Source organism: Parvularcula oceani, from assembly GCF_000733125.1.
Lineage (GTDB): Bacteria > Pseudomonadota > Alphaproteobacteria > Caulobacterales > Parvularculaceae > Parvularcula > Parvularcula oceani.
This window is the reverse complement of the sequence record NZ_JPHU01000001.1, coordinates 56,909-168,632: the sequence shown is the minus strand read 5'-3', so window position 1 is coordinate 168,632 and position 111,724 is coordinate 56,909. Positions and strand designations below refer to the sequence as shown.

Genomic DNA, 111,724 nt, shown 5'->3' with positions numbered 1-111,724 from the left:
CAATACTGATTGTCGATCGTCGGCAGGTCGACGCAGTTCCCGGCGATGTCGAAGGGATCCAGCGTGTCGATCAGGCCTTCGATCTCGATATTATAATAGTCGAGGATCACCTGAAGCCCATCCAGCCTGCCCGCCGGTTCCCATACCGCGCCCACGGTGAAGGTGTCGGCCGTTTCCTCCTCGAGATTGGGGTTGCCGCCGGACTGGCCCGGCACGAAGGCCGAGTTGAACTCGGTCGGATCGAAGCCCGGCTCGACGAACTGATAGCAGTTCTGCTCGCGGTACTGCGATCCGAACCCGATGAAGCCCGGCCCGCACGGGTCCTGCGTCGCCCCGATGGAGGCGGGCTGGAGCGGAGAGAACAGCTCGTTGATGTTCGGTGAGCGGACGGCCTGGGAGACGGTGCCGCGCAGGGTCACGCTCCTGACCGGCTGGTAGCGTCCGCCAACGGTCCAGGCGGTCGTCTCGCCGATGGTCGAATAGTCCGAATACCGAATCGCGCCGCGCAGCTCGGCATATTCGGCCCAAGGCATTCCGGCGAGGAGCGGCGCGTTCACTTCGAGGAAGCCCTCGGAGACCTCGTATTCGCCGCCCGAAGGCAGGGTCGGCCCGGAATTGTTCGAGCCGAAGGTCAGGCCGGACTGGACGAGGCCGTCGGGCAGGAATTCGCTTTCCTCCTCGCGGTTCTCATAGCCCAGGACGAAGGCGACGGGACCGCCGGGCAGGGAGAAGACGCCCTCGGTGTCGCCCGAAACCGAGGCGAAGAAGACGCGCTGGACGATCTCGTTCGAAGACACCGTCGGCAGGAAGGCGAAGGCCGCGCCTTCCTCGCTGATCGCGTCGGCGCCGAAGATGTTGATCGGCACGCATTGTCCGTCGCCCGGATCGAAGGTCTGATAGGCCCCGTCGATCGCGGGATAGTCCGGCCCCGGAATGGGAGCGCTGGGATCGACCTCCGAGCGGCAGACGACCTCGCCGCTCACGGGATCGCGCACGGCATCGATGGCGGCGAAGAAGCGGTCCTCGATGCGGGTCCGCTGGTTGGTGACGTCCGCGTCGGTGCGGCCGTAATTATAGGAGACCTCGTAGTCGAGCGTGGTTCCGGGGATCTGGCCTTCAAACCCGCCCACGATCCGGAAGGTCGCCCGTTCCGCCTCGGGAGAGGGGAGGGCATTGGCGTCGAGCGTGTCGCGCGAGATCGACAGGAGCGGGGTCAGGCCATCGCCCTGCAGCGCCGAGATCTGGTCCTGGAGAGCGGCCGGAATGAAGGGGTTGTCGATCGAGATCGGGATGTCGTCGTTGAACCCGTTCACCTGGTTCGACTCCAGCGTGGACGTATAGGCGTATTTCGCGTCCACGAAGAGGCGGAGGTGCTCTGAGAACTCGTAGCCGGTGCTGGCATTGAACAGCACGCGTTCCGTCTCGGGCAGGATGATTTCGATATCGGGGTCCGTTGGGACCGCATCGCCGCCGATGGCCTCGAACGGACCGATGAAGACGTCGCCCGGATTGTAGGGGCGGAGCTGGCCGTCCGCGACGACCTGGCATCCGGGAAAGCCCTGAGCGCCGATCGCGACGCCGCAGCCGAGGGCGCCCCCGCTGCCGAGAACGTAGGAGAAGGCGCTGGGCGGCGCATCGGTCGTGCCGAGCGCGATGATGCCGTACTGGCTCGAGATCGGCAGCGTCCGGTCCGAAACATAGGTGTTCGAGAATTCGGGGCTGATGCCGAGCGCTTCGGCGACGGTCGGATTGTTCGACACGAAGGTGGCGAGCCCCGATCCGGCGAAGTCGCGTTCCGCCGCGGTCACCGCTTCGGTCTTGTTGTATTCGACAGCGAAGACGAAGTCGCCGCGGCCTTCGTCATAGGCGAAGCCGTTGGCGAAGGAGGCGAAGAGCTCCTCCGCGTCGCCCTCATCGGTAAGCCCGCCCTGGATGCGCATTTCCGGGCCGTCGAAGGAATAGCCGTCCCGCATGACGAAGTTGACGACGCCGGTGACGGCGTCCGCGCCATAGATCGAGGACGCGCCGCCGGTGAGGATGTCGACGCGGTCGAGAAGGGCGGTCGAGATCGTGTTCACGTCGACCGCGCCGGTTCCCGACACGCCCGCCACGTGCCGCCGTCCGTCTTCGAGAACCAGCGTGCGTTCCGTGCCGAGGCCGCGCAGGTTGAGCTGTCCGACGCCCAGCGCTCCGCCATTGAAGGCGGAGAACGTGCCCGGCAGCGATCCTTGAAGAGCAGGCGATTCGCGCAGCAGCGCCGTGATGTCGGTCTGCCCGGAGGTGACGATATCCGCCGCGCCGAAGGAGGTGACCGGGCTCACCGCCTCCACCGCATTGTCCGTGGCGATGCGCGATCCGGTGACGACGATCTCGTCACGCAGCTCCCCGCCTTCGCGCGCCTCCTCGATCGCCTGCCCCCAGGCCAGCGCGGGTAGAGTACTCAGCATGGTGGCGCTCAACAGGCTGGAAAGCTTCAGAGGTGACATAAACGTGCTCCTGGTTGTGCATCGCAGCAAGAGTAAGATGACGCGCACGTTAGGAGGCAGAGAAAGCCGCAGGCAAGCTGATGGTCGCGAGAAACAGTGCGGCCGCGAAGCGGCGTGGCCGATTGTGGCAAAAACGCATCACAAATTCGCGAATTTTGAGCGTGAGGAGACGGCAGGTGCCTGGCTTGTGGCGTCCTGCGGTCCGGATGGCCGAATCATCTGCCGATCTGTCACCGGCCGGGGCGGCAGGCTCTCAGCGCTGGTAGGTCGCCGCCACGAAGTAGAGGCCGCGTGAGGGGGCGACCGGGCCGCAGGCGGATCTGTCCCGCGCCGCGAGCGCGTCTTCGACAGCCTCGGGGCGCCAGCGTCCCGCGCCGACCCGTTCGAGCGTGCCGGCGATCGAGCGCACCTGATTGTGCAGGAAGGACCGCGCGGCGAGGCGCAGGTGCACCTCTTCGCCCGCCCGTTCGACCTCGACCGCGTCCATCGTCTTCACGGGGCTGTCCGACTGGCAGTGCACCGAGCGGAAGGTCGTGAAGTCGTGCCGCCCGATGAATGCCCGGGCCGCTTCCGCCATCGCATCCGCATCGAGCGCCACCGGCACGTGCCAGACGCGGGTCCGGTCGAGCGCCGGGGGCGGGCGGCGGTCGAGAATCCGGTAGAGGTAGCGGCGGCCCGTGCAGGAGAAGCGGGCATGGAAGTCGTCCTCCGCCTCCTCCGCCGTCAGAACCGCGATCGGCGCCGGGCGCAGATGGGCGTTGAGGGCGTCGCGGACGGTGCGGGCGGGGAAGGCCTTGGCGAGGTCGATATGCGCGCTCATGGCGAGGGCGTGGACCCCGGCATCGGTCCGGCCGGCGCCTACGACGGGGGCGGGAGCGCCCGAAAGCGCCGCGCCTGCCTCTTCCAATGCGGCCTGAACGCTCGGTCCGTTCTCCTGGCGCTGCCAGCCGACGAAGGGCGTGCCGTCGAACTCGACCGTGAGGCGATAGCGCGGCATGTCAGCCGAGGCGGTCGCCGGGCCGAAGCGGATTGCCGCGCAGGAAGGCTTCGGCGTCCTGTGCGGCCTTGCCGGCACGCTGCACGCGCAGGAGGCGCAGGGCGCCTTCGCCGGTCGCGACGGTGAACGCGTTCTTCGTCTCGAGCACCGCCCCGGGCTCGGCCTCCGGCGCCTCAGTCTCCGGCGCGCCGAGAAGCACCTTCAGGCGGTCGCCGCCGGGCAGCGTCGTCCAGGCGCCCGGAAAGGGAGAGAGACCGCGCACCTGACGATCGAGCTCCGACGCCGGACGGCGCCAGTCGATGCGGGCCTCTTCCGGCGTGATCTTGCGGGCATAGGTGACGCCGTCCTCGTCCTGGGGCACCTCTGCGAGGCCGCCGCGCTCAAGCGCCGCGAGCCCGCGCGGCAGGAGGTCCGCGCCGGTGCGGCTGAGCTTGTCGTGAAGGCTCGAATAGGTCTCGTCAGGCGCGATGGGCACGGTCTCGGAGAGGAGGATCGGTCCCGTGTCGAGCCCGGCTTCCATCCGCATGAGCTGCACGCCGGTGACCTCGTCGCCCGCCATGATCGCCCGCTGGATCGGCGCCGCGCCGCGCCAGCGGGGCAGAAGCGAGCCATGCAGGTTCACGCAGCCATGCTCGGGCGCATCGAGGATGTCCTGCGGGAGGATCAGGCCATAGGCGACGACGACCCCGACTTCGGCGCCGAGACCGGCGAATTTCGCCTTCTCCTCCTCGCTCTTGAGGCTGGTCGGCGTGCGGACCGGGATGCCCTGGCCCTCGGCGAAGGCGTGGACGGGGGAGGGGCGCTCCTTCTGGCCGCGCCCCGATCGGCGCGGCGGCTGGCTATAGGCGCAGACGACCTCGTGGCCGGCCGCGATCAGCTCGGCGAGCGCCGGGACCGCATAGTCCGGCGTACCCATGAAGACGATGCGCATGGATCAGGACGCGGCGGCGAGCCGCTCCTTCTTGAGCTTCTTCATGATGCGCTCGCGCTTGAGGCGCGAGAGATGATCGGTGAACAGGATGCCTTCGAGATGGTCCATCTCGTGCTGGATGCAGACCGCGAGGAGGCCGCGCGCTTCGAGGCTCTGCGGCTCGCCGTGATAGTCGAGATATTCGACGCGGCAGGCATCGGGCCGCTCGACCTCTTCGTAGAAGCCCGGCACCGAAAGGCAGCCCTCTTCGTAAGGCACTTCCGAATCGGACGGATCGTGGATTACCGGATTGACGAAATAGCGCGGCTGGGGCGGCTCGCCTTCGCCTGCGAGGTCCATGACGATAATCCGCTGCGGCACGCCGATCTGAATCGCGGCGAGGCCGATGCCCGGCGCCGCATACATCGTCTCCAGCATGTCATCCATCAGCGCGCGCGTCTCGTCCGTCACCGCGTCGACGGGCTTGGACACCTCGCGCAGGCGCGGGTCGGGGGCAGTCAGGATCTCACGTACAGCCATGCGAGCGAGGTAAGATCGAAGGGCGCGCTGGTCAATCGGCAGGCGCGGCCCGGGGCCTCACCCGATCCAGTCGGGCACGTCTTCGAGCGCCAGGATCTCCTCATAGCTCGGGCGGCGGCGGATCACGGCCCAGCGCTCGCCATCCACCAGCACTTCGGGGATGAGCGGGCGGGTATTGTACTGGCTCGCCTGCACCGCGCCGTAAGCGCCCGCCGTCTTGAAGGCGTAGAGATCGCCCGGCCGCGGATCGGCGAGGGAGACGTCCTTGTCGAAGAGGTCGGTCGATTCGCAGACGGGGCCGACGATGTCATAGGGCGCGGCCTCGCCCTCCCGCTCGGTCACCGGCAGCAATGTATGCCGGGCGCCGTAGAGGGCGGGGCGCATCAGGTCGTTCATGCCCGCGTCGAATATTGCGAAGCTGCGCGCGGACTGGTGCTTGGTATAGAGCAGGCGGCTGACCATAAGGCCCGCATTGCCCGCGATCATCCGGCCCGGCTCGAAGATCAGCTGCACGTCGAGTGGGTCCGTGACCCGCCGGATCGTCTCGACATAGGCTGCGGGCTCGGGCGGCGTGACGCCGTCGCCATAGGGGATGCCGAGGCCGCCGCCGAGATCGAGCCGCTCGATCCGGTGGCCGAGGGCGCGCAGCCGCGTCACCATCTCCGCCGCCCGCCGAGCCGCAGCCTCGAAGGGCGTCAGGCTGGTGATCTGCGAGCCGATATGGACATCGACGCCCAGCGCCGCGATGCCGGGCAGGTCGCGGGCGAGGGCGAAGACCTCCTCGGCGCGGTCCCAGGGAATGCCGAACTTGTCGTCCTTGCGGCCGGTCGAGATGCGGTCATGCGTGCCCGCATCGACATCCGGATTGACGCGCAGGGCGACAGGCGCCTCGACGCCGCGCGCGGCTGCCACCTCGGACAGCGCGCGCAGCTCCGCCTCGCTCTCCACGTTGAACTGATGGATCTCCGCGTCGAGCGCCGCCGCCATTTCCTCGCGGGTCTTGCCGACGCCCGAAAAGACGATGCGCTCGCCGAGGATTCCCGCAGCCAGCGCCCTGGCGAGTTCGCCGCCCGATACGATATCCGCCCCCGCGCCTTCCTTGGCGAGAAGGGTGAGGACGGCGACATTGGACAGCGCCTTCACCGAGAAAGCGGTCAGCGGGGCGCCCGCGCTGCCGCCGAGGCCCGCAAACCCTTCGGCGAAGACCCGGTAATGCCGGCGCAGGGTCGCGGCGGCATAGACATAGAAGGGCGTGCCGACCGCCTCGGCGATTTCGGTCAGCGCGACGCCTTCTGCGCAGAGAACGCCGTCCTTGCGGGTGAAGTGATCCATGTCGGGGCTCCCCTCAGCGCCGCTCGCCCTGCTCTTCGGGCGGGGGCGGCGGCACTTCGAGCGGTGCGCGCCGGCCACAGGCCGAAAGCGTCGTCAGGAGGGCGATGGCGAGGAGGAGAGTGCGCATGGCAAAGAGTCCCAGCGGGCGGCGGACGGCTTGCGGGCAGGGAGTGCCCGGCGCATCTGGTAGGCGAGCAGATCAGAAGAGGCCAGCCCGCGTGACCGCCCCAGCCCGCTTCGCCCGCACCCTTCTCGAACCGCGCACGCTGCTGATCGCGATGGGTGGCCTCGGCGCTCTCTTCCTCGTCTACGTGCTGCTGGCGGCTTCCGAGCCGACGCAGAAGCCCTGGGAGGCCGCCAATGCGTCGCTCCTGACCGGAGAGGTGGAAGCGTTCACGCCGTCCTTCCCGCCGCGCGGGGTGCCCGAGGTGATGCTGGAGGGGCCGGATGGCGAGCCCGTCTTCCTGTCCGAGCTGATCGGCGGCGGCCCCGCCGTCGTGAATCTCTGGGCGACCTGGTGCCCGCCCTGCATCGAGGAGCTTCCGAGCCTCGCCGCCCTCAAGGAGCGTCTGGCAGGAGAGGTGCCTGTCTATACGATCGCGATGGAGGCGGGCGATCCGCAGCGCCAGCGCGACATGCTGGCGCGCCTCGGCCTCGAAGAGGCGCTGCCGCTCTATCGCGATCCTTCGCTGAGCCTCCTGCGGAGCTTCACGGAGAGGAGCGGCGGGGGCGCCGCGGCCGGCCTGCCGATCACGGTGATCTATGACGGCCGCGCCCGGGAGGTGGGACGGCTGGCGGGCGCCGCCGACTGGACGTCCCCCGAGGCCGTGCGCCTGATCCAGAGCGCGGCGGCAGGGGATGCCGAGTTCTGAAGAGCAAGTTAATGGCCTTTCTGCAGGCCGGGTCCTAGCAGCGGCGTAAATCGTGCAGCTAGACTGCGCTGAAGACATTCGGCGAGGGGACGGGACCCAATGACGCGAACCATCAAGATCACGCTCATGGCGGCAGCCGCCGCGACGGCTCTGACCGGCTACAAGCTGGCGAGCGACGCCATCGGCGCAACGGCGGTGCAGGCCTCCGCGCCCTTCGAGAAGAGCTATCGCCTCCGCCGCGCGGAGGCCGTCGACGGCGAAGCGGTCATGCAGGCGCTGGGCATCTCGGCGGACAGCTACGAGGCCGCCGTCTTCGACCGCGATCTCGGCGCCGTGGTCGTCACGCAGCTCTCCTTCGCGGACGAGGAAGGCAATGCGGAGAGCTCGCTCTCCATCGGCCGCATGGAGATGTTCGGCCCCGACCTCGACAAGATCGAGGCGATCAAGACCGGCGCGATGGGCGAGCTGGAAGAGGTCTTCGACCGGGTGCGGGTCTATGATCTCGAGGCGCGCGGCGTCGCGCAGGTCGACGCCGAAGGAGAAGAGGAGGCGGAGACCCAGCCTGTCGCCATGCGGGTCACGGTGGGCGGCCTGGAGCTGCGCAAGCCGCAATTCGCAGGCCTTCCCGCCGGCGGCGAAGAAGCCGACGGGAAGACGCAGATGGCGAAGATGCTGCGCGGCGTCGCCTTCGAACAGATGGGAATTTACGACCTCGACATCGGCGACGTGACCGGCCCGAGCGGGGAGACCTTCGATCTGACGCTCGGCGAGATGACGGTCGGCGGCTATTCGGAGGGCACGCTCGGCCGCATCCTGATGGAGAAGCTCGACTATACGGCGGTCCAGGACATGGACGCCCTCAAGGCGGCGCTGACGGATCTCGGCCCCGGCGCGGCGGTCCTGACCGATTCGCCGCTCGCGAGCTTCCTCTTCCCGGGCAATAGCCGCACCACCGCCGAGAGCATGCGCTGGGACGGCTTCAGCGTCGAAGGCCTTATCGGCTATCTGGAGCGGGGCGAGACGCCGCCGCTCGACGCGACCGACCTCATCCGCATTGGCGGGCTCGAGGTGCGCGACCAGGTCGCCTATGTGAACGGCAAGACCGCCGCGCGGGTCGGCCGGACGACCATGTCCGAGATTCCCTTCGTCCATTTCATGCCGAAGAGCGTGGAGATGCAGACGCGGGACGCGGTCACCGACTTCACCGCCTATGTCCCGCCGGAGCAGAGCGAGCTGATCACCCTGCTGCGCGATCAGGGCCTCGACGATGTGCCGAGCACGTCGGAGCTGCGTTATTCCTACGATCCGCAGGCGAACACGATCTCCCTCGAAACCACGGGCACGGCGCGCGGCCTCTATGACAGCAGGCTCGCCTTCGATATCGCCCAGTTCGATTACCCTGCGCTCCTCAACGGAGACGAGGCTTCGAGCGAGGCGGCGCTGATGGGGACGGCGCTCGAGAGCTTCACCCTGATGATCGAGGACGAAGCGCTGCTCGACACGATCTTCGAGGTCTATGGCGCCATCGCCGGCCAGGAGCCGGAGACGCTCCGCCAGCAGGCGGTCGGCCTCGCCACGCTCGGCGCGCTCCAGGGCGGCGCGATCAGCCCGCGCATTCCCGAATACGCCACCGCGCTGTCCACCTTCCTCTCCGAAGGCGGCACGCTGACGATCAGCGCCTCGCCCGAAGCGGCTGTCACCGTGGGCGAGGTGATGACGGCGGCGCAGGCCAATCCCGGTCGCGTGCTCGATGCGCTCAACCTGACGGTCGAGCGGTCCGAATAAGGACGGATAGCCCTCCCGGCGCCCTTCAGCGCCGGGAGGGCGCCAGCATGTCCCTCAGGAACTCGGATAGGGGCCTGACGCTCCCGATCAGTTCCTCGTAGACGCCGCGTTTGAACGGCACCACCAGCGACAGGGCCTCATCGAGCGAAGCCCAGCGCCACTCGTCGAACTCCCGCTCTTCATGCGCATCGAGATCGACCTCGGCATCGTCGCCTTCGAACAGCATCAGCGCCCATTTCTGACGCTGGCCGAGCCAGCGGCCACGGCGATATTCCGGCGGGAAGTCGTAAGCGAGCCAGCCGGGCGTCATGGCGAGCAGGCGGGCCGAGCGGATGCCGGTCTCCTCGAACAGTTCCCGCCGCGCGGCTTCGTCGGCCTCCTCGCCCTTGTCGATCCCGCCCTGCGGCATCTGCCAGCGGTGGACCGTATGCGGCTCATGCGCGCCGAGGCCGGTGCGCGCGCCGATCCAGACCTCGCCGCGCGGATTGAGGAGGCACACCCCGACATTCGGCCGGTAGTCGGACAGGGCGTCGGGCACTCTCATGATCCCGCCGCCGCCGTGGAGGCCGGCACAAGCGCCACGCCCTGCTGCGGCAGCCCCTCCGCCCACTCTTTCAGAATATCCACTGCATCCTCCGTCACATAGACCTTGCCGAGCGCCACGCGATCGCTTCGCGCGCTGCGCGCCAGCGCGCGAAGGGTCTGCGCGAGGTCGCCGCTGTCGGGCGTGATCAGCCGGTCGGTCGCGGCATAGGGCACGCCCGCCGCGCGGGCCGCCGCCTCCGCCTGGCCTGTATCGTCGATATAGCCGAGGCCGACTTCGGAGAGCCGCTGCATGACGAGGCCGATCGCCTGGCTGTCGCGCGAGAAGCCTTCGCCCAGATAGTTGGTGAGCATGGGATAGGCCGGCGCCCGGGACAGGATCCAGTCGAGCCTGCGCATATTGCCGGAGGGGCGGCGGTCGGCGAGGAGGCCCGCAGGCCCCAGCGCCCCCGGCGCGACGCCGGGCGTTCCCATCGGCACTTCGATCAGGACCTCATGGCCGGCGGCATTGGCGCGCGCGATGAGGTCCGGCAGGTCGCGGGCATAGGGGGCGAAGGCGAGAGAGATTTCCGGCGGCAGCTCGTCGATGGCCCGCTCGGTGAGCGCCGGATCGAGGCCGAGCCCGCTCAGGACGAGGGCGAGGCCCCTGGCTTCGCCGGCAGCCTGCGCGCGGCGATAGGCGGCGAAAGGCGTGCTGCCGTCCGCGCCCCGGCCCGGGCGCGGGCCGTCGGCGGCGCTGACGGTGAGGGCGGGATCGGGCCGGGAGGGCAGCACTGCGGGCTGCGCGGCGCGCGGACGCGATGCGGCCGCCTCCGGCACGGTGATGATGACGGCGTCCTCTCCTGCCGCGGCCAGCGCCTCCTCCGGCGTCTGGGGCGGCTCTTCCGACTCTTCGGGCGCGGCCATGAGCACCGGCTCGCTTCCCGAGCGGTCGGGACCGGGCGCATAGGGGTCGGGCGCGGCAGGAAGCGTCAGGGCGACCTCGACCGGCTCCGCCTCCGGCACGGGGGCGAGGATCGCGGCGATCATCAGGCCCGCGACCCCGAGGATGAGCACGGTCCAGGCGATGCGGAGGCGGGAGGGGGGAGGGGCTCGTCTCGTTGTGCGGGATCTCAACGCAAACTCCTGTCCGGACGCGCCGTCACGGTGCGTTGCGGCCTGTTACCGCGCGTCTTAGACAGAACCTTCAGACAAGGTCACTACATAAGCGGTGCGCAAGCAGGCATCGCGACCAGGAGGAACACCATGGCCGCCCGCAAGACGCCGGAGAAGGATCTCACCGAAGCGGCCGAGCGCGCCGAGGAGGCCGCCGCCGAGGAGCGGCGCGTCGCGCAGGCGCGCAAGACGCGCCGCCAGATCTGGTCGCGCAGCCGCTCGACGGTGCTCGCCAAGGTGCTCGAGGCGAAAGCCCGCCTCGGCGACGAGCACGTGGCGATCATCGAACCCGAAGGGCGCGAGATCACCTATAAGGACCTCGTGCGGGGGGCCTTCGCGCTTGGCGGCGCCTTCAAGCGCTTCACCAAGCGCGGAGAGAATGTCGGCATCATGCTGCCGACCAGCGCGGGCGGGATCATCGCGCTTCTCGGGCTCTACGTCGACGGCCGCGTTCCCGCGATGCTGAACTTCACCGCCGGCGAGAAGGCGCTGCTTTCCGCGATCGAGACGGCGAAGATCCGCACGGTCCTGACATCGCGCAAGTTCATCGAGGTCGGGGGGCTGGAAGGGCTGGCCGATGCGCTCTCCGCCCATGTCGAGATCCGCTATCTCGAGGACATCAAGGACGGCTTGAGCGGCAGGAACAAGCTGCGCGCGGCCCTCGGCGAGAAATTCCCGGCCCTGATGCGCCGGCCGCTCGGCCCCGATACGCCCGCCGTCATCCTCTTCACCTCGGGGACGGAGGGTGCGCCGAAGGGCGTCGTCCTGAGCCACCAGAACATCGTGGCCAATGTCGAGCAGGTCCGGGGCCATGTCGATCTCGAGGACACGGACATCGTCTTCAACCCGCTGCCGATCTTCCATTCCTACGGCCTGACCGCTGGCTGCTTCTTTCCGCTGATCGACGGCCGTCCGCTCGTGCCCTATCCCTCGCCGCTGCACGTCAAGCTGATCCCCGAGGTGATCAAGAAGACCGGTGCGACGATCATCTTCGCGACCGACACCTTCCTTCACCGCTATCTACGGTCCGGGAAGGAGGGGAGCCTGTCGAGCCTGCGCTACGCGGTCTGCGGTGCGGAGAAGGTGCGTGACGAGACCCGCAACCTGGCCCGCCGCCTGTTCGGCTTCTCGGTTCTCGAAGGCTATGGCGCGACCGAATGCTCGCCCGTGCTGGCGGTGAACCAGCCCGGCGATATCCGGCCGGGAACGGTCGGCAAGCTGCTTCCCGGCGTCGAGCCGCGGCTCGAGGCGGTCGAGGGCCTGGCCAGCGGCGGCCGGCTGTTCGTGCGCGGACCGAACGTGATGGCGGGCTATCTGGACCCGGACGGCTCGGGCAGGATCAATCCGCCCGAGGGCGGCTGGCACGACACCGGCGACGTCGTCTCGATCGACGGCGGCGGCTATGTCGCCATCAAGGGGCGGGTGAAGCGCTTCGCGAAGATCTCGGGAGAGATGATCAGCCTCGCCGTGGTCGAGAACTGCGCCAGCGTGGTCTGGCCCGAATCCGTCCATGCGGCGGTGACCTTGCCCGACGAGAAGAAGGGCGAGCAGATCGTGCTTCTCACCGAAGAGCCCAATCCCAGCCGCGAGGCGCTGCTCGACTGGGCGCAAAGCCACGGCGTGCCGGAGCTTTCCGTGCCCAAGCGCGTGCTGCATGTCGACGACATCCCGCTGCTGGGCACGGGCAAGGTGGATTACGTCCGGCTGAACCAGGAGGCCGAGCGGCTCATCGCCGAGGCCGAGGCGGAGAAAGCCGCCGCCGAATAGGCGCTCAGTCCACAGGCCGGAAGATCAGGACGAGGATCACGCCGAGAAGGCCGAGCACCATCCATCCGGGCGCGCCGAGGAGGACGTTCGCGACCCCGGCGGCGAAGCCGCTCTCGAGAACCCCGATCTCGAGGCCGAACAGGGCGAGGATTTCGCGGCTCGACCGCAGCACGGTCTCGCCCTGTTCGAGCGTCGAGATGCCGTCCGCGCCGATCAGCGCGATGCCAAGTCCCACCAGAACCCAAGCCACGATCCGAAGGATGCCCATCGCTCCGCTCCCTTGCCGGTCTTTTGGGTAGAGCGCGTCGCTCCTCCGGGCAATCGCGCGTTCAGGCGGCCTTTTTCAGCCAGACCACCGCTTCGGCGAGATTGTCGAAATTCATCACTTCGAGCTTCCGGCTCTCGACGCCGCGCGGGGTCAGCAGGCTCTTGAAGCCGAGCTTCTGCGCCTCGGCCGCCCGTGCCTCCATCTGCGGGACCGGGCGGACGGCGCCTGACAGGCCGACCTCGCCGAAGGTGACGGTCTTGGGCGGCAGGGGCGCATCGAAGAGGGAGGAGACGAGGGCGCTGGCAGCCGCCATGTCGGCGGCGGGCTCGCTGATCTTCATGCCGCCCGCGACATTGAGGAACACGTCGTGCCGGCCGAAATCGAGCCCGCAGCGCGCATCCAGCACGGCGAGGAGCTGGCTGAGCCGCGCCGAATCCCAGCCCACCACCGCCCGGCGGGGGGCGCCGAGGGTCGAGGGGCTGACCAGCGCCTGCACCTCGCAGAGGACGGGACGCGTCCCCTCGATCCCGGCGAAGACGGCCGAGCCCGACACGTCCTGATCGGTCTCGGACAGGAAGAGCTCGGAGGGGTTCGTCACCTCGCGCAGGCCCGCGCCCGTCATGTCGAAGACGCCGATCTCATGCGCCGCGCCGAAGCGGTTCTTGACCGCGCGCAGGATGCGGAAGGACCGTCCCGCCTCGCTCTCGAAATAGAGGACGGCGTCCACCAGGTGCTCGACCACGCGCGGCCCCGCGAGCTGGCCTTCCTTGGTGACGTGGCCGACGAGGATCAGCGTGCAATTGGTGTTCTTGGCGAAGCGGACGAGTTCCTGCGCGCAGGTGCGCACCTGGGTGACCGTGCCGGGGGCGGCGGGCAGGGTGTCCGACCACAGGGTCTGGATCGAATCGATGATGACCGCCTGCGGCTTTTCCTTTTTCAGCGTGGTGATGATGTCGCGCAGCGAAGTGCCCGCCGCGAGGCCGACCGGCGCCTTCTGAAGGCCGAGCCGCTTGGCCCGCATGCGGATCTGCGCGGTGGCTTCCTCGCCCGAGATATAGGCCGTGCGCGTGCCGCCCCTTGCGAGGCCCGCCGCGATCTGGAGGAGGAGGGTCGATTTGCCGACCCCGGGATCGCCGCCGACGAGCAGCGCCGAGCCCGGCACGAGGCCGCCGCCGACGGCTCTGTCGAACTCGCCGTTGCCCGTCGCATAGCGCGCCTCGGCCTTGGCCTCGCCTTCGAGGCTGTCGAGCGTGATCGCCTTGCCGCCCTTGGCATTGCCGGAGGTCTTGAGCCCGCCCGGCGGGGCATTGTCCTGTTCGAGCTCGATCGTGTTCCACTGGCCGCAGGCCTCGCAGCGGCCCATCCATTTCGAATAGACGGCGCCGCAGGACTGGCAGACATAGGTCTCTGAAGGTCGGGCCATCTTGTCTCCTTGGAGGGCCTTGGCAGAAGCGGGAGCGGCTCTAGCATGTAGCCATGGGCGCCGGGCTTCGCATCCTTTTTGTTCTCCTCCTGTTCGCGAGCTGCGCGACGCCGGATCACCGCCTGCCTTCGCTCGATTCGGCGCTCCTGGCGTCAGAGCGGGAGCGTGTGGTCGAGGATGCGATGGAGACGGCGCTGGCCCGCCGCGCGCGGGTCTACGACCTCGCCTGGCCGGTGCTGACGGCGAATGTTGAGCTCTGTCCCGACACGGCGCCGCGCGCGGGGCTCGTTCTCGCCGACCGTCCGCTCCTCGCCCGCATGGCGGGAGGGATCGACGAGGACCGGCTCGAAGAGATCGGGATCGCCGAGGGCCTGCGCGTCCTGCACGTCATGGCCGGAAGTCCAGCCGCGCAAGCGGGCCTACCCTCCGGCGGCTTCGTCGATGCCGTGAACGGCGAGGCGGAGGACGATCCGGGAAAGGCCGCGAAGGCGCTGCGCGACGCGCTGGAGGAAGAGCGCGAGGCGACGCTGACAGTCGCCGGCGAGACCTATCGCCTCGAAGGCGCGCGAGCCTGCGACGTGGCGGTGAAGATCGGCACGAGCCAGGCGATCAACGCCGATGCGGTCAGCGGGATCACGATCTATACCGGCCTCATCCGCTCTTTGTCGGACGAGGCGCTGCAGGCCGTGATCGCCCATGAACTCGCCCATGTCGCGCTGGAGCATCCGCGCAAATATGTCCGCAATGCCGTCCTCACGGGCGGCGTCGTGACGGGGCCGGTCCTCTATGCGCTCGGCAGCCTGACGGACCGCGTCGCCGGCGTGATCGGCCGCCCCTTCGACCGCTCGCTGGCCGGGCGGGCGCTCGGTCTGGTCGCGCCATGGTCAGAGTCCTTCGAGGCGGAAGCGGATTATGTCGGCCTCTACCTCTTCGCCCGGGCGGGAGGCGATCTGTCCGCCGCGGCCGAAGTCTACGACACGTTCAGCCGGGAGAGCCCGGCCAGCATCTCGGTGGCGGCCACCCATCCCGTCACGCCGGAGCGCCTGGCGCGCGCCGCCGCGACCATCGCGGAGATCGAGGCGAAGCGGGAGGCGGGCCTGCCGCTCCTGCCGGAGAGGAGAGACGGGAAGGGCGGGAAAAGCCGATGACCGCTCCGCGCCCGGATGAAGCTGCGCAGGGCCGCGGCGGAGCGCAAGGAACGCTTTTTGCCGTTCTCGGGATCGTCGCCGTCTATGCGCTCGTCAATGCCGGCATCCGCCTCTTCGCGGGCAGCTGGCTCGCCATGGACGACGCCAAGACGAACCTCTTCACCCAGAAATGGCAGTGGGGCTATCAGGCCGACAACCCGCCGCTCTTCGAGTGGATCATCACCCTGCTGCACCAGGTCACGGGCGGCGGGATCGCATCCTTCCTTGTGCTGAAATACGCTGCACTGATCGTTGCGGCGGGCTGCCTCTACAAGGCCGTCGAGCGTCATGCGGGGCGCGGCGATGCCGCGGCGACGGGCCTCGGCGCGGTGCTCCTCTACCAGATCGGCTGGAACTACCATCAGGCCTTCACCCATTCGGCGCTTCTGGTGGCGGCCACTTGCGCGGGGATGTGGGCAGGCCTTCGCCTGGCCCGTGCAAGGACGGCATGGTCCTATCTCCTCTTCGGCGCCGTCTGCGGCATCGGTGTGCTCACCAAATACAATTTCGCGCTCTTCGCCGTGCCCTTCCTGGTCGCGGCGGCAGCGCTGCGCGAGACGCGCAGCGCCGTCCTGAACCCTCGCATCCTGCTCGTGCCGCTGATCGCGCTGCCGATCGTCCTGCCGCACGCGGTCTGGCTGCTCGGCCGCTCCGAGGCCTATCAGGCGACGCTGTCGGGCACGCTCGGCCTCGAAGGCGCGCGCCTGTCGCGGCTCGGCGAAGGGATCGGCGCGCTGATCGTGGCCACCGTCAGCTTCTTCCTGCCCTGGACGCTCGCCGCGGCATGGCTCCGGCGCCGGGCGCGATCGCTTCCCCTCATGGCGGAAGAACGCCTCCTCCTGCTGACGAGCGGCATCGCGCTTTGTTTCCTCCTCCTCGCCGTGGGTTTCGGCGTCGGCTCGATCTCCGAGCGCTATGTCATCCCCGCGCTGCTGCCGGCTTATGCAGGGGCGACGACGGCGCTCCTGCGGGCAGGGGGCGAGCGGGGCAGGCGGCTCTACCTGCGATGGGCGCTCGGCTTCGCCGTCCTGTTCACGGTCCTGCGCTTTCTCGGCCTCGCCGTGGCCGGGCCGCCCTTCTGCGACGAGTGCCGCCGCTTCGTACCTTATGGCGACCTGATGGAGAGGCTGGCCGAGGTGACGCCGGAAGACAGCATCTACCTCGTGCGCGAGGAGAACACGGCCGGAAACGTCGTCGCGGCCTTTCCGGGCGCGCAGGTGCGCAGTCTCAACCTCATGCCCTTCATGAACCCGACGGACGGCTCGGGCCGCCCCTGCTTCTATGTCTGGTCCGAGGACATGGCCGGCGGCGTGCCGCTCTTCGAGGTGTTCGCCTTCGCCTATGACGACCCCGAGACGGTGATGGTGGACGCGCCCTGGCGGCATCCCTTCCGGAAGACCGGCTGGCGGCGCACGGTCTGGGGCATCACGCCGCTCGACGATCCGGCGCTCTACCGCCGGTTCTGCACGCCGCAAGGCCGCGGCTGAAGCGGTCGGCGCCTCCCGTTATAGTAAATGGCTGGTTAAAGGCAGGTCACCGAACAGTTAAAGTGCGTTTTACTTCATGTTCACCGCAGGATGGTCACTATCGTTTCAAGGTTAACCGGCAGAGCCGGACAGTGACCAAAGCAGTAACAGGAGTGAACAATGTCTGTATCCCTCGACCATGCCAGCCTGGAAGGCGCCGAGCGCCTGCCGACCGCCGAAGAAATGTACCGCCTGGGCCTGATGGCCTCGACGCCGGGCGCAGCGGCGGAAAGCTGCCTCGTCAGCGCGCACAAATGGTTCAACCTGGCTGCGCTCCAGGGCAATCAGGAAGCACGCGTCTATCGCCAGCAGCTCACGCTGGAGATGTCCGCGCGCGAGATCGCCGAAGCGCAGAAGCAGGCCCGCGAGTGGCTGCGCACGCGCAAGCCGGCGCTGGAACGGGTCTGACGACGGCGGTCCCATTGCCCGGCTTCCGCCAGCGAAGCGGCAGCCGATCCTTCTGAACTTCCGGCCTTCCTCCTGCGCGGAAGCCTTCTGGCCGGTCTCGACGTTTCGCAGCCGGCGCTGCGCCTAGCGGCGCGGCGTGAAATGAAGCGCACCGCGCTCGGACACGAACCAGTCGAGGAACTGGTCGTGCGGGGCGACGGGGAACCGCTCCGTCAGCTGATCGCCATACCCGTATCCCACCGCCGTCACGCCAGGCGGCCCTGCGCGCAGCGCCTCCAGCGTCCGGTCGTAATGGCCGCCGCCCATTCCGAGGCGCGCACCATCGGCCTTGCGGGCGGCAAGAAGCGGCGTCACCACGATATCCGGCCGCACCTCCGCGGCGTTCTCGTCCGGCTCCAATATGCCATAAGGCCCTTCGACGAGGGGCCGGTCGATCTCGAACAGGCGGAAGGTCAGCGGCGCGGTCTTGCCCGTCACGACGGGAAGCGCGACGGCGACGCCTTCTTCGGCGAGCGCCTTGGCGAGAGGGCCGGTATCGAGCTCGTCGCCCTTCGGCGAATAGAGCGCGACCGTCTGCCCCGCCTTCGGCGCGATGGCCGACATGAAATGGCCGGCGGCGAAGCGGGCGGCCTGGGGTTGCGCGGCGGCGGCGCGGGCCCGCGCCTTCTTCGCGCGCCTGCGGAAGAGGTCTTTCCAGTCGAGGATGGGCAGAGGAGCCAGCATGCTCTCAATGTAGGCGGTCCGGCCATGAGGCCGAAGCCTTTCTTTCATCCGCATGGGAATGGGAATTGCCGCGCCGGCCGTTGGACACTGTTTCGCCCTGGACCCGAAAGACCAGGTGGGCACCACGTGAAACGGACCACGGTCCAGACCAGAGGCGGTTCCCGAACGATAATGTAAGGCCCCGGGGAAATCCGTCCTGACGCACCGGGCAGCTCACGGAAGTTAGGAGCGGGCAGGGGTGCGCGCAAGTGCCGAACGGGTTTTCCGCCGCTCCCGAGGCGAGTAAGCCGAGCGGATGCTGCGCATCGCCTCCTACAACATCCAGAAAGCCATCGGACATGATTTCCGGCGCAAGCCGGAGCGGACAATGGCCGTCATCTCCGAGATCGGTGCGGATGTCGTCGTGCTGCAGGAGGCCGATCGGCGTTTCGGTCCGCGCGCCTCGGCGCTGCCGCCCGAAATGATCACGCGCCTGAGCGACTACCGCCCCGCCGAACTCTCGATCCGGCCGGACAGCATTGGCTGGCACGGCAATGCGATCCTGGTCCGCAAGGACCTGCCGGTCCTCAAGGCGAAACGGCTGGATCTGCCCTATCTCGAACCCAGAGGCGCCGTCTCCGTCGTGGTCGAGCTGGAGGCGGGGCCGCTGATCGTGATCGGCGCGCATCTGGCGCTCACGAGGAAGTGGCGCCGCCACCAGGCGGAGACGCTGGCCGAATATGCCGACAGGGCGCAGATGCCGCTTCTCCTTTGCGGCGACCTCAATGAGTGGCCGCGGGCGGGCCGGGGGCTCGAGCCTCTCGCAGGGCTCCTGAACGAATACGCACCCGGCCGGACCTTCCCCGCGATCCGGCCGATCGCCCGGCTCGACCGCCTCTATTCCTGCGGACAGTTGCGGGTCGAAGCGCGGGTCCACAACACGCCGCTCGCCCGCATCGCATCGGATCACCTGCCCATCCGGGCTGACGTGACCCGCGAAGCGGCCTAGCCCGGCGCGATCCTCGCAAGGGCATGTTCATGGGCGGAACGGATATCTTCTTCTGGCTCGATGCCGCGTTCTACGCTGGGGCCGTGGCCTGCGCGATCCATTCGATCATGGCCAATCGCACCGCCCAGGGCACGCTTGCCTGGCTGATGGCGCTTTTCGCGCTGCCTTACGCTTCGATCCCGCTCTATCTCGTCTTCGGGCGGCGCAAGCATATCGGCTATGCCGCCATCAGGGCCGCGCAGGCCGAGGTGACGCGGAAGCAGGAGGTCTCCACCTTCCTCGAATATGAGGGGCAGGGCGCGCGCCATGCCGCCCGAGAGCTGGAAGTGGCTGAGGATATCGGCGGCGCGGGCTATACGCGCGGCAACCACGTGGCACTGCTGGAGGACGGCGAGGAGACGTTCGAGGAAATCTTCTCGGCGATCGACGCGGCGCGGTCCTATGTCCTCGTCCAGTTCTACATCTTCCGCGACGACCGGCTCGGCCGGACGCTGCGCGACCGCATGGCCTCCGCCGTGGAGCGGGGCGTGCGGTGCTATCTTCTTTATGACGAGATCGGCTCGATCAGCACGCCCGGCGCTTATTTCCGCAGCTTCAGGGAAGCCGGCGTGAAAGTGGCCGGCTTCGGCCGCCGCCGTCCGATCCGGGGGCGCTTCGAGGTCAATTTCCGCAATCACCGGAAGACGGTGGTGGCGGACGGACGCGTAGCCTTTGTCGGCGGCAACAATGTCGGCGTCGAATATGTCGGCGAGGACCCGAAATTCGGCCCCTGGGCCGATGCGCATATGCGGCTCGAAGGGCCGCTCGTGCAGGCCGCGCAGCTCGCCTTCTCGCAGGACTGGCAGTTCGCGGCGGGCGAGGTGCTGGAGCTCGACTGGGACGCGCGGCCCGCGACCCGGGGCGACCAGATCGCCGCCTTCCTGCCGACCGGTCCGGCCGACGACCTCGAGACCGGAATGCTGATGTTCGTCGCCGCCATCAACGCGGCGAAGGAGCGCCTATGGATCGTCAGCCCCTATTTCGTGCCCGATCTCGCCGTGATGTCGGCCCTCAAGCTCGCGGTCCTGCGCGGCGTCGATGTGCGCGTGATCGTGCCGCACCGCCCCGACCACCTTCCGGTCTGGCTCGCAGGGTTCGACTTCCTGGAAGAAGCCGAGCGGGCGGGCCTGCGCGCCTATCGCTACACGCGCGGCTTCATGCACAGAAAGGCGCTGCTGATCGACGACGACCTCGCAATGGTCGGCACGGCGAACATGGACAATCGCAGCTTCCGTCTGAATTTCGAGGCCATGGTGATCGTCGCGGATCGCGGCTTCGCCCGGAATGTCGAGGGCATGTTCCTGCGCGATTTCAACGGCAGCCGCGAGCATGACGAGCGCGATTATCAGCAGCGCTCGGTCTTCTTCAAGCTCGCCGTGAGAGCCGCCCGGCTGCTCGCGCCCGTCCTCTGAACCGGCAAGCCTGAGGCAAGAATACCGGTCACGATGTAAAAAATACTTGCATCAGGTCAGGATCATCGTACATCTCCTTCATCAAGGGAGAGATCCGATGACCGAGAGAGAACGCATCACCGGCGCCGTCGTGCTGGTCCTGGCCGCTGTCGGCGGCTGGTTCGCCTGGCAGCTTTCCTCGAGCGGCGGCCTTACGCAGCCTGCGGGCGGCAGCATCTTCCTGGCCGTCTTCGCCATCACGGTGCTGACAGCCATCGGGGCCGCTCTCGCCGCGCTGGTCGGGCGCGGACGGACCAAGGTGGACGAGCGCGACCACAGGATCGCCCTGCGCGCGCAGTTCGTTCGCGGCTTCCTCTATCTGGCGTTGGCCTTCGCGCTTCTGGGGCTGGCGATGATGTCGGGGAACGCCCTTCTGGCGAACGTCATCTTCCTCGCCATTCTCGGGATCGAGATCGTCAGCGGCCTGGTCATGCTGGCGCTCTACCGGATGAGCGCGTGAAGGGCGGCAAGAGCCGCCTGCGCAACCGCGTGCGCGAGCTGCGCTTCCATGCAGGCGAGATGACCCAGGCCGAGCTGGCGGAGAGGGCCGGCGTCACCCGCCAGACCATCGCGGCGATCGAGAAGAACCGCTACGCACCCTCGCTGGAGACGGCCTTCCTGATCGCCGAGGCCTTCCGCCTGCCGATCGGAGAAGTGTTCAGCTTCGCAAGCGAGGGAGAGGAGGGCTGACGGTCAGTCCCGCAAGAGCGGCTCAAGCCCCGCCCGCATGTCCCCGGGCAGCGGCACCGGCCGCCGGGTGTCGCGGTCGACATAGACGTGCACGAACCGTCCGTCCGCGGCCGAGCGTTCAGCGCCCTCCGCGAAGACGCCGAGCCTGTAGGTGACGGACGAATTGCCCAGCCGCTCGACCGCGATGCCGACCTCGACGGGCTCGGGATAGGCGAGCGCCGCGTGATAGCGGCAGCCGGTCTCGACGACGAGGCCGATCACCTCCCCGCCATGGATGTCGAGGCCGCATTCCTCGATCAGCAGCTTGTTCACCGCCGTGTCGAAAAAGCCGTAATAGGCGACATTGTTGACGTGGCCGTAGACGTCATTGTCCGACCAGCGGGTCTGGATCGGGACGAAGCGGGCGAAGGCGTCCCTGGGCTCACCACGCGCGCTCATAGATCCCCCTCGCATCTTCCAGTGTCACTTCGCGCGGATTGTTCTGCAACAGGCGCGTCTGAAGCATCGCGTCCTCGGCGAGGTCCGGCAGGTGATTGTGGCTGATGCCGAATTCGCGAAGGCGCCGCCGCATGCCGACCGCCTCGCAGATGTCCTCCATCGCGCCGACGAAGGCCTCGGCCCGCGCCTCGACCGAACCTTCCGCATGGCCCGCGACGTCCTCTGCCAGCTCGGCATAGAGCGGCGCTGCGGCGGGCAGGTTGAAGCGCAGGACATGGGGCAGGACGAGGCTGTTGGTCAGCCCGTGGGGCAGGTGGAAGCGGCCGCCCAAGGGATAGGCGAGGGCGTGGACGGCGGCGACGGGCGCATTGGCGAAGGCCTGGCCCGCCAGCATGGCGCCCAGCATGGCGCCGCCCCTGTGATCGTCGTTGTTGCCGTCCTCGAAGGCGCCGCGCACATGGACCGAGAGGAGGCGCAGCGCCTCGCGCGCCAGCGCGTCGGAAACCGGGTTCTTCTTGTGCGCGGTCGTATAGGCCTCGATCGCGTGGACCATGGCGTCCACTCCCGTCGCCGCCGTCACCTCGGCGGGCAGGCCGCGCGTGAGGGCGGGGTCGAGAAGGGCCGCGTCGGCATAGAGGGCGGGGGAGACGACGCCGGACTTGGTGGTCTCGCCGGTCGTGACGATGGCGATCGGCGTGACCTCGGACCCCGTGCCGGCAGTGGTCGGGATGAGGATGAGGGGCAGGCGCTCCGCGCGAACCTGGTCTACGCCGTACATTTCGGAGAGCGGCTGCTGGCCCTTGGCGAGAAGCGCCGCGAGCTTCGCCGTGTCGAGCGGGCTGCCGCCGCCGAGGCCGATCACGGCATCCTTGTCCTTCGCCGCCTCGCCGCAGCGCAGGACCATGTCCTCGGGCGGATCGGCGACCACTTCGTCGAAGACGGTGACGGACAGCCCGGCGCCGCTCAGCGCTTCCTCGACCGGCGCCAGGAGCCCCGCACCCCTGATGCCCTTGTCGGTAACCAGCAGCACCCGCTTCGCGCCGCGCCCGCGCAGCATGTCGGGCAGCGTCGCGGTCGCCCCGACGCCGAAGCGGATATCCGGCACGGTCTGAAACGTGAAAGGCTTCATGCCCACCTCCTCTTCTCATCGTCGCCCGCGCCGCGCCCGCGGACAAGCCGCGAGAGGCGTTTGACGGGACGCCGTGACGAACCTAACCCGAAGCCGCGCAGAGACGAGAGGCTTCATGACCGACCCGCAGCTTTGGCGTTCCCTGCTCTTCGTGCCCGGCGCCCGGCCCGACCGCTTCGAGAAGGCGGCGGCGGCAGGCGCCGATCTCGTCTGCATCGACCTCGAAGACGCCGTCGCCCCGCAGGGCAAGGCGAAGGCGCGCGAGGAGACGCTGGCCTTCCTGGCGCGGCGCGAGGGTCCTGCCAGTGTCGGCCTGCGGGTCAATGCCGTCGGCTCGGAGGCAGGCGAGGCGGATCTGGATGCGCTGAAGGGCGCAGAAGGGATCGCCTTCGTGATGATCCCCAAGCCGACCGGTCCCGCCGACCTCGACAGGGTCCGGGCAGCCTATGGCAAGGACGCGCTGATCCCCGTGCTCGAATCAGCGCGCGCGATCCAGGCGGCGGATGCTCTGGCCGACCATGAGGCCGTGATCGGCGGCATTTACGGCGCGATCGACCTCGCCGCCGATATCGGCTGCGACCTCTCCTGGGAGGCGCATCTTTACGGCCGCTCGCGCTGCGCACTGGCCTTCGGGGCGGCGCGCAAGGTGCTCTTCGACGTTCCCTATCTCGACGTGAAGGACCCCGACGGCCTCGAGGCCGAGACGCGGCGGGCCAAGGCGCTGGGCATCCATGCCCGCAGCGCGATCCATCCCGCCCAGCTCGCGCCGATCCACACGGCGCTCTCGCCCACGCAGGACGAGGTCGCGCGGGCGCAGCGCGTGGTCGAAGCCTTCGAGCAGGCGGAGGACGGCGTCGCGCTTCTCGACGGCAAGATGATCGAGCTGCCGGTCATCAAGTCCGCGCGACGCACACTCGCACTCGCAGCGCGCCAGCCTTGACCCTGGGGCGGCCTCAAGTGCAATCACGGACCTGACAGACTCGCAAGGAATTCTCTGGTGGATATCGAACAATTGCGCTCACAGGCGGCAGCTATCGCGGTCTTGTCCATGGATGCGGTGGAGAAGGCGCAGTCCGGCCACCCCGGCATGCCGATGGGCATGGCCGATGCGGCGACCGTCCTCTTCACGCGCCACATGAAGTTCGACGCGCAGGCGCCCGACTGGCCCGATCGCGACCGCTTCGTGCTGTCGGCCGGCCACGGCTCCATGCTGATCTACAGCCTGCTCTACCTGCTCGGCTATCCGGGCATGGAGATGGACGACCTCAAGAATTTCCGTCAGCTGTCGTCCAAGACGGCGGGCCATCCCGAATACGGCCATGCGCCGGGGATCGAGACGACGACCGGTCCGCTCGGCCAGGGCCTCGGCAACGCCGTCGGCATGGCGATGGCCGAGGCGCATCTCAATGCCCGCTTCGGCGACGACGTGGTCGATCACCGCACCTGGGCCATCGCGGGCGATGGCTGCCTGATGGAAGGCATCAGCCAGGAAGCGATCGCGCTCGCAGGCCATCTCAAGCTGCGCAAGCTCTGCGTCCTCTGGGACGACAACGGCATTTCCATCGACGGCAAGATCTCGCTGTCGGACTCGACCGACCAGCGCAAGCGCTTCGAGGCGTCGGGCTGGAAGACGCTGGCCTGCGACGGCCATGACCCCGAGGCGGTCGATGCCGCTCTCGAAGAGGCCAAGACCTCCGACCGCCCGGTCCTGATCGCCTGCAAGACGACCATCGGCAAGGGCGCGGCCGTCAAGGCCGGCACGGCCAAGGCGCATGGTGCGCCTCTGGGCGAGGAAGACATCGCCGCCGCGCGCAAGAGCCTCGGCTGGACCGCCGAACCCTTCGTCGTTCCCGATGAGGTCGAAAAGGCGTGGCGCGAGGCCGGCAGCCGCGGCGCCGCGGACCGCGAGGCCTGGGAGAAGCGGGTCGACGCTGCGGAGAACGGTGCGGCGTTCCGCGACTGCCTCAAGGGTGATCCCGCCAAGGCCATCGAGGCGCTCAAGGACCATGCGAAGGACCTCGCCGCAGAGGGCGGCGCGGTGGCCACCCGCAAGGCGTCCGAGAACGCGCTCAAGGTCATCAATGCGGCGATCGAGACCACGCTCGGCGGCTCGGCCGACCTGACCGGCTCGAACAATACCCGCACGGAAGATCTCGGCGTCTTCTCCTCCGAGGATTACGCCGGGCGCTACGTCCATTACGGCATCCGCGAGCACGGCATGGCCGCGGCGATGAACGGCATCGCGCTTCATGGCGGGGTCATCCCCTATGGCGGCACCTTCCTGGTCTTCGCGGACTATCTGCGGCCGGCCGCACGCCTCGCCGCGCTGATGGGCGTGCGGGTCGTCTACGTGCTGACCCACGACTCCATCGGCCTCGGCGAGGACGGGCCGACCCACCAGCCGGTCGAGACGCTGGCGAGCCTGCGGGCGATCCCGAACCTCGCCGTCTTCCGTCCCGGCGACGCGGTCGAGACGGCCGAGGCCTGGGCCTGCGCCCTGTCGCGCACCGAAGGGCCCTCGGTCCTCGCGCTGACGCGCCAGAATATCGGTCCCGTGCGCGATGACGCGTCCGAGAACGAAACGAAGCGCGGCGGCTATGTCCTGCGCGAGGCGGAAGACGCGAAGGCGACGCTGTTCGCCACCGGCTCGGAAGTGGACATCGCGCTCGAGGCGCAGGCGCTGCTCGAAAAGGACGGCATCGCGACGCGCGTCGTCTCCATGCCCTGCTTCGAGCTCTTCGCCGAGCAGGACGCGGACTACATCGCCAAGGTGCTCGGTGACGTGCCGCGGGTCGGCATCGAGGCGGCGATCCGCCAGGGCTGGGACGCGATCCTGCATGCGGGCGGCACGCGCGGCGATTTCGTCGGCATGACCGGCTTCGGCGCGTCCGGCCCCTACAAAGCGCTCTACGAGCATTTCGGCATCACGGCAGAGGCGGCGGCCGACAAGGTCCGCGCGCTGATCGGTTAAGGAGGAAGCATCATGGCTCTGAAAGTCGGCATTAACGGGTTCGGACGGATCGGACGCCTCGCGCTCCGTTCCATGATCGAGCATGACCGCAGCGATATCGAAGTGGTCGCGATCAACGATCTCGGCCCGGTCGAGACCAATGCGCATCTGCTCAAATATGACAGCGTGCATGGCCGCCTGAATGCGGACGTCTCGGTCGAGGGCGAGAACCTGCGCGTCAACGGCAAGACGATCGACGTCACCGCCGAGCGCGACCCTTCGGCCCTGCGCTGGGGCGAGCGGGGCGTGGACATCGTCTTCGAATGCACCGGCATCTTCACCGATCCGGCCAAGGCGAAGGCCCATCTCGAAGCGGGCGCGAAGCGCGTCCTCGTCTCTGCGCCCCTCTCCAAGGCGCTGAACGAGAAGACGGTGGTCTATGGCGTCAACCACGATGCGCTGACGGCCGAGGACACGATCGTCTCCAACGCATCCTGCACGACGAACTGCCTCGCCCCCGTCGCCAAGGTCCTGCACGAAGCCTTCGGCATCGAGCGCGGCTACATGACGACGATCCATTCCTATACGGGTGACCAGCCGACGCTGGATACGCTGCACAAGGATCTCTACCGGGCCCGCGCGGCGGCCAGCAACATGATCCCGACCTCGACCGGCGCGGCCAAGGCGGTGGGCCTCGTCCTGCCCGATCTCAACGGCAAGCTCGACGGCTCTGCCGTGCGCGTGCCGACGCCGAACGTGTCGATGATCGACCTCGTCTTCCAGCCGCAGCGCGAAGCGAGCGTCGAGGCGGTCAATGACGCGATCCGCAAGGCCGCTGACGGCGAGCTCAAGGGCGTCCTCGGCTATACCGATGAGAAGCTGGTCAGCTCGGACTTCAACCATGACAGCCATTCGTCGACCTTCGCGACGGCGCAGACGCAGATCGTGGACGGCAATCTGGTCCGTGTCCTGAGCTGGTACGACAATGAATGGGGCTTCTCGACCCGCATGGCGGACACGGCCCTCGTCATGGCGAAGTTCCTTTAAAGAGGGCGGCATGCGGCGCGCGCTTCCGGTTCTCCTCCTTCTCGCCGCCTGCGGGGGCGGGGAGGAGACAGTGCCCTCGGAGGAGGCCGGGGCACCGCGAGCGCCCATGGCCCAGACGCGTCCCGCCCCAGGCGTTCATCCCTTCCAGGGGCTTTGGGCGGGAGAGGGCACGAATTGCGCCCTTAGCCCCGGCACCGCGCCCGAAGCGCCGGTGGAGATCACCGCCGAGCGCTTCACGGGCTACGAGAATGCATGCGACCTGCAATCGGTCCGCGTGCTCGAAGCCAATGTCCGCTTTCGCGTCGGCATGCGGTGCGAGGGCGAAGGCATGCCCTATGAGCGCGAAGTGACCTACACGCTCTCTCCCGATGCCCTTCTGGCGGAGGAGGGAACACGCTCGGCGGTGTTCACCCGTTGCGATCCCGACGAGGCGGCCGGCTGAAAGGTCCCCGATGCCGGGCGCCCAGGAACGAGACTGAAAAGAGGCGATTATGGCCGGCTTCAATACGATCGACGATCTCGGCGACCTCTCCGGCAAGAGGGTCATGGTGCGCGTGGACTTCAACGTCCCGGTCAGGGACGGCGAGGTCTCCGATGCGACGCGGCTCGAGCGGGCCGTGCCGACTGTCCGTGAGCTGAGCGAGAAGGGGGCGAAGGTCATCCTGCTCAGCCATTTCGGGCGGCCCAAGGGGCAGCGCGACGAGACGATGTCGCTGCGCCCGGTCGCGGAAGCCTTCTCAGAGGTGCTGGGCCGGCAGGTCGGCTTCGCGGCCGACTCGGTCGGAGAGCCTGCGAACGACGCCGTCGCGGCGATGCAGCCGGGCGATGTCCTCCTCCTCGAGAACACGCGCTTCCACGCCGCCGAAGAGGCCAATGACGAGGTCTATGCCAAGGCGCTGGCGATGAATGCCGATGCCTATGTCAACGACGCCTTCTCGGCGGCGCACCGGGCGCATGCCTCGACCGAATTCCTCGCGCAGCTCGTCCCCGCCGCAGCGGGGCGCGCCATGCAGCGCGAGCTCGACTACCTCAATGCGGCGCTGGCCGCGCCCGAGCGCCCGGTCATGGCCATTGTCGGCGGCGCCAAGGTCTCGACCAAACTCGACGTGCTGACGAACCTTCTCGGCAAAGCCGACAAGATCATCGTCGGCGGCGGCATGGCGAACACCTTCCTCCTCGCCATGGGCGAAGATGTCGGCAAGAGCCTCGCCGAGCCCGATCTCGTGCCCACGGCCAAGGAGATCCTGTCGCGGGCCGGCGCGCAGGGCTGCGAGATCATCCTGCCGCGCGACGTGGTGGTCGCCGCCAAGTTCGAGGCGAATGCCGATACGGCGGTGCGCGCGGCCGATGCGGTGAAGCCGGGCGAGATGATCCTCGATCTCGGCCCCGACAGCGTCGATGCCTATGCCGAGGCGCTGGAGGGCTGCAAGACGCTGATCTGGAACGGGCCCCTTGGCGCCTTCGAGACGCCGCCCTTCCATACGGCGACGGTCGAACTGGCCCGCTATGCCGCGAAGCTGACGAAGGAGGGCCAGCTGACCTCCGTCGCCGGCGGCGGGGACACGGTCGCGGCGCTCAACATGGCCGGCGTGGCCGACGATTTCACATACATCTCCACCGCAGGGGGCGCGTTCCTTGAATGGATGGAGGGGAAGACGCTTCCGGGCGTCGCGGCCTTGAGCCGGAATTGAGGAAGGAAACGAATAGAATGGCGGAACGCAATCTGGACGACCTCAACGCGGTCGCCCGCGCCATGGTTGCTCCCGGCAAGGGAATCCTCGCTGCGGACGAATCGACCGGCACGATCAAGAAGCGCTTCGACTCCATCTCGGTCGAGAGCACGGAGGACAATCGCCGCGACTATCGCGAGCTGCTCTTCCGCACAGAGACCGCCATGCGCGAGCATATTTCAGGCGTCATCCTGTTCGACGAGACGATCCGCCAGAAGGCCGCCGACGGCACGCCGCTGACAAAGCTGATCACCGATGCGGGCTCGATCCCCGGCATCAAGGTCGACAAGGGCGCCAAACCGCTGCCCTTCGCGCCGGGCGAGAAGGTGACCGAGGGGCTCGACGGCCTGCGCGAGCGGCTCGCCGAATATTACGAACTCGGCGCGCGTTTCGCCAAATGGCGGGCGGTGATCGATATCGGCCGGGACGGCGACGTCACCATTCCTTCGGCCGACTGCCTGCGCACCAATATGCATGCGCTCGGCCGCTATGCGGCGCTGTGCCAGGAAGCCAATATCGTTCCGATCGTCGAGCCGGAAGTCCTGATGGACGGCGACCACGACATCGACCGCTGCTTCGAGGTGACGGCGGCGGGCCTGCGGCTTCTCTACGATGAACTCTTCATCCAGCGCGTCGCCCTCGAAGGCACGATCCTCAAGCCGAACATGATCGTCCCCGGCAAGAAGGCCAAGACGCAGGCAACGAGCGAGGAAATCGCGGAGAAGACGGTGAAGTGCTTCCGCGAGACCGTGCCTGCGGCGGTGCCCGGCATCGTCTTCCTCTCGGGCGGCCAGTCCGAGCGCGAGGCGACCGAGAACCTCAATACGATGAACAAGATGTACAAGGACGAGATGCCCTGGTCGCTCTCCTTCTCCTATGGCCGGGCGCTCCAGGCCTCCGCGCTCGATGCGTGGAAAGGGCAGGCAGGCAATGTCGCCGCGGCGCAGCGGGCCTTCGACCACCGCGCCAAGATGAACGGGCTCGCCCAGCAGGGTGCCTGGTCCGAAGCGGTGGAGGACGCCGCCTGAGGGCATTGCCTCCGGGCTCGACCTGAACGGAGGCCGCGGCGGAACACTCGCTGCGGCCTTCGCGCCTCTTTGCCGCCGGCTGGTTTGCCTCTACGCTTCGGATACTCTTTTTCTGGATATTTCCGATGCGCATCCTGATCGCCACGCTGCTTGTCGCCGCTGCTCTTCTCGCCGCGCCCGCTCCGGCTCTGGCGCGGGGCGCTCCCGACAGCTTCGCCGACCTCGTCGAGCGCGTCATGCCGGCGGTGGTGAACATCTCGACCTCGCAGACCGCGCTGCCGGGCGGAAGCGACGGCCAGGCGGTCTCGCTCGGATCGGGCTTCATCGTCGACGAGAGCGGCATCGTGGTGACGAACAACCACGTTATCGCGGAGGCCGACGAGATTCTCGTCATCCTGGCCGATGGAACAGAATATCCAGCCCGCCTGCGCGCCGCCGACCGGGAGACCGATCTCGCCGTGCTGCAGATCGAAGCGGACGAGAAATTTCCCCATGTCCGCTTCGGCGACAGCGACGAGCCGCGGGTGGGCGACTGGGTCGTCGCCATCGGCAACCCCTTCGGCCTTGGCGGGTCGGTCAGCGCCGGTATCATCTCGGCGCAGAACCGCGACATCGACTCCGGCCTCTATGACGACTTCATCCAGACCGATGCCGCCATCAACAGGGGCAATTCGGGGGGGCCCCTCTTCGACATGGACGGCCGGGTCATCGGGGTGAACACCGTCATCTTCAGCCAGACCGGCGGCTCGGTCGGCGTCGGCTTCGCCGTGCCGGGCAATCTCGCCCAGAGCGTGGTGCGCCAGCTCATCCGCTATGGCGAGACGCAGCGCGGCTTTCTCGGCGTGACGCTGGACGAGGTGACGCGCGATACGCAGCGCCGTCTGGATCTTGCCAGCCGGGACGGTGCGGTCGTCGTGCGCGCCCGCGCGAATTCTCCGGCTGCGGAGGCGGGGCTGCGCGCCGATGACGTGATCCTGCGCTTCGGCGGCAAGGAGATCCGGGAGCGGCGCGACCTGACGCGGGCGGTCGCCGACACGGCCGTCGGGGAGACCGTCCCGTTGCTGGTGCTGCGCGAAGGCCGGCGCCTCCCGCTCGAAGTGACGCTGGCGCGGCGGGAAACCGCCCTGGCCGCGGCTCTCGGGGCGCCCGCCGTCGCCGCTGCGGGCCTGACCCTTCAGGCCGCCACGCGCGAAGTGCGGGCCGCCTACGGCCTGCCGGAGGATGTCGAAGGCGTCGTCGTCACCTCGGTCGATCCGCAAAGCGCGCTCAGCAGCGCCTTGCGGCCAGGGGACGTCATCCTGGAAGTGGGATGGAACGAGGCGCGCGACCCGGGCGCCGTGGCCGATCAGCTGGCGCGCCTGCGCGAGGTGCGGTCCGGCCCCGTCCAGATCCTCGTGCAGCGCGGCGACAGGCTCTTCTACGAGACCATCAAGCCCTGAAGCTTCGCCTTCAGCGCATCCGGCAGCGGGCGGGCCGCCGCCTCGGCGGATGCCCGGATGTGCCGCGCTTTCGTCGTCGTGGTCAGGATCAGGTCGGGCGACAGGCTTTCGCGGACGAAGGCGAGGGCGAGGGCCGCGGGCGTCCATCCGGACTCCTCGTGCAGCCATTTCGCCCGCCGCGCCATGCGCAGCTCGTCCCTGTTCTTCAGGAAGGCCCGCGCGGCGTACCAGGCACCAGAAGGCGTCCGGGGTAGCAGGATGTCCCGCCGCCAGAGGCCCTGCGCCAGGGGCGCGACGATGGCGATCTTCTTGCCCTGCCGCTGCCCCGCCCTCAGCGCCACGCCATTGTGCTGACGCAGCACGTTATAAGGCGCCATCAGCCAGTCAATGCCGCCGGTTCCCGCGGCATGCGCCAGCTGCCTGCCGTCGCTGCAGCTGCCGATGGCGCGGATGAGGCCCTGATCCTTCATCTCGCATAGAAGAGGCAGGCATTCATCGATCTGGCGCTCATCCGGGCCGTGCAGATAGAGGATGTCGAGGGCGGATATGCCCAGATAGGCCAATGTCTCCTCCACCTGCCGCCGCAGGCGAGCGGGCGAGAAGTCCTTGGCGATCTTCCCGTCCCCCGCAGGAAAGGAGCCCGCCTTGCTGCTGATGCAGAGCGCGCTCCTCGCCGCGCTGCCCTCGGCCTCCAGCCGCGTTAGCAGGCGGCCGAGCCGGGCCTCTGCCGCACCGCCCGCATAGGACGGGCTCGTGTCGAGATGCCGGATGCCCGCGCCGAGTGCCGCTTCGAGTACGCGCTGCGCCTTCGCCTCGGAAAACCAAGGCATGGCCCAGGGCCCGGAGGCCCCGAAGCCGAGGCTGGACGCTTCCGTCACGGGCCTCAGTCCTTGGGCGCGGTCTCCAGCGCGAGGGCGTGCAATTCGCCGCCCATCCGGCCCTTCAGCGCCTTGTAGACGAGCTGGTGCTGCTGCACGCGGTTCAGCCCGTCAAAGGCGGAGGAGACGATGCGCGCCTTATAGTGGTCACCGTCGCCGGCGAGATCGGTGATCTCGACTTCGGCATCGGGCATTGCGTCCAGGATCAGCGTGCGGATGTCGTCGGCGGCCATGGGCATGGGTTCGGTTTCCTCGGTCGTCTCGAACAGAGAGGGCAGGGTGTCTTCGTGGAGGCGGTGCAGGGTGAGGAGGTCGAGCCGGTCTCTTCCGTCGAGCACGATGGCGTCGCCGCCGAAGACGCCGAGGCGGCTCGCCTGCACGCCGCCCATGGCGCATTTCAGGACGACATTGTCGGCCTCTGCGGCCGGCACGGCGATGAGGTAACGCCCCTGATCCTCGCCGAACCAATAGGCCGCTCTGCGCTCCTTGACCGGCGTCGTCAGGGCGAGGCCTTCGCCGCAGCCAAGCGCCATTTCCGCCGCTGCGACGAGGATGCCGCCATCGGAGACATCGTGCACGGCCGTGACCGGGCTCGTGCCGATCAGCTTGCGCACGAGCTCGCCCGCCTTGCGCTCGGCGGCGAGGTCGACGGGCGGCGGCGCGCCTTCTGTCAGGGCGAAGAGGTCGCGCAGATAGAGCGACTGGCCGAGCCAGCCGCGGGTGACGCCGAGCGCGATCAGCGCATCGCCCGCCCGCGCGCCGTCCATCCGGGCGCTCGCCTTGGCGTCCTGAAGGAGGCCGACCGCGCCGATTGCGGGCGTCGGCGGAATGCCCTTGCCGCTCGTCTCGTTGTAGAGCGAGACATTGCCCGACACGACAGGGGTGGACAGCGCTTCGCAGGCCTCGGCCATGCCTTCGAGGCAGCCGACGAACTGCGCCATGATCTCGGGCTTTTCGGGATTGGCGAAGTTCAGGCAGTTTGTGATCGCCAGCGGCTCGGCGCCGACCGCGCAGAGATTGCGATAGCTTTCGGCGACGGCCTGCTTTCCGCCCATGCGCGGATCGGCGAGGCAGTAGCGCGGGGTGACGTCGGTCGAGATCGCCAGCGCCTTGTCCGTGCCGTGCACGCGCACCAGCGCCGCATCGCCGCCGGGGCCCTGCACCGTGTCGCCCATGACCGTGTGATCGTATTGCGACCAGATCCAGGCGCGCGAGCAGAGGTCGGGCAGCGCCATCATGCGGGCGAGGGCGGTCAGCATCGTATCGCCGGAAGGTGTGTCGGCGAGGCTGACGGTGGTCTCCTCTTCCTCGGTCTCGACCTCGGCCACGCCCGTCTCGCCGAGGTTCCGCGCGGCCGACAGGAAGGCGTCGAAGACGTCCGAGGCGGCGTCGATGCTGGCGCGGGCGAGGATGGTCACCTGCCGCTTGCCCTCGGTGATGCCGATGCCAGCGACATCGGCGCGGCCCGCCAGCGTCTCCTCGATCAGGGCGGAGGTGACGGCGTCGAGATCGCCGTCCTTGAGCGTCAGCCGGACCTCGGCCTCGCGCACGACGACCTTGGGGTCTTCGAGCGCCGGCACGTCGGGCAGGGCGGTATGCGCCCGGTCATAGTTCGGCGCCTCGTCGGCGAGCGGTCCGACAGGCAGGTCCGCGACCACCTCGCCGCCATGGCGGATGACGAGCTTGCCGCTATCGGTCGTCTCGCCGATCACGGCGAAATCGACGCCCCACTTGTCGAAGATCGCGCGCGCCTCGTCCTCGCGGCCGGGCTTGAGGACCATGAGCATGCGCTCCTGGCTCTCCGACAGCATCATTTCGTAAGGGGTCATGCCCTCTTCGCGCTGGGGCACGTTGTCGAGGTTCATGTCGAACCCGCCAGCGCCCGCCGCGATGCCGCCGGCGGCCATCTCGACAGAGGAGGATGTGAGGCCGGCGGCCCCCATATCCTGGATGGCGAGGATCGCGTCCTTCGCCATCAGTTCGAGGCAGGCTTCGAGGAGCAGCTTCTCGGTGAAGGGGTCCCCGACCTGCACGGTGGGGCGCTTCTCTTCGGAGGCCTCGTCGAATTCGGCCGAGGCCATGGTCGCCCCGTGAATGCCGTCGCGCCCGGTCTTGGAGCCGACATAGACGACGGGATTGCCCGCGCCTTCGGCCGCCGACAGGAAGATCTTGTCCTGATCGGCGATGCCGACGCACATGGCATTGACGAGGATGTTGTCGTCATAGGCGGGGTCGAAATTCGTCTCGCCGCCCACCGTCGGCACGCCCATGCAGTTCCCGTAGCCGCCGATCCCGGCCACGACGCCGGACAGGAGGCGCTTGGTCTTCGGATGATCGATCGAACCGAAGCGCAGCGCGTTCATCATCGCGACCGGCCGGGCGCCCATGGTGAAGACGTCGCGCATGATGCCGCCCACGCCCGTCGCGGCGCCCTGATAGGGCTCGATGAAGCTGGGGTGGTTGTGGCTCTCCATCTTGAAGATCACGGCCTGCCCGTCGCCGATATCGACCACGCCGGCATTCTCGCCGGGACCGTGGATCACGCGCTCGCCCTTGGTCGGCAGCTTGGCGAGATGGCGGCGGGAGGATTTGTACGAGCAGTGCTCGGACCACATGACCGAGAAGATGCCGAGCTCGAGGAGGTTCGGCTCGCGGCCGAGAGAGCTGACGAGGCGGTCGTATTCTTCGGGCTTCAGGCCGTGCTCGGCGATGGTGTCGGGAGAATGCGTCACTGGATCGCCTCGATCAGCTGGCGGAAGAAGACGGCGCCGTCCTCGCCGCCGAGAAGCGGCGAGATGACCCTTTCGGGATGGGGCATCATGCCGAGCACATTGCCCTTCTCGTTGAGGACCCCTGCGATGGCGCGGGCCGAACCGTTGACGTTCTCGACATAGCGGAAGGCGACGCGCCCCTCGCCCTCGATGCGGTTCAGTGTCTCCTCGTCGGCTTCGAAATTGCCGTCGTGATGGGCGACCGGGAAGCGGACATAGGCGCCGCTCTCATAGCCCCTCGTGAAGGGGCTGTCCGTCGAATCGACCCGCAGCGTCCGCATGCCGCAGACGAAATCGATATGCGCATTGCGCAGGAGCGCGCCGGGCAGGAGCCCCGCCTCGGTCAGGATCTGGAAGCCGTTGCAGATGCCGAGGACCGGCACCCCGTCGCCCGCGCGCTTCGCCACCTCACCCATGATTGGGGAGCGTGCGGCCATGGCGCCGGAGCGCAGGTAGTCGCCATAGGAAAAGCCGCCGGGGACGACGATCAGGTCGGCCTGCGGCAGCTCGGTCTCGGCATGCCAGACCATGGCGGGCTCATTGCCGGTCGCGGCACGGAGCGCGACCTGCGCGTCTCTGTCGCAATTGGCGGCGGGGTGAACGATGACGGCGGTTTGCATGCGGGGGGTCTAGGGGGCGGCGCGCGCCGCCGCAACGCAGCTTTGCGCCTTTGGCGGCTTGTCCGTGGCGCCCGAAGGACGACCTTGGAGGCGAAGACGCTTTGAGGAGGCAGCATGACCAAAGTCGCGATCGTCTATCACTCGGGCTACGGCCACACCAAGCTTCAGGCCGAGGCCGTGCGCGATGGCGCGCAAGGGGTGGAGGGGACCGAGGTCCTGTTCCTGACCGCGCAGGAGGCGGAGGCGGATCTCGACCGGCTCGACGATGCCGACGCCATCATCTTCGGCGCGCCGACCTATATGGGCTCGGCTTCCGCGCCGATGAAATCCTTCATGGACGCGACGTCCAAGCCCTGGTTCGCCCAGAAGTGGAAGGACAAGGTCGCCGGCGGCTTCACCAATAGCGGCGGCCTGTCCGGGGACAAGGTCCAGACGCTCGAGCAGTTCGTGATCCTGGCGAGCCAGCACGGCATGATCTGGGTGCCCAATGCGCTGGGCAACGAGACCCAGCAGGAGGGCTGGGCCAGCGGCGACCCCAACGGCATCAACCGCGTCAGCGGCTTTCTCGGCGCCATGGCGCAGTCCGAGAATGCCGAGCCGGGACCGAACAACCCGCCAAAGGGCGATATCAAGACCGCCCGCCTCTACGGCGAACGCATCGCCAAGGCCGCGCAGCGCTGGGGGCGGGGCAAGCTCGACTAAGTTCAGGCAAGCGACGAGCAAAGGAAAAGGGCGCCCCGAGGGGCGCCCTTTTTCCTGAGGAAACGCGAGACCTTACTTGATCTTGCCTTCCTTGAAGTCGACGTGCTTGCGCGCGATCGGATCGTATTTCCGCATGACCATCTTCTCGGTCATCGTGCGCGTGTTCTTCTTGGTCACGTAGAAGTAGCCGGTGTCCGCCGTGGAGTTGAGGCGGATCTTGATGGTGGTCGGTTTGGCCATGACGAGGCGTCCCTGTTCGGGTGATCGGAACGCGGGAAAATAACGGCGCGGCGCGGCGTGTCAACGCGCAACCGGACCTCACTTGGCTGTGAAATGATGCGAATGATTATCAAAGTAATTGAGAACGACTTTCATAGTAAGGAACAAACATAGTTTCCTTTTGCTGTTGAGCGGGCAGAACCAAATTGGTAGGAGGGTGTTGGACACACGTAATCGATCGACGGAGGCTGATATGCACTGCCAAACTTGCGCTCATTTCTACGAAGACGGCTCGCAATGCCGCCGCTACGCCCCGCAGCCGAAAGAGCAGGACGCCAAGGCCCAATGGCCGACGGTCGGCGCTCAGGACTGGTGCGGCGAATATCAGGCCGACCATGCCAAGGAAGGCAAGACGACGGCGGCTTAACCGCCCCCCTTCCGTGAGGGAAAAAGGGCCGGCCTGCGCCATGCAGGCCGGCCCTTTTTCGTGACGGGTCGGTAAGCGGGAGGGGCTTGCAGCTGGAATGAGAATGATTATCATTCCGGCATGAGCATCACCCAAGACGACCTCTGGACGCTTCGCCATCTCCGCGCCGCCTGGTCGGCGGACGAGACCGAACGCCGCGCTTCGGCCGAGGCGCTCGCGCAATATCCCGGTCGCGCCGAGGGGCGTGTCGCGGGATGGGCCTTTTCGAGAGCCGCGAGCGCGCTTGCTCGCAATGCGCGCCGCCCCTTGCGGATCGGAGAGGGCATCGTGCCCAGCCACGATGAACGGACGCTCCTCAAGGTCGCCCGCGCGGTCGCCGAGAACGATTGGGATGCAGCCGACAGCGCCGCGCGCTGGCTGATCCGGCGCAACGGCGTTGCCGATTTCACCGAAGCGCTCGCCCCGGCGGCCTGCGCCGCTTACGGCAGATCCGCTCCGCGCCGCGCGAAAACCGCGCACGCATAAGCCGCAAGGATTGCGACGATCAGGATGGTCATGCCTTCATGGCCGGCCGTTCCGCGAATCGCGCCCGCGGCCATCGGCCCGACGATCGCGCCGAGGCCCCAAGCCAGAGCATAGCCCGTGCTCGCCGCGGTAAGGCGCGGGCCTTGGAACCGGTCGCCGAGCAGGATCAGCCCGGTGGTCGAGATGCCGCCGACCAGCCCCCCAAGGAAGAAGACGCAGACGAAGAGGCTCGGAACCGCGTCGTCCGCCAGCGGCAGGGCGGCGGCCGCCAGCGTCGCGCCGAGCGCGCAGCCGAGCAGCATGCGCAGAATGCCGATTCGGTCGGCGGCCTGGCCGATCAGATATTGCAGGGCGAGAAGGCCGATCCCGTAGGCCGTGACCACTTCTGCCGCGACACGCTCGCCGAATCCGACCTCGATCGCCAGCACCGGCAGGAAGACGAGCGTCGCGCTCTCGACGGCGCCGAAGACGGATGACGCGCCGAATGTCACGGGCGCGGTCTTCATCACGGGCAGGACCCGCATTTCGGAGCCTTCCGGCTGCGCGCGCGGCGCGCGGGCGAGCAGGATCGGGATGGCGGCGAGGGAGAAGATCCCGATCCCCGCGAGGAAGGGCGCGATCCCGTCATAGCCTGTCCGCGACAGCATGAGGGGGCCTAGGGCGAAGCCGAGCGCGAGGCAGGTCGAGTAGATGCCGATCATCTGGCCACGCCGCTCGGGCGGGGCGGCGCCGTTGATCCAGACCTCGGAGCCCACGAACATGCCCGATGCCCCCATGCTGAAGAGGAAGCGCAGAGGATACCAGGCCGGAATGAAGTCGCCCGCCGCGTAGATGGCGAGATAGGGCCCGATCATCACCGCGATGCTCAGAAGCAGGAAGCGCTTGAGCCCGAGGCGCGCGATGAGCCGCGGATAGAGCGGCGTTGCGACGACGACGGCGATCGCGCCGACGCCGGTATTCGCTCCGATGACGAAGTCAGAGGCGCCATAGCGCTCGAGCAGCACCGCGAAGAGCGGAATAGAATGCCCGAATCCGGCGCCGGCGACCGAGATCGCGGCGATGGCTGCGAAAAGGCCGAGCATCCGCTCCCGCGTCGCCGCGGGCGCAGCGTCCTGAGTGCTGGCGCTCATCGTGCGGAGGGGGCTGCTCGCCGGGAAGAGGAGAGGCGCGGCGTCATGCTGGGCTACATGACGGCTCCCTTGCCTTCCGGCAAGCCGCCGCGCGCCTTCGAAGCGGCTGTGCCGCAGGCTGGATCGGGAGCGCGAAACATCGTCTCTTCCGGTCCGCTGGAATCAATGCCAAGGGAGCGCGTGATGCGACCGATCCTGTTCCTCGCCGCGCTGCTGTGCCTCTCGGCATGCGGCATCAATGACGTGCCCGACAAGCGCAATACGGTCGATGCCGCCTGGGCGGAGGTGCAGAACCAGTATCAGCGCCGGGCGGACCTGATCCCCAATCTCGTGCGCACGGTCGAAGGCTATGCGCAGCAGGAGCGGGACGTCCTGCGGGAGGTGGTCGAGGCGCGCTCGCGGGCGAGCTCGATCCAGTTGAGCGCCGACGACCTGACCGACCCGCAAAGGGTCGCGCAGTTCGAGGCGGCGCAGCAGCAGCTCTCGGGCGCGCTGTCGCGCCTTCTCGTGACGGTCGAGCGCTATCCCGAGCTGCGCTCCAACGAGAACTTCCTCGCCCTCCAGTCGCAGCTCGAAGGCACCGAGAACAGGATCGCCATCGCCCGCCGCGACTATATCGCGACGGTGCAGGACTATAATCGCGAGTTCATGGTTCTGCCCGACCGCTGGGTCGCGGCGATCTTCAATGGCGGCTATGAGCGCGCCGCGCCCTTCGAAGCGGCGCCGCAAGCGCAGGAGGCGCCGGAGGTCTCCTTCGGCACGGACGGGTGAGCCTGCGCATCGCTCTCTTCTGCCTCCTCCTCCTCGCTGTGCCCGCCCGGGCGGCGGAGCCATCGTTTCCGGAGCTGACGGGGCGGGTGGTCGACGGGGCGGAGATCCTGCCCCCCGAAACGGAGGCGGCCCTGACCCGCAGCCTGGCGGTGTGGGAGGAGCGCTCCTCCGATCAGATCGTCATCGTCACCGTGCCGGACCTTCAGGGGCTCGAGATCGAGGAATACGGCTACCGCCTCGGCCGCGCCTGGGGCATCGGGGTCGCTGAGAGCGAAGCGGGCCGCGCGCTCGACAATGGCGCGCTGCTGATCGTCGCGCCGAACGAGCGCGCGGTGCGGATCGAGGTCGGCTACGGGCTCGAACCCGAGCTGACCGATGCCGTGACCTCGACCATTCTGCGCCGGGCCGTGCTGCCGCGCTTTCGCGAAGGCGACTATGCCGGGGGCGTCACGGCCGGCGCCGAGGCCATGATCGCCGTCCTGTCCGGCGAGGGGAGCGAGTGGCAGGACCGGCGCGAACGCGCGGGCGAGCGTCCCATGGCCGATGGCGAGGGCGGCATGCCCTGGCCGCTTCTGATCTTCGTTCTCCTGTTCGTCCTGCCGCCGCTTCTGAGCCGGCTCCGGCGGAGGCGGGTCGTGTTCGACTCCGATCCGGAGCATCGTCGGCATCGGCGTCATGATCCCGCACTCGACAGCCTCGCCTGGATCATCGCCGCGCAGGCCGCGAGCGGCGGCAGGCGTGGCGGCTTCTCTTCGGGCGGCGGCTTCGGCCATGGCGGAGTGTCGGGCGGCTTCACGGGCGGCGGCGGCAGTTTCGGCGGAGGAGGCGCATCGGGATCATGGTAGACCTGTTCGAGGAGGAAGAGCGCGCACGGATAGAGGCGGCGGTCGCGACGGCCGAGCGGGCCTGCGGCGCGGAGATCGTGGTGATGGTGGTGCAGGCCGCAACCGATTACCGCGCGCTCGAATTCCTGCTCGCAGCCGTCCTGGCGCTGGCGTTGCCGGGCCTGCTTTTGGCCTTTCCGACGGTCCCCGCGCTCTTCATCTGGCTCGCCCAGCTCGTGCTCTTCATCCTTCTGGGCGTCTCGTTCCCGGCGATGTCGCTCGGGCGGCGCATTGTGGGGCGGGCGCGGCGCGAGCGGGATGTCCGCGCGGCGGCCGAGGCGCAGTTCTATGCCCACGGCCTGCGGCGGACCCGGGCGAGGGCGGCGGTGCTGATCTTCGTGGCGTTCGAGGAGCGCATGGTCGAGCTGCTCTACGACGACGCAGCGGGCGCGGCGGTCAGTCCCGCCGAATGGCGCGGGCTCGCAGGGCATCTCGCGCGGCGCATGAAGGCGCGCGAGACGGTCGCAGGGCTGGAGGAGGCAGCCGCCCGGGCCGCCGAGCTTCTCGCGCCGCACCTGCCGCCGGACGACGCCGACCGGAACGAGCTGCCCGACCTGATCGTCCGGTCCTAGCTGTCGGTCAGGCTGCCAAGCTCGGTTCGCAGCTCGGCGAGGCCGAGATTTTTCTCCGACGATGTCAGCAGCACGTCCGGGTGCGCGGCGGGCCGCTTGGCGATCGCCTCGGCGACGGCCGCCGTCACCGCCTTTGCGGCAGGCGGCTTGATCTTGTCCGATTTGGTCAGGACGATCTGATAGGGCACGGCTGCCACGTCGAGCGTGTCCATGGTCGTCGCGTCCACCGGCTTGAGCCCGTGCCGGCTGTCGATCAGCACGCAGACCCGCCGCAGATTGGGCCGCCCGCTCAGATAATCGAGCGTCAGGCCGGTCCAGCTTTCCACGTCGCTACGGCTCGCGCGGGCATAGCCGTAGCCCGGCAGGTCGACGAGGCGAAGCTGGCCGCCGAGGTCGAAGAAATTGAGCTCCCGCGTGCGGCCGGGCGTGTTCGAGGTCCGCGCCAGCGCCTTCCTGCCGGTCAGCGCATTGAGGAGGCTCGACTTGCCGACATTGGACCGCCCCGCGAACGCGACCTCCGGCAGGTCGGCCTCGGGAAGGTCCTCCATGCGCACGACCCCCAGCGAGAAATCGCAGGGGCCGGCGAAGAGTTTGCGTGCGTCCTCGGGCGTCATGCCTATTCGGCAGGCTTGTTCGTGTTCGCGGCGAGCCGCTTCCTGCCGAAGCTCGACTTGATATTGCCGAGAATGTCCGGATCGGCGCCCGCCCGCTTCATGATCACATATTGCTGGATGACGCCGAGCAGCGTGTTCCAGAACCAGTAGAGCACGAGGCCCGCCGCGAAGGGCGCGAAGATGAAGACGAAGAAGAAAGGCATCAGGCCGAAGATCTTCGCCTGCATCGGATCGGGCGGCGGCGGGTTCAGCTTGGTCTGCACCCACATGGCGATACCCATGAGGAGCGGCAGGATGCCGATGCCCAGGAACGCGCCGACCACCGGCACCACGCTCGGATCATAGGGCAGGAGGCCGAACAGGTTGAAGATGGTCGTCGGGTCCTGCTCCGAAAGGTCCTCGATATAGAGGAAGGGCTGGTGGCGCAGCTCGATCGTGGTGAAGAGCACTTTGTAGAGCGCGAAGAAGATCGGCATCTGCGCCAGGATCGGCAGGCAGCCTGCGGCAGGATTGATCTTGTGGCGCTTGTAGAGCGCCATCATTTCCTGCTGCATCTTCATCTGGTCGTCCTTGTGGCGCTCGCGCAGCGCCGCGACCTCGGGCTGGACTTTCCGCATCTTCGCCATCGACCGGTAGGAGGCGTTGGCGAGCGGGAAGAGGATCGCCTTGATGACCAGCGTCAGGGCGAGGATGGCGACGCCCCAATTGCCGAAGATGTTCGCGAAGAACTGGAGACCGGCGAAGATCGGCTGGGTCAGGAAGAACAGGAAGCCCCAGTCGATCGCCTTGTCGAAATCATGGATGCCGACCTCGCGCTCATATTCGCGCAGGAGGGAGACCCGCTTTGGACCGGCGAAGATCTCGCCCGCGACCGTCGCGCGCTCTCCGGGCTGAAGGATCGTCGGATCGAGCTGATAGGAGGTACGGAAGACCGGATCGTCCGCCGTGCCGAGCTGCTTCACCTCGGCTTCGAAGGGCACGTCCTGCGGCGGGATGGCGGCCGAGAGCCAGTATTTCGAGCTCATCCCGACCCAGCCGCCGACGCCTTCCTGCGCGAAGCCGCCCTTCTTGATGACCTTGTTGTATTTGCGCTCCATCAGACGGTCGCCCGCGACGGTGACGGGGCCTTCGAACAGGATCGCGCCCTTGCGCAGGTTCTCTGGAATGCCTCGCTGCATGACGAGGGAGAAGGGCAGGAGGGTCTGCGCCTCGCCGGTGGCGTTCACCACCGTATGCTCGGTCGAGATGAGGTAGCGGTCATCGATCGAGAAGGTCAGCCGATGCTCGATCCCGTTCGAGGCGCGGGTGAGAGTGACGGGCGTCGAGGGCGTCAGGACAGCGCCTTCCTGAGCTTCCCATACGGCGCGGTCTCCGACATCCGCGCCCACCGCCATGCCGGGAATGACATATTGGGCGATGCCGGAGCGGGCCGGGCTGAGCAGGATCACCCGCGGGGAGTCCTCGTCGGTCTCGATGTGGTAGTTCTTGAGCGTGAGGTCGTCGAGCCTGGCGCCGCGCAGATTGATCGAACCGGTCAGCTCCGGCGTGTCGATCGGAACGCGGCCCGGCGCGGCCTTGAGCGCGTCGATCCTGCTGAGCGTGGCATCGACGGCGGGGGCTTCGAGACCGGCAGTCACGTCCGCGCCCGCGCGCTCTGCCGCTTCGATGCCCGCTTCGCGCTGCTGAGCCTCGAAGGCCTCCTGCTGCGGCGAGAGGACGAGCTGGTTCCACCCGATCAGGATCAGCCCGGTCAGGACGAGCGCGAGAATGAGATTGCGGTCCATGGAGGTTCCGTTCGGCAGCGGGCGGCGGCGCGGAACTCACATTTGTGCGAAGGTGAGCTCGGTCAACCGTTCGCGCGGTCTATGAGCGCGCCGCGGAGATCGTCAAGAAGAGCATCGAAGGGCCGTTCCGCGGCGCCCGGCCGGGCGATCAGGACATAGTCCATGCCGGGGCGTCCATGCTCCGGCAGAACCTGCCGCGCGGCCGCGCGGAACCGGCGCTTGATCCGGTTCCGGCAGACCGCATTGCCGATCTTCTTCGTGACGGTGAAGCCGACCCGCATTTCAGCCGACCCATTGGGCAGGCTCTGAAGCAAGAAGGCCGGCGTGCCCCGGCGCCGTCCCTTGCGCAGGCGCAGGAAATCTGCCCGGCGCCGGAGGACGGTATAAGGCGGCAGCTTAAGCGGAAAGCTTGTTGCGGCCCTTGGAGCGGCGTGCGGCAAGGACCTTGCGGCCGCCCACGGTGCTCTTGCGCGCGCGGAAGCCGTGACGGCGCTTGCGCTTGAGATTGCTCGGCTGGAAAGTGCGTTTCATGACGGGCCTCGGAGAGGGATTGAAAATCGAACGGGGCCTCTAGGACGCAGATCGCGAAGGGTCAAGAAGGACTGCGCGCCAAGCTCGCCTCGGCCATGCGTCGCAATATGCTCAAGAGCTGATCGCGAGCAACCGGACCCTCCATGACCGCATCGAAGTTTTCCGACGGCGCAGCCACCGCGGTGCCGGCACCGGCCAGGCGCCGCGTGCCGATCCGGCGCCTGCTGCCCGTCCTCGCCATCGCCGCCGCTCTGGCCGCCGCCTTCGCGCTCGGCATCGGCGACTATCTCTCCCTCGCTGCGCTGCGCGAGAACCAGGCGGCCCTCGGCACCTGGATCGACGAGCGGCTCGCGGTCTCCGTGCTTCTCTACGTGTTCCTCTATGCCGGGCTCGTCGCGATCTCCTTTCCCGGCGCCTCGGCGCTGACGGTCGCGGGCGGGTTCTTCTTCGGGCTCTGGATCGGAACGGCGGCCGTCGTCGCGGGCGCGACGATCGGGGCGGTGCTGCTCTATCTTGCGGCCAGAACCGTCTTCGGCGACGCGCTGCGCGAGCGGGCGAAGGGCTTTGTCGGCCGCATGGAGCGCGGCTTCCGCGATGACGAACTCAGCTACATGTTCATCCTGCGCCTCGTGCCGCTCTTTCCCTTCTGGGCGATCAACATCGCCGCGGGCGTCCTGGGCGTGCGCCTGCGCAACTATGTGCTCGCCACGCTGTTCGGCATCATACCGGGCTCTTTCGTCTACGTGTCCATCGGCCGCGGCATCGCGGCGGGCGTCGCATCCTCGGACGAGCTCGGCGGCGGGGAGGTGCTGCTGCAGGCGGAAACGCTGCTGCCCCTGATCGGACTTGTGATCCTCGCGCTGATCCCGGTCGTCTATAAACGTATGCGGAGGAGAGACAGTTGAGCGAGCCCCTGCGGAGAATCGATACCGACATCTGCGTCATCGGCGCCGGCTCTGGCGGCCTGTCCGTCGCGGCCGGGGCGGCGCAGCTCGGCCGCGACGTCGTCCTGATCGAGCGCGGGGAGATGGGCGGGGACTGCCTGAACTGGGGCTGCGTGCCGTCCAAGGCGCTGCTGGCGGCAGGCAAGGCGGCGCAGCATGCGCGGGAGGCGGAGCGGTTCGGCGTGCACACGGGAGAGGTGCGCGTCGATTATGCGGCCGTCCACGACCACATACGCGGCGTCATCGATGCCATCGCCCCCAATGACAGCCAGGAGCGATTCGAGGGGCTGGGCTGCACGGTTCTGCGGGAGGAAGCGCGTTTCACCGGCCCGAAAAGCCTGGTCGCCGGCAAGACCGAGGTGCATGCCGATCACTTCGTCCTCGCCACCGGCTCATCGCCACTGGTGCCGGAGATCGAGGGGCTGGAGGGCGTTCCCTTCCTGACCAACGAGACGCTGTTCGACCTGACCGAGGCGCCCCGGCACCTCCTGATCGTCGGCGGCGGCCCCATCGGCTGCGAGATGGCGCAGGCTCACCGGCGGCTCGGCTGCGAGGTGACGGTCCTCGAAGGGGGAACGGTCCTCGGCAAGGACGATCCCGAGCTGACGGCGGTCCTCAAGGCGCGCCTGCGCGAAGAGGGCGTCCGGCTGGAGGAGAACGCGCAGGTCGCCCGCGTCCGCAAGGAGGGCGAGGACCTGATCGTCACGGCAACGCGCGACGGGGAGGACCTCGATGTCCGCGGCAGCCATATCCTCGTCGCCGTCGGGCGGCGCACGGATATTTCAGCCCTCGATCTCGAAGCGGCGGGGGTGGAGACGAACGAGAAGGGCGTCCTCGTCGACGCGCAGCTCAGGACGACCAACAAGCGCATCTATGCCATAGGCGACGTGAATGGCGGCCTGCAATTCACGCATGTCGCCGGCTATCAGGCGGGCATCGTGATCCGGAACATGCTGTTCAAGGTCTTCCCGCAGAAGAACGACCCGCACCGGATCCCGCACGTCACCTATACGGAGCCCGAGCTCGCCTCGGTGGGCCTGACCGAGGCGCAGGCGAAGGAGGAGAACGTCTCCTACGAGGTCGCGCGCTGGAATTACGACGAGAATGACAGGGCGCAGACCGAGCGGGCGACGACCGGCTTCGCGAAGATCCTGATCGGGCGACGGGGCAAGATCCTCGGCGCCTCCATCGTCGGCGACGGCGCGGGCGAACTCATCGGGGCGTGGTCGCTTGCCATCGCCAACGGGCTCAAGGCTTCCGCCTTCACCAGCACGGTGATGCCATATCCGACCCTGGGCGAAGTCTCGAAACGCGCTGCCGGCGCCTATTACTCGCCGCGCCTGTTCTCGGGCCGGACCAAGCGCCTCGTCGGCGTGTTGTCGCGCTTTGACTGAGGCGGAGCGCCTCTCCCTCGCCCTCAAGGGCATCGGCGTGGTCCGCCACGACCTGCGCAACCTCCTTGCCAGCATGGAAATCGTTGCCGAGCGCATGGCCGCCTCGGACGACAAGAGGCTGAAGATGGCGGGCCCCCATCTCGTGAGCGGCGTCGAACAGGTGGTGGCGCTGACGCGCGCGATCCAGGACCTCGCGGAGGTCGAGCGGCAGGGACAGGGCGCTGTCTCCCTCTTTCAGGCAGCGACCGAGGCGGTGGGCGAGCGCGACGGCGTGACCCTTGCCGGGGTCGAGGGCGTGACGGTCCGGGCCGATCACGACCAGCTCGTCCGCCTGCTGCGGGAGACGATCGACAATCCCTTGCAGCTCGGCGCGCGCGTCACGCTTTCGGCATCCGAGGCGCGGGGCCGCGTCACGATCGAAGTCGCCGATGACGGTCCGGGCATTCCCGATTATGCGCAGGACACGCTCTTCGTTCCCTTCAGAGGCGCGCGGCGCAAGGGTGCGACGGGGCTGGGCCTGCCGATCGCGGCCGCGATCGCCGAGGCCAATGGGGGCGCGCTGCGCCTCAAGAAGACCGGCTCATCCGGAACGGTGCTCGAAATCGATCTGCCCGCGCCCTAGCCGGAGGGCCATCGGCGGTGGAACCAGAGCCACTGGCCGGGCCTCTCGCGGATGAAGTCCCCCAGGATCCCGTTGATCGCGCCGGTCAGCCGCTCCGTATCGGCTGCGGTGTCGCCGCTGCGCTCGACCTCGATCGGGTCATGCACCGTCATCGTGAAGCGGCTGCCAGGCTGCCGCACGATCTGTAGCGGGATGACGGGAAGGTTTCCCCGCAGGGCCAGCCTCGCGGCGGCCGGTGCCGTCATCGCGGAGTGCCCGAGCAGCGGAACGGAAATGCCGTCTCCGAGCTTCTGGTCTGTCAGCATGCAGAGCGACAACCCGTCCTTCGCCGCCCGCATCAGCTCGCGTCCGCCGCGCTTGCCTTTCGGGATCTGGCGGCGCGACATGACCGCCGCGCGCAGGCGGATGATCTTCTGGTCGACCAGCGGGTTGTTGGCGGCGCGATAGACCACGGCATAGCGCAGGCCGAGGCGGTGAAGCGCGATCGCCATCGCCTCCCAATTCGCGAAATGTCCCGAGACGAAGATGGCCGGTCGGCCTTCGCGCACGAGTTCGGTCACCCGCTCGGCCCGCAGAACGGTGGTGCGGTCCCCGACCGTGTCCAGATGGGCGAACTCTGCGACCGTGCGGCCGAGATTCTCCCATTCCTCCCGCAGGATCTCCTCGCGCTGCGCCGCATCCAGTTCGGGCATGACGAGAGAGAGGTTCGCATGACCCCTGCCATGCGGCTTGCGCAGGCGCGGGCCCAGGCGGCGAAGGAGCCATCCGAGCCTGTTCGAGGCCTTCTCGATTCCCGCCCGTCTCGACCAGGCGAAGAGCAGGTCCGCGCCCACTGCCTCGAGCCGGTGAAGAAGCGTCACCGGCCGGTTCGTCCGCGGCTCGGGCAGGGGAACGTCGGCGTCCCAGCGGTCGTCGTGATCGGCGAGCGTCACAGCGGACGCCCCAGAGCGGGAGCCAGGAGCGACAGAAGCTGCGCCTCGTCGCTCACGCGCATGGTGACCGGCAGGGTGCGGATCTGGGCCCGCATCTCGGCGGGCAGGCGGACGGCATCTTTCTCGGTCGTCACGAGCTGCGCGCCATGTTCTGCCGCCCGTTTCAGGAGGTCCTGCATGTCGCTCTCCGCGAATGGATGGTGGTCGGGGAAGGCGCGGGTCCCCTCAAGCGCGAAGCCCTGGCGGCGCAGCATGTCGAAGAAGCGCTCGGGCCTAGCGATCCCTGCGAAGGCGAAGACCGCCTTGTCCCGGTCCAAGGCCGAGCTGTCCGGTTCGAGCCAGGCGGTGAATTTCGGAAGCGCGGCGGGCACCCTCCGGCGCAGGTCGGCGGGAGCAGCCTCGCCAGAGCCGCGGGTGACGAAGACGGCTGCATCTGCGCGGGCCAGGCTGGCCTCCGGCGATTCGCGGAGGGGCCCGGCGGGAAAGATTCTGCCATTGCCGAAGCCGGTTTCGGCGTCGATCAGCGCGAAGCTGAAATCCTTGTGCAGAGAGGGGTTCTGGTGGCCATCATCCATCAGGATCGCATCCGCGCCGTTCCGCGCGGCCTCGGCGGCGCCTGCGGGCCTGTCGCTCGCCACCCATACCGGCGCGTGCCTCGCGAGAAGGAGCGCTTCGTCGCCCACTTGGCGGAACGTCGCCTCCGGCGACACGAAGACCGGCCCCTTTTCGGTGCCGCCATAGCCGCGAGTGAGGATATGCGCGAGGACGCCGTGCCGGGTCAGGAGATTGGCGAGGAGGGCGGCGAAGGGCGTCTTCCCGACACCGCCGAGAGTGACATTGCCGATGCAGACCACCGGAACGGCGGCGCGTGCAGGGCGCGCCGCCTCGATCCGCCGAGCGACGATCGCCCCATAGATGCGGCCTGCGGGCGAAAGCAGCCGCGCCAGAGGGGAGGCGCCGTCCTGCGACCAGAATGCCGGCGGCGAGAGCATCATCCGGCTTGCTCCAGCACCGGGCGCAAAGCGTGGATCACGTCGTCCAGCACGGCCGCAGCCGCATCGTCCGCCCATTCCCGCGCATGGCGCGCCATCTCTTCCCGCGTGACCGGGTCCGTCATCAGGCGCAGGAGCGAGGCGCTGAGGTCGCGGTCATTGCGCACGAGGGCCGAGCCCCCGGCGCTGCGCATGGCGGCGTAGGTGTCCTGGAAGTTGAACAGGTGCGGCCCGGTGATGATGGCGCAGCTCAGGCGCGCGGGCTCGAGCGGATTGTGGCCGCCGGTCTTCACGAGGCTGCCGCCGATGAAGGCGACGCTGCAGGTCCGGTAGAAGAGGCCGAGCTCGCCCAGCGTATCGGCGACATAGACCGCGTGTTCGGGGCCGGGCAGCGCGCCCGTGCCCCTGCGTATGGCGGGCAGGTTCCTCTCGGCGCACAGGGCCTGCACTTGCGTTCCGCGCCCCGGATGGCGCGGGGCGATGACGGTGAGGAGGTCGGGCAGGCGCCCGTTGAGCTGCTGGTGGGCGTCGAGTATCGCCTCTTCTTCTCCCGCATGGGTACTCGCGGCGACCCATACGGGCCGCTCGCCGATCGCTGCGCGCAGCGCATCGAGCGCCGCTTCGTCCGCCGGCAGCGCTTCGGCGGCCTGTTTGAGGTTTCCCAGCATGGGCACCTGCCGGCCGGACAGGGTCGCAAGCCGCCTGGCATTCTCCGTGTCCTGGCCGAGCACGATGTCGAAAGCGTCGAGCAGGCTGCGCGCCGCCTCCGCACGCGGCTGCCAGCTCTCGAAGCTCTTGGGCGACAGGCGGCCATTGACCAGCGCCATCGGCACGCCGCGCCTCCTGGTCTCGCCGATGAGGCTCGGCCAGAGCTCGGATTCGACGAAGAGCGCCGCATCGGGCCGCCAGTGATCGAGGAAGCTGCGGACGAAATGCGGCTGGTCCACGGGAACGTATTGATGGATGGCGCGGGGCGGCAGGCGTTCCTCCATGAGGGCCGCGGAGGTGACCGTGCCGGTCGTCACCAGGAAATTCGTCCTCGGCATCTCCGCGCTCAGCCGTTCGATGAGGGGAAGGACCGAAAGCGATTCCCCGACGCTCGCGCCGTGCAGCCAGACCAGGGGACCGGACGGACGCGCCTGTCCCGGCTCTCCCTTCCGCTCGCCGATCCTTGCCGGATCCTCCTTGCCGGCCTTGAGCCGGCGGGAGAGAGCGAGCTTCGCCAGCGGCTTCGCGAGCGAGGCGGCGCTGCGATAGGCGCGAAGAGAGAATGGCGGCTTTGACTGTGTCATGCTGCCATTTCCGCGCCGAATCGGGCGGGGGCAACCTCTTCGTGCCCCATCATGCGGTCGCATGCGGCAGTGATGCGGTTGAGCTCCTCCTCGATCTCCGTCCGGCCCCGCTCCAGCGCCTCCGGCCCGCGCCCCCCGATGCGGACCGGTTCGCCGAAGGCGAAGACGCCGCGCGAGAAGGGCAGGGGCAGGAGGAACCTGTCCCAGCTGCCGAGGAACCGCGCCCGGCGCACCGAATAGCTCATCGGGAGAACGGGAAGCCCCGACAGCCGGGCGAGCTGCGCGATCCCGGGCTGCGCCCGCTGACGCGGCCCGCGCGGGCCGTCTGGCGTGATCCCTGTGTTTCGGCCTTCGCGGCCGCTGGAGATCAGCGCCTTGAGCGCCGCGGCGCCGCCCTTGTTCTTGTCTCTCTTGCGCGGATCGGCGGCGGAGCCGCGCGCGGTGTCGATGCCGAAATGCCCGATGACACGCGCGATCACCTCTCCGTCGCGATGCTCGGAGATCAGCATGCGGAAATCCCGGCCCTGCTCGGCCTTGATGACCGGCATCATCAGGAGGCGCGAATGCCAGAAGGCGCAGATGAAGGGCTGCCCGCTTCCGATCAGGGCACGGTGGTGCTCATCGCCGATCCGCTCCCAGCGCACCGTCCCGTGGACCAGCCGGATATAGCCCGCCACCAGCGGCGGCAGGACGGCGAGGAGCAGGGGGGACAGGCTCTTTTTGCGGGCCACGGCGCACTCGTCTAAGCGAGGCGCGGCTATAGCGCGATGCTGCGCGCGAAGGCAAAGCGGAGCATGCGTGACGGCACGGACGGACCAGATGGCTTTGCGCCTGTGGCGGGAATTCCTGTCGCGCCACAAGGGGCGGCTGGCTCTGGGCGTGCTCGCCATGATCGGCCTCGCTAGCGCCGAGGCGGGCCTTCTCGCCGCGACGCAGTGGGTCTTCGCGGGCCTCGACCCCGCACGAGGCGATGCGCCCGGCGCCGACCCTGCCACGGTGATGGTCTGGGGGCCTGTCATCCTGATCGGGCTCGGCGTCCTCCAGGCGGGCTTCTTCTACGCGCAGGCCGTCCTAGCCCAGGGCGCGGCGATCCTGACCCTCAAGGACATGCAGCACCGCATGTTCGCCCGGATCGGCGGCTTCGATCTCGCCCAGCTCGCAGGCGAGGGGGCGGGCCAGCTCGTCAGCCGCTTCACCAATGACCTGACCGTCCTGCGCGAAAGCCTGACCCGCGCGCCAAACGGCTTGCGCGACGCGATCCGCCTTGCGGTCATCGTTGGCTATCTCGCCTGGCTCGACTGGGTGCTCTTCGCCGCCGTCCTGATCGTCTATCCGCTGGCCGGCCTGCCGGTCGGCTGGCTCGGCGGCCGCATCCGGTGGCTCGCAAGGCGGGTGCAGACGCAGATCGGCGGGCTGACGGGGCTCCTGACCGAGAGCCTGCGGGGACAGGCCATGGTGAAGACCTATGGCCTCGAAGAGCAGGAGCGCCGGCGCCTCGGCCGCGCCTTCGATGAGCGGGCGGGCCTCCTCTTACGCCTCGTCCGCCTGCGGGCCGCGAACGAGCCGATCATCACCGTGATCGGCGCCATCGCCATCGGCGCGATCATCGGCGTCGCCGCCTTCCGCATCGGCGCGGGGTCGTTGACGGGGCCCGAACTCGTGACCTTCCTCGTCGGCATGGCGGTCCTGTCCCAGCCCGCCCGCGGCCTCGGTACGCTGCACGCCGTCGTCCAGGAAGGGATGGGGTCTCTGGAGCGCGTCTTCGGCGTACTCGACAGGCGGGGGACGATTACGGATCGGCCGGGCGCGGCGCCCTTGCGGCTCGAGCGCGGGAAGCCCCCGGCGATCCGCTTCGAGGACGTGACCTTCTCCTACGGAGAGCCGGCGGTGCTCGACGGGCTGACCCTCGACGTGCCCGCAGGAGCGACCGTCGCGCTGGTGGGGCCCTCGGGGGCCGGCAAATCGACGGTCTTCGGCCTCCTGCCGCGCCTTTACGAGGCCGGGAGCGGGCGGATCCTGATCGAGGGGCAGGAGGTGCGGAGCCTGACCCTGAAAAGCCTGCGCGACGCAATCGCCCTGGTGGCCCAGGATGCGGTCCTGTTCGACGATACGATCGCCGAGAACATCCGCTATGGCTGCCCGGGCGCCGACGATGCGGCCGTCGTCGCGGCGGCGAAAGCGGCCGCGGCGCACGGCTTCATCGAGGCCCTGCCGGACGGCTACGAAACCCGCGTCGGCGATGCGGGGAGCAACCTGTCCGGCGGTCAGCGCCAGCGCATCGCCCTTGCCCGCGCCTTCCTCAAGGACGCGCCGATCCTGCTCCTCGACGAAGCGACGGCGGCGCTCGATGCGCGGTCGGAGCGCCTGATCGAAGAAGCGCTGGAGCGCCTTTCGGACGGGCGGACGACCCTCGTCATCGCGCACCGCCTGTCGACCGTGCGGCATGCCGACCTGATCGTGGTGATGGATCAGGGACGGGTGGTCGAACGAGGGACGCATGACGGGCTGATGGCGGAAGGCGGTCTCTATGCCCGCCTCGCGGCCATGCAGCTTCGCGAGGAGCTGCCAGCGTGAAGCCGTCCTATGTCGTTCTCCTGATCGCGATCACACTCGCATGGGGCCTGCATTTCACCGTGGTGAAGGCGACGGTCGATGCGATCCCGCCGCTCTTCTATGTCTGCCTGCGCATGGGGACGGTCGCGCTCCTGCTGACCCCGTTCCGCCGCTGGCACAAGGGGCGCATGCAGACGATCCTGATCGCGGGCGCCTGCTTCGGCGGGCTCAACTACGCCTTCATGTTCTACGGCCTGAAGCTGACCACGGCGAGCATCTCCGCCGTCGTGATCGAGAGCTACGTTCCCATCGCCACCGTCTTCTCGATCCTGTTCCTGGGCGAGCGGGTCGGATGGCGCCGCATCACCGGCATGGCGGTGGCCCTCGCAGGCGTCGCCCTCATCGCTACGGGCAGTTCGGAGGAAACAGGCAGCCGCAACCTGCCGCTTGGCGCGCTCTGCATTCTCCTCGCCGCGACGAGCGAGGCGGCGGGCGCGATTTTCGTCAAGAAGATCGAGGGCGTGAAGCCGCTGGAGCTCCTCTCCTGGTTCGGGGTCGTCGGCTTCTTCGTGACGGGCATCCTGTCCCTGATCTTCGAGACGGGACAGAGGGCGGCTTTCGTGCCGGAGGTGAATTGGGGCGTCGTCGGCGCGCTCGCCTATTCGGTCTTCGTCGCTTCGATCTTCGCGCATGCGAGCTACTATTTCCTGATCCAGCGCGCGCCGGTCAGCCAGGTCGCGAGCTCCGGGCTCATGGCCTCGGTCTTCGCGGTCGGCTTCGGCGTGCTCCTTCTCGGCGAGACCCTTACCGTACGCTTCCTCTTCGGCGGGGCGATGACGCTCGCCGGGGTCGCCTTCATCCTGATGCGGCAGGAGCGGACGAAGCGCGCCGACCTGCCGCCCGCCGTCAGCTCCGAGGTCTCGCCATGATCGAAGCGCCATCGCCGAATTTCGACGCACGCGGCACCGATATCTCGATGGTCGTCCTGCACTATACCGGAATGAAGACCGGGCAGGCAGCTCTGGACCGCCTGCGCGACCCGGACGCGAAGGTCTCCGCCCATTATCTGATCGAGGAAGACGGCACGCTGTTCCGCCTCGTCCCCGAAGCCGAGCGCGCCTGGCATGCGGGCGTCGCGCAGTGGCAGGGGCGCAGCGACGTCAACGCGATGTCCGTGGGGATCGAGATCGTCAATCCGGGCCACGAATTCGGCTATCGCGACTTTCCGGCTGCTCAGATCGACGCGCTGATCCCGCTGCTGCGCGGCATTCTGCGGCGCCACGACATTCCCGCCGAGCGGGTGGTCGGCCATTCCGATGTCGCCCCCGACCGCAAGGACGATCCGGGCGAGTTGTTTCCGTGGGGCCGACTGGCGGAGGAGGGGCTGGCGCTGCCGCCGTGGAACGGCGCCTACCCCCAAGCAGTTCCGGAGGAGGAGCGCGCGCTGCAACGCTTGTCCCGCATCGGCTACGGGGTGGAAGTCTTCGGCGCCGCAGCCTGCGTTACCGCCTTCCAGCGCCGCTTCGCCCCGGCGGAGCTGGGCCAGGGACTGACCGAGGCGACGCGTGCGGCAATCGGCTGCTACTTGTCCTGAGAGGCCTCAGAACGGCGCGGGCAGCATGCCCACATGCACCAGCGCCCACCACAGGATCAGCACGAACAGCACGAAGCCGATTCCCATAGCGCTCTTGCGTCCGCTACCTCTCATCTCGTGCCTGCCTTCCTGTCAGCTGTACCCGGACCTAGTCGCCCCGGCCCCCGAGCGGTAGGGGGGAAAGCGCAGGGGAGGGGGCATGCAGAACGACGGCACCTATGGGCTGTTCTTCGCCGCGATCAACGCGGCGGTCCTTCCGGCCTGGGCGCTTCTTCTCTTCGTGCCCCGCTGGGACTGGACGCAGCGGCTGGTCACGGCGGTGGCCGTGCCGCTTCTGGCCGCCGTCTATGTCGCGCTTCTTCTTTTCGCCCTGACGACCGGCGGCGGGGCGAAGGGCGTGGACTTCACGACGATGGAAGGGGTCGCCGCGATCTTCTCCCATCCGCTCGGCGTGGTGACGGGCTGGGCCCATTACCTCGCCTTCGACCTCTTTGTCGGGGCGTGGATCGCGCGGGACTCGCAAGGGTTCCACCTGCCGTACATTCTCGTCGTGCCCTGCCTGCTGCTGGCCTTCGTGGCGGGGCCGGCGGGCCTGCTCCTCTACCTCGTCATCCGCGCTGTCCGCGGCCGCCCCGCCAAGACGGCGCTCTAGACGAGGCGGGTCAGCGCCTCGTCGAGCGCCGAGAGGAAGCGCGAGCGGTCGGCTTTCGAGAAGGGCGGCTGGCCGCCGCCGACCTGATCGCCGCTGCCGCGCAAATCGTTCATGATCGCGCGGGTCGCGATGGCGCTGCCGATGGAGTCGGGCGTAAAGGGTGTGCCATTGGGGCCGAGGACGGCCGCGCCAGCCTTCAGGCATCGGTCCGCGAGCAGGATGTCGGCGGTGACCACGACCTTCGCCGCGTCCGCCCGCTCGGCGATGGCATCGTCGGCGGCATCGAAGCCTTCACTGACGACGAGGCGCCGAATCAGCGGATGCGGGGGCAGGCGGAAGCCGGCATTCGAGACGAACAGGACCGGCACGCCATAGCGCAGCGCGACGCGCATGCACTCGTCCTTCACCGGACAGGCATCGGCATCGACCAGGAGGCAGGCTTCGGTAGAGGTCATGAAAGGAAACGGGCGGCCCGAGGGCCGCCCGCCGGTATCAGTTGTCGAGGAAGCTTCTGAGCCTGCGCGAGCGGCTCGGATGCTTGAGCTTGCGCAGGGCCTTGGCTTCGATCTGGCGGATGCGCTCGCGGGTGACCGAGAATTGCTGGCCGACCTCCTCGAGCGTGTGGTCCGTGTTCATGCCGATGCCGAAGCGCATGCGCAGCACGCGTTCCTCGCGCGGGGTGAGGCTCGCCAGAACCCGCGTCGTCGTCTCGCGCAGGTTGGACTGGATCGCCGCGTCGATCGGCAGGATCGCGTTCTTGTCCTCGATGAAGTCGCCGAGATGGCTGTCTTCCTCATCGCCGATGGGCGTCTCCAGGCTGATCGGCTCCTTGGCGATCTTCATCACCTTGCGGACCTTCTCGAGCGGCATGGACAGCTTGGCGGCCAGCTCTTCGGGGGTCGGCTCGCGGCCGATCTCGTTGAGGATCTGACGGGAGGTCCGGACGATCTTGTTGATCGTCTCGATCATGTGGACCGGGATGCGGATGGTGCGCGCCTGATCCGCGATGGAGCGGGTGATCGCCTGGCGGATCCACCATGTGGCGTAAGTCGAGAACTTGTAGCCGCGGCGGTATTCGAACTTATCGACCGCCTTCATCAGGCCGATATTGCCTTCCTGGATGAGGTCCAGGAACTGAAGCCCACGATTCGTGTATTTCTTCGCGATCGAGATCACGAGGCGCAGGTTCGCCTCGACCATCTCCTTCTTGGCGATCCGCGCTTCGCGCTCGCCCTTCTGCACGGTCTGCACGATGCGGCGGAAGTCCTTGACCGTCAGGCCGGTTTCCTGGCTCAGCGTGCCGATCTCGTCGCGCAGCGCGACGATCTGGTCGTGGCCCTTGTCGGTGAAGTTCTTCCAGCCGCGGCCCTCATACTGGCTGACGCGCTCGAGCCAGTCGGGGTCGAGTTCGTGGCCGAGATAGGATTGCAGGAATTCCTGGCGGTTCACGCCATAGCTGTCGGCCAGGCGCACGAGCTTGCCTTCAAGCGCCATCAGCGCGCGGTTGATCGCGTAGAGCTGCTCGACCAGCGCTTCGATCCGGTGATTGTGCAGGCGCACCGAGCGGACGCGCTCGACGATATCCTTCTGGAGCTTCTTGAGGCGCTTGACCTGGTTTTCGGACAGGTCCTCGCCGCCAAGCTGCAGCTCGATCTGCTGGTCCTGCAGGCGGCGCAGCTTCTTGAAGTCCTCGGCGATGTCCGTGAAGGTCATCATCACGCCTTCGCGCAGCTCGGCCTCCTTGGCCGAGAGCGAGAGGTCGCCTTCGTCGAACTCGTCTTCGTCCTCGCCGGTCTCGGCGGCGCGCGCTTCCTGTTCCTTCTGGACGCGCTCGGCGACCTCCGGACGGGTCATGTCGGGACGGCTTTCGGGGCCGCCGCCATAGGTCGCGTCGAGGTCGATGATGTCGCGCAGGAGGACCCGGCCTTCCTCGAGTTCCTCGCGCCAGACAGTGATGGCCTCGAAGGTCAGCGAGCTCTCGCAAAGCGCGCGGATCATCGACTCGCGGCCGGCCTCGATCCTCTTGGCGATGGCGATCTCGCCCTCGCGGGAGAGAAGCTCGACCGAGCCCATCTCGCGCAGATACATGCGGACGGGGTCGTCGGTGCGGTCGCTGTCGGCCTTGGTGTTGGTGGTGACCGTGGCCGCGGTCTCTTTCTTGGCGACGGCGGTGCCGCCCTCGCCATCGGCGGCCTTCTTCTCCGCCTTCTCGTCTTCTTCGTCGGGCTCGTCATTCTCGGTGACGTTGATGCCCATATCCGAGAGCTTCGCCATGATGTCCTCGATCTGCTCGGAGGTGTATTCCTCCTCCGGCAGGACGGCGTTCAGCTCGTCATAGGTGACGTAGCCCTTCTTCTTCGCCGTCTCGATCATCTTCTTGACCGAGGCGAGGTTGAGATCGAGGACGGGGCGATCGCCCTCTTCCTCTGCGGCCTTGTTGGTCTTGCTCATCAAAGAGTCCCGTGCGCTTCTGCGGCGGCGTCAGCCGCCGATGTCGTCGTCGTCCGGCTTGTTCTCGGCGAGCAGCCTGGCTCTGTGGTTGAAGGCATCGAACCAGGTCCTCTCGCGTCCAGCGTCCAGATGCGCCTCCGCGGCGGCTTCGGCGACCTCGCCTTCGAGATCGCCCTGATAACGGTCGATGGAGAGCGCGTTGAGCCACCCTTCTTCCGCCGCGTCGAAGCCCGCTTCGGGACGCACGAAGCGCGCCAACCGAACGAGCGGGTGCTTGGACCACCGCTCATAGGCCCGCGCAGCCTCCGAACTTGCGAGGATGTGCGAACGCAGGGCCTCACTGTCAAGTGAAGGCGCTTCTGTCAGCCAGTCGACCGTCCTGGAAAGAAGGGTCCGAAGAGACCCTTCCTGCACTTCGAGCTCCAGAACCGCCTCTTCGTGATTGGCGAAGATCTGGGGATGGTGGATCAGGGTGACGACGAGCTGCGCCTCGCGCACCGCGTCCCCCGCATTCGGGGCGCCGAGGCGGGCCTTGAGCGCGGGCGAGACCGTGGGCGCGTCGCGGCGGCGGCGGAAATCCTGTTTCGTGAGCCATGGCTTGCGTTCGGCGGGGCGCCTGTCGGCCTCGCCGAGCTTTTCGCGCACGAAGCCGCCATAGGCCTCGTTCACATCCGGATCCTTGATCTGTTTGATCCGGTCCCAGAGCGCCCTCTTGAAGGCGGCCCGTTCCTCGGGCGTCGAGCGGGCATGGGTTTCGAGGTGATGCTCCCACAGGACTTCCGCCAGGGGGCGCGCCGTCTCGATCAGCTCGGCGAAGGCGCCCGGCCCGTCCCGGCCGATCAGGTCGTCAGGGTCGAGGCCCTCCGGCAGGAAGACGAAGCGCAGCGACTTGCCGGGCGCGAGGAGGGGGAGGGCGCGGTCCACCGCGCGCCACGCCGCGCTGCGCCCGGCGCGGTCGCCGTCGAAGCAGAGAACGGGCTCGTCCGCCGCGCGCCAGAGGAGGGTGAGCTGCCCCTCCGTCAGCGCGGTGCCGAGCGGGGCGGTGGCGGGCAGCCCGGCGCCGTTCACCGCGATGACGTCCATATAGCCTTCGGTCACGATCAGCGGCTTGCCCTGTCCCGCGCCCCGCCGCGCCCGCGCATAGTCGTAGAGAACCGAGGATTTGTGGAAGAGGGGCGTCTCGGGACTGTTGAGGTACTTCGCCTTGGCGTCCCTGGACAGCGCGCGCCCGCCAAAGGCGATTACGCGGTTCCGGCTGCCCAGGATCGGAAACATGATCCTGTCGCGGAACCTGTCATAGGTCGTCCCGTCATCGAGGCGGATCAGGAGGCCCGCCTCCACCAGCATCTCCAGCGGATAATCCTTGTTGAGGAGGAAATCCTTGAGCGCCGTCCGCCCCGCCGGCGCATAGCCGAGGCCGAAGGCGTCGCGCTGCTTCTGGGAGACCTTCCGCCGGTCGAGATAGGCGCGGGCATCCGCGCCGTCCTGGCGGTTCAGCATGGCGCGGAAGAAGCGCGCGGCGTCCGCGCAGGCTTCCGCCAGGCTCTTCGCCTTTTCCTCGCGCCTGCGGTCTTCCGGCGTGTCCTGCGGCACGGGCAGGCCCGCCTCCTCGCAGAGGCGCTCGACCGCCTCGGGAAAGGTCAGCTTCTGGACCTCCATCAGGAAGCCGATGACGTCGCCGTTCTTGTTCGAGGAGAAGTCGAACCAGCGCTGCTTCTCGTCGTTCACGAAGAAGCTCGGCGTCTTCTCGCTCGTGAAGGGCGAGAGGCCCCGCCACTCGCGGCCCTCCTTCTTGAGCTTCACATGCCGCCCGATCACGTCGGAGGCGCGCAGGCGCGCGCGCAGCTCGTCCAGGAAATCGGGGGTAAAGCGGGTCATGGAGCTCAGGATAAGGCGCGGGCGCGGCTGGCGCGAGGGCGATTCGGGTGCCAAGGGCGGCTATGGCTTTCGGCGGAATCAACCTTTCGACAACCACGAGGGTATAGAGGCTTGATATGGCTACAACACCTTCTCCCAGCGACAAACGGCAAACAGACCGGGTCCCGCTAGAGGTGCCGGCGCGCCTGCTGATCGGGGAAGAGGCGCATGAAGGAACGCTGATCGACCTCTCCATGACCGGCGTGTCCCTGCATTGCATGAAGCGTCCGCAGCTCGGGCAGCGGGTCGTCGTCTATGCCGAAGGCGTCAGCCGCTTCGAAGGCACGGCCGTGCGCCTGTTCAAGCACGGCTTCGCGATCAATTTCTCGCTGACCGAAACGAAGAAGGCCCGCCTGAGGCAGAAGCTGGCGGAGATTTCCGGACAGGCGCTGCCCGATGTCGAGCCGCTGCCCGCTCCCGTGACGGCGGCGCGCGCCGAGCGTCACAAGACGGTCCGCTTCGACGATGGCAGCGAGACGGCCTGCGAGGTCCTCGATGCCTCCGTCGTCGGCTTGACCCTGAAAAGCGCGAAGCGCCCGCCGCTCGGCACCAGCGTCACGGTCGGCGATGCGCGAGCCAAGGTCACCCGCCATACGGCGAGCGGCTTCGTCGTCGAATTCGAAGGCTACTGGGCCGCCGTCAGCGCCAATCACCGCTACTGAGCGGCCGCCCGCCTCAGCCGTGGAAGTGGTCGTAGATCCGCTCCGCAAGCTGTTCGCTGATCCCGTCCACGCTTTCGAGGTCCGCGCGCTTCGCCCGCGCCACCGCCTTGGCCGAGCCGAAATGGTTGAGGAGGGCCTTCTTGCGCTTGCCGCCCACGCCGTCGATAGCGTCGAGCGGGTTCTTCTTCATGTCCTGCGTCCGCTTGGCCCGCTGCGCGCCGATGACGAAGCGGTGCGCCTCGTCCCTCAGCCGCTGGAGGTAGTAGAGGACCGGGCTGCGCGGAGGCAGGAGGAAGGTCTGGCGGCCAGGCATATGGATCTGCTCTGCGGCGGCGGAGGCCGAGCGGTCGGCGACCTTGGCGCCCGAACCGGTCGTTCGCCGCGGCTTCGAGATCGAGACCAGGGCCACCTGGCCGTTCGCGATATCGGTGCCGACCTCGATCCCGGCGCCCGCCATGGCCCATCGCGCGGCGCCGAGCTGACCCTCGCCGCCATCGATGACGACGAGGCTCGGCCAGTCATCCTCGCCGGGCTTCGATTCCTTGAGCAGGCGGGAGAAGCGCCGCTTCATCACCTCGCGCATCATGCCGAAATCGTCGCCGGCTGACAGCGTCTCGTCCTTGATGTTGAACTTGCGGTACTTGGCCTTCGCGAAGCCCTCTTCGTCCGAGACGATCATCGCGCCGACCTGGCCCGTGCCGCCCAGATGCGAGTTGTCGTAGCATTCGACACGGCGCGGCGGCGCCGTCAGCCCCAGCGTCTCCTGAAGCTCCTTCATCAGCTTTTTCTGGCTCTGCGTATCGGCGAGCTTGCGCCCCAGCGCCTCGCGGGCGTTCATCCGGGCGTGGCGGGTCAGCTCCCGCCGCTCGCCCCGGCGCGGGGTCAGGATCTCGACCTTGCGCCCCGCCTTGATCGTGAGCGCCTCGGCGAGGAGGGCCTGATCGGGCACGTCCTCGGAAAGGAGGATGAGGGCAGGGGGCATGCGCCCGTCATAGAACTGCGCGATCCAGGCGCCCATGACCTCGCCGGTCGGCACGTCCTCGTCCGCGCGCGGAAAATAGGCCTGGTTGCCGAGGTTCTGCCCGGCGCGGAAGAAGAAGGCCTGCACGCAGGCCATGCCGCCATCGGCATGCACGGCGAAGACGTCCGCCTCGCCCACGCTCGCCGTGTTGATGCCCTGGGTCTCCTGGATATAGGCGAGGGCGCGGATGCGGTCGCGCAAGCGGGCGGCCCGCTCGAACTCCATGCGCTCGGCGGCCGCCTCCATGTCCTTCGACAGGCGCTTGGTCACGTCGCGGTTGCGGCCTTTCAGGAAGTCCACCGCTTCGGCGACCAGCTGATCGTATTCGGCTTGGTCCACCTCGCCCGTGCAGGGCGCCGAGCAGCGCTTGATCTGGTGCAGGAGGCAGGGCCGCGTCCGGCTGTCGAATTCCGAGTCCGAACAGCTCCGCAGGAGGAACGCCTTCTGCATCGTGTTCAGCGTGCGATTCACCGCGCCCGCGCTGGCGAAGGGCCCGAAATACTGCCCCGGCCGCTTCTGCGCGCCCCTGTGCTTGAGGATCTGCGGGACGGGCGAGTCCATGGCGATGAGGATGTTCGAGAAGCTCTTGTCGTCGCGCAGGAGGACGTTGAAGCGGGGCTTCAGCGTCTTGATGAGGTTCGCTTCGAGAAGCAGCGCTTCGGTCTCGCTCTCGGTGACGACGAACTCCATCTGGCGCGTCTCGGTGATCATGCGCGCGATGCGGTTCGAATGCCCGTTCATCGTCGCGTAGTTCGAGACGCGGTTCTTCAGCGACTTCGCCTTGCCGACATAAAGGACGTCGCCCTCGCCGTTCAGCATGCGGTAGACGCCGGGCCGGCCGGGCAGGCGCCTGACGTAATCCGCGATCAGCGGCGCGCCGGTCAGGCGCTGCCTCGGGGAGGGTGTTGTGGCCTCTGACATGGAAGCGATATGGGCGCGAAAATGACGATGGGGAGGAGGCTTCTGAATCCGCTTCGCTTCCTGCGCAAGGCCGCCGGTAGGCCCGGAGGGACTCGAACCCCCAACCTAGCGGTTATGAGCCGCCAGCTCTAACCAATTGAGCTACAGGCCCGACGGTGGAGCGGGCCTAGCACCGCAGCTTGGCCAGCGGAAGCCGGTCAGCCGCTGCGCAGGAGGGCGCGCGCCTGCCCCGCCCAGTCCTCTCGCTCGATCCGCTCGCCCGCGCCGAGCTTCACGTCGAGCCAGGCGATCTGCTCGGGCGTCAGCTCGGCGAGCTGGCGGAAGGTCCGGATCCCGTTGTCCTGCAGCAGGCGCGCGTAATGCGGGCCGATGCCGCGCAGGCGGGTCAGGTCGTCGGCGGGGCCGTCCGCGCTCCGCGGCGGCTCCGGGCGCGCCGCGGAAAGCGGGGCCTGCCGCACCGTGCCCGGATCGCTGTCCTTGCGGTGCGGAGACGGCACGCGGCGCGGCGGCCGGGCCCACCAGCCGATGAACAGGCCGAGGCAGAAGGCGATCAGCAAGGCGAGCCACATCTGCGCGATCAGCCAGATCATGGCATTACCACTTCGTAGCCGGGGGGCAGCCGGTCCGCGATCGTCGCGCGGCTGGCAGCGTTCCAGTTCCCGGTCAGGACGAGGCGCCGGTCGGTGAGGCTGAGCCCGGCATCCTCCGGCAGGATGCCGGCCGCTTCGAGCGCGAGGCCGCGCCATGCCGGATCGGGCATGCCGCGCGCCACCTGCACACTGCCCCCCGCCCCGAGCAGGCCCAGCCGCCTCTCGAAATCGGGGTCGGGCACGAAACCTTCCGCCGTCAGGCCGCCGGAGCTGCGCGACAGGCGGAGGATGAAGGGGCGCGCCGTCGGCAGGATCGCCGTGTCGAGGGGCGCGATATCAGCTTCTCCTATATTCACGGCCGTCACGCCCCCTGCGACCGGGCCGCCGATCGAGACTGCCCGCGCTGCGCTCCGGCGCGCGGCCGCGAGCGCCTCCCGCGTCGGCGCGATGCCGGTCAGCACGGCGCGCTGACCTTCGACCCTAACGCGGGCCCAGTCATGGCCGCCCTCGTGCAATGCCGCCTCGACAGCTTCCGCGATCCTCGCCTCCAGCGTCCGTGCGCCCGGTCCCGTCACGCCCAGATGGATGCTGAGCACGCCCAGCACGCCGAGCGCGATCAGCCCTATCAGAATCTTCACGGCGGGGTGCAAATCGCGCGCTCCTCATTCGCTGCCCTTGTCGCGCCGGGACGAGGCGAGGTCCAGCGCCCACCGCGCAACCGGGGCGGGTGCCGAGTGCGGCGAAAGGGCTGCGGACACCCGTTGCCAGCGGATAGGAGGGTCTTATAGCTTCCGCGCGACCGCAACGCAGCTTGGCGCCGAACCGAGCGCGCGCCATCCCCGAGGAGACATCCATGGCAGACGCCTTCATCTACGATCACGTCCGCACGCCCCGCGGAAAGGGCAAGGCGGACGGCTCCCTGCACGAAGTCACGCCCGTCAGGCTCGGCACCCAGGTGCTCGAAGCGCTGCGCGACCGCAACGGGATCGACACGAAACACGTCGACGACGTCGTCTTCGGCTGCGTCAGCCCGGTGGGCGAGCAGGGCGCGGACATCACGCGGACCTGCGTCCTGCAGGCGGGCTATGCCGAGACGACCGCCGGCGTGCAGGTGAACCGCTTCTGCGCATCGGGCCTCGAGGCCACGAACATGGCGGTCGCCAAGGTCATGACCGGCGAGGCCGAGATGGCGATCGGCGGCGGCGTCGAGGCGATGAGCCGCGTGCCTATGGGCTCGGACGGCGGCGCGCTGATGACCGACCCGGAAGTCACCTTCCACAACTACGTCGTTCCGCAGGGCATCTCGGCCGACCTGATCGCGACGAAATACGGCTTCTCCCGCGACGACGTCGACGCCTATGCGGTGGAGAGCCACAAGCGCGCGTCCAAATCCTGGGAAGAGGGCCGGTTCAAGGGCTCCGTCGTGCCGGTCAAGGACCTCATCGGCGAGGAGATCCTGTCCAAGGACGAGACGATCCGTCCGAATACGGACATGCAGACCCTCGGCAGCCTCAACCCCTCCTTCCAGGGCCTCGGCGAAATGATGCCCGGCTTCGACAAGGTCGCACTGCAGCGCTATCCCGAAATCGAGAAGATCTTCCACGTCCACACGCCGGGCAACAGCTCTGGCATCGTGGACGGCTCGGCCGGCGTGCTGATCGGCAATGAGGAGATGGGCAAGAAGTTCGGCATGAAGCCGCGCGCCCGCATCCGCGCCATGGCCTCGATCGGCAGTGAGCCGACCATCATGCTGACCGGCCCTGAATTCGTCGCGCAGAAGGCGCTCGATAGAGCAGGCATGACCAAGGACGACATCGACCTCTGGGAGCTCAACGAGGCCTTCGCCTCGGTCGTCCTGCGCTTCATGCAGGCGCACGACATCGACCACGACCAGATCAATGTCTGCGGCGGCGCCATCGCCATGGGCCACCCGCTCGGCGCGACCGGCGCGATGATCCTCGGCACGGTGCTCGACGAGCTCGAACGCACCGGCAAGGGCACGGCCCTCGCCACGCTCTGCGTCGGCGGCGGCATGGGCACGGCGACGATCATCGAGCGAATTCAGTAGCCCCTCAGCCGAAGCCGCCGAGGCGGCTTCGACCTCTCCCGAGGGAGAGGTCGGCGGACGAAGAAAACAGTACGCTGCCCGGACCACCTCTCCCCTTGGGGAGAGATCCAGATCCCCGATCTGGGATGAGGACACGGCGGCGGTGACAACGGGAGAACCCCATGGCCGACTACAAGACCTTCAGCATAGAAACCGACGCCGACGGCATCGCCGTCATGACGATCGACCTGCCGGGCAAGTCGATGAATGTCTGGAACGGCGACCTCATCGACGAGTTCACGGCGTTCATGGACGAGTTCGCCGCGAATGAGGATATCAAGGGCCTCGTCGTCACCTCCGGCAAGGAAAGCGGCTTCCTCGCGGGCGCGGACCTCACCATGTTCGGCGGCATGCCGAAGGATGCCGGCCCCAAGGACATCTACGAGGCGAACCTCCGCCTGCAGAACGCTCTTCGCAGGATGGAGACGGCGGGGCAGGATCCCAAGGCGCTGATGAAGGGGCAGGCGACGGCCAAGCCGGTCGCAGCGGCGATCAACGGCCTCGCGCTCGGCGGCGGAATGGAACTGGCGCTCGCCTGCCACCAGCGCTTCGCTTCGGACAATGGCAAGGTGCAGCTCGGCCAGCCCGAGGTGCAGGTCGGCCTCATCCCGGGCGCGGGCGGCACCCAGCGGACCCAGCGGCTGGCAGGCGTGCAGAAGGCGATCCAGGACTGCTCGCTCGGCAAGCCGATGAAGGCCGAAGAAGCCAAGGCCGCGGGATATATCGACGAGATCGTCCCGCACGGGGAGCTCGTCGAGAGCGCCAAGGCCTGGTGCAGGGAGAACCCGAAATCGGTCCAGCGCTGGGACAAGAAGGGCTTCAAGATCCCCGGCGGCGCGGGCGCGATGGATCCGCGCGCAGTGCCCGTCTATGCCGGCGCCTCGGCCATGGCTCAGGGCGCGACCAATCACAACTACCCGGCGGTGCGCCGCATCCTCTCGGCGATCTACGAAGGGGCCATCGTGCCCTTCGACACCGCGCTCAGGATCGAGAGCAAGTACTTCACCCAGTGCCTGATGGAGCCGCAGGCCAAGAACATGATCCGCACCCTGTTCGTGAACAAGGGTGCGGCGGAGAAGGGCATGGCGCGCCCAGAGGGCGTGCCGAAGGCCGAACTCAGGAAGGTCGGCGTCCTCGGCGCGGGCATGATGGGAGCTGGCATCGCCTATGTCACCGCGCGCGCAGGCTGCGAGGTCGTGCTCCTCGACCGTGACGTGGAAGCCGCCGAGAAGGGCAAGGGCTATTCGGTCAAGCTGAACGAGAAGGCCATCTCGCGCGGCAAGCTCTCCAAGGAGAAATCCGAGGAGATGCTCGGCCGGATCCAGCCGACTGCGGACTATAACGACCTCGCCGATGTCGACCTCATCATCGAGGCGGTCTTCGAGGATCCCAAGGTCAAGAAGGACGTGACCGAGAAGACCCAGGCGGTGATCCGCGACGACGTCATCTTCGCGTCCAACACCTCGACCATCCCGATCAAGAACCTCGCCAAGAACTTCGAGCGTTCGAAGGACTTCATCGGCATCCACTTCTTCTCGCCGGTCGACAAGATGCCGCTAGTCGAGATCATCACGCCCGAGGGCTGCGGGGACAAGGCGCTCGCCACCGCCCTCGACTATGTCCAGAAGATCAAGAAGACCCCGATCGTCGTCGCCGACGCGCGCGGCTTCTACTGCAACTCCGTGGTGGTCCCGTATCTCAACGAGGCCGCGCTGATGGTGAAGGAGGGCATCAACCCCGCCCTCATCGACAATTGCGCGGTCCATATGGGCATGCCGGTCGGCCCGCTCGCCCTGATGGACGAGACGAGCCAGGAACTCGGCTGGTCGATCGCGCAGTCCGCGATGGAGGAGGAGGGCGACGATTATACGCCCAATGGCGTCGAGGACCTATTGAAGCTCTTCGTCGAGGATCTCGGCCGCAAGGGCCGCAAGGTCGGCAAGGGCTTCTACGACTATCCCGAGGGCGGAAAGAAGGAGATCTGGAAGGGCCTCTCCGACCACTTCCCGCTTCAGAACGATCAGCCGAGCGCGGACGAGGTCAAGGAACGCCTCATGTATGTCCAGCTCGTCGCCGCCGCGCGCATGTATGCGCAGGACGTCGTCCACGATCCGCAATCGGCCGATCTCGGCGCGATCTTCGGCTGGGGCTTCGCCCCCTGGACCGGCGGCCCGATGAGCCACATCGATACGATCGGGCTCGAAGAGTTCGTGCGGACGGCCGACAGCCTCGCCCAGAAGCACGGCGAAAAATTCACGCCGCCGCAGATGTTCCGCGACCTCGCCGAAAAGGGCCAGACCCTCTACGGCCAAGCGGAAAAGGCTGCGGCCTGAACGGTCAGCCACAGGCCGGGGCGCGAGACACGTGCCCCGGCCTGTGGACGCAGGCGCCAGGCGAGGCCACATCGCAGCTCGGAGCCAGCTTCGGGACCCGCAATGACTGACAGCCTTGCCCAAGATGTCGAGACGATCCTCCGCGAAGTCGCCGAAGAGGCGGTGCTGCCGCGTTTCCGGTCGCTCGACGACGATCAGATCGACGAGAAGTCCGGGCCGCAGGACCTCGTCACGGTCGCCGACCGCGAGGCGGAGGCCCTTCTGGCGCGGCGCCTTCCGGCGCTGGTTCCCGGGTCCGCCTTTGTCGGCGAGGAAACCGTCAGCGCCGACTCCGAGACGATGAAGCGGCTTGGCGCCGATGCCGTCTGGGTGGTCGATCCCGTCGACGGCACCGGCAATTTCGTTGCCGGCAAGGAGCGGTTCGCGCTGATGGCCGCGTTGATCAAGGGCGGCGAGACGGTGCTGGGCCTGATCTTCCCGCCGACCGACGGCCGCTGCGCCATCGCCGAGCGCGGCGCAGGCGCCTATTTCGGCGATGACCGGCTGAGAGGACGCGAGGGCGTGCCGTTCGAGGAGGCTTACGGCGACTATTCGAGCATGTATGTCGAGGAGCCCCTCCGCTCACGCTATGCAGCGGTCTTCGAAGAGGCGGGCGGCACCCATGCGGGCCGCTGCTCGGCCTGGGCCTATCTCGATATCGCGCGGGGCGAGGCGGATTTCGTGCTCCAATACAAGATGACGGTCTGGGACCACGCGCCCGGCGTCCTTCTCGTGGACGAGGCGGGCGGGCGCACCGGCATGCTGCCCAAGGGCGCGCCTTACAGGCCGGTCGCGCAGAGGGACGCGCCGATGCTCTGCGTCGGTCACGCGGAAAGCTGGCGCGAATACGCAGCGAGGCTCGAGGAATGAAGCCCGATCTCGAAACCTTCGAACAGATGGCGCAGGCCGCCTATGAGGAACTGCCCGAGCCCTTCCGGCGGCTGTCGCAGGACGTGATGATCCGGGTCGCGGACTATGCCGACCCGGACGTTCTGGCCGATCTCGGCATAGGCGACCCGATGGAGCTGCTCGGGCTCTATCAGGGCGTCGACGTCACGCAGAAGAGCCTCTTCGACGTCTCCACCCAGCCGGACATGGTCTTCCTCTATCGCCGCCCGATCCTGCGCATGTGGCAGACGGGGCCGGACAGCCTCGAAGAGCTCGTGCGCCATGTGCTCGTTCACGAGATCGGGCACCATTTCGGCCTGTCGGACGACGACATGTATGGCCTTGAGGACGAAGCCTATGACGAGGAAGGCTGAGGCGTCCGCGTCGCGGCGGCGAGCTGCGTGACGAGGCCGGGCGCGAGAGCGGCAAGCGCGAGGGCGGGCCGCTGGACGCCCCCTCTGACCAGAAGGCGGGAGAGGAGGGCGGCGCCCTTGACCCGCGCGAAGACGAGCCGGCCGAAGCGGCGCTGGAACAGTTCTGCCGGAACGCCGTTCAGCACGGCTTCTGCGCCGAGGCGCCCGCTGCGCAAGGAAAGCGCCATGCCCTCACCGCAGAATGACGGAATGACCGCCGCCTGGTCCCCCAGATAATAGGCGCCATCGGTCGAGAAGCGGACATAGCCGTAGGGAATGCGCGCGATGGCGAGCGGTTTCTCGGTTCGCGCTTCCGCATCCGACAGCAATTCAGCCGCATGCGGACAGTCTTCTGAAAGGCGCCTAAAGACCGCGCCCGGATCCCCGCCGAGATCGGCGAGGCGCTCGCGAGAGACGACGAGGCAGGCATTCGCCTCTCCGCTCTCGGTGAGCTGGAACCCGCAATAGCCGCCCGGAAAGAACGCGACGTCCACGCTGCCTCGCAGCGAAGCCGCGGCGGCGGGCGCGAGGCGGTAATAGCGCTTGAGGCCGATGAGCCCCGAATGAAGGCTTTCGGGCCGCGGCCTGCCGCGCAGATCGTGCTTGCCCGTGGCGAGCAGTAACGATGTCGCCTGGGCCGTCTCGCCGCTCGACAGGCGCAGGCGCCAATCCCGCCCGCTCTTCTCGACCGCGGTGACCGCGCTGCCGCGCAGGATCCGCGCGCCCGCCGCTTCCGCCGCGCTCAGCGCCGCTTCATCGAGCCGCCTGCGGCTCAGCGACCATGCCTCGAAGGGAAGCGCCGCGCCGCGGGCCTCGACCCGGCTCGCAATGCGGACTTTCATCAATGGATGCGCGCCGAGGCCCGGCAGGTCGATGCCGAGCCGCGACAGCTCGCCCGCCGCTCCGGCCGACAGGAACTCGCCGCAGACCTTGTCGTGCGGCCCGGCGGACCGCTCCACCACCGTCACGGCGCGCCCGGCGCGGGCGAGGTGGAAGGCGGCGCAGGCGCCAGCCAGGCCGCCGCCGGCGATCACGGTCTCAGACATGCTTCTCGACGCAGAGACGGAAAGGCGCGCCGATACGCAGCTCCGCCCCTTCGATTTCAGCCTCGGCGAGGAAGCGGCGCCAGTCCGCGCTGCGGAAGCTCCGCGCGAAGCTGACCGGGCCGTCATGCCGGACGAAGGGATGCTTGCGGAGCAGCGTCGCGGCGAGGCCGAAGCCCGCCGCGGCGAAGCGGCTGCGATAGAGGTCGTTGACGAGCCACCCCGCCCTGGCGGTGCCGTCCATCCAGCGCAGGAAGCGGGGCAGGGCCTCGTCTTCCAGATGATGGGTGAACAGCGCGCTGGTCACGAGATCGGGCCGCGGCGCCCGCCGCGCATAGTCGAACACGTCAGCCGTGATCCACCTGATCTTGACGCCCGGCGTCTCTTCCATGGCGACCTCCACCGATGCTCGCGCGGCATGGGGGTTGCGGTCGACGCCAACTAGCTCGGCCTCGACGCCCCGCGCGGCGAGGTGGCGGGCCATGGCCCGCAGCCCGTCGCCATAGCCGCTGCCCACATCCACGATCAGGAGCGGCTTCGCCCCGCGCCGGTTTTCCAGCGCCCGGTCGAGAAAGCGCAGGTTCGGCCGGTAGCCGAACGTCATCCGATTGACCGAGGCGAGGCTTTCGAGGGTGTCGCGGAAGGTCTCGAACGCGGTCTCGCCGTCCATGCGTTCGGGCAGGGCGCGGGGCGCCGCCCGGCGGCCATAGGGCCGGAAGACCGCTTCGCGCATCAGACGGCGGTGAAGCGCATCGCTTCGGCCGTCAGCCCCGGGCCGAAGGCGAGGGCGAGGCCGGGCGCGCCGGCCGCGGGCGCCTCCCGCTGCATGGCGTCGAGAACGAAGAGGACGGTTGGGGAGGACATGTTGCCGTAATCGCGCAGGACCCTGCGCGAGGCGGACAGGGCGCCGGCTGGCAGCTCCAGGGCGTTCTCGACCGCGTCGAGGATCGACCGGCCGCCCGGATGCACCGCCCACAGATCGATCTCCCCGCACCCTTCCGGCACGATCGCGCGGGCGGCGGCGGGAAGGCCGGTGCGCAGCGCGCCCGGCACCTCGCCCGACAGCACCATGTCGAACCCCTGATCGCCGATGTCCCAGGTGATGAGGTCGCGGTGGTCCGCCATGACCTCGGTGCGGAAGCTATCTAGGCGGAAGCCGCGTTCATCGGCGGATATGAGCGCAGCCGCGCAGCCGTCTCCGAAGATCGAGAAGGACAGGACCGTTTCAAGGTCGTCCGTCTCCTGAAGATGCAGCGTGCAGAGCTCGACCGAGATGCACAGGACCCGTGCTGCTGGCTCCGCCTTCACGATCTGCCGCGCGAGGCGCAGCGCGTTGATCGCGGCGTAGCAGCCCATGAAACCGATCAAGGTCCGCTCGACGCCGGGGTTCAGGCCGAGGCGCCCGATGAGCTGGAGGTCCACTCCCGGCGCGGCGAACCCCGTGCAGGAGGTCACGAGGAGATGGGTCACCCCGGACAAGTCTTCCCCAAGGCCCCTTGCGGCCCTTTCGGCCAGGGCTGCGGCCTCGCGGTCATAGACCCGCATCCGCCGGCCAGTGCTCGGGAAATCCCCGAAGCGATAGAACCCTTCGGCGTCCATGCCCTCCTCGTCCGGCGCGGGAACGAGCGGCGAGAAGCGGCGCTCTATGCCGGAGCGGGAGATCATGCGCTCGAGGAGCACACGGCGGCGGTCGGTGATCTGCCGCCGGGCGAAGTCCTTGAAGAGGCCATGGACCTCATTGTCCGGCACGGCCGTCGACAGGGCGTTGAGATGCGCTTCGGTCACCGGAGGAACCTAGGCCGCGCGGGAAGGGAAGCGAGCGAGGCTCACCGCTCCTCGTTCTTCGCCGCGATCCAGTGGGCTTCGAGTTCGTCCAGGCTGTGCTCCTCCACCGGGCGGCCCGCCTTCCGCGCCCGGGCTTCCACGGCCCGGAAGCGGCGCTCGAACTTGGCATTGGCCGCCCGAAGAGCGCTCTCGCCGTCCACGCCGAGAGTGCGGGTCAGGTTGGCGACCGAGAAGAGGAGGTCGCCGAGCTCCTCGCGCACCGCTTTCTCGTCCCGCCCGCTCAGCGCCTCTTCGACCTCTTCGAGTTCCTCGCGGATCTTGGCGATCACGCCTTGCGCATCCGGCCAGTCGAAGCCGGTCTTGGCGGCGCGCTTGCCGAGCTTCTCGGCGCGGGTGAGGGCGGGAAGGCCGACGGGCAGGCCGGAGAGGGCGCTGTCGTCCTCGCCTTTCTCCGCGCGCTCTTCGGCCTTGATCTCCTCCCAGGCGCGGGTCTGGCCCTCGGCAGAGCGTTCTTCGGCGTCGCCGAAGACGTGGGGGTGGCGGCGCACCATCTTGGTGACGACGCTTTCGGTGACGTCCTCGAAGGAGAAGGCGCCGCGCTCATCGGCCATCTGGCTGTGGAAGACGACCTGGAGGAGGAGGTCGCCGAGCTCGTCGCGCAGGTCCGCGTCGCTGCCGTTCTCGATGGCGTCGACGACCTCGTATGCCTCCTCGATCGCGTATCGGGCGATGCTGGCCGAGGTCTGCTCGACGTCCCAGGGGCAGCCGCCTTGCGGGTCGCGCAGCTTTCTCATCAACTCGCGCAGGGCGTCGATCGATCGGGGCTGTTCTGGCGGGTCGAAAGGCAAATCCGGCTCCTGACATTCGCAGCGGCCCTGCCGCTTGCAGCGGGTTTCGGCGGTGTTACACAGCGGCGACGTTCAAAAGGAGTCCCGCCGTGCCGATTCAGGAAGCCAAGCTGATCTGGAAGAATGGCGAGCTGATCCCCTGGGCCGAGGCGACGACGCATGTCCTCAGCCACGCGCTCCTCTATGGGACCTGCGCCTTCGAGGGGCTGCGCGCCTACAAGACGCCGCACAAGGGCACCTGCATCTTCCGCCTGCAGGACCACACCAGGCGCCTGTTCTATTCCGCCCGCATCTACGGCATCGGCATCGACTATACCGAGGAGGAGGTGAACGAGGCCTGCAAGCGCACCGTTCGCGAGAACGGCCTCGAAAGCGCCTATCTGCGGGTCAACGCCTATCTCGGCTATGGCGAGATGAGCCCTTCGGCGACCGGCTGCCCGGACGATTTCGTCATCGCCGCCTTCCCCTGGGGTCGCTATCTCGGCGAAGAAGCCATCGAGGAGGGCATCGACGCGGTGGTTTCCTCCTGGCGGCGCACGGCGCAGGGCACGATCCCAGCGGGCGCCAAGGTGGCGGGCAATTACCTCTCCTCCCGCCTCATCACGACCGAGGCCAAGAATCGCGGCGTGGTCGAGGGCATCGGCCTCAGCCATGACGGCACGGTGTCCGAAGGCGGCGGCGAGAACCTCTTCATCATCAAGGACGGCCGGGTCCTGACCCCGCCGCTCGCAGCCTCGATCCTGGGTGGCATCACCCGCGACACGGCCATGACGTTCCTGAAGCAGATGGACGTCGAGATCACCGAGCAGGCGATCCCGCGCGAGCTCCTCTATGGCGCCGACGAGATCTTCATGACCGGCACCGCCGCCGAGGTGACGCCGGTGCGCGCCATCGACGGCCTTGAGGTCGGCACGGGCGACAAGCCGATCACCAAGGAGGTGCAGAAGCGCTTCTTCGGCCTTTTCGACGGCACGACCGAGGACGAATGGGGCTGGCTGGAGCCGGTCGAGGGCTAGCCCGACCGGCCCCGGGGGGCTCAGTCGTCCGCGCTCTCGAAGGTGCCTTCGCGGCGGGGATCGACGGCGGGAATGACCTCCTCGCCGACGATCTCGAAGCCGTAGAGGCCCGAGGTCAGCTCCCGCACCTCCGGCTCATACCCGACCGCGCGCAGGAAGCGGGCCAGATCTTCGCTCTCGGTCGCCACGCCGCCGCGCGCGGTGACGAGATGCGGCCTCTCGACAGCGGTCTGGATATCGTCGCCGAGGAAATAGCGGGCGACCAGCGTCTTCGCGACATAGCCGATGATGGCCGGGCCGCCGGGGCTGCCGATGGCGAGCACCGGCGCCTCGTCCTGAAGCGCGATGACCGGCGTCATCGAACTGCGCGGCCGCTTGCCGGGCGCCGGCGCATTGGCGACCGGAATGCCATCGGCGGAAGGCTCGCGGCTGAAATCGGTCAGCTGGTTGTTCAGCACCATGCCGCCCGCGACGAGATGGCTGCCGAAGGCGAATTCGACGGAGGTCGTCATCGAAACGACGTTCCCCTCCGCGTCGCGGATCGAGAAATGCGAGGTCGAGGGCAGCTCATAGGCATTGTCGTCCGCGCGCCCCTCCCGGATCGGCTGCGCGACCGGCTCGCCGGGCTCGACAGCCTCCGCGGGCTCGGCGCCGATCAGTTCCGCGCGCTCGCCCATATAGGCGTCGCTGAGCAATCCGCTGACGATGGCGTCCGCATCCGCCCCGCCGACCGCCATATAGGCGGGATCCGCGAGATAGCGGTCGCGGTCGGCATAGGCGAGGCGGCTCGCCTCGACATAGGCCGGCCACACGACCTCCGGCGCATCGCCCGGCTCGACGGTCTCATCCACGAGGCTGAGGATCTGCAAGAGGGTCACGCCGCCCGAGGAGGGCGGGCCCATCGAGCAGAGCTCATAGCTCAGCATCATGCTGCACACCGGCTCGCGCATAACGGGTTCATAAGCGGCCATGTCGTCCATGGTCAGGACGCCGGGGCCGGTCTTTTCCGTAACCGCCTCGACGATCTGCCCGGCGACGGATCCGGTATAGAAGCTCGCGGGCCCTTCGCTTGCCAGCGTGCGCAGCGTTCGCGCGTAATCCGCATTGACGAGCCGGTCGCCCGCCTCGAGCGGCATGCCCTCCTCGTCGAAATAGAGCGCCGCCGCCGCGGGCGTCTGCTTGAGGCGCGGCAGCTTTTCGATCAGGCCGGCAAGGCGCGGGGAGACTGTGAAGCCGTTATCGGCATGCGCGATGGCGGCGTCGAACAGCGCGTCCCATGACAACTCCCCGTGCTGCTCATGGGCCAGTCCGAGCATGGCGACCACGCCGGGTACGCCCACGGAATATCCGGAGGTCACGGCATCGTAGAAGCCCATGGGCCGGCCGTCCTCTTCGAGAAACATGTCCGGCCCGGCGGAGGCGGGCGCGGTTTCCCGCCCGTCATAGGCTGTGAGGCTGTCGCTGCCCGCATCGTAATAGAGCATGAAGGCCCCGCCGCCGAGGCCCGAACTCTGCGGCTCGACGAGGCCGAGCACGGCCTGCACCGCGATGGCGGCATCGACCGCGCTTCCGCCCTCGCGAAGGATCTCGGCGCCTGCATCGACGGCGAGCGGGTTGGCCGCCGCGACGGCCCACTCGACCTGCCCCTCGCTCGCCCCCGCCTCGGGAAGGGCGGCCCCAGGGCTTGCCACGGCATCGACCGCTTCGGCCTCCGCCGGGGCGCGGGTCTCGCCGTCTCCGCGCGCGCAGGCGGTGAGGACGCAAGGGATCAGCGCCATGGCGGCGCTCGCTTTGAGGGTGTGTCGCAAGGCTGCGCTCCTGGGGATCGGCGGCTAAGGCCGGACATTAGGCAAGGCGGAGCGGGAGAGAAAGGCGTGCCGGCAGGCCCCGAAAACACGATAGAGGACATCGCGGGTCTCGCGGTCGGCAATGCCGAGGACGAGGCCGCCAGGACGGGCGTGACGGTGCTTCTGGCTGAAGAGCCGTATATCTGTGCCTGCGATGTGCGCGGCGGCGGGCCGGGCACGCGGGAAACCGATGCGCTGGCGCTGACGGGGCTCGTCGAAAAGGCCGATGCCATCATCCTTTCGGGCGGATCGGTCTACGGGCTCGCCGCGGCCGATGCCGTGGCGGCGGCGCTCGGGGCGCGGGGGCGGGGCTTCGCCCTCGTCGGCCAGCCCGGCGTGCCGAACAGCCCCATCGTGCCTGCGGCCATCCTCTACGATCTTGCCAATGGCGGCTCGAAGCTATGGGGCGCGGCACCGCCCTATGCGCGCCTCGGCGCTGCCGCCCTCGAGGCGGCGGGGGCGCCCTTGCGCCTCGGGCGCAGCGGCGCGGGCTTTGGTGCCACCGCAGGGGCCCATGCCGGCGGCCTCGGTTCCGCCTCCTGGCGGCTCGAGGACGGCAGCACGGTGGCGGCCCTCGCAGCGGTGAACAGTTTCGGCAGCCCCTACATGCCGGGTACGGACCGCTTCTGGGCCGCGCCCTTCGAGATCGAGGCCGAATTCGGGGGCAGGGGGCAGGAAGGCGCCGCCGCCGGCTTTCCGGCCGACAGCAAGGCGGGGCCACCCGGCCGCACCAGCACCACGCTCGGGATCATCGCGACGGATGCGGCTCTGACCAAGGCGCAGGCCGAGCGGCTCGCCATCATGGCGCAGGACGGTCTCGCCCGTGCCTTGCGGCCGGCCCACGGGCCGACGGATGGCGATGTGGTCTTCGCGGTCTCGACCAGCCGGAGGCCGCTGCCGGAGCCGGACATCCTGTCTCTTTCGCGCCTCGGCACGGTCGCCGGGGACGTGATGGCGCGTGCGGTGGCGCGCGGCGTCTACGAGGCCGAGCCGGAACGGTCCTGACAGCCTTTGGTGCCGCGGGGCGCCGCGCCGCGCGATCAGACCGTGCCGGAGACCAGCTGGCCTTCGGTCTGGCTCTCGATGGCGAAAATCCGGCGATTGATCTGGTCGAGCTCCGCTTCGAGTTCCTGACGCGTCGCGTCATGCGTCGCCGGGACGCGCCTCAGCCGGGCCAGCAGCCTGCCGGCCTGGCGGTAGAGTTCGGGTACGGTTCCTGCCACTGCGTACAAGGCTGCCTCCTCGTTTGCGTTTCACACGGAAGTGATCCGTGGAAGGGGCTCTATCTGCCGATGATTCACCGATTAGCAAGACGGGGGCCACCGCCTTTTCCAACCTGTCACAGCAAGACCACACCCATTTTTGGTCATAAAGGTTAACGAAGCGGAAAGAGGGCCCGCTCGCGCCCGGACCTGCGGGCGTCGCCTGATCTTGCGGCAGCCGCTGTTCTAGCCCGTTCGTGAATCCGTCACCTCGAACAAGGGCCGGGCAGGTCCGTTAGCCCTCTGCGCGGCGCATTCTCGCCGCAGCGGCGCCACCCTTCCGGTGCTGCCGCGCGGGGATGCGCCGTCGCGAACGACTATGTTTGAGCAATAGAGAGCAGATTTTTATGCCCCTCACCACCAGACTGATGACGCTCACCGCTTCCGCGCTCGCCCTCGGGGTGACCGGTATGACAGCCGATGCGCAGGATCGCCGCAGCCGCGCCCCCATGAACATGGACGGCTTCCTCGCCGAGAGCCTTCTCGACAGCGAGGTCATGGGCGTGGACGGCGACGAGATCGGCGAGGTCGAAACGATCATCGTCGACGCGGACGGCATGATCGACCGCATCATCGTCGAGACCGGCGGCTTTCTCGACATCGGCGACAAGATCATCTCGGTCCAGTGGGAAGACGTCGACCTGACGCCCGCTCGTGAAGGCATCATGGTCCCCATCGACGATGACAATGTCGAGGACTTCTCGCTCTTCGGCGACCGTGACCGGGCCCGCCTGAGCGCGGGCGCCTTCCGCGTCTCCGAACTGATCGGGGACGAAGTCCGCCTGACCAGCCGCCGGAACGAATACGGCTCCGAGTTCGGCTATGTGAGCGATCTCCGCTTCTCGATGGACGGCGAACTGCAATCCGTCATCTACCAGCCGGACGTCTACTATGACGACTTCGATGGGTATTACGAAGCCGATTTCTACGGCTACGACTATGACGGTCCCTTCGCATTCGATCCGGGCTATGGCTATTACGGTGTGGATTACGGGATCAATGACGTCGACGATTATGTCTTCGATTACGACGCCTATGACGGCGACATCCTGTAAGATCGAACGCATCCGAACCGATCAGGAGCGGCCCCGGTTTCCGGGGCCGTTTTTCGTTCCGGTAAGGCGCGATGCCGATGCCCGGCCCGGCTGCCGGCCTTGCGCGGATGACGGCCCGGCTGCCAGATCGGCGGTGCTCATTCCTCCCCCAGCTGACGCCAGAGATAGGTGAATTCCACCGCCCGCGCCGTGGCTCTGCGCCGCCAGTCGCCGGGCGCGGGGCCCCCCGCCAGCTCCCAGTAATGACCGCCCTGATCGTCCTCGTAATAGAGGTTCTCGTGCCCGAGCGCGCTGAGGCGGGCGGAGAAACGGCGGGCATGGCCGGGCAGGACGCGGTCGTCATCGGTGGAGGTGATGATGAGGGGCGGGGGATAATCCGCCTCCTCTCCCGCGATGTTCTGCATCGGAGAATAGCTCGCGAGGAAGGGCCGCATCTCCGCATCCCGCGGGTCGCCATATTCGGCTGTCCAGGTCGCGCCCGGGGGCAGCTCGTGGAAGTTCAGCATGTCGATCAGCGGACCGCCGATGACGACGGCGTCCATCAGCTCTGGCGCCTGCTCCATGACGACGGCCGCCATCAGCCCGCCATTCGAGCGGCCCATGATTCCGGTCCGGGCAGGGGTGGTGACGCCGCGCTCCTGCAGGTCCCTCAGCACGGCCTGCATGTCGTCATAGGGTTGCTGGCGGTTCTTGCGCATCGCGCCGCGATGCCAGGCGGGGCCATGTTCGCCGCCGCCGCGCAGATAGGCGTGGACGTAGACGCCGCCGCGTTCGAGCCACAGCTTGCCGAAGACGGGCTCGTAGCGGGGGGTGATGGCCACGTCATAACCGCCATAGCCGTAGACGAGCGTGGGCGCACCGCCTTCGGGAACCTCTTCGGGCCGCATGACGAGGTAGTCGACGCGGGCGCCATCGGCAGCCCTCGTATGGCGCAGCTCGGTGACGAGGCCCGCCGTGTCGAAGGCAGGAGCCTCTTCGTAGAGGATCTCTTCCTGTCCGGTGCCCGGATCGAAGAGCACCATGCGCGGCGGGACGAGAGGCGCCTCCTCGCGCAGCAGGAGGCCGGCGTCCTCAACGCTCAGCACAGAGATGAAGCGCCCTTCGGGCAGAGGAAGGAAGCGGCTTGCGAAGGCGCCTTCGCCGTCCGGCGTCAATGCGGCGATGCGGCTGGCATAGTCGTGCAGAAGCTCGACATAGAGGGCATCCCCGTCCGAATGCGCGCCGCGCAACGCATCGCCCGGCGCCGGCTCGAAGATCAGCCGGGCCTCCTCGATCCGGCCTTCCTTCATGAGATCGTTCAGGGAGAGGCCCACGAGGGTTCCGGCAGCGAAGGGCTCGTCCGAGCCCGCTGGGCGCCATTCGACTTTCGGCCGCAGGAGGAGCTGTCCGTCGTGGACGCCCATCACCGAGGCAAGCTCGGGCAGGGGCAATTCCCGGCTCGCCCCGTCGAGATGGACGAGCGTGTAACGCGCCGTCTCGAAATCGGTTCTCCTGACGGCGACGAAGGCGTCGCTGCCGCCGGCACGGATCAGGGTGGCGCCGAGCATGGCATCGCCGTCCTCGAGCTCGAAGACGGTGCGGGCCGATTGCAGCGGCTCGCCGCGGTGCCAGACGCGGAGCGTGCGGGGCAGGAGGGACTCGTTGACGCTGCCCGGTCCAAGCACCGGCGCGACGAGGAGCGTGTCGTCATCGTACCACCATGCCCGCGACTTGCTGTTCGGCACAACGAAGCCGTGCTCGACGAAGCGGACCTCGGACAGGTCGAACTCCCGCAATTCGGCGGCATCCTTGCCGTTCTCCGACAGGGCGAGGAGGCAGCGCTCCTCCCGGCAGCTCGCGCCCGCGAAGATCCACCGCATGCCCTCGGCTTCGCTCAGCGCATCCAGGTCGAGAACCGTCGTCCATTCGGGCTGCCCGCTCAGGAAGGCGCTCTTCGATGTGCGCTGCCAGAGGCCGAGCGGGTGCTGACGGTCCTGCCAGTAGCGATAGGCGTCTGCGTTCATGAAGCGGATATCCGGCAGCCGCGTCGGCTCGGTCAGCACCTCGGCGGCGTCGCTCCGCAGCGCCTCGAAGCGGGGGTCCGCTTCGAGAAGGCCGAGCGTCCGGGCGTTCTGCTCTTCGACCCAGTCCAGCGCGCGAACCGAATAGGTCTCGTCGAGCCACAAGGGCCCATGCTCTGCTCTTTCCGCGTCCTCCTGCGCGAGCGCTGCCGCGCTGCCCGCTCCGAAAGCCGCTCCGAGCGCCATGGCAGCGACTCTGCGCCGCGCGGATAGGGGGGCGTTCTTCATGCCTTCACGCCCGCCTAGAAGTTGACCCGGATGCCGCCGTAGAAATAGCGGCCGACAATCGGATAGATCTCGGCTCCCGCAGTGCTGCTGGCGCCGCCCGCGCGGACCTCCGGCAGCGAAGGCGGCTGTTCGTCGAGCAGGTTGTCGATCCCGACATTCAGGCGGATATCCGGCGTGAGGTGATAGCTGCCCTGCGCGTTCAGGACGAAGAAGTCACCTGCTTCGGCCGTGGCGCGATTGTCTTCGGGATTGGTGGGCTGAACGTCGCGCTGCATGCTGGAAAGATAGGTCAGCGTGGTGGTGGCCTCGAAGGGCTCCAACTGCCAGTTGGCGCTGAAGCGGCCCTTCCACTCGGGATAGCCGTATTCTCCGTTGAAATCGATCTCGTTGCTGCCGGTGAGGGTGCCCGGAGCGACGATGGTGTTGACCTCGAACATCTTCGTCAGGAGCGTGCTGAAGTTCAGATCGCCATAGGTCCCGAGGCCGCGATTGTAGCGCAGCTCCAGATCGATGCCCTCGCGATTGAGTTCGGAGACGTTGATGTTCTGCCGCACGATGCGCTCGATGTCGCTGTTCGGCGCGCGGGTGATCGAGGCGCAGAACGGGTTGTCGATGGTCTCGAGATCGACGCAGTTGTTGAGAATGTCCTGCGCGCCGAAGACGTTGATCGCGTCCTCGATCTGGATCGTGAAGTAGTCGACGGTCGCCGACAGGCCTTCGATGAAGCGCGGCGTGATGACCGCGCCGACCGTCCAAGTGTCGGCCTGTTCGACATCGAGCTCGGGGTTGCCGCTCGTGCTGGTGCGGATATTGATGGTCCGGGCGTTCGAGGTGAAGCCCGTGGGCACGCCGAGCGCGGCGCAGTTGGCGGCGCGGCCGGGCGAGCCGCCTTCGATGAAGTCCACATCGCACGGATCGTCCACCGTCAGGAAGCCCTCGCTGCCGGGGGAGAAGAGTTCGCCGACATTGGGGGCCCGGACGGCGCGGGCCCGGACGGCGCGGAAGCGGATATCCCTAACCGGAGCATAGCTGCCGCCCGCTTTCCAGCTCGTCGTCACGCCGGAGGTCGAGTAGTCGGATCGGCGGATGGCCGCTTCGACCGACAGGGCTTCTCCGAAGCGGCTGCCGGTGAAGACGGGCACCACGACCTCGCCGAAATATTCGAACACGTCGTATTCGCCTGAGGTGGATTGGCGCTGGGTATAATAGAAGCCCTGTCCCGCCTGATCGACGGGAGAGACGAGGTATTCGCTCGCCTCCTCGCGGTATTCGAGGCCCGCTGCGACGCGGATGTCACCGGCGCCCCAATAGTCGCCGAGCCCGCCCGTCACATTGGCGGCGGCCACGAATTGTTCGAGTTCCGCGGTCTCGGTCGCGAAGGGGATCCTGACATAGTCGAGATTTTCCTCCGTCAGAGCGTCCCCGCCCTGAAGGAAGTTCACGGGCGTGCAGCCCTGAGCCCGTGCGGCCTCGGACCGGCAGACGATTTCGCCGTCGATCTCCACCGCGTCGAGCGCATTGGTCAGGCGGGCCTGGTCGAGGTCGTTGACGCGGGTATTGGTGAAGCGTGTGCTGCCGTACTGGACGGAGGCTTCGTAGGTGAAGTCGCGCAGGCCCGTCTCGCCGCGCACGCCGCCGACCATCTGGAACAGCCGCCGATCCGTGTCCTGTCCGCGCAGGCCGAGCTCCTGGTCAGACCGCAGGATGCCGATGGAATCGACATCCGCTTCGAGAAGAAGCGCTTCGAGCGAGGGAGAGACGAAGGGATTGTCGATGGAGATCTGGTTGGTCACGGGCGGGATCTCGAAGACCGACCCGAAGCGCGACGAGGACTGGGTGCCTGCGAAGCGGCCCTCGAAGAACAGCGCCGCCCGAGGCGTCAGCTCGTAATCGGCGGACGTTGCGAGGAGATAGCGCTCGACCGGGATCCGAAGAGCGCAGCGCGCCTGCGGGCATTGCGCGTCATAGCCGAGCTCAGCCTCGCCGCCATCGGTGAACTGGCCTCCGCCGAGGAGGCCGGACGGCCCGAGCGCGAACTCCCTGACCGAGCCGTCCTCGTTGAAGCCGAAGGCTTCTAGACCGTTGCCGCGATCGAGGACGAAGGCGGATTCCTGCTGGCCGCCCAGCTGGCGGATATTGTCGAGGAGGATGTAGTCCGGGATGCCGTCATCGGGACCCGTATTCTCGGGGTTCGCGATCCAGTTGAGGCCCGATATGCCGCCTTCGCGGGCGTCATAGGCGATGCCCTCTTCCTCGGTATAGCCCAGATAGCCGGTCACATTGCCCCGGCCATCGGCGAAATTGGTGCCGATGAGGCCGCTGACGGCGTAGCGCTCGGCGTCGCCCTCGTCGGCGATGCCGAACTGCGCGTCGAGCTGAACGCCTTCGAAGTCGTCCTTCAGGATGATGTTGAGGACCCCGGACACGGCATCCGCGCCATAGACCGCCGATGCGCCGCCGGTGATCACCTCCACGCGCTCGATCATCTGGGTGGGGATCGTGTTGAGGTCGACCGACGTCGTGTTCGGGTTCGATCCGACCTGCCGCCGGCCGTTGACGAGCACGAGGGTGCGGTTCGTTCCGAGCGATCTGAGGTCCACGAGATCGAGCCCGGCACCGTTGAAGGTCACGCCGCTCGACTCGGAGTTCAGGCCGGGGGCAACGGCGGGAAGTTCGCGCAATATCCCGCCCGCGGTGATGGCGCCGGCATTCTCGATCGCCTCGCCGCCCAGCATCTGGACCGGAACAGGAGTGGTCAGCCCGCTGCGGACGATGCGGGAGCCGGTGACGACGATCTCGTCGATCGGCGAGGCATCTTCGACGGCATCCCCCTGCTGTCCGTCCACCTGCGCCATCGCCGGGAGGGCGGTCAGAGCGAGCACCAGGACGCTGCTGGAGGTCAGGACCCGGCGGCGCCGCCAGCGGGGGAGCGCCTGCATGGCTCCCGGAAGGCATCGTCCGTAGCGAGAAGAGATTTGCATTCCGGTCTCCGATCCTCACAGTGGGAAGGGGCAGATGGCGCAGATTGCTGCGCCGCAATATTTATACGGTATACTATCCAGGAAGGCTGTAAAGCGCCTTTGGCATTCGCCTGCCGTTTCGCGCGAGAAGCCCGCCTCCGGACCCAAGGGCGAGCAGGAGGGCTCCGGCCGGCAATGGCGGGATGCGTCGCCTGGGGCGGTCGCTGGCGGAAGGGGCGGGCATCGCCCGCGCCGTCAGTCGAGTTCGAAGGCGTCTTCGTAGGACTTGAGAAGGGCCGGGTCCTGCTTGTCCTTGTGCAGGATGCAATTGCCGATCACGAGAAGCTCGATGCCCGTGCCCATGAAGCAGCGGAAGGCATCCTCGGGAGTGCAGACGATCGGCTCGCCGCGCACGTTGAAGCTCGTATTGACGAGGACGGGACAGCCGGTCTTGCGCTTGAACGCGTCGATCAGGTTCCAATAGCGCGGATTGGTATCGCGGTGCACGGTCTGCACGCGGGCGGAGTGATCCACATGCGTGACGGCGGGAATCTCGGACCTTGGAACGTTCAGCTTGTCGATCCCGAACAGCGCATCCTCCTCCTCCGTCATCCCGCGGCAGCGGCCAGGAGCGATGCCCGCGACCAGGAGCATGTAGGGGCTGTCCGTGTCGAGATCGAACCAATCGGCCACGTCCTCGCGCAGGACGGAGGGGGCGAAGGGACGGAAGCTCTCCCTGTATTTCACCTTGAGATTGAGGGTCTTCTGCATGCTGGGCGAGCGGGGATCGCCCAGGATCGAGCGGCCGCCGAGCGCGCGCGGGCCGAACTCCATGCGGCCCTGCATCCAGCCGACCGCCTTGCCCTCCGCGAGCGCATCCGCCGCGGCCTCCGTCACCTCCGCCTCGCTGCGTGTCTCGAAGACCGCGCCGCCCGCAGCAAGGCGCTCCTCGATTTCCGCCTGCTCGAAGGCGGGGCCGAGATAGGCGCCCTGCATTCCGTCGCGCCGGTCGCCGAGCGGCATGCGGGGCTGGCCGAGGAACTGGTGCCAGACGGCGAGGGCCGCGCCGAGCGCGCCGCCGGCATCCCCGGCGGCCGGCTGGATCCAGATGTCGTCGAACGGGCCTTCCCTTAGCAGCTTGCCATTCGCGACGCAGTTGAGCGCGACGCCGCCTGCAAGGCACAGCCGGCGCTCTCCGGTCTCGCGGGCGGCCGCGGCCGCAAGCCGGCCGACGACGATCTCGGTGACCTTCTGGACGGAGGCGGCGAGGTCCATTTCCCGCTGGGTGAGCGGCGCTTCGGGCTTGCGCGGCGGGCCGCCGAAAAGATTCGCGAACGCGTCCCCGGTCATGGTGAGGCCGGTCGTGTAGTTGAAATATCTCTGGTCGAGCCAGAAGGAGCCGTCTTCCCTGAGGTCGATCAGCCTGTCGAGGATGGTGTCCACGAAGCGGGGCTCGCCATATGGGGCGAGGCCCATGACCTTGTACTCGCCCGAATTCACTCTGAAGCCGGTATAATAGGTGAAGGCCGAGTAGAGGAGGCCGAGGGAGTGCGGGAAGTGCAGCTCGCGCTTGAGGGCGAGCCTGTTGCCTTCGCCGTGCCCGATCGAGGTGGTGCACCACTCGCCCACGCCGTCCATCGTCAGCACGGCCGCGCTCTCATAGGGCGAGGCGTAGAACGCGCTCGCGGCGTGGCTCTGGTGGTGCTCGGTGAAGAGGAGGTCCCCGTTCCACGCCGCCCCGCCGGGAAGCCCGCGCAGCGCCTTTCTGAGGTTCGACTTCTGGAACAGCTTCTCCTTGATCCAGACGGGGATCGCCATCTGGAACGAGCGGAAGCCCGAGGGCACCGAGGCGAGATAGGTCTCGAGGAGCCGCTCGAACTTGATCAGCGGCTTTTCATAGAAGGCGACGTGGTCGACCTCGCCGAGCGTACAGCCGGCCTCCTCGAGGCAGTAGGCGATCGCATGCGCAGGGAAGCGCGCGTCATGCTTGACGCGGGTGAAGCGCTCTTCCTGCGCCGCCGCCACGATGCGGCCGTCCTCGATCAGGGCGGCCGCGCTGTCGTGGTAGAAGGCGGAAATGCCGAGAATTCGCAAGAATCCCGCCTCGATCAGAACAAGGAGTAGATGAAGGGCGCGACCGGAGAGCCCTGCGTCAGGACGATGAGGCCGCCGAAGACGAGCAGCATCAGGAGCACCGGCACCAGCCAGAACTTCTTGCGGACGCGCACATAGCGCCAGATTTCACCCATGAGCTCCATGATGTCCCCCTTCAGAACTGGTTCTTCATCGTCTCCCGGGCAGGCCCATCCGGCTCACGATGAATCCAGTAGCTGCCTCCGTCCGGCCGCCTCGAGCGCCCGAGCGGGTCCTGGCCCGCAAGGCGCATCGCCAGCCCGATCGGAACGAAGGTGGTGATGTAGACGAGGCCCATGACCAGCGGGGTCATGATCGCGCCGAGAAGCGCGCCGAGGCCCATCCACCACCGGTTCGGGCGCGTCAGGAGACGCGGCATGAGGAGGCCGAGGATCACGAGCAGGGCGCCGAGGGCGAGCGCGGCGACCGAGAAGAAGCCGTCATGGCCGCCCAGGAAAATGCGCAGCGCGCCGATTCCCGCCAATATGCCGCCGACCACCAGTCCGAATGAGCGGTTGGCGGGCATCGCGACCGCCTCGGCCGTCGAGCCGGCTTCGTGGTGGGAGACGCTCCCCCGCAAGCTGACCATGGGCTAGCGAGAGCCTCCTGAAGCCATCCGCACCGGGCGGGGTTCGCCGAGAAGTCCCGCGAGGAGGCGTGCGCCTTCGGGGCTGAGATGGCCGTCCGGCCCGTAGAAGCGGGCTGGCCTGCCTTCCGCCACGAAGGCGGAAGCCAGGTCGATGACGGGAATGCCGAGCCGCGAAGCCGGGCGGAGAATGCGCTGGCGATCCTCCTCGAATGCGAAGTCGTTGGGCAGAAGCCCGCGAAAGCGTCCGTCGCGCGGCAGGTAGACGATCGTCAGCTCCCCGCCCCAGCTTCGAGCGGTTGCCGCCATCGCGGCGAGGACGTCCTCGATGACGGGCTGCGGCGGTTCGAGCGCCGGATAATGAAGGCCGAGCAGCGTCGCAGTCTGCGAAAGGGCGAAGATGCTTCTCGCCCGGTTGAGGACGCGCGAATTGATTTCAGGCTCATAGCGGGACGACCAGGCCTCGCCCGCCGCCTTCTGCGCGGCTGCGGCCTGCCCCGGCGGCAGCAGGGCCGGCCCGATCTCCGCTTCGGGATCGAGCGCGGCGCGGAGCCAGCCGATCTCTGCCTCTTCCTCGAGGTTGGACCAGTCATTGCCTGAATAGAAGACAAGGACGACCCGCCGAGGCCGCATGACGGGACCGAATCGGCGCAGCGCGGCGAGCTCGAGCAACGGGCCGTTGCCCCGCATGCCGATCGATGCGGCCCTGACCCCGCGCTCGCGCAGGACGCCCGCAACGTCCTGTCCGGGCGGAAGGCAGATCCCTTCGACGAAGGAGTCCCCGACCAGGACCATGTCGAGCGCGCCTCTGTCATGCAGATCGTCCGGATTGTTGAACCCGTAGCGATCGGCGCGATAGACGAGAGGGCCCTCTTCGGGATGGATGCAGAGAAGAACGTCCTTATCGGGAATTCCCGCAAGAAGGTTTCCGGCCAAGGTCCGGCCGCCGAGATCGGCGTTCAGGCGGCGGAGGGTCATGCCGGGCGGCAGCGATTCGCGGACCGACGGGATCTCCGCCTGGATCTCGCGGTGCAGCGCCAGGGAACCGTTCAGTGTACGGTTGATCTGGACATTGACGATGGCTTCATAGGCGAAGAGCGCGATCAGCACGGCCCAGAGATTGCCGGCGACGATCAGCCGCGTGGCGGGCGCGCTGCGCAAGGCGATGAAGAGCAGGGTGCCCGCGATGGCGAGCGGCCCCAGTATATACCGGGCGAGATGCCACTGGGACGCCCCGAAGGCGCTGTAATTCACGAGCGCATAGGCCGCTATGGCGGCGAAATACAGTCCGGCAAGGCCGCAAAGGGCCGTCCCGACGACAGACGCCCTTGAGCGCCAACGCTCCCTCGCGATCTGCATGATTGTCTCTCTCTCCCAAAGAGATGCTCACAAGAGGAGAAGAGAAAGTCAATGGCCAGCCAAGGGCTTGATGCAGTCTGGTCTGCACCTGGCCGAGGGCTCGAATTGCGCGGCTGGCGGCCTTGCGCGGCGTTCAGGGCCGGACCCGCCGGTTGGCCGGGCTGCCCGGATGCAGGCGGAAGAGCATGCCGCAGGTCCCGGCGCGGGAGGGCGGGCCGACATGACGGCGCGAAGGCGCCGCCGGAGGGCCTAGCTGCGGCCCAGGGCGGCGTCGCTGACGAAGGGATTGGTTCTGCGTTCCTGTCCGAACGTGCCCATCGGCCCGTGCCCCGGGATGAAGCGGACATCGTCCCCCAGGGGCCAGAGCTTGCCCGTGATGCTGTCGATGAGGGTCTGATGGTCGCCGCGCGGGAAATCGGTGCGGCCGATCGAGCCCTGGAAGAGGACGTCTCCGACAAAGGCGAGCTTCGCCTCGCGGTTGAAGAAGACGATATGGCCCGGCGTGTGGCCAGGGGTGAAGTAGACCTCGAAGATATTCCCGTCGAGCTCCACCTTGTCGCCTTCGTCGAGCCAGCGGTCCGGCGTGCAGTTCCTGTTGTCCCCCGGAAAGCCGTATTGCATCGTCACCGCCTCGATCTGGTCGAGCCAGAAGGCCTCTTCGGGGTGGGCGCCCTCGATGATCGCGCCGGTGCGCTCCTTGAGGGCCATGGCACCGGAGGCATGGTCGAGATGGCCGTGGGTCAGCCAGATCTTCTCGATCCTCGCATCCATTCCCTTCGCCTCGGCGAGAATGCGGTCGATCTCTCCGCCCGGATCGATCACGGCGGCCGCGCCCGAGGCGGCGCGGAGGATCGAGCAGTTCTGCTGGAACGGCGTGACCGGCAGGATCTTGACCTGGAAGGGCGGGGCGGGCTGTGCGCTCTGTGACATGGCGCAGAGCTAAGAGCAGCATGGAGGCTTTGCAAAGCCCGCCGAAGCGGCCTTTGCTCTCGCGGTGGAATTTTCCGGCACGACGCCCGATGACGTCATCGACGTCCTGATCCGCCTCGGCGGAGCGATCCTTGCCGGACTGATCATCGGCCTCGACCGGGAGATCAAGCACAAGACCGCGGGGATCAGGACCTATACGGTCGTGGCGCTCGGCGCGGCAGGCTATACGATCGCCATCATCGAGATGTCGTTCCGCACCATGGGCAATGACGTCGTCGGCACCGATCCGACGCGCATCTTCCAGGGGCTCGTCGGGGCGCTCGGCTTCCTGGGCGCGGGCGCGGTGATCAATGCCGGGGAGGGCGGACCGGCCAAGGGCCTCGTGACCGCCGCGCTGATATGGGTGGCGGGCGCGGTCGGCATCGCGGCCGGGATGGGGCTCCTCGCCCTGGCGCTCGCGATCGCTCTCGGCGCGACGCTGACCGTCGCGGCTCTGGAATTCGCCGAGCTCAAGCTCGGAGAACGCGAAAGCCTGAACGGCCCCGGCAGGGGAGAGGAGAACGAATGATCACCGTCCATCACCTGGAGAACTCGCGGTCGCAGCGCATCCTGTGGCTGCTCGAGGAATTGGGCGCACCCTATGAGGTGCGCCGCTATGAGCGGGACCCCGAGACCATGCTCGCGCCGGACAGCCTCAGGAAGGTGCATCCGCTCGGCAAGTCGCCGGTGATCGAGGATGACGGGCTGGTCGTCGCCGAGTCGGGGGCCATCGTCGAATATCTGATCGGCAAATACGGCGATGGCCGCCTGCGCCCCGAGCCCGGCACGCCCGCCCATGCCGACTACCTCATCTGGCTCCATGCCGCCGAGGCGAGCCTCCAGCCGCTTCTCCTCATGGCGCTCCTGTTCAAGGTCATGCCGGAGCGCGCGCCCGCGCTCGCGCGGCCTCTGGTCAAGGGCGTGGCGGGCACGGCGATGAAGAGCTTCGTCGATCCGCGCCTGAACGAACAGCTCTCTCATATCGACCGCACGCTGGGCGAGCGGGCATGGTTCGCGGGAGAGGACATGTCGGGCGCGGACGTGATGATGATCTTCCCGCTGGAGGCGGCGCAGTCCCGCATGGAGGGGGCGGACCGCTATCCCAACATCGCAGCCTATGTCTCAAGGACCCACTCGCGGGAGGCATATCGCCGGGCGCTGGAGCGGGGCGGCCCCTATGCCTATGCCTGACCCCTATCGGTGATGCTCGATATGGCTCTCGACCAGGGCGCGGTTATAGGTCCGTAGCGCCCGGATCTGGGTCACCGTGCCGACGATCTTGGACTCGTCGAGATCCGCGACCACCGGCATGCCGTCGAGGCCGAGCTGGCTCATCCGGGCCAGGGCCTCGCCCAGCGACTGGCCGGCGATCAGGCGCGGCGCCCCGTCTTCGAGCGGCGCTGCGTCCTCAGGCATGGGGCGCATGACGTCGCGCACGCGGATCGTCTGGAGGATGACGCCCTGGGGACCGTCCGACAGGTCGTATCCGCGCTGGTTGAGCTGATAGTGGAACCAGGACGAGCCGAAGAAGATCTGCGTCAGCAAGGTCGCGATGCCCACAGCCACCATGAGCGCGGCGGTGATGCCGTAGTCGCCGGTCAGCTCGAACACGATCAGGGTCGTCGAGATCGGCGCGCCGATGATCGCTCCCGATACGGCGCCCATGCCGACCAGCGCATAGAAGGTCGCATCCGCCACGCTCGCGTCGAAGAGGAGGTTGGCGACGATGCCGAAGGCCGCGCCGCTCATCGCGCCGAAATAGATGCCGCCCGAGAAGACGCCGGTGCCGAACCGGCAGGACAGGCAGAGCACGGTCGCGAAAATCTTCGCGACCAGAAGGACGGTCAGGAGCGACAGCGAATAATTGCCGTGGATCGCCTCGACGGTGGCCTCGTAGCCGACGCCGAGGACCTCCGGCAGCTCGAGCGCGAGAAGCCCCATGCCGATTCCGGCCACGGCGGGAAGAAGCGCCGGCTCGACCCGGCGCCGCGAGATCAGGTGCCGCACGATGCGCCGCCCCTTGCCCGCGAGCTGCAGGAAGCTCCAGGCGACGATGCCGCAGACGATGCCCAGAAGCGCGGCCAGCGGCAAGTCGTAGAGCCCCGCGCCCGTATAGGACGGGATTTCGAAGCGGTGCAGGTCGCCAAGATAGGTCTTGCCGATCAGGGAGGCGACGACGGCGGACAGGACCACGGGGCCGAACATGGACAGTGCATAGTTCGACAGCACGACTTCGAGCGCGAAGAGCACGCCGGCAATGGGCGCGTTGAAGCCCGCGGAGACCGCCGCGGCCGCGCCGCAGCCAAGGAGCGTGCGCGCCTCGCGCCCGGTCAGGCCGAGCCGCTCGCCGAGCGCTGTCGACAGCGCGCCGCCGATCAGGACCACCGGCCCCTCCCGCCCGGCGCTGGCGCCCGTGCCGAGGGCGAGGGCGGTGGCGAGCGTGTTCACTGCGCCGCTCGAAAGGCTGAGGTTCCCGGGCGGGCTCGCGCGGGCCTCGATCACCTCGGCGACCCCCATGCAGCGCACGTCGGGGATGACGCGCAGGCGCCGGCCGAGCCAGAGGAGCCCTCCGACCAGGAGGCCGCCGAGCACCGGCACGATGAAGGCGCGCTCCGGCGCGAGGCCCCGGGCGCCCTGCGCCAGCGCCCGCGTTCCCTCGCCATAGGAGAGTGTCGTGATGAACTCGACCGCGAGGATGAAGCCGAGCGTGCCGAACGCCGTCGCCCCGCCCACGCCGACGGCCAGCACCCAGACCTTCCACGACGCAACCGTGCTGGCGCGGCGGGCCGAATGTCGGAGCCAGAGGCGGATGCGTGTCGCGGGGGATGCCATTGCCGCTGCCGCTACCATGCGCCGCGTTGCGCGAAAACTACGAGAATTCCTCTCCGCGCTCCCGCCTTACAGAATGGTTCCCTCCTGCGGCTTTGCGGCAGGGGGCTTCGTGATAAGACGGAGCGGAAACCGGGAAACGGGCAGGAACGAGCATGACGAACAAACGCGCAGCGCTGGCCTTGGTCGCTCTTCTTGCCACCGCCAGCAGCGTGCCGGCGGTGGCGCAGGTCCGGGCGCAGCCCGCGGTGGACCGGACGACGGAGCGGCTGATGCGGCTCGAAAACGCCGTGCGGGACCTTCAGGCCGAACTCTATTCGGTGGAGCCAGAGCGCGCGCAGCGGGACGCGGGGCCGATCACGCTCGGCGCGCCCCAGCCGCAGCAGGGGCCCGAAGCCGCCGCCACGACAGTGCGGCTCGGCCAGCTCGAGCGCCAGATGCAGGAGCTGACGGGCAGGGTCGAGGAGCTGACCTACAGGCTCAGCCAGCAGCAGCGCCAGATCGACACGCTGATGGAGGTGATGGGACGGGCGGACGGAACCGATCCGGCCGGCCCTCCGGCATTCGGGCAGGGCGAAGAGGACTTTCCCTTCGACGAGGACGCCCAGGCGGAGCTGCCTCCGATCGCGGCGGATGAGGGCGCGGGGCCGACCGACCTGCGCGGCGGCGGGGCAGGGCTTGCGCAAGCCGAAGCGGAGGCTTCGGCGCCCACCTTCGATCTGCCCGCCGATCCCGAAGCGGCCTATGACGTCGCCTATGATTCGTTGCTCGCGGGCGATTACGACGAGGCCGAAGCCGCCTTCGAGGCTTATCTCGAAGCATTCCCCGACAGCGAGCAGACGCCAGACGCGCGCTATCTCCTCGGCGAGATCTATCTCGCGACGGGCGCCTATGCCGAGGCGGCCACCGCCTTTCTCGAGCATGTCCGCGCCTATCCCGACGATTCGCGCTCGCCCGAGGCCTATCTCAAGCTCGGCACCGCCTTCGCGCGGCTCGGCAAGACCGAGGAGGCCTGCAAGGTCTTCGGTGCGGGCGCGGCGAAATTCCCCGATGCGAGCGCCAGCGTGAAGGCGCGCCTCTCGGCGGAACAGGACAGGGCGAGCTGCGCGGCGTGACATCTTGATCAGCCCGCGAGCGGGCGGCTGGCGTCGCTGCCGAACTCTCGGCTAGTGTCCGCGGCATGAAACGCACGCTCACCGCAATCGCTGCCCTGACGCTCGCCGGCCCCGCCGCGCAGGCGCAGGAGCTGACCCTCGACCGCCTCTTCGCTTCGCCCGACCTGTCCGGGGCGACCCCGCGCGGAGTGCAGTACAGCCCCGACGGCTCGCTCGTCACCTTCCTGCGCCCGCGCGAGGAGGAGCAGCAGCGCTTCGACCTCTGGGCCTATGACACCCGCACGGGCGAAGCCTGGATGCTGGTCGACAGCCGCAGGCTCGAGCCGGAGGAGGTCGAGCTCTCCGAGGAGGAGAAGGCGCTGCGCGAGCGCAAGCGGATCGCAGGCTCCAAGGGCATCGTCTCCTATGACTGGGACACGCGCGGCGAGGCCGTGCTCGTGCCCCTCGGCGGAGATCTCCACTACGTGCCGGTGGAGGGCGAGCCGCGCCGCCTGACCGAGACGGAGGCCTTCGAATACGACGCCAAGGTCAGCCCGGACGGCGGCTATGTCTCCTTCCTGAGGGACGGCGCGCTCTATGCGATCGACCTCGAAAGCGGGCAGGAGCGGCGCATCTCCCCCGAAGCGGACGAGGAGGCCGTCTCCTACGGCACCGCCGAATTCGTCGCGCAGGAGGAGATGTCGCGCTATACCGGGAACTGGTGGAGCCCGGGCGATGCGCGCATCGCCTATACCCGCACCGACGAGAGCGGGGTCGACGTCATTCCCCGCTTCGACATCTCCGCCGACGAGGTGACGGTGGTCGAGCAGCGTTATCCGCGCGCAGGCCGCCCCAATGCGGTCGTCGACCTCTTCGTGAAGCCGCTCGGCGGGGAGCCGGTCAAGGTCGAATGGGGCGCTTCGCCGGACACCTATCTGGCTCGCGTCAACTGGGCAGGCCCCGAAGAGTTCTTCATCCAGACCGTCAATCGCGACCAGACCGAGCTGACGCTCAGCCGGGTGGATGTCGAGACGGGCGAGGTGACCGAGGCCTACACCGAAGAGCAGCCGACCTGGATCAACCTCTCTCATGACTTCCGCTCCCTCGACGAAGGCGGCTTCCTGTGGACGACCGAGGAATCGGGCTTCCGCCAGATCTATCGCTGGGACGGCGAGGGCGAGAAGACGGCCGTCACCAGCGGCGACTGGGTCGTCAGCGCGATCGAAGCCGTCGATCAGGGGCAGGGGCTCGTCTATTTCTCGGGCTACAAGGACACACCGCTCGAGCAGCACCTCTACCGCACCTCCTACCGCCAGCCCGGCAAGATCGACCGGATCACGGCAGAGGGCGGCAGCTGGTCGGTGCAGGTCGCGCCCGACGCGCAGAGCTTCGTCGGCACCTATTCGGACCCGCAGACGCCGCCGCGCACCGGGCTCTACGGCATGGATGGCGAGCTGATCACCTGGATCGAGGAGAACGCACTCGGCGAGGGCCATCCTTACGCGCCCTTCGTCTCGGCCCACGCAGTGCCCGAATACGGAACGCTCGAAGCCGAGGACGGGCAGACGCTCTATTATTCCGTCCTGAAGCCGCACGATTTCGATCCGGAGAAGAGCTATCCGGCGGTGGTCGAGGTCTATGGCGGCCCGCACGTCCAGCGCGTCTCGCGCCGCTGGCAGAGCCTGCAGGACCAGTACCTCCAGCAGCAGGGCTATGTCGTCTTCCGCCTCGACAATCGCGGGTCCTATAACCGGGGCAAGGCCTTCGAGGACGTGATCTACGAGCGCACGGGCGGGCCGGAGGTGCGCGACCAGCTCGCGGGCGTCGACTGGCTGAAGTCGCAGGACTGGATCGACCCCGAGCGCATCGGCATCCAGGGCTGGTCCTATGGCGGCTACATGACGCTGATGACCGCGCTCCAGGCGCCCGAAGGCACCTTCGCGGCCGCCGTGTCGGGCGCGCCGGTGACGGACTGGTCGCTCTACGACACCTTCTACACCGAGCGCTACATGAACACGCCGCAGGACAATCCCGAGGGTTACGAGGCGTCGAGCGTGTTCCCCTATCTCGACAATGCCGAGTTTCCGCTGCTGATGATCCACGGCATGGCGGACGACAATGTCACCTTCGACAACTCGACCCGCGTCTATGCGGCCCTGCAACAGGCGGGCAGCGATTTCGAGATGATGACCTATCCGGGGCAGCGTCACGGCATTAGGGGCGAGGCGCTCGGTCGGCATCTGATGCAGACGCGCATGCGGTTCCTGAACCGTCATCTTATGCCCGAAGAGGGCGGCGCAGCGGATTGATCGGCGGCGGCTTGAATCTCGGTCAATTCCGACCGAAATGGTCGGCATGACCGAGACCGCTTCCGCCACCGACTTCGACCCGGACACGGGCGCCCGCGACGTGATCGACCTCGCGGGGCCGAAGACCGCGCCAGAGCCTCTGTCCGAGAGCGATCTCTCGGACATGACGGGCAAGATCGTGGAGGCGCTCAAGACCGTCTACGATCCCGAGATCCCGGTCGATATCTATGAGCTCGGCCTGATCTATCAGGTCGATTACGACCCGCCCTCGGACGGGAAGGGCGGCAAGGTGTCGATCGTGATGACGCTGACCGCGCCCGGCTGCCCCGTGGCGGGCGAGATGCCGGGCTGGGTGGAAACGGCCATCCGCCGGGTGGACGGGGTGGACGACGTGTCCGTCGACATGACCTTCGATCCGCCCTGGTCGCCCGAACGCATGTCGGACGAGGCGAAGCTCGAATTGGGGTGGATGTAAGATGAGCGAGCAGGCGAGAACCGAGACCCCCGCCCGCCGCCGCGCGCGCCCGGAGGTCGTCACGCTGACCGAGCGGGCAGCGGACCGGATGAAGGCCATCATGGCGGCCGCCGACGGCGCCTATGTCGGCGTGCGCATCGGCGTGAAGAATGGCGGCTGCGCCGGCATGGAATACACGCTCGACTATGCCACCGAGAAGGCGCCGCTCGATGAGGAAGTGACCTCCGAGGGCGTGCGCATCCTGATCGACCCCAAGGCGATCCTGTTCCTGCTCGGCACGCGCATCGACTACGTCACCGAGAAGCTGAGCGCGAAATTCGTGTTCGAGAACCCGAACCAGACCGATGCCTGCGGCTGCGGCGAGAGCGTCACCATCGTTCCGGCGGCTGCGCAATAGCGGTTCTTCCGCTGCCGATTTTCGTGTCTTGAGGGAACTATTTCGACTGTCTGCATCTCTTGGATGAATAGACGGCCGATAGAGCATTCATCATCTGCAAAAAGGCGGTGTTAACCTTAGATCGGCATTGACCACACTTCGAAATGTATCAAGCTTAATGCTCTGACATCACGGAGTGCCCAATGAAGTTCCTCAAAGCCGCTGCAGCGGCTCTCGCTGCAACGACCGTCGCGGTGCCCGCCGCGAACGCCGCCGTCATCGGGATCGAGACCGACGAGACCACCGTCCAGGCCGGTGAAATCTTCGATGTCCGCATTCTGTTCGAAGCCGAGACCGAGACGGAGATCCTCTCCGCCTATCTGCTCGACATCTTCTTCGACGACGACGCTCTCGCCTTTGCCGGTGTGAGCTTCATCGATCCTGAAACCAATGTGAACCAGGTCGATTTTCCGTGGGCGCCCGCTTATGTGAGCGAGTTCTTCGCGGACGCCATTCCGGGCGAGGTCGAGCTCTTCGGCATCACCGGCAATGAAAACGACTTCCTCCTGGAGAACCAGGCCGATGACTTCGTCGTCGCGACGCTGTCCTTCCTGGCCTACCGGAACAGCGACAGCGCGATGATCGTGCTGGATACGCTTCTCTCGGAACTGTCCGGCAATAATCTCGAGCCGCTCAACCCGGTCTTCGGCCAGACCGAACTGAACATCGAAGTCGTGCCGCTGCCCGGCGCTGCGCTGTTCATGCTGACGGGCCTCGCGGGCCTCGTGGCGCGCAAGCGCCTCGGCTGACGCAGGCCGCATCGGAACGAAGGGCCCGGCGAGAAATCGCCGGGCCCATTCTCATTCAGGCGGTTGCTCGGTGCGGATGAGGGGCGCCGTCTCGTAGCCGCGGGCCTCGGCCTCTGCGATCATGCGGCGAATGACGGCCTCGGGCGGAGAAGGGTCGCGCGCGAGGATCCAGAGATATTTGCCGTCGGGGCTGCCCACCAGCGCCGCGGAATAGTCTCCCTCCAGCGCCAGCACCCAGTAATCGCCCCATGCGAAGGGCACGAAGGACGGCGCGAAGCGGACCTTCAGCTTCGCCTCGCCGACCCGTTTGGCGACGCCGTCGGCCACTTCGACCGGTCCGTCGGGCGCACCCTGGCGGCAGGTATTGGTGACCGCGATCCGCCCATCCTCGCGCAGCGCGTATTCCGCCGTCACACCCGCGCAGCCCTCCTCGAAGCGATTGGGGTAGCGCATGATCTCGTACCAGAGCCCCGAATAGCGCTGGAGGTCGAGAGCGGCGACCGTCTCGGGGGGCGCCTCCTCGGCGCGATGATCGGGCTGGCTTCCGCAGGCAGCGGTCAGCAGAAGCGCGGCGCAGAGGGGACGGAGCGGCATATATCGGCTCGAAGAGGGCATCGGCGCAGCGAACGGCGCGAAGCGGGGAATTGTTCGCCTGCAAGCCCCGCAAAGAGCCGATTGCGCGGCGGGTCCGCCGCTCCTATCCAGTCGCCATGACCCAGACCGTCAACGACATTCGCTCCGCCTTCCTGCGCTTCTTCGAGGAGCGCGGCCACGAGGCGGTGCCCTCCGCCCCGCTCGTTCCGCAGAACGATCCGACCCTGCTCTTCGTCAATGCGGGCATGGTGCCGTTCAAGAACGTCTTCACCGGCCAGGAGAAGCGGCCCTACACCCGCGCGACATCGGCGCAGAAATGCGTGCGCGCGGGCGGCAAGCACAACGACCTCGACAATGTCGGCTATACGGCGCGCCACCACACCTTCTTCGAGATGCTGGGGAACTTCTCCTTCGGCGATTACTTCAAGGAAGAGGCGATCAAGAACGCCTGGTCGCTGGTCACGGACGAGTTCGGCCTGCCCGAGGACCGGCTGACGGTCACCGTCTTCCACACCGATGACGAGGCGGCGGCGCTCTGGCGCAAGATCGCAGGGCTCCCCGACGAGCGCATCATCCGCATCGCGGGCTCGGACAATTTCTGGTCCATGGGCGACACGGGTCCCTGCGGGCCGTGCTCCGAGATCTTCTACGATCACGGCGAGGGCATCCCCGGCGGCCCGCCCGGCAGCCCGGACGAGGACGGCGACCGCTTCGTCGAGATCTGGAACCTCGTCTTCATGCAATACGACCAGCAGCCCGGCGGCGAGCGCCAGGACCTGCCCCGGCCGTCGATCGATACGGGCATGGGCCTCGAGCGCATGGCGACCGTGATGCAGGGCGTGCATTCGAACTACGAGACGGACCTCTTCCGCACGCTGATCGGCGCGTCCGAGGAGCTGACGGGCCGGGCAGCGCAAGGCGGCGACGCGGCGGCGCATCGGGTGATCGCCGATCACCTGCGCTCCTCCTCCTTCCTGATCGCGGACGGCGTGACGCCGTCGAACGAGGGGCGGGGATACGTCCTGCGCCGGATCATGCGGCGCGCCATGCGCTATGCGAACGGCCTCGGTGCGAAGGACCCGCTGATGCACCGCCTCGTGCCGGTGCTGACCGAAGAGATGGGCGGCGCCTATCCCGAACTCGTCCGCGCGCAGAGCCTGATCGAGGATACGCTGCGGGTCGAGGAGGAGCGCTTCTCGGACCTCCTGACGCGCGGGCTGAAACTGCTCGGCGAAGAGACGGCCAAGCTGCCGGAGGGCGGCACGCTGCCGGGCGAGGCGGCCTTCCGCCTCTACGACACTTACGGCTTTCCGCGCGACCTGACCGAGGACGCGCTGCGCCGCGAGGGCTACCGCCTCGACAATGAAGGCTTCGACGCCGCCATGGCCGAGCAGAAGCAGCGGGCGCGCGCGAACTGGTCTGGCTCGGGCGATGCGGCGGACGAGCGGGTTTGGTTCGACATCGCCGATGAGCACGGCAAGACCGAGTTCATCGGCTATGCGCACGAAAAGGCCGAGGGGCGCCTTGTGGCGCTGGTCCGGGACGGTTCGCCCGTCGAAAGCGCGGCCGAAGGCGACGAGATCGTCTTCGTGACCAATCAGACGCCCTTCTACGGCGAATCCGGCGGTCAGACGGGCGATACGGGCAGCGCGCGCAGCGAAGGCGGCGCGGAGCTCACGGTCACCGACACCAAGAAGAAGGCCGGCCTGCACCTGCACGAAGCGCGCGTCACCGGCGGCACAGTGGAGCTCGGCGATACGCTGACCCTGACGGTCGACGGCCGGCGCCGCGCGAAGATCAAGGCGAACCACTCCGCGACGCACCTCCTTCACGCCGCGCTCCGCCGGCGCCTCGGCGACCACGTCACGCAGAAGGGCAGCTTTGTCGGGCCCGACAGCTTCCGCTTCGACTTCTCGAAAAATTCCGCCGTCGCGGGCGAGGACCTCGAAGCCGTCGAGGCCGAGGTGAACCGCGTCATCGGCCAGAACGCCGAAGGCCATATCGCCTTCATGGCCTATGACGACGCGATCGAGAGCGGGGCCATGGCGCTCTTCGGCGAGAAATACGAGGACGAGGTGCGGGTGCTCTCGCTCGGCCATGACCCCGAAGGGGGCGGAAAGCCCTATTCGGTCGAGCTGTGCGGCGGCACGCATGTAAACCGCACGGGCGACGTGCAGCTCTTCGCCATCACCTCGGAAGGCGCCGTGGCTTCGGGCATCCGTAGGATCGAGGCGGTGACGGGCGAGGCGGCCCGCGCGCATCTGAAGGCACAGGCCAATGCCGCCCTCGCTTCCGCCGCCGCGCTCAAGGTGAAGCCGGATGCGCTTCTCGAACGCGTGCAGGCCCTCGCCGAGGACAAGAAGCGCCTCGAAAAGGAGCTTCTCGCCGCCAAGAAGAAGGCCGCGACCGGCGGTGGCGGCGGTGCCAAGGCGGAGACGGTGGGCGATGTCGCCTTCACCGGCGCCGTCCTCGAAGGCATCCCGCCGAAAGAGCTGCGCGGCCTGATCGCCGATGCGAAGAAGGCCAACCCGAATGCGGTCGCCGCCTTTGTCAGCACCAATGACGGCAAGGCCAGCGTGTCGGTCGGCGTCTCCGACGAGCTGACCGGGCGTTTTCCCGCGCCCGAACTCGTCAAGCTCGCCGTCGAGGCGCTGGGCGGCAAGGGCGGCGGCGGCAAGCCGGACCTCGCCCATGGCGGCGGGCCAAACGCCAATGCGGCGCAGGCGGCGATCGACGCGGTGAAGACCCGGCTGGCCAGCTGATCTCGGGCCCGGCTCGCCGCGAGGCGTCCGGGCCTTAAGTCCAGTCCGTGACTGCGAAGCGGCATTCGGACTTCTTCTTGTGGAGCGTGCTGCTCCTTGCGGCGGCCTGGCCGCTGCTCGGCGGTGCCGTGCGCGGTCCTGCCGCTGTGATCGCGCTCGGAGGGGTGGTGCTGCTTCTCGGCCTGCCGCACGGCGCGCTCGATCTCTGGCTCGCCCGCCGCGACCGGCTCTGGTCGGACTGGCCGAGCTTCGCTGTCTTCCATCTGGCCTATATCGCGCTCGCCGGGCTGGTCGTCCTCGCCTTCGTCGCCTCGCCGCTGGCGGCGCTTCTGGGTTTTCTCGTATTTTCGGTCTGGCACTTCTCGGATGACTGGCGCCATGCGCCGCTGGCGACCCGCCTTGGCTGCGCGGGCGCGGTCGTCATCGTTCCGGCGCTGAGCCACCCCGCGGCGGTCAGCGGCATCTTCTCCGCCGTGACAGGAGAGCCTGTCGCGCTGGAGGGGCTGCCTCCGGCCCTGGCGATCCTCGGCGCATTTGCCGTTCTCGGCGCGATCGCCTCGGCCTTCGCCTTCGACCGGCGCATGGCTGCCGAGGCGGCGGGCGTGGCGCTTCTGGCGGTCGCGCTTCCGCCGCTCGTCTTCTTCGCGGTCTATTTCACGCTGCTGCACAGCCCGAGGCACCTCCTGCGCCATCGCGGCGAGCTGCGCCGGGGGGTGGGGAGCGTCCTTCTCTACACGCTCGCCGCTCTTGCGGCGGTGATCGCGCTCGGAGCTCTCCTCTGGCGATTCGCACCGGCCGATCTGTCCGACAGCACGATCCGCGCGGTCTTCATCGGCCTCGCCGCGCTTTCCGTGCCTCACGGAGCCCTGATCGAGTTCGATCGGCGCGCTGCGCAGCGGGGTTTGCCGCTCTTCGCCGCCTCGGCTAACCCCCGGCCATGACGGATGACATTCGACTGGAACGCCGCGGCGCCTGGGGCGTCGTGACCTTGAACCGCCCAAAGGCGCTGAACGCTCTCAACACCCAGATGTGCGCCGCCCTCGATGAGGCGCTGGCGAAGTGGAGCGCGGACGACGAGGTCCGCGCCATCCTGATCGAGGGGGAGGGCGAGAAGGCCTTCTGCGCGGGCGGCGATGTCCGCTCGGTCCGCGATGAGGCGATGAGCGACCCCGACAGCGCGACCGGGTTCTTCCGCACCGAATACCGGATGAACACCCGCATCCACCATCTGAGAAAGCCCTATGTCGCGCTGATGGACGGCGTCTGCATGGGCGGCGGGGTCGGCGTTTCCGCCGGGGCGAGCCACAGGGTCGTCACCGAGCGCACGCTCTGGGCCATGCCCGAATGCATGATCGGCCTGATCCCCGATGTCGGGGCGAGCTACCACCTCAAGCAGCTGTCCGGCGGCATGGGGAATTACCTTGCGCTGACCGGCGTGCGGATGCGCGGCGCGGACTGCCTGACGGCCGGGATCGCCGATACTCTCGTGCCGAGCGAGGACCTGCCCGCATTGCGCGAGACGCTGCTCGGCCTCCCGCTCGATAAGGGCGACCCGTCGGCCGCGATCAGCGCCGCCATGCCCGAGCATAATCCCGCCGATGCGGGCAGCACGGTGCACTCGGTCCGCGACATCGACCAGCACTTCACCAATATCGAGAGCATCCCTTCGCTCTTCGCGCAGCTCGAGGAAACGGGCGGCGCCTTCGGGCAGGGCGCGCTCGAGAAGATGCGGCCGGCCAGCCCGACCAGCCTCGCTTTGACCCACCGCCTGCTGCGCGATGCGCCGGAGAGCTTCGAGGACTGCATAAGCCGCGAATTCGACGTCGTCGCCAACATCATGCGCGGGCACGACCTGATCGAGGGCGTCCGCGCGCAGCTCGTCGACAAGGACCGCGAGCCGAAATGGCAGCCCGCCGACATCGCTGCGGTCGATGAGGCCGCTCTGGACGGCTATTTCCGCACGCCGCCGAGCGGGCCGCTCGATCTGAGCGGCGTCTGAACCGCCGCATCCCGAGAACACCATCGATAAAAGTACAGAGGAAACCATGATCGATCACGAAGTCCGCGCCCATCCGTCCAAGGACGAGCTGCCGCGCGAAAAGCAGCTCGCCTGGAAGATGGCCGAAGTCGCCGCCGACCCGGTGGAGGTCGACGCAGAAGCGACCGACATGATCATCAACCGGATCATCGACAACGCTTCCGTCGCCATCGCCTCGCTGAACCGCGGTCCGATCAAGACGGCGCGGGCGCAGGCGAGGGCGCATTCGCGTCAGGGCGGCGCGACGCTGTTCGGCCTGCCCGAAGGCGAGACGGTGCATGCCGAATGGGCGGCCTGGGCGAACGGCACGGCGGTGCGCGAGCTCGACTTCCACGACACCTTCCTCGCCGCGGATTACTCCCACCCCGGCGACAACATTCCGCCGGTCCTGGCCGTCGCGCAGCAGGCGGGCCGGGACGGACGCGACCTCGTCCGCGGGATCGCGACGGGCTACGAGATCCAGGTGAACCTCGTGAAGGGCATCTGCCTGCACGAGCACAAGATCGACCATATCGCGCATATCGGGCCGTCGGCCTCCGCGGCGGTCGGTACGCTGATGGGCCTCGACCCCGAAGTGATCTTCCAGGCGATCCAGCAGGGCCTGCACACGACCGTTTCCACGCGCCAGTCGCGCAAGGGCGAGATCAGCTCGTGGAAGGCCTTCGCGCCCGCCTATGCCGGCAAGCTCGCCATCGAGGCGGTCGACCGCTGCATGCGCGGCGAGGGCGCGCCGAGCCCGATCTATGAGGGCGAGGACTCGGTCATCTCCTTCATCCTCAACGGCCGCACGGCCCGCGATCAGGGCAAGAGCCCTTACGATCCCGCCTATACGGTGCCGCTGCCGGGCAAGGGCGAGGCGAAGCGCGCCATTCTCGACACCTACACCAAGGAGCATTCGGCCGAATATCAGAGCCAGGCGCTGATCGACCTCGCCTTCGATATGGGCAAGCAGATCCAGGAGCGCGGCGGCTTCGACAAGGTCGAAAGGATCGTTCTGCACACCTCGCACCACACCCATTATGTGATCGGCACGGGCTCGGGCGATCCGCAGAAGATGGACCCGAAGGCGAGCCGCGAGACACTCGACCACTCGATCATGTATATCTTCGCCGTCGCCCTGCAGGACGGCGAATGGCACCACGAGCGCTCCTACGCGCCCGAGCGCGCCCAGCGCGAGGACACGGTGCGCCTGTGGCACAAGATCGAGACGACCGAGGATCCCGAGTGGACCCGGCGCTATCACAGCCACGACCCGAACGAGAAAGCCTTCGGCGCCCGCGTCGTCGTCACCATGTCCGACGGCAGCACGATCGAGGACGAGAAGGCGGTCGCGAATGCGCACCCCTTCGGCGCGCGTCCCTTCGTCCGCGAGAACTATATCAACAAGTTCCGGATGCTGACCGACGGCATTCTCGACAAGTCCGAGAGCGAGCGGTTCCTGGACCTCGTTCAGCGCCTGCCCGACCTGTCGGCTGAAGAGGTCCGGACGCTGAACCCCGTCGCTCCCGACGGCTATCTTCAGGAGAACGCGGCCAAAGGCCTGTTCTGATACATGCTCTGCCGGGCGTCAGGCGGCGCCCGGCGGAATGCTTCCGGGGTGTCCGGAGGAGGGGTCGGCGCGGCCTCGGCCGGCCCTCTCCCGTAAAGCTGAAGCGGGCTTCCGTCTTCGGCGGCTTCGAGCGCCTTCGTCAGCAGGTCGCAAAGATCGCTCGCGCAGCCATACCCGACCTGCGCGTATGTTCTCGCATCCTCGGAGGAGCTGGATCGCAGGATCTCGAACATGCCGAGAATGCCGTTGAGCGGCGTTCGGACATCGTGATTGATCGCGGCGAGAAAGCGCGCCCTCGCCGCCGCTCCTTCCGAGGCGAGGCGGGCGGTGCGGCGCAGTTCCAGCGCATCCATGACCGCGCCTCCGGCATCGCGCAGCTGGGCCTGCATCGCCCCGGTGACCGGTGTCACGCTGTCCCAGATAACGCAGATCGTGCCGAGCGCGTGCCCGTCGGCCGTCATCAGGGGCGCGCCTGCATAGGTCCGGATCTCCGGCGCCCCGGTGACCAGCGGATTGTGCGCGAACCGGGCATCCAGCGTTGCATCCGGCACGACGAGGACGCTGTCGCTGCGAATGGCATGTTCGCAGAAGGCGAGGTCCCGCGCGGTCTGCGTTACGGACAGTCCGACCTTCGACTTGAACCACTGCCGCTCCTCGTCGACGAGCGAGATCAGGCAGATCGGTGCGCCGAGCAGGGCCGAGACGAGCCGCGTCAGTCGATCGAAGGCGGGCTCGGGCGAGGTGTCGAGCACCTCGTAGCGCCGCAGCGCGGCGAGGCGCGCCGCCTCGGCAAGGGCGGGACGGGGAGAAGCGGACACGAGGGCACATCCTCCTGAACTGCCCGCCACATCTACAGGTTGTGCCGTAACGAAAACGTGAACCTGAGATGGTTTTTCTGCCTCAGCCTGACTCGGCCTGCCTCACGCCTTTTTGGGGTCGTGCCCCCAATTCATCAGGCTGTAGCGCCAGTCGGAATGCTCCATGTCCTCGTCCGGGCCGCCTTGCGCCTTGTGCCGTTTGATGTAGCCCACGACCTTGCGCATGTGGTCGTAGTCGTCGGACGTCAGATCGTCCTTCTTGGTGCGCTTGATCTCGACGATGCGCTTGCCGGACTTGTGGCCGGTGCTTTCGCCCCCATCCGATTTCTGGCCGACCGATTTCGATTCCTCGGTTTCCAGCCACTCCTCGATTTCCTTGGGCGCCATGTTCACGAGGTCGCCGAACTCCTGATAGGCCTCTTCGTCACTCTTGCTCATGGGATCTCCTTTCCGGGCGCTAACGCCTCGGACGAATGGCGGGTTCGGGTTGCAGGACCTGCGGCGGAGGGTCACAAGCGGCCCATGCAGGACGCACCTCTTTTCTTCTCCGGGTGGGAAACGATCGGTCGGACGGTTGTTCTCGGTCTGACTTCCTATGTCGCGCTGGTCTTCCTCCTGCGCGTCTCGGGCAAGCGGACGCTGTCGAAAATGAACATGTTCGATCTCGTCATAACGGTTGCCTTCGGCTCGACGCTCGCCTCCATGCTGGTCTCGAAGACCGTTGCGCTCGCGCAAGGCGTCACCGCCTTCGCCATGCTGATCGCCCTGCAATACGTCGTTACGTGGTTCTCCGTGCGGTCGGAGAAGGTGCAGAGCCTCGTCAAGGCGCAGCCTTCCATCCTCTACTACAAGGGCCACTGGTACGATGACCGTCTCCGGAATGAGCGCATCACCAAGGAGGAGCTGCGTTCGGCCGCACGCCAGTCCGGCATTGGCAGCATGGACGATGTCGGTGCCCTGATCCTCGAGACCGACGGCAGCGTCTCGGTCATCCAAGCCTCCAAGATGGGAGCTCAGTCGACGCTGCCCGACAGAGACAGAAAACCTTCGATAGAACGGAGCCAGTAATGCTTTTCACGAAGAAAACGCCTGCCCAGAAGCGCGAGGCTCTCCGCGCCCAGCTCGCGGACGGCAAGCTTCACCAGTTCCCCGGCGCCTTCAATCCGCTCTGCGCGCAGCTGATCGAGCGCAAGGGCTATGACGGCGTCTATGTCTCGGGCGCCGTCATGGCGGCGGATCTCTGCCTGCCCGATATCGGCATCGCCAACCAGGAAGAGTTCGTCACCCGCGGCCGCCAGATCGCGCGGGCCACGGACCTTCCCGCCTTCATCGACGTCGACACGGGCTTCGGCGAGCCGATGAGCGCGGCGCGGACGGTGCGCCTGATGGAGGAGGCGGGCCTCGCAGGCTGCCATCTCGAAGATCAGGTCATGCCCAAGCGGTGCGGGCATCTCGACGGCAAGGAGATCGTCGACGCCGAGACCATGGTCCAGCGCGTGCGCGCGGCCGTGGACGGGCGCCTCGACGACAACTTCGTCATCATCGCCCGGTCCGATGCCCGCGCCGTCGAGGGCCTCGACAAGGCGATCGACCGGATGAAGGCCTATGTCGACGCGGGCGCCGACATGATCTTCCCCGAGGCGATGAAGTCGGAAAAAGAGTTCGAGGCCGTGCGCGAGGCGCTGGACGTGCCGATCCTCGCCAACATGACCGAGTTCGGCAAGTCGCGCCTTCTCAACACCAAGGAGCTCGAGGATCTCGGCTTCAACGTGGTCATCTATCCCGTGACGACCCTCCGCCTCGCAATGGGCGAGGCCGAACGCGGCCTCGACCATATCAAGGAGCACGGAGACCAGAACGGCATCCTCGACCGGATGCAGCACCGGCGCGATCTCTACGACCTCCTCCGCTACGAGGAGTACAACCGCTTCGATCAGAGCCTCTACAACTTCGAGGTGAGCGACACGCCGACCGAATAGGGGCGGCGGTCACTCAAGGGAGGGGGCTCAGGCGTTCTCTCTCCCCACGGCCTGCCTGTGGAAGGCGTAGAGACGCTTGGGCATCTGCTTCTCGCATTCTTCGAGGACATAGGCGCGGCAGTCGTTCTGCCACCGGACCACTTCGGCGCCGCGCTCGCCGTTCCGGGTGCAGTAGCGCGAGATCGACCGGTTGAGCCGGTGGTATTCGCGCTCGGTGCCATCCTGGCTCTCCAGCGCGGTCCTGTCATAGCGGAAGCGGAAATCATCGCCCCTAAAGGCATAGCCGCCCGCGCTGGCGCTCACGACGAGGGGCGAGGCGGCGGCGGCGCCGCCGGTGCTCAGGGCGAGACCGAGGGCGAGGGCGGTGATCGCGGTGCGTGTCTTCATGGTCGTCTCCTTCCGGGCTGTCGCAGCGGGCGGTATCGCTGCTGCGCCGCTGGTGGCGGTGAGGGAAGGATGGGAGCGGCCCGCCTGCGCTGCTTGAGCGACAGGTGACGGACGCCTGCTGGTTTCCTGATCGTTTGATGATGCCGGCTGCGAAGGAATTTTTATTGCTAATCGGTAAAACCGGAAACCTGATCATTTCCTTCGCTCTGCTTGTGCGGACCCCCGAGACGGCTTAATTTCTGTCCCTGACGCGCATATCGGGGAGGCGTTCAGCGCAGTGCGGCGATGAGCAGCGATAAGGATCAGGCCAAGGCGGAGGGAGACGATCCCGTCCTTCTGGATAAGCCTTTCCTGGTCGGTCCCCACCTCGTCACGCCCTCCCGCAACCGTCTCGGGTCCGAGGAGGATGCGCGGACCATCCAGCCCAAGATCATGCGCCTCCTCTGCCTGCTGGCCGCAGATCCCGGCCGCACATTCTCCCGCCATGAACTCGTCGAGCATGTCTGGGAAGGCGTCATCGTCTCCGATGCCGCCATCGACCGGGCGATCTGCAATCTGCGCAAGGCGCTCGGCGATTCGGCGCGCTACCCGATCTATGTCGAGACCATCCGCAAGCGCGGGGTCCGCCTGATGGTCGTGGTCGAGGCTGCGCAGGCTAGGCCTCCGCGGCGGGCCGGGCGCGAACGGCCTCAGGGCCGGATCAAATGGGGCAGCAAGGTCGGGTTCGGCCTGACGGGTGCTGCGGTCTGCGCGGTGGCGACGATGCTCCTCGTCTCGCCGGGCGAACCCGACGAGGCGAGCGTCATGGCCGAGGCCGCGATCGCGGAGGCGTTCCTTCCGCTGATCGCCGCCTGGGACCAGCCCCTGCACGTCTCCTCCGGCCCGGACGGGCAGCGCGGCATGCTGGCAAGTCTCGCCCGGACGTGTTCCGCCGCGGAAGCGGGGCCTTTCCCGCCCAGTCGCGTGCGCTTCCCGATCGAGGCCTAGCGGGCTCTCGAAGGCGCAGGCGCATCCTCCCCGGTGAGACTGCCTCTTGATGGAAGCGGGCCCCCCATCCACAAGCAGCGCAGGAGCACGACGGAGGCAGCATGTCGAACAAGGTCTACAGCGACGCACGCTCGGCGCTTGAGGGCGTGGCAGAGGATGGAATGACGGTCATGGCCGGGGGCTTCGGCCTGTGCGGCATTCCGGAGACGCTGATCCTCGCGCTGCGCGATTCGGGCGCGAAGGACCTCACCGTCATCTCCAACAATGCCGGCGTCGACGACTGGGGCCTCGGCCTCCTGCTGCAGACGAAGCAGATCCGCAAGATGATCAGCTCCTATGTCGGCGAGAACAAGACATTCGAGGAGCAGTATCTCTCGGGCGAGCTGGAGCTCGAATTCAACCCGCAGGGCACGCTGGCCGAGCGCATCCGCGCGGGCGGTGCGGGCATTCCCGGCTTCTACACCAAGACGGGCGTCGGCACCCTGATCGCCGAAGGCAAGGAAGAGCGCGAATTCGGCGGGGAGCGCTACATCCTCGAGACCGGCCTCGTCGCGGACCTTTCGATCGTGCGCGCCTGGAAGGGCGACCGGGAGGGCAATCTCGTCTTCCGCAAGACGGCCCGCAACTTCAATCCGATGATGGCGACGGCGGGCCGCATCTGCGTCGCGGAGGTCGAGGAGCTGGTCGAAACCGGCGATCTCGATCCCGATCACATCCACACGCCGGGCATCTATGTCGACCGGATCGTCGAGGCTGCGCAGGAAAAGCGGATCGAGCAGCGCACCGTGCGCAGCCGCGGCGATGCTGCGACGCAGGGCGGGACGGGCGGGAAGGCGGCTTGATCGGCCTTCTCGCAGTGCTGCTCGCCGCGGCGCCCGGCGCGGCGTGTCACTCGGTGACCGAGGATACCGAAACGGTCTCGATCACCGGAGTGATGGAGGAGCGGGATGGCTGGGTCGCGCTGCGCCCGGACCCGCCTGTCTGCATAGAGCTCGACGGCACGCCGACGCCCTATGACGCCTCCCGCCGCTATGACACGCTCGATATCTTCTTCAGCGGCGGACGGAACCGGTTCCCTCTGCGCTTCGGCGAGCGTGTCCGCGTCAGCGGGCGGCTCGCCGGCGCCCACAGCGAAGAGCATCACGCAGACCTCCTGATCGTCGTTCGGGAGCCCGGAGACATCCGCGCGGTCGGCGAGGGACGACCCGAGCAGCCGGACACGGCGGATCCGCGTTGACGCGCGGCGCGGCCTCGCGCACCAACACACCATCACGAAAGGAGACGACAGTGCCCTGGACGAGAGATCAGATGGCCGAAAAGGCCGCAACGGAGCTCGAGGACGGGTTCTACGTCAATCTGGGCATCGGCATCCCGACCCTGGTCGCCAATTACATTCCCGACGGCATGGAAGTGACCCTGCAATCCGAGAACGGGATGCTGGGCATGGGTCCGTTCCCCTATGAGGGCGAGGTCGATCCCGACCTCATCAATGCCGGCAAGCAGACGATCACGGCGCTGCCGAAGACCTCTTTCTTCAGCTCGGCCGACAGCTTCGCGATGATCCGCGGCGGGCACATCAACCTGTCCATTCTCGGCGCGATGGAAGTCAGCCAGGGCGGCGACCTCGCCAACTGGATGATTCCGGGCAAGATGGTGAAGGGCATGGGCGGCGCGATGGACCTCGTCGCGGGCGTCAAGCGCGTCGTCGTCCTGATGGATCATGTCTCGAAGTCGGGCGCGCCCAAGCTCCTGCATGAGTGCTCCCTGCCGCTCACCGGCATCGCCTGCGTCGACCGCGTCGTCTCCAGCCATGCCGTCTTCGACGTGAACAAGGACGAGAAGCGTCTCAAGCTCGTCGAATTGGCGCCGGAGGTCACCCTCGAAGAGCTCCGCGAGAAGACGGAGGCGGATTTCGACGCCGATTGAGGCTGCGCGGCTGCGTCTCAGCACGCGCTCCGGAACCATGCCCGCCGCCCGTCCGTTCTGACCACGAAGCAGAACGACAGGAGACGATATGGTCGACCTCAAGGAGACGCGCGAAAATCCGAAGGGGCAGTTCTTCGAACAGGTGAAGGAAGCCCGCGCCGGCATGCTCGGCACGATGGGGACCGAGGGGCACATGCAGCCCATGTCGCCGCGCGTCGAGCCCGAAGCCGGCAAGCTGTGGTTCTTCCTCAAGAACGACGCCGACCTCTTCCAGCAGATCCAGGGCGGCCACACCAAGGCGCATTTCTGCGTGGTGGGCAAGAACCACGACTATCACGCCTGCGCCCGCGGCACGCTGAAAGAGAACAAGGACCCTGCCAAGGTCGACCAGTTCTGGGACCCGATCGTCGCCGCCTGGTTCGAGCACGGCAAGGAAGATCCCAAGATGACGCTCGTCGAGATGGCGCTCGACGATGCCGAAGTGTGGGGCTCCACCGACAGCTCGACCCGCTTCGGCTGGGAGATCGCCAAGGCGAACCTCGTCGACGAGAAGACGCCGGAAGTGGGCGCCAAGACGGAAATCCGCTTCTAGCCGCCGATCCGCGGGCAGCCCCTCAGGCTGCCCGGGCCTTGCTGCCGCCCTGTTCCGCCAGGACGTCCTCGTAGACGCCGCGGACGGCGGCAGCTTTCGCTTTCCAGGAAAACTTCTCCTCGACGCGCCGGCGCCCCGCCTGGCCCATGCGGGCTGCGAGCGCGTCGTCCTCGGCGAGGCGGCGCATCCCCGCGCCAAGCCCCTCCGCCAGCGCGGTCGGAGAGCTGGGCGGCACCAGAATGCCGGTCTCGTCCTGAAGGACATAGTCTGCCGGGCCGCCCCAGTCGGTCGCGACGACCGGGCGCGCGCAGGCCATCGCCTCGAGAACGACCGCGCCGCCGCATTCGTAGACGGAAGGAAGAACGAGCGCTCGGGCCCCCGAAATCGCGGTGCGGACCGCCTCGGCCGAGACGAAGCCGTCGAAGTGCACCCTGTCCGACAGCCCGAGTTTCTGGACCTGCGCTTCCAGCGCCGCCCGCTTCGGGCCGTCGCCGAGGATCCGCACATGCGCCGTTTCTTCGAGCTGCGCGAACGCGTCGATGAGCAGATCGACAGCCTTCCAGTGCACCAGCCGGCCGACGAAGACGAAATCCCGTCCGGGCTCGGCGTCCGGTGCGGGCCAGCGCGCCAGGTCCACCCCGTTCTCGACGATCTCCGTCACGCGCGAGGCGGAGGTTCCATGCGGCAGGCCGGCGGCGGTGCGCGGGTTCGCGACCAGAAGGCGCGATGCCTGCCGCTTGCCCTTCGCCGCCCCGTTCACGGTGTCGCTGACGGTGCGGATGACGCGGCTCACCATTCCCGTTCCCTCGCCATAGCTTCGCTCGAAGCCGGGCGGGTAGGTCATGTTGCCGTTCATCGGGCCGCAGATGAGCGGAACCTCGGCATCGCCCAGGAAGGAGGGCGCGCGAGGGGAGACGGGCGTGATCTGATGGGCGAGATCGAACCGTCCGGTCGCGAGCAGCGCCTCTGCCGCGCTGCGCAGGCGGTAGCCGGTGATCGTGCCGGTCAGGAGGTCCCCGGCCTGGGAGAAGGCTGTCGGCAGATCCTTGGTCGCGCGCCAGACGCGATGCTCGAGACTGGAATCCTCGACGAAGTGCAGCGGATAGTCGCGATAGGAGCCCTCGGTCAGCTCCTCGCGGCAGCGGGCATGCGTGAGCAATTCCGCCTCCACGCCCGCGGCGGTCAGCTCCCGCAGATAGTGGAGCGGCAGGACGGCCTCGCCGCCCATGCGCGCCGAAGCATTGGGCGCAACAAGAAGAACCCGCATCGGTGCCGTCCCGATCAGTTCGGCACGTAGGCGGCGAGCTTGGGTTCGAGCGACCGGCGCATGTCTTCGAGCCTCGCCTCGGCGACGTCGAGCGTCTCTTCTGGGGCGACGGGAGTCATCAAGCGGACCATCGCGCCGTCGGAACGGCGTTTGATGAGGCTGTCCCACATCACGGACAGCTTCATGACGAACTCGTTCGCCATCTTACGGCCGCGCTGGTCGTACCAGTAATAGACCAGCAGGCGGTCGTCGTTCTGCTGGATGAGCATCCGGTTGTGGAAATACTCCTCGCCATTCGCGCGGGAGGTGGGAACGATGTCGTGGCTGACGACTTCCCATCCGCCGCCGGGCAGGCACTGCATGGGCGAATGCCAGGAACGGCCATCCCGCTGCGCGTTCAGATAGGCGATATAGAGATTGACGTAGTCGCCATCGGGCGAGGTCATGTCCGAGATGATGTAGTCGTCCGCGCCCAGCACCGTGGCCGTCTCGGCATCCAGCGTTGATTCGCGGGTCATGTAGCCGGGAAATTCGAAGGGCAGCGTGGCCAGGTCCTGCCGCTCGGGGGTGATGAGCGAGCGGTTGCCCACCGCATGGACCAGGATGCCCGCCACGAGCAGCATGACCGTCAGGATGATGCCGTTGCGCAGGAAGGCGCCCTGTGTCCACTGGCCGGTCGGCGTCCGGGGCGGCACTTCCTCGAAGCCGACATAGGCGAAGGGGCTGCGCCTGCCCCGCATCAGGGTGAACGCCCAGATCACCAGGATCAGGAAGGCGATGCACAGCAGGAAGACGACCCAGCCTTCGAAGAAGTGAAGGAAGCCTTCCGTGTGGCCGCTGCCATAGCGCTCGACCAGAACGCCCGTGGCGGCGATGCGCAGGCTGTTCATGACGATCGTGATCGGGATCGTGCTGAGGAAGATGATCACGCGCTGCCAGATCGGACCCTTGTAGAAATAGCCCGCGAGCGCGCCGAGGCTGAGGAAGGGGAAGAGGTAGCGCAGGCCAGAGCAGGCCTCGACCACCTGGAGCTTGGTGCTCGACAGGTGAATGACGTTGCCCGACAGGTAGACGGGGATGCCGAAGCCCCGAATCATCGAGACGCCCAGTTCCGACGACATGAGCTGGAAGCCGTGCGACAGGCGCGTGATCACCCAATAGGGCGGCGGCACCATGAAGAAGAGATAGACAAGCGGGATCAGCGCCACCGCGAAGAGGGACCAGCCGCCGAAGATCAGCGGCAGGGCGATCAGGAGCGCGACGAAACCGACATGCTCCAGCACCATGATATGCGTGAGCTCGCCGAGAAAGAGCAGGAAGAGCGACCCCGCAGCGATGACGAGGCCGCTAATGGCCGGGCTGCCCACGCTGTTGCGCAGCGCGTGACGCCGTTCCCACAGCATCCAGGCCGCGATCAGCGGCAGGAAGTAGGAATGGCTCAGCTCCTGCTGCTGGCCCCAGCGGAACCAGAATTCCCCCAGGCCGTTCCAGAACGCGAAGACGATGCCGAGAAACACGCTGCCCAGCACGAGCAGGGCGACACGGCCGCGAGTATCCGAGAGAACGGAATTCGCCGTCGCAACCAATGCGTTCATAAAGCCGCTCCCTCGTCGTTCCGCCCCGAGACCCAGTACGCCTGGTTTTAAGTTCCGCACTTAGGGCTGAGCGCAACTGCTAGCAAGAACGCCGCCACTGAAGATGAGTCCACCATCGGCGCTCCCGAACGGCTTGACCGCCGCGGCGGCTCGGTCGACATCTCGGGCGATGCTATGTGCGCTCTCCATTCAGGACATCGTGCTGATCGAGCGGCTCTCGCTCAATGTCGGCGAGGGTCTGACCGCGCTGACCGGCGAGACGGGCGCCGGCAAATCGATCCTGCTCGACAGTCTCGGCCTCGCCACGGGCGCGAAGGCCGAGAAGGGGCTCGTGCGGATCGGCGCCGAGCGCGGCGTGGTCTCCGCCACCTTCGATGTCGGGCCGGACCACGCGGTCTGGACGCTTCTGGAAGAAAACGCGCTGCCGACCGACGAGGAACTCGTGATCCTGCGCCGGGTGCAGAATGCGGATGGCCGCTCTCGCGCCTTCGTGAACGATCAGCCGGTGTCGGTAGGCCTCCTGCGCCAGGTGGGCGAGGCGCTGATCGAAGTGCACGGCCAGCATCAGAGCCAGGGATTCCTGAACACGGC

General features: G+C 67.8%; 109 protein-coding genes, 1 tRNA gene and 1 other RNA gene (2 of these 111 cut by a window edge). 57 read left to right on the top strand and 54 right to left on the bottom strand.

From position 1 onward, the window contains the following. From IE88_RS0100815 to lptM, 6 genes are all read right to left on the bottom strand, one after another. Positions 1-2,486, bottom strand: the 5' portion of a protein-coding gene (locus IE88_RS0100815; RefSeq protein WP_031549121.1) for a TonB-dependent receptor domain-containing protein. Its footprint begins 583 nt before the window's first position; the window shows 2,486 of its 3,069 coding nt (coding positions 1-2,486); the start codon lies at positions 2,484-2,486; its stop codon lies off the left edge, out of view. Positions 2,487-2,739: 253 nt separating this feature from the next. Next, a complete protein-coding gene (truA, locus tag IE88_RS0100810) occupies positions 2,740-3,483 on the bottom strand; it encodes a tRNA pseudouridine(38-40) synthase TruA (RefSeq protein ID WP_031549119.1) in 744 nt (247 codons plus the stop codon). Between the two features lies 1 nt (position 3,484). Further along, a complete protein-coding gene (fmt, locus tag IE88_RS0100805; protein ID WP_031549116.1) occupies positions 3,485-4,414 on the bottom strand; it encodes a methionyl-tRNA formyltransferase in 930 nt (309 codons plus the stop codon). A gap of 3 nt (positions 4,415-4,417) precedes the next feature. Beyond that, complete coding sequence (gene def / locus IE88_RS0100800; protein ID WP_031549113.1) at positions 4,418-4,933, bottom strand: peptide deformylase; 516 nt, start codon at positions 4,931-4,933, stop codon at positions 4,418-4,420. 57 nt (positions 4,934-4,990) lie between these two features. After that, positions 4,991-6,265 carry a diaminopimelate decarboxylase gene (lysA, locus tag IE88_RS0100795; RefSeq protein ID WP_031549110.1) on the bottom strand — a complete coding sequence of 425 codons (1,275 nt, stop codon included), beginning with the start codon at positions 6,263-6,265 and terminating at the stop codon, positions 4,991-4,993. Between the two features lie 13 nt (positions 6,266-6,278). Further along, a complete protein-coding gene (gene lptM / locus IE88_RS18585; RefSeq protein WP_238319238.1) occupies positions 6,279-6,392 on the bottom strand; it encodes an LPS translocon maturation chaperone LptM in 114 nt (37 codons plus the stop codon). A 91-nt stretch (positions 6,393-6,483) separates the two neighbouring features. Between lptM and IE88_RS0100785 the strand changes: the two genes are divergently transcribed. Together IE88_RS0100785 and IE88_RS0100780 are read left to right on the top strand one after the other, a co-directional pair. Next, on the top strand, positions 6,484-7,137 hold the full coding sequence (locus IE88_RS0100785; RefSeq protein ID WP_031549107.1) for a TlpA family protein disulfide reductase: 654 nt from the start codon (positions 6,484-6,486) through the stop codon (positions 7,135-7,137). A gap of 99 nt (positions 7,138-7,236) precedes the next feature. Continuing rightward, positions 7,237-8,922 carry a hypothetical protein gene (locus IE88_RS0100780; protein WP_031549104.1) on the top strand — a complete coding sequence of 562 codons (1,686 nt, stop codon included), beginning with the start codon at positions 7,237-7,239 and terminating at the stop codon, positions 8,920-8,922. Between the two features lie 25 nt (positions 8,923-8,947). On the opposite strand, the gene IE88_RS0100775 is transcribed toward IE88_RS0100780, so the two are convergent. Together IE88_RS0100775 and IE88_RS16970 are read right to left on the bottom strand one after the other, a co-directional pair. Continuing rightward, positions 8,948-9,466, bottom strand: a complete 519-nt coding sequence (locus tag IE88_RS0100775) for an RNA pyrophosphohydrolase (protein WP_036766268.1) — start codon at positions 9,464-9,466, stop codon at positions 8,948-8,950. Next, positions 9,463-10,581: a divergent polysaccharide deacetylase family protein gene (locus IE88_RS16970; RefSeq protein WP_162178273.1), complete on the bottom strand. Its 1,119-nt coding sequence runs from the start codon at positions 10,579-10,581 to the stop codon at positions 9,463-9,465. Before IE88_RS16970 ends, IE88_RS0100775 begins: the two co-directional genes overlap by 4 nt. Positions 10,582-10,710: 129 nt before the next feature. Here IE88_RS16970 and IE88_RS0100765 point away from each other — a divergent pair, with 129 nt between their 5' ends. Further along, positions 10,711-12,387 (top strand): AMP-binding protein, encoded by a 1,677-nt coding sequence (locus tag IE88_RS0100765; protein WP_051881319.1) that lies wholly within the window; start codon positions 10,711-10,713, stop codon positions 12,385-12,387. A gap of 4 nt (positions 12,388-12,391) precedes the next feature. Here IE88_RS0100765 and IE88_RS0100760 read toward each other — a convergent pair whose 3' ends face one another. Beyond that, positions 12,392-12,655, bottom strand: a complete 264-nt coding sequence (locus tag IE88_RS0100760; protein WP_031549092.1) for a hypothetical protein — start codon at positions 12,653-12,655, stop codon at positions 12,392-12,394. Between the two features lie 61 nt (positions 12,656-12,716). Next, a complete protein-coding gene (gene radA / locus IE88_RS0100755; protein ID WP_031549089.1) occupies positions 12,717-14,078 on the bottom strand; it encodes a DNA repair protein RadA in 1,362 nt (453 codons plus the stop codon). Between the two features lie 53 nt (positions 14,079-14,131). On the opposite strand from radA, the gene IE88_RS0100750 reads away from it, so the two are divergent. From IE88_RS0100750 to IE88_RS0100740, 3 genes are all read left to right on the top strand, one after another. Continuing rightward, a complete protein-coding gene (locus tag IE88_RS0100750) occupies positions 14,132-15,226 on the top strand; it encodes a M48 family metalloprotease (RefSeq protein ID WP_031549086.1) in 1,095 nt (364 codons plus the stop codon). Then, entirely contained in the window at positions 15,223-16,752 is a 1,530-nt protein-coding gene (locus tag IE88_RS0100745; RefSeq protein ID WP_031549084.1) for a glycosyltransferase family 39 protein, read from the top strand. Before IE88_RS0100750 ends, IE88_RS0100745 begins: the two co-directional genes overlap by 4 nt. 159 nt (positions 16,753-16,911) lie before the next feature. After that, positions 16,912-17,199 carry a hypothetical protein gene (locus IE88_RS0100740; protein ID WP_031549081.1) on the top strand — a complete coding sequence of 96 codons (288 nt, stop codon included), beginning with the start codon at positions 16,912-16,914 and terminating at the stop codon, positions 17,197-17,199. A 123-nt stretch (positions 17,200-17,322) separates the two neighbouring features. Here the strand turns inward: IE88_RS0100740 and IE88_RS0100735 are convergent, their stop codons facing one another. Together IE88_RS0100735 and ssrS are read right to left on the bottom strand one after the other, a co-directional pair. Continuing rightward, entirely contained in the window at positions 17,323-17,922 is a 600-nt protein-coding gene (locus IE88_RS0100735; RefSeq protein WP_031549078.1) for a 5-formyltetrahydrofolate cyclo-ligase, read from the bottom strand. Between the two features lie 61 nt (positions 17,923-17,983). After that, positions 17,984-18,140: non-coding RNA, 6S RNA (ssrS, locus tag IE88_RS17725), on the bottom strand. A 77-nt stretch (positions 18,141-18,217) separates the two neighbouring features. Here ssrS and IE88_RS0100730 point away from each other — a divergent pair. The 4 genes from IE88_RS0100730 to IE88_RS0100715 all read left to right on the top strand — a co-directional run bounded on the left by IE88_RS0100730 (position 18,218) and on the right by IE88_RS0100715 (position 21,090). Next, positions 18,218-18,910 carry an endonuclease/exonuclease/phosphatase family protein gene (locus IE88_RS0100730; protein WP_031549075.1) on the top strand — a complete coding sequence of 231 codons (693 nt, stop codon included), beginning with the start codon at positions 18,218-18,220 and terminating at the stop codon, positions 18,908-18,910. A gap of 29 nt (positions 18,911-18,939) precedes the next feature. Then, a complete protein-coding gene (gene cls, locus IE88_RS0100725; RefSeq protein WP_162178272.1) occupies positions 18,940-20,361 on the top strand; it encodes a cardiolipin synthase in 1,422 nt (473 codons plus the stop codon). Positions 20,362-20,458: 97 nt separating this feature from the next. Next, a complete protein-coding gene (locus IE88_RS0100720) occupies positions 20,459-20,860 on the top strand; it encodes a hypothetical protein (RefSeq protein ID WP_031549070.1) in 402 nt (133 codons plus the stop codon). After that, positions 20,857-21,090 carry a helix-turn-helix transcriptional regulator gene (locus IE88_RS0100715; protein ID WP_031549067.1) on the top strand — a complete coding sequence of 78 codons (234 nt, stop codon included), beginning with the start codon at positions 20,857-20,859 and terminating at the stop codon, positions 21,088-21,090. Before IE88_RS0100720 ends, IE88_RS0100715 begins: the two co-directional genes overlap by 4 nt. Positions 21,091-21,093: 3 nt before the next feature. Here the strand turns inward: IE88_RS0100715 and IE88_RS0100710 are convergent, their stop codons facing one another. Beyond that, the gene (locus tag IE88_RS0100710; RefSeq protein WP_031549064.1) at positions 21,094-21,528 is read right to left on the bottom strand and encodes an acyl-CoA thioesterase; all 435 of its coding nucleotides are present in this window, start codon (positions 21,526-21,528) and stop codon (positions 21,094-21,096) included. Next, complete coding sequence (locus IE88_RS0100705; RefSeq protein ID WP_031549061.1) at positions 21,512-22,657, bottom strand: iron-containing alcohol dehydrogenase; 1,146 nt, start codon at positions 22,655-22,657, stop codon at positions 21,512-21,514. The genes IE88_RS0100710 and IE88_RS0100705 overlap by 17 nt, the downstream gene beginning before the upstream one ends. A gap of 115 nt (positions 22,658-22,772) precedes the next feature. Here IE88_RS0100705 and IE88_RS0100700 point away from each other — a divergent pair, with 115 nt between their 5' ends. The 7 genes from IE88_RS0100700 to IE88_RS0100670 all read left to right on the top strand — a co-directional run bounded on the left by IE88_RS0100700 (position 22,773) and on the right by IE88_RS0100670 (position 30,851). Continuing rightward, a complete protein-coding gene (locus tag IE88_RS0100700) occupies positions 22,773-23,597 on the top strand; it encodes an HpcH/HpaI aldolase/citrate lyase family protein (protein ID WP_031549058.1) in 825 nt (274 codons plus the stop codon). Between the two features lie 54 nt (positions 23,598-23,651). Then, positions 23,652-25,628, top strand: coding sequence for a transketolase (gene tkt / locus IE88_RS0100695; protein WP_031549055.1), 1,977 nt, complete (start codon positions 23,652-23,654; stop codon positions 25,626-25,628). A 12-nt stretch (positions 25,629-25,640) separates the two neighbouring features. Beyond that, positions 25,641-26,654, top strand: a complete 1,014-nt coding sequence (gene gap / locus IE88_RS0100690; RefSeq protein ID WP_031549052.1) for a type I glyceraldehyde-3-phosphate dehydrogenase — start codon at positions 25,641-25,643, stop codon at positions 26,652-26,654. Between the two features lie 10 nt (positions 26,655-26,664). Continuing rightward, positions 26,665-27,096, top strand: coding sequence for a hypothetical protein (locus IE88_RS0100685; RefSeq protein ID WP_031549049.1), 432 nt, complete (start codon positions 26,665-26,667; stop codon positions 27,094-27,096). 49 nt (positions 27,097-27,145) lie between these two features. Next, the gene (locus IE88_RS0100680; protein ID WP_031549046.1) at positions 27,146-28,345 is read left to right on the top strand and encodes a phosphoglycerate kinase; all 1,200 of its coding nucleotides are present in this window, start codon (positions 27,146-27,148) and stop codon (positions 28,343-28,345) included. A gap of 17 nt (positions 28,346-28,362) precedes the next feature. Then, positions 28,363-29,412, top strand: coding sequence for a class I fructose-bisphosphate aldolase (locus tag IE88_RS0100675; protein ID WP_031549043.1), 1,050 nt, complete (start codon positions 28,363-28,365; stop codon positions 29,410-29,412). A 125-nt stretch (positions 29,413-29,537) separates the two neighbouring features. Then, complete coding sequence (locus IE88_RS0100670) at positions 29,538-30,851, top strand: Do family serine endopeptidase (RefSeq protein ID WP_031549040.1); 1,314 nt, start codon at positions 29,538-29,540, stop codon at positions 30,849-30,851. Here IE88_RS0100670 and IE88_RS0100665 read toward each other — a convergent pair. From IE88_RS0100665 to purQ, 3 genes are read right to left on the bottom strand one after another with little or no spacing between them, the layout of a single operon-like run. Next, entirely contained in the window at positions 30,830-31,729 is a 900-nt protein-coding gene (locus IE88_RS0100665) for an aldo/keto reductase (protein WP_031549037.1), read from the bottom strand. The two genes, IE88_RS0100670 and IE88_RS0100665, sit on opposite strands and share 22 nt — an antisense overlap. Before the next feature lie 5 nt (positions 31,730-31,734). Continuing rightward, complete coding sequence (gene purL / locus IE88_RS18785) at positions 31,735-34,461, bottom strand: phosphoribosylformylglycinamidine synthase subunit PurL (protein ID WP_162178271.1); 2,727 nt, start codon at positions 34,459-34,461, stop codon at positions 31,735-31,737. Further along, positions 34,458-35,120 carry a phosphoribosylformylglycinamidine synthase subunit PurQ gene (gene purQ, locus IE88_RS0100645; protein ID WP_031549034.1) on the bottom strand — a complete coding sequence of 221 codons (663 nt, stop codon included), beginning with the start codon at positions 35,118-35,120 and terminating at the stop codon, positions 34,458-34,460. Before purQ ends, purL begins: the two co-directional genes overlap by 4 nt. Positions 35,121-35,234: 114 nt before the next feature. Between purQ and IE88_RS0100640 the strand changes: the two genes are divergently transcribed. Then, positions 35,235-35,822 (top strand): flavodoxin family protein, encoded by a 588-nt coding sequence (locus IE88_RS0100640; protein ID WP_031549032.1) that lies wholly within the window; start codon positions 35,235-35,237, stop codon positions 35,820-35,822. Positions 35,823-35,894: 72 nt separating this feature from the next. Here the strand turns inward: IE88_RS0100640 and rpmG are convergent, their stop codons facing one another. After that, positions 35,895-36,062 carry a 50S ribosomal protein L33 gene (rpmG, locus tag IE88_RS0100635; protein WP_031549029.1) on the bottom strand — a complete coding sequence of 56 codons (168 nt, stop codon included), beginning with the start codon at positions 36,060-36,062 and terminating at the stop codon, positions 35,895-35,897. Positions 36,063-36,294: 232 nt separating this feature from the next. On the opposite strand from rpmG, the gene IE88_RS18455 reads away from it, so the two are divergent. After that, complete coding sequence (locus IE88_RS18455) at positions 36,295-36,468, top strand: hypothetical protein (protein WP_202900383.1); 174 nt, start codon at positions 36,295-36,297, stop codon at positions 36,466-36,468. A 120-nt stretch (positions 36,469-36,588) separates the two neighbouring features. Next, the gene (locus tag IE88_RS0100625) at positions 36,589-36,993 is read left to right on the top strand and encodes a hypothetical protein (RefSeq protein ID WP_031549027.1); all 405 of its coding nucleotides are present in this window, start codon (positions 36,589-36,591) and stop codon (positions 36,991-36,993) included. Here IE88_RS0100625 and IE88_RS0100620 read toward each other — a convergent pair. Further along, positions 36,948-38,123, bottom strand: a complete 1,176-nt coding sequence (locus IE88_RS0100620; RefSeq protein ID WP_081871316.1) for an MFS transporter — start codon at positions 38,121-38,123, stop codon at positions 36,948-36,950. The genes IE88_RS0100625 and IE88_RS0100620 overlap by 46 nt on opposite strands. A gap of 183 nt (positions 38,124-38,306) precedes the next feature. On the opposite strand from IE88_RS0100620, the gene IE88_RS0100615 reads away from it, so the two are divergent. From IE88_RS0100615 to IE88_RS16965, 3 genes are read left to right on the top strand one after another with little or no spacing between them, the layout of a single operon-like run. Beyond that, positions 38,307-38,894 (top strand): LemA family protein, encoded by a 588-nt coding sequence (locus tag IE88_RS0100615; protein ID WP_202900382.1) that lies wholly within the window; start codon positions 38,307-38,309, stop codon positions 38,892-38,894. After that, positions 38,891-39,739 (top strand): TPM domain-containing protein, encoded by an 849-nt coding sequence (locus IE88_RS0100610; protein ID WP_051881315.1) that lies wholly within the window; start codon positions 38,891-38,893, stop codon positions 39,737-39,739. The genes IE88_RS0100615 and IE88_RS0100610 overlap by 4 nt, the downstream gene beginning before the upstream one ends. Then, entirely contained in the window at positions 39,733-40,350 is a 618-nt protein-coding gene (locus IE88_RS16965; protein ID WP_051881314.1) for a hypothetical protein, read from the top strand. The genes IE88_RS0100610 and IE88_RS16965 overlap by 7 nt, the downstream gene beginning before the upstream one ends. On the opposite strand, the gene yihA is transcribed toward IE88_RS16965, so the two are convergent. The 4 genes from yihA to rpmH form a co-directional block, all read right to left on the bottom strand. Beyond that, a complete protein-coding gene (yihA, locus tag IE88_RS0100600; protein ID WP_031549016.1) occupies positions 40,347-40,964 on the bottom strand; it encodes a ribosome biogenesis GTP-binding protein YihA/YsxC in 618 nt (205 codons plus the stop codon). The genes IE88_RS16965 and yihA overlap by 4 nt on opposite strands. Before the next feature lie 2 nt (positions 40,965-40,966). After that, positions 40,967-42,748 (bottom strand): membrane protein insertase YidC, encoded by a 1,782-nt coding sequence (gene yidC, locus IE88_RS0100595; protein ID WP_031549014.1) that lies wholly within the window; start codon positions 42,746-42,748, stop codon positions 40,967-40,969. Positions 42,749-42,810: 62 nt separating this feature from the next. Further along, complete coding sequence (gene rnpA / locus IE88_RS0100590) at positions 42,811-43,188, bottom strand: ribonuclease P protein component (RefSeq protein ID WP_081871315.1); 378 nt, start codon at positions 43,186-43,188, stop codon at positions 42,811-42,813. Further along, complete coding sequence (rpmH, locus tag IE88_RS0100585; RefSeq protein ID WP_031549008.1) at positions 43,145-43,279, bottom strand: 50S ribosomal protein L34; 135 nt, start codon at positions 43,277-43,279, stop codon at positions 43,145-43,147. The genes rnpA and rpmH overlap by 44 nt, the downstream gene beginning before the upstream one ends. A 143-nt stretch (positions 43,280-43,422) precedes the next feature. On the opposite strand from rpmH, the gene IE88_RS0100580 reads away from it, so the two are divergent. Genes IE88_RS0100580 through IE88_RS0100570 form a run of 3 tightly spaced genes read left to right on the top strand, consistent with a single transcriptional unit; the run spans position 43,423 to position 46,239 of the window. Continuing rightward, positions 43,423-44,184 (top strand): TVP38/TMEM64 family protein, encoded by a 762-nt coding sequence (locus tag IE88_RS0100580; RefSeq protein WP_081871314.1) that lies wholly within the window; start codon positions 43,423-43,425, stop codon positions 44,182-44,184. Continuing rightward, positions 44,181-45,617: a dihydrolipoyl dehydrogenase family protein gene (locus IE88_RS0100575; protein WP_238319237.1), complete on the top strand. Its 1,437-nt coding sequence runs from the start codon at positions 44,181-44,183 to the stop codon at positions 45,615-45,617. Before IE88_RS0100580 ends, IE88_RS0100575 begins: the two co-directional genes overlap by 4 nt. After that, on the top strand, positions 45,610-46,239 hold the full coding sequence (locus IE88_RS0100570) for a sensor histidine kinase (protein ID WP_031549001.1): 630 nt from the start codon (positions 45,610-45,612) through the stop codon (positions 46,237-46,239). Before IE88_RS0100575 ends, IE88_RS0100570 begins: the two co-directional genes overlap by 8 nt. Here IE88_RS0100570 and IE88_RS0100565 read toward each other — a convergent pair. From IE88_RS0100565 to IE88_RS0100550, 4 genes are read right to left on the bottom strand one after another with little or no spacing between them, the layout of a single operon-like run. Then, complete coding sequence (locus IE88_RS0100565; protein ID WP_051881313.1) at positions 46,236-47,171, bottom strand: lysophospholipid acyltransferase family protein; 936 nt, start codon at positions 47,169-47,171, stop codon at positions 46,236-46,238. The genes IE88_RS0100570 and IE88_RS0100565 overlap by 4 nt on opposite strands. Continuing rightward, positions 47,168-48,166, bottom strand: a complete 999-nt coding sequence (gene lpxK / locus IE88_RS0100560; protein ID WP_202900381.1) for a tetraacyldisaccharide 4'-kinase — start codon at positions 48,164-48,166, stop codon at positions 47,168-47,170. Before lpxK ends, IE88_RS0100565 begins: the two co-directional genes overlap by 4 nt. After that, a complete protein-coding gene (locus IE88_RS0100555; RefSeq protein WP_031548995.1) occupies positions 48,163-49,455 on the bottom strand; it encodes a 3-deoxy-D-manno-octulosonic acid transferase in 1,293 nt (430 codons plus the stop codon). The genes lpxK and IE88_RS0100555 overlap by 4 nt, the downstream gene beginning before the upstream one ends. Then, positions 49,452-50,186 (bottom strand): lysophospholipid acyltransferase family protein, encoded by a 735-nt coding sequence (locus IE88_RS0100550; RefSeq protein ID WP_051881312.1) that lies wholly within the window; start codon positions 50,184-50,186, stop codon positions 49,452-49,454. The genes IE88_RS0100555 and IE88_RS0100550 overlap by 4 nt, the downstream gene beginning before the upstream one ends. A 67-nt stretch (positions 50,187-50,253) precedes the next feature. Between IE88_RS0100550 and IE88_RS0100545 the strand changes: the two genes are divergently transcribed. The 4 genes from IE88_RS0100545 to IE88_RS0100525 all read left to right on the top strand — a co-directional run bounded on the left by IE88_RS0100545 (position 50,254) and on the right by IE88_RS0100525 (position 54,254). Further along, positions 50,254-52,029 carry an ABC transporter ATP-binding protein gene (locus IE88_RS0100545; protein ID WP_031548991.1) on the top strand — a complete coding sequence of 592 codons (1,776 nt, stop codon included), beginning with the start codon at positions 50,254-50,256 and terminating at the stop codon, positions 52,027-52,029. After that, complete coding sequence (locus IE88_RS0100540) at positions 52,026-52,937, top strand: DMT family transporter (RefSeq protein WP_031548989.1); 912 nt, start codon at positions 52,026-52,028, stop codon at positions 52,935-52,937. Before IE88_RS0100545 ends, IE88_RS0100540 begins: the two co-directional genes overlap by 4 nt. Continuing rightward, a complete protein-coding gene (locus IE88_RS0100535; RefSeq protein ID WP_036766262.1) occupies positions 52,934-53,602 on the top strand; it encodes an N-acetylmuramoyl-L-alanine amidase in 669 nt (222 codons plus the stop codon). The genes IE88_RS0100540 and IE88_RS0100535 overlap by 4 nt, the downstream gene beginning before the upstream one ends. Before the next feature lie 199 nt (positions 53,603-53,801). Further along, entirely contained in the window at positions 53,802-54,254 is a 453-nt protein-coding gene (locus IE88_RS0100525; RefSeq protein WP_031548985.1) for an ABA4-like family protein, read from the top strand. Here the strand turns inward: IE88_RS0100525 and IE88_RS0100520 are convergent. Genes IE88_RS0100520 through dnaG form a run of 3 tightly spaced genes read right to left on the bottom strand, consistent with a single transcriptional unit; the run spans position 54,251 to position 58,583 of the window. After that, the gene (locus IE88_RS0100520) at positions 54,251-54,709 is read right to left on the bottom strand and encodes a YaiI/YqxD family protein (protein ID WP_031548983.1); all 459 of its coding nucleotides are present in this window, start codon (positions 54,707-54,709) and stop codon (positions 54,251-54,253) included. The two genes, IE88_RS0100525 and IE88_RS0100520, sit on opposite strands and share 4 nt — an antisense overlap. Before the next feature lie 37 nt (positions 54,710-54,746). Continuing rightward, positions 54,747-56,705: an RNA polymerase sigma factor RpoD gene (gene rpoD / locus IE88_RS0100515; protein WP_031548981.1), complete on the bottom strand. Its 1,959-nt coding sequence runs from the start codon at positions 56,703-56,705 to the stop codon at positions 54,747-54,749. A 30-nt stretch (positions 56,706-56,735) separates the two neighbouring features. Beyond that, positions 56,736-58,583: a DNA primase gene (gene dnaG, locus IE88_RS0100510; protein ID WP_156032271.1), complete on the bottom strand. Its 1,848-nt coding sequence runs from the start codon at positions 58,581-58,583 to the stop codon at positions 56,736-56,738. Between the two features lie 116 nt (positions 58,584-58,699). On the opposite strand from dnaG, the gene IE88_RS0100505 reads away from it, so the two are divergent. Then, the gene (locus IE88_RS0100505; RefSeq protein ID WP_081871312.1) at positions 58,700-59,284 is read left to right on the top strand and encodes a PilZ domain-containing protein; all 585 of its coding nucleotides are present in this window, start codon (positions 58,700-58,702) and stop codon (positions 59,282-59,284) included. 13 nt (positions 59,285-59,297) lie between these two features. On the opposite strand, the gene uvrC is transcribed toward IE88_RS0100505, so the two are convergent. The 4 genes from uvrC to IE88_RS18345 all read right to left on the bottom strand — a co-directional run bounded on the left by uvrC (position 59,298) and on the right by IE88_RS18345 (position 62,454). Next, positions 59,298-61,226, bottom strand: coding sequence for an excinuclease ABC subunit UvrC (uvrC, locus tag IE88_RS0100500; RefSeq protein WP_036766258.1), 1,929 nt, complete (start codon positions 61,224-61,226; stop codon positions 59,298-59,300). Between the two features lie 77 nt (positions 61,227-61,303). Beyond that, a tRNA-Ile gene (locus IE88_RS0100495) sits at positions 61,304-61,377 on the bottom strand. 46 nt (positions 61,378-61,423) lie between these two features. Next, a complete protein-coding gene (locus tag IE88_RS0100490) occupies positions 61,424-61,816 on the bottom strand; it encodes a DUF4332 domain-containing protein (protein WP_051881310.1) in 393 nt (130 codons plus the stop codon). Next, positions 61,813-62,454 (bottom strand): hypothetical protein, encoded by a 642-nt coding sequence (locus IE88_RS18345; protein WP_031548966.1) that lies wholly within the window; start codon positions 62,452-62,454, stop codon positions 61,813-61,815. The genes IE88_RS0100490 and IE88_RS18345 overlap by 4 nt, the downstream gene beginning before the upstream one ends. 215 nt (positions 62,455-62,669) lie before the next feature. Between IE88_RS18345 and IE88_RS0100480 the strand changes: the two genes are divergently transcribed. The 4 genes from IE88_RS0100480 to IE88_RS0100465 all read left to right on the top strand — a co-directional run bounded on the left by IE88_RS0100480 (position 62,670) and on the right by IE88_RS0100465 (position 67,557). Then, positions 62,670-63,884: an acetyl-CoA C-acetyltransferase gene (locus IE88_RS0100480; protein ID WP_031548963.1), complete on the top strand. Its 1,215-nt coding sequence runs from the start codon at positions 62,670-62,672 to the stop codon at positions 63,882-63,884. Between the two features lie 161 nt (positions 63,885-64,045). Then, positions 64,046-66,256 carry a 3-hydroxyacyl-CoA dehydrogenase NAD-binding domain-containing protein gene (locus IE88_RS0100475; protein WP_031548960.1) on the top strand — a complete coding sequence of 737 codons (2,211 nt, stop codon included), beginning with the start codon at positions 64,046-64,048 and terminating at the stop codon, positions 66,254-66,256. Between the two features lie 102 nt (positions 66,257-66,358). Continuing rightward, entirely contained in the window at positions 66,359-67,165 is an 807-nt protein-coding gene (locus IE88_RS0100470) for an inositol monophosphatase family protein (RefSeq protein WP_051881309.1), read from the top strand. Continuing rightward, positions 67,162-67,557: a metallopeptidase family protein gene (locus tag IE88_RS0100465; protein WP_031548953.1), complete on the top strand. Its 396-nt coding sequence runs from the start codon at positions 67,162-67,164 to the stop codon at positions 67,555-67,557. Before IE88_RS0100470 ends, IE88_RS0100465 begins: the two co-directional genes overlap by 4 nt. On the opposite strand, the gene IE88_RS0100460 is transcribed toward IE88_RS0100465, so the two are convergent. From IE88_RS0100460 to mazG, 4 genes are read right to left on the bottom strand one after another with little or no spacing between them, the layout of a single operon-like run. Continuing rightward, entirely contained in the window at positions 67,539-68,642 is a 1,104-nt protein-coding gene (locus IE88_RS0100460; RefSeq protein ID WP_031548950.1) for an NAD(P)/FAD-dependent oxidoreductase, read from the bottom strand. The genes IE88_RS0100465 and IE88_RS0100460 overlap by 19 nt on opposite strands. Continuing rightward, positions 68,635-69,372 carry a methyltransferase domain-containing protein gene (locus IE88_RS0100455; protein ID WP_031548947.1) on the bottom strand — a complete coding sequence of 246 codons (738 nt, stop codon included), beginning with the start codon at positions 69,370-69,372 and terminating at the stop codon, positions 68,635-68,637. The genes IE88_RS0100460 and IE88_RS0100455 overlap by 8 nt, the downstream gene beginning before the upstream one ends. Then, positions 69,372-70,424, bottom strand: coding sequence for a type III polyketide synthase (locus tag IE88_RS0100450; RefSeq protein ID WP_031548944.1), 1,053 nt, complete (start codon positions 70,422-70,424; stop codon positions 69,372-69,374). Before IE88_RS0100450 ends, IE88_RS0100455 begins: the two co-directional genes overlap by 1 nt. Before the next feature lie 41 nt (positions 70,425-70,465). Next, positions 70,466-71,272 carry a nucleoside triphosphate pyrophosphohydrolase gene (gene mazG / locus IE88_RS0100445; protein WP_031548941.1) on the bottom strand — a complete coding sequence of 269 codons (807 nt, stop codon included), beginning with the start codon at positions 71,270-71,272 and terminating at the stop codon, positions 70,466-70,468. 89 nt (positions 71,273-71,361) lie between these two features. Here mazG and IE88_RS0100440 point away from each other — a divergent pair, with 89 nt between their 5' ends. Then, positions 71,362-72,288: a branched-chain amino acid transaminase gene (locus tag IE88_RS0100440; RefSeq protein ID WP_031548937.1), complete on the top strand. Its 927-nt coding sequence runs from the start codon at positions 71,362-71,364 to the stop codon at positions 72,286-72,288. 20 nt (positions 72,289-72,308) lie between these two features. On the opposite strand, the gene IE88_RS0100435 is transcribed toward IE88_RS0100440, so the two are convergent. Further along, the gene (locus IE88_RS0100435) at positions 72,309-74,066 is read right to left on the bottom strand and encodes a gamma-glutamyltransferase family protein (RefSeq protein ID WP_036766255.1); all 1,758 of its coding nucleotides are present in this window, start codon (positions 74,064-74,066) and stop codon (positions 72,309-72,311) included. Positions 74,067-74,162: 96 nt separating this feature from the next. Between IE88_RS0100435 and IE88_RS0100430 the strand changes: the two genes are divergently transcribed. Then, on the top strand, positions 74,163-75,140 hold the full coding sequence (locus tag IE88_RS0100430; RefSeq protein WP_031548931.1) for a P1 family peptidase: 978 nt from the start codon (positions 74,163-74,165) through the stop codon (positions 75,138-75,140). Between the two features lie 35 nt (positions 75,141-75,175). Here IE88_RS0100430 and IE88_RS0100425 read toward each other — a convergent pair whose 3' ends face one another. After that, positions 75,176-75,367, bottom strand: a complete 192-nt coding sequence (locus IE88_RS0100425) for a hypothetical protein (RefSeq protein ID WP_156032269.1) — start codon at positions 75,365-75,367, stop codon at positions 75,176-75,178. 377 nt (positions 75,368-75,744) lie between these two features. Between IE88_RS0100425 and IE88_RS16960 the strand changes: the two genes are divergently transcribed. Next, the gene (locus tag IE88_RS16960) at positions 75,745-76,452 is read left to right on the top strand and encodes a PRC-barrel domain-containing protein (RefSeq protein ID WP_051881308.1); all 708 of its coding nucleotides are present in this window, start codon (positions 75,745-75,747) and stop codon (positions 76,450-76,452) included. 137 nt (positions 76,453-76,589) lie between these two features. Here IE88_RS16960 and IE88_RS0100415 read toward each other — a convergent pair whose 3' ends face one another. From IE88_RS0100415 to IE88_RS0100385, 7 genes are all read right to left on the bottom strand, one after another. Then, positions 76,590-78,740, bottom strand: a complete 2,151-nt coding sequence (locus IE88_RS0100415) for a prolyl oligopeptidase family serine peptidase (protein WP_081871310.1) — start codon at positions 78,738-78,740, stop codon at positions 76,590-76,592. Positions 78,741-78,754: 14 nt separating this feature from the next. Continuing rightward, positions 78,755-81,679, bottom strand: a complete 2,925-nt coding sequence (locus IE88_RS0100410; protein WP_031548920.1) for a TonB-dependent receptor domain-containing protein — start codon at positions 81,677-81,679, stop codon at positions 78,755-78,757. 276 nt (positions 81,680-81,955) lie between these two features. Next, the gene (locus tag IE88_RS0100405; RefSeq protein ID WP_031548917.1) at positions 81,956-83,794 is read right to left on the bottom strand and encodes a carbamoyltransferase family protein; all 1,839 of its coding nucleotides are present in this window, start codon (positions 83,792-83,794) and stop codon (positions 81,956-81,958) included. A gap of 14 nt (positions 83,795-83,808) precedes the next feature. After that, positions 83,809-83,958 (bottom strand): DUF5989 family protein, encoded by a 150-nt coding sequence (locus tag IE88_RS18450; protein WP_202900380.1) that lies wholly within the window; start codon positions 83,956-83,958, stop codon positions 83,809-83,811. Between the two features lie 11 nt (positions 83,959-83,969). Then, a complete protein-coding gene (locus IE88_RS0100395; RefSeq protein ID WP_051881306.1) occupies positions 83,970-84,422 on the bottom strand; it encodes an SxtJ family membrane protein in 453 nt (150 codons plus the stop codon). A 3-nt stretch (positions 84,423-84,425) separates the two neighbouring features. Then, a complete protein-coding gene (locus IE88_RS0100390; protein WP_051881305.1) occupies positions 84,426-85,778 on the bottom strand; it encodes an SGNH/GDSL hydrolase family protein in 1,353 nt (450 codons plus the stop codon). A gap of 249 nt (positions 85,779-86,027) precedes the next feature. Next, positions 86,028-86,708: an MBL fold metallo-hydrolase gene (locus IE88_RS0100385; protein WP_031548908.1), complete on the bottom strand. Its 681-nt coding sequence runs from the start codon at positions 86,706-86,708 to the stop codon at positions 86,028-86,030. A 64-nt stretch (positions 86,709-86,772) separates the two neighbouring features. On the opposite strand from IE88_RS0100385, the gene IE88_RS0100380 reads away from it, so the two are divergent. Both IE88_RS0100380 and IE88_RS0100375 read left to right on the top strand, forming a co-directional pair. Beyond that, positions 86,773-87,276 carry an MgtC/SapB family protein gene (locus IE88_RS0100380; protein ID WP_051881304.1) on the top strand — a complete coding sequence of 168 codons (504 nt, stop codon included), beginning with the start codon at positions 86,773-86,775 and terminating at the stop codon, positions 87,274-87,276. Further along, the gene (locus IE88_RS0100375; protein ID WP_031548903.1) at positions 87,273-87,938 is read left to right on the top strand and encodes a glutathione S-transferase family protein; all 666 of its coding nucleotides are present in this window, start codon (positions 87,273-87,275) and stop codon (positions 87,936-87,938) included. Before IE88_RS0100380 ends, IE88_RS0100375 begins: the two co-directional genes overlap by 4 nt. Before the next feature lie 3 nt (positions 87,939-87,941). Here the strand turns inward: IE88_RS0100375 and IE88_RS0100370 are convergent, their stop codons facing one another. After that, positions 87,942-89,579 (bottom strand): chloride channel protein, encoded by a 1,638-nt coding sequence (locus IE88_RS0100370; protein ID WP_051881303.1) that lies wholly within the window; start codon positions 89,577-89,579, stop codon positions 87,942-87,944. 152 nt (positions 89,580-89,731) lie between these two features. Here IE88_RS0100370 and ybgF point away from each other — a divergent pair, with 152 nt between their 5' ends. From ybgF to IE88_RS0100345, 5 genes are all read left to right on the top strand, one after another. Continuing rightward, positions 89,732-90,691, top strand: a complete 960-nt coding sequence (ybgF, locus tag IE88_RS0100365) for a tol-pal system protein YbgF (RefSeq protein ID WP_031548896.1) — start codon at positions 89,732-89,734, stop codon at positions 90,689-90,691. Between the two features lie 65 nt (positions 90,692-90,756). Further along, a complete protein-coding gene (locus tag IE88_RS0100360) occupies positions 90,757-92,979 on the top strand; it encodes a S9 family peptidase (protein WP_031548893.1) in 2,223 nt (740 codons plus the stop codon). 46 nt (positions 92,980-93,025) lie between these two features. Then, positions 93,026-93,454 (top strand): SUF system Fe-S cluster assembly protein, encoded by a 429-nt coding sequence (locus IE88_RS16130; protein ID WP_036766348.1) that lies wholly within the window; start codon positions 93,026-93,028, stop codon positions 93,452-93,454. 1 nt (position 93,455) lies between these two features. Continuing rightward, a complete protein-coding gene (locus IE88_RS0100350; RefSeq protein WP_031548887.1) occupies positions 93,456-93,851 on the top strand; it encodes a HesB/IscA family protein in 396 nt (131 codons plus the stop codon). 182 nt (positions 93,852-94,033) lie between these two features. Next, the gene (locus IE88_RS0100345) at positions 94,034-94,639 is read left to right on the top strand and encodes a VPLPA-CTERM sorting domain-containing protein (protein ID WP_031548884.1); all 606 of its coding nucleotides are present in this window, start codon (positions 94,034-94,036) and stop codon (positions 94,637-94,639) included. Positions 94,640-94,690: 51 nt separating this feature from the next. Here the strand turns inward: IE88_RS0100345 and IE88_RS0100340 are convergent, their stop codons facing one another. After that, positions 94,691-95,233, bottom strand: a complete 543-nt coding sequence (locus IE88_RS0100340) for a lipocalin family protein (RefSeq protein WP_031548881.1) — start codon at positions 95,231-95,233, stop codon at positions 94,691-94,693. Positions 95,234-95,349: 116 nt separating this feature from the next. On the opposite strand from IE88_RS0100340, the gene alaS reads away from it, so the two are divergent. Genes alaS through IE88_RS0100320 form a run of 4 tightly spaced genes read left to right on the top strand, consistent with a single transcriptional unit; the run spans position 95,350 to position 101,582 of the window. Further along, on the top strand, positions 95,350-97,995 hold the full coding sequence (alaS, locus tag IE88_RS0100335) for an alanine--tRNA ligase (protein WP_031548878.1): 2,646 nt from the start codon (positions 95,350-95,352) through the stop codon (positions 97,993-97,995). 47 nt (positions 97,996-98,042) lie between these two features. Further along, positions 98,043-98,936 carry a Brp/Blh family beta-carotene 15,15'-dioxygenase gene (locus IE88_RS16955; protein WP_051881302.1) on the top strand — a complete coding sequence of 298 codons (894 nt, stop codon included), beginning with the start codon at positions 98,043-98,045 and terminating at the stop codon, positions 98,934-98,936. Beyond that, positions 98,933-99,994, top strand: a complete 1,062-nt coding sequence (locus tag IE88_RS0100325; RefSeq protein WP_031548873.1) for an enoyl-CoA hydratase/isomerase family protein — start codon at positions 98,933-98,935, stop codon at positions 99,992-99,994. The genes IE88_RS16955 and IE88_RS0100325 overlap by 4 nt, the downstream gene beginning before the upstream one ends. Positions 99,995-100,040: 46 nt before the next feature. Then, entirely contained in the window at positions 100,041-101,582 is a 1,542-nt protein-coding gene (locus IE88_RS0100320) for an MmgE/PrpD family protein (RefSeq protein WP_031548870.1), read from the top strand. On the opposite strand, the gene IE88_RS18340 is transcribed toward IE88_RS0100320, so the two are convergent. Further along, on the bottom strand, positions 101,552-102,400 hold the full coding sequence (locus IE88_RS18340) for a GAF domain-containing protein (RefSeq protein ID WP_051881301.1): 849 nt from the start codon (positions 102,398-102,400) through the stop codon (positions 101,552-101,554). The two genes, IE88_RS0100320 and IE88_RS18340, sit on opposite strands and share 31 nt — an antisense overlap. A 102-nt stretch (positions 102,401-102,502) precedes the next feature. Next, on the bottom strand, positions 102,503-102,838 hold the full coding sequence (locus IE88_RS0100310) for a DUF3140 domain-containing protein (protein WP_031548864.1): 336 nt from the start codon (positions 102,836-102,838) through the stop codon (positions 102,503-102,505). 84 nt (positions 102,839-102,922) lie between these two features. Here IE88_RS0100310 and IE88_RS0100305 point away from each other — a divergent pair, with 84 nt between their 5' ends. Next, positions 102,923-103,468: a DUF421 domain-containing protein gene (locus IE88_RS0100305; RefSeq protein WP_036766251.1), complete on the top strand. Its 546-nt coding sequence runs from the start codon at positions 102,923-102,925 to the stop codon at positions 103,466-103,468. Beyond that, on the top strand, positions 103,468-104,379 hold the full coding sequence (prpB, locus tag IE88_RS0100300) for a methylisocitrate lyase (protein WP_031548859.1): 912 nt from the start codon (positions 103,468-103,470) through the stop codon (positions 104,377-104,379). The genes IE88_RS0100305 and prpB overlap by 1 nt, the downstream gene beginning before the upstream one ends. Positions 104,380-104,406: 27 nt before the next feature. Here the strand turns inward: prpB and IE88_RS0100295 are convergent, their stop codons facing one another. Further along, positions 104,407-104,766: a UrcA family protein gene (locus tag IE88_RS0100295; protein ID WP_031548856.1), complete on the bottom strand. Its 360-nt coding sequence runs from the start codon at positions 104,764-104,766 to the stop codon at positions 104,407-104,409. Positions 104,767-105,051: 285 nt separating this feature from the next. Between IE88_RS0100295 and IE88_RS16945 the strand changes: the two genes are divergently transcribed. The 5 genes from IE88_RS16945 (at position 105,052) to IE88_RS0100270 (ending at position 108,271) form a co-directional block, all read left to right on the top strand. Then, positions 105,052-105,753: a winged helix-turn-helix domain-containing protein gene (locus IE88_RS16945; protein WP_031548853.1), complete on the top strand. Its 702-nt coding sequence runs from the start codon at positions 105,052-105,054 to the stop codon at positions 105,751-105,753. A 101-nt stretch (positions 105,754-105,854) separates the two neighbouring features. Beyond that, positions 105,855-106,595 carry a CoA transferase subunit A gene (locus tag IE88_RS0100285; RefSeq protein ID WP_051881300.1) on the top strand — a complete coding sequence of 247 codons (741 nt, stop codon included), beginning with the start codon at positions 105,855-105,857 and terminating at the stop codon, positions 106,593-106,595. Then, positions 106,592-106,990 (top strand): hypothetical protein, encoded by a 399-nt coding sequence (locus IE88_RS0100280; RefSeq protein WP_031548847.1) that lies wholly within the window; start codon positions 106,592-106,594, stop codon positions 106,988-106,990. The genes IE88_RS0100285 and IE88_RS0100280 overlap by 4 nt, the downstream gene beginning before the upstream one ends. 50 nt (positions 106,991-107,040) lie before the next feature. Then, complete coding sequence (locus IE88_RS0100275; protein ID WP_031548845.1) at positions 107,041-107,679, top strand: CoA transferase subunit B; 639 nt, start codon at positions 107,041-107,043, stop codon at positions 107,677-107,679. A gap of 88 nt (positions 107,680-107,767) precedes the next feature. Further along, positions 107,768-108,271 carry a pyridoxamine 5'-phosphate oxidase family protein gene (locus tag IE88_RS0100270; protein ID WP_031548841.1) on the top strand — a complete coding sequence of 168 codons (504 nt, stop codon included), beginning with the start codon at positions 107,768-107,770 and terminating at the stop codon, positions 108,269-108,271. A gap of 22 nt (positions 108,272-108,293) precedes the next feature. Here the strand turns inward: IE88_RS0100270 and IE88_RS0100265 are convergent, their stop codons facing one another. Continuing rightward, entirely contained in the window at positions 108,294-109,538 is a 1,245-nt protein-coding gene (locus IE88_RS0100265) for a glycosyltransferase family 4 protein (RefSeq protein WP_031548838.1), read from the bottom strand. Positions 109,539-109,552: 14 nt separating this feature from the next. Next, positions 109,553-111,133: a VPLPA-CTERM-specific exosortase XrtD gene (gene xrtD / locus IE88_RS0100260; RefSeq protein ID WP_051881299.1), complete on the bottom strand. Its 1,581-nt coding sequence runs from the start codon at positions 111,131-111,133 to the stop codon at positions 109,553-109,555. A gap of 169 nt (positions 111,134-111,302) precedes the next feature. On the opposite strand from xrtD, the gene recN reads away from it, so the two are divergent. Next, positions 111,303-111,724 carry the 5' portion of a DNA repair protein RecN gene (recN, locus tag IE88_RS0100255; RefSeq protein WP_031548830.1) on the top strand. It continues 1,276 nt past the right edge of the window, so the window shows 422 of its 1,698 coding nt (coding positions 1-422); the start codon lies at positions 111,303-111,305; its stop codon lies off the right edge, out of view.

Bases quoted from the DNA above. Each gene is read 5' to 3' on its own strand.
- IE88_RS0100370 (WP_051881303.1), bottom strand. From the start codon at position 89,579: ATGGCATCCCCCGCGACACGCATCCGCCTCTGGCTCCGACATTCGGCC.
- IE88_RS0100735 (WP_031549078.1), bottom strand. From the start codon at position 17,922: ATGCTGGCTCCTCTGCCCATCCTCGACTGGAAAGACCTCTTCCGCAGG.
- rpmG (WP_031549029.1), bottom strand. From the start codon at position 36,062: ATGGCCAAACCGACCACCATCAAGATCCGCCTCAACTCCACGGCGGAC.
- IE88_RS0100460 (WP_031548950.1), bottom strand. From the start codon at position 68,642: ATGTCTGAGACCGTGATCGCCGGCGGCGGCCTGGCTGGCGCCTGCGCC.
- IE88_RS0100480 (WP_031548963.1), top strand. From the start codon at position 62,670: ATGGCAGACGCCTTCATCTACGATCACGTCCGCACGCCCCGCGGAAAG.
- IE88_RS0100360 (WP_031548893.1), top strand. From the start codon at position 90,757: ATGAAACGCACGCTCACCGCAATCGCTGCCCTGACGCTCGCCGGCCCC.
- IE88_RS0100700 (WP_031549058.1), top strand. From the start codon at position 22,773: ATGACCGACCCGCAGCTTTGGCGTTCCCTGCTCTTCGTGCCCGGCGCC.
- IE88_RS0100520 (WP_031548983.1), bottom strand. From the start codon at position 54,709: ATGACCTCTACCGAAGCCTGCCTCCTGGTCGATGCCGATGCCTGTCCG.
- IE88_RS0100285 (WP_051881300.1), top strand. From the start codon at position 105,855: ATGTCGAACAAGGTCTACAGCGACGCACGCTCGGCGCTTGAGGGCGTG.
- radA (WP_031549089.1), bottom strand. From the start codon at position 14,078: ATGGCCCGACCTTCAGAGACCTATGTCTGCCAGTCCTGCGGCGCCGTC.
- IE88_RS0100535 (WP_036766262.1), top strand. From the start codon at position 52,934: ATGATCGAAGCGCCATCGCCGAATTTCGACGCACGCGGCACCGATATC.
- IE88_RS16960 (WP_051881308.1), top strand. From the start codon at position 75,745: ATGCCCCTCACCACCAGACTGATGACGCTCACCGCTTCCGCGCTCGCC.
- IE88_RS0100475 (WP_031548960.1), top strand. From the start codon at position 64,046: ATGGCCGACTACAAGACCTTCAGCATAGAAACCGACGCCGACGGCATC.
- IE88_RS0100470 (WP_051881309.1), top strand. From the start codon at position 66,359: ATGACTGACAGCCTTGCCCAAGATGTCGAGACGATCCTCCGCGAAGTC.
- IE88_RS0100710 (WP_031549064.1), bottom strand. From the start codon at position 21,528: ATGAGCGCGCGTGGTGAGCCCAGGGACGCCTTCGCCCGCTTCGTCCCG.
- IE88_RS0100270 (WP_031548841.1), top strand. From the start codon at position 107,768: ATGGTCGACCTCAAGGAGACGCGCGAAAATCCGAAGGGGCAGTTCTTC.
- lptM (WP_238319238.1), bottom strand. From the start codon at position 6,392: ATGCGCACTCTCCTCCTCGCCATCGCCCTCCTGACGACGCTTTCGGCC.
- yihA (WP_031549016.1), bottom strand. From the start codon at position 40,964: ATGACGCCCGAGGACGCACGCAAACTCTTCGCCGGCCCCTGCGATTTC.
- IE88_RS0100705 (WP_031549061.1), bottom strand. From the start codon at position 22,657: ATGAAGCCTTTCACGTTTCAGACCGTGCCGGATATCCGCTTCGGCGTC.
- lysA (WP_031549110.1), bottom strand. From the start codon at position 6,265: ATGGATCACTTCACCCGCAAGGACGGCGTTCTCTGCGCAGAAGGCGTC.
- prpB (WP_031548859.1), top strand. From the start codon at position 103,468: ATGCTTTTCACGAAGAAAACGCCTGCCCAGAAGCGCGAGGCTCTCCGC.
- IE88_RS0100375 (WP_031548903.1), top strand. From the start codon at position 87,273: ATGATCACCGTCCATCACCTGGAGAACTCGCGGTCGCAGCGCATCCTG.
- IE88_RS16965 (WP_051881314.1), top strand. From the start codon at position 39,733: ATGGTAGACCTGTTCGAGGAGGAAGAGCGCGCACGGATAGAGGCGGCG.
- IE88_RS0100740 (WP_031549081.1), top strand. From the start codon at position 16,912: ATGTCTGTATCCCTCGACCATGCCAGCCTGGAAGGCGCCGAGCGCCTG.
- dnaG (WP_156032271.1), bottom strand. From the start codon at position 58,583: ATGACCCGCTTTACCCCCGATTTCCTGGACGAGCTGCGCGCGCGCCTG.
- IE88_RS0100340 (WP_031548881.1), bottom strand. From the start codon at position 95,233: ATGCCGCTCCGTCCCCTCTGCGCCGCGCTTCTGCTGACCGCTGCCTGC.
- IE88_RS0100390 (WP_051881305.1), bottom strand. From the start codon at position 85,778: ATGCAGATCGCGAGGGAGCGTTGGCGCTCAAGGGCGTCTGTCGTCGGG.
- IE88_RS0100505 (WP_081871312.1), top strand. From the start codon at position 58,700: ATGGCTACAACACCTTCTCCCAGCGACAAACGGCAAACAGACCGGGTC.
- ybgF (WP_031548896.1), top strand. From the start codon at position 89,732: ATGACGAACAAACGCGCAGCGCTGGCCTTGGTCGCTCTTCTTGCCACC.
- lpxK (WP_202900381.1), bottom strand. From the start codon at position 48,166: ATGATGCTCTCGCCGCCGGCATTCTGGTCGCAGGACGGCGCCTCCCCT.
- def (WP_031549113.1), bottom strand. From the start codon at position 4,933: ATGGCTGTACGTGAGATCCTGACTGCCCCCGACCCGCGCCTGCGCGAG.
- truA (WP_031549119.1), bottom strand. From the start codon at position 3,483: ATGCCGCGCTATCGCCTCACGGTCGAGTTCGACGGCACGCCCTTCGTC.
- IE88_RS0100350 (WP_031548887.1), top strand. From the start codon at position 93,456: ATGAGCGAGCAGGCGAGAACCGAGACCCCCGCCCGCCGCCGCGCGCGC.
- IE88_RS0100615 (WP_202900382.1), top strand. From the start codon at position 38,307: ATGCGACCGATCCTGTTCCTCGCCGCGCTGCTGTGCCTCTCGGCATGC.
- IE88_RS0100345 (WP_031548884.1), top strand. From the start codon at position 94,034: ATGAAGTTCCTCAAAGCCGCTGCAGCGGCTCTCGCTGCAACGACCGTC.
- uvrC (WP_036766258.1), bottom strand. From the start codon at position 61,226: ATGTCAGAGGCCACAACACCCTCCCCGAGGCAGCGCCTGACCGGCGCG.
- IE88_RS0100745 (WP_031549084.1), top strand. From the start codon at position 15,223: ATGACCGCTCCGCGCCCGGATGAAGCTGCGCAGGGCCGCGGCGGAGCG.
- IE88_RS0100455 (WP_031548947.1), bottom strand. From the start codon at position 69,372: ATGCGCGAAGCGGTCTTCCGGCCCTATGGCCGCCGGGCGGCGCCCCGC.
- IE88_RS0100395 (WP_051881306.1), bottom strand. From the start codon at position 84,422: ATGGTCAGCTTGCGGGGGAGCGTCTCCCACCACGAAGCCGGCTCGACG.
- rpmH (WP_031549008.1), bottom strand. From the start codon at position 43,279: ATGAAACGCACTTTCCAGCCGAGCAATCTCAAGCGCAAGCGCCGTCAC.
- IE88_RS0100775 (WP_036766268.1), bottom strand. From the start codon at position 9,466: ATGAGAGTGCCCGACGCCCTGTCCGACTACCGGCCGAATGTCGGGGTG.
- IE88_RS0100780 (WP_031549104.1), top strand. From the start codon at position 7,237: ATGACGCGAACCATCAAGATCACGCTCATGGCGGCAGCCGCCGCGACG.
- IE88_RS0100385 (WP_031548908.1), bottom strand. From the start codon at position 86,708: ATGTCACAGAGCGCACAGCCCGCCCCGCCCTTCCAGGTCAAGATCCTG.
- IE88_RS0100685 (WP_031549049.1), top strand. From the start codon at position 26,665: ATGCGGCGCGCGCTTCCGGTTCTCCTCCTTCTCGCCGCCTGCGGGGGC.
- IE88_RS0100325 (WP_031548873.1), top strand. From the start codon at position 98,933: ATGACGGATGACATTCGACTGGAACGCCGCGGCGCCTGGGGCGTCGTG.
- IE88_RS0100730 (WP_031549075.1), top strand. From the start codon at position 18,218: ATGCTGCGCATCGCCTCCTACAACATCCAGAAAGCCATCGGACATGAT.
- IE88_RS0100720 (WP_031549070.1), top strand. From the start codon at position 20,459: ATGACCGAGAGAGAACGCATCACCGGCGCCGTCGTGCTGGTCCTGGCC.
- IE88_RS0100765 (WP_051881319.1), top strand. From the start codon at position 10,711: ATGGCCGCCCGCAAGACGCCGGAGAAGGATCTCACCGAAGCGGCCGAG.
- IE88_RS0100305 (WP_036766251.1), top strand. From the start codon at position 102,923: ATGCAGGACGCACCTCTTTTCTTCTCCGGGTGGGAAACGATCGGTCGG.
- IE88_RS0100760 (WP_031549092.1), bottom strand. From the start codon at position 12,655: ATGGGCATCCTTCGGATCGTGGCTTGGGTTCTGGTGGGACTTGGCATC.
- gap (WP_031549052.1), top strand. From the start codon at position 25,641: ATGGCTCTGAAAGTCGGCATTAACGGGTTCGGACGGATCGGACGCCTC.
- IE88_RS0100555 (WP_031548995.1), bottom strand. From the start codon at position 49,455: ATGACACAGTCAAAGCCGCCATTCTCTCTTCGCGCCTATCGCAGCGCC.
- IE88_RS16945 (WP_031548853.1), top strand. From the start codon at position 105,052: ATGAGCAGCGATAAGGATCAGGCCAAGGCGGAGGGAGACGATCCCGTC.
- IE88_RS18455 (WP_202900383.1), top strand. From the start codon at position 36,295: ATGCACTGCCAAACTTGCGCTCATTTCTACGAAGACGGCTCGCAATGC.
- alaS (WP_031548878.1), top strand. From the start codon at position 95,350: ATGACCCAGACCGTCAACGACATTCGCTCCGCCTTCCTGCGCTTCTTC.
- IE88_RS0100675 (WP_031549043.1), top strand. From the start codon at position 28,363: ATGGCGGAACGCAATCTGGACGACCTCAACGCGGTCGCCCGCGCCATG.
- IE88_RS18450 (WP_202900380.1), bottom strand. From the start codon at position 83,958: ATGGAGCTCATGGGTGAAATCTGGCGCTATGTGCGCGTCCGCAAGAAG.
- IE88_RS0100680 (WP_031549046.1), top strand. From the start codon at position 27,146: ATGGCCGGCTTCAATACGATCGACGATCTCGGCGACCTCTCCGGCAAG.
- IE88_RS0100435 (WP_036766255.1), bottom strand. From the start codon at position 74,066: ATGGCGCTGATCCCTTGCGTCCTCACCGCCTGCGCGCGCGGAGACGGC.
- IE88_RS0100490 (WP_051881310.1), bottom strand. From the start codon at position 61,816: ATGATCTGGCTGATCGCGCAGATGTGGCTCGCCTTGCTGATCGCCTTC.
- rpoD (WP_031548981.1), bottom strand. From the start codon at position 56,705: ATGAGCAAGACCAACAAGGCCGCAGAGGAAGAGGGCGATCGCCCCGTC.
- cls (WP_162178272.1), top strand. From the start codon at position 18,940: ATGGGCGGAACGGATATCTTCTTCTGGCTCGATGCCGCGTTCTACGCT.
- IE88_RS0100640 (WP_031549032.1), top strand. From the start codon at position 35,235: ATGACCAAAGTCGCGATCGTCTATCACTCGGGCTACGGCCACACCAAG.
- xrtD (WP_051881299.1), bottom strand. From the start codon at position 111,133: ATGAACGCATTGGTTGCGACGGCGAATTCCGTTCTCTCGGATACTCGC.
- yidC (WP_031549014.1), bottom strand. From the start codon at position 42,748: ATGGACCGCAATCTCATTCTCGCGCTCGTCCTGACCGGGCTGATCCTG.
- IE88_RS0100580 (WP_081871314.1), top strand. From the start codon at position 43,423: ATGACCGCATCGAAGTTTTCCGACGGCGCAGCCACCGCGGTGCCGGCA.
- IE88_RS0100670 (WP_031549040.1), top strand. From the start codon at position 29,538: ATGCGCATCCTGATCGCCACGCTGCTTGTCGCCGCTGCTCTTCTCGCC.
- IE88_RS0100265 (WP_031548838.1), bottom strand. From the start codon at position 109,538: ATGCGGGTTCTTCTTGTTGCGCCCAATGCTTCGGCGCGCATGGGCGGC.
- IE88_RS0100415 (WP_081871310.1), bottom strand. From the start codon at position 78,740: ATGAAGAACGCCCCCCTATCCGCGCGGCGCAGAGTCGCTGCCATGGCG.
- IE88_RS0100295 (WP_031548856.1), bottom strand. From the start codon at position 104,766: ATGAAGACACGCACCGCGATCACCGCCCTCGCCCTCGGTCTCGCCCTG.
- IE88_RS0100620 (WP_081871316.1), bottom strand. From the start codon at position 38,123: ATGAGCGCCAGCACTCAGGACGCTGCGCCCGCGGCGACGCGGGAGCGG.
- IE88_RS0100750 (WP_031549086.1), top strand. From the start codon at position 14,132: ATGGGCGCCGGGCTTCGCATCCTTTTTGTTCTCCTCCTGTTCGCGAGC.
- IE88_RS0100465 (WP_031548953.1), top strand. From the start codon at position 67,162: ATGAAGCCCGATCTCGAAACCTTCGAACAGATGGCGCAGGCCGCCTAT.
- IE88_RS0100525 (WP_031548985.1), top strand. From the start codon at position 53,802: ATGCAGAACGACGGCACCTATGGGCTGTTCTTCGCCGCGATCAACGCG.
- IE88_RS0100410 (WP_031548920.1), bottom strand. From the start codon at position 81,679: ATGCAGGCGCTCCCCCGCTGGCGGCGCCGCCGGGTCCTGACCTCCAGC.
- purQ (WP_031549034.1), bottom strand. From the start codon at position 35,120: ATGCAAACCGCCGTCATCGTTCACCCCGCCGCCAATTGCGACAGAGAC.
- IE88_RS0100310 (WP_031548864.1), bottom strand. From the start codon at position 102,838: ATGAGCAAGAGTGACGAAGAGGCCTATCAGGAGTTCGGCGACCTCGTG.
- IE88_RS16130 (WP_036766348.1), top strand. From the start codon at position 93,026: ATGACCGAGACCGCTTCCGCCACCGACTTCGACCCGGACACGGGCGCC.
- IE88_RS0100320 (WP_031548870.1), top strand. From the start codon at position 100,041: ATGATCGATCACGAAGTCCGCGCCCATCCGTCCAAGGACGAGCTGCCG.
- fmt (WP_031549116.1), bottom strand. From the start codon at position 4,414: ATGCGCATCGTCTTCATGGGTACGCCGGACTATGCGGTCCCGGCGCTC.
- IE88_RS0100625 (WP_031549027.1), top strand. From the start codon at position 36,589: ATGAGCATCACCCAAGACGACCTCTGGACGCTTCGCCATCTCCGCGCC.